Source organism: Rheinheimera sp. A13L, assembly GCF_000217935.1.
GTDB lineage: Bacteria > Pseudomonadota > Gammaproteobacteria > Enterobacterales > Alteromonadaceae > Pararheinheimera.
This window is the reverse complement of record NZ_AFHI01000002.1, coordinates 1-115,343: the sequence shown is the minus strand read 5'-3', so window position 1 is coordinate 115,343 and position 115,343 is coordinate 1. Positions and strand designations below refer to the sequence as shown.

97 protein-coding genes (1 of these 97 running past the window's edge) are annotated in these 115,343 nt (G+C 46.4%); 46 read left to right on the top strand and 51 right to left on the bottom strand.

What is annotated here, in order from left to right:
* Both RHEIN_RS01995 and RHEIN_RS21130 read left to right on the top strand, forming a co-directional pair.
* Positions 1 to 1,816, top strand: the 3' portion of a protein-coding gene (locus RHEIN_RS01995) for a glycoside hydrolase family 88 protein (protein WP_008897301.1). 650 nt of this gene lie to the left of the window's left edge; only the last 1,816 of its 2,466 coding nucleotides appear in the window; its start codon lies off the left edge, out of view; its stop codon occupies positions 1,814 to 1,816.
* Between the two features lie 4 nt (positions 1,817 to 1,820).
* Positions 1,821 to 3,515: a pectinesterase family protein gene (locus tag RHEIN_RS21130; protein ID WP_008897300.1), complete on the top strand. Its 1,695-nt coding sequence runs from the start codon at positions 1,821 to 1,823 to the stop codon at positions 3,513 to 3,515.
* A 6-nt stretch (positions 3,516 to 3,521) separates the two neighbouring features.
* Here the strand turns inward: RHEIN_RS21130 and RHEIN_RS01980 are convergent, their stop codons facing one another.
* Positions 3,522 to 4,709: a winged helix-turn-helix domain-containing protein gene (locus RHEIN_RS01980; protein WP_008897299.1), complete on the bottom strand. Its 1,188-nt coding sequence runs from the start codon at positions 4,707 to 4,709 to the stop codon at positions 3,522 to 3,524.
* Positions 4,710 to 4,712: 3 nt separating this feature from the next.
* Entirely contained in the window at positions 4,713 to 5,441 is a 729-nt protein-coding gene (locus RHEIN_RS01975) for a tRNA1(Val) (adenine(37)-N6)-methyltransferase (RefSeq protein ID WP_008897298.1), read from the bottom strand.
* 113 nt (positions 5,442 to 5,554) lie between these two features.
* Between RHEIN_RS01975 and srmB the strand changes: the two genes are divergently transcribed.
* Positions 5,555 to 6,814 (top strand): ATP-dependent RNA helicase SrmB, encoded by a 1,260-nt coding sequence (gene srmB, locus RHEIN_RS01970; protein ID WP_237704326.1) that lies wholly within the window; start codon positions 5,555 to 5,557, stop codon positions 6,812 to 6,814.
* 69 nt (positions 6,815 to 6,883) lie between these two features.
* On the opposite strand, the gene RHEIN_RS01965 is transcribed toward srmB, so the two are convergent.
* The 3 genes from RHEIN_RS01965 to yaaA form a co-directional block, all read right to left on the bottom strand.
* The gene (locus tag RHEIN_RS01965; protein WP_040554276.1) at positions 6,884 to 7,735 is read right to left on the bottom strand and encodes a hypothetical protein; all 852 of its coding nucleotides are present in this window, start codon (positions 7,733 to 7,735) and stop codon (positions 6,884 to 6,886) included.
* A 180-nt stretch (positions 7,736 to 7,915) separates the two neighbouring features.
* Entirely contained in the window at positions 7,916 to 9,214 is a 1,299-nt protein-coding gene (locus RHEIN_RS01960; protein ID WP_008897295.1) for an inosine/guanosine kinase, read from the bottom strand.
* A 116-nt stretch (positions 9,215 to 9,330) separates the two neighbouring features.
* Positions 9,331 to 10,113, bottom strand: coding sequence for a peroxide stress protein YaaA (gene yaaA / locus RHEIN_RS01955; RefSeq protein WP_008897294.1), 783 nt, complete (start codon positions 10,111 to 10,113; stop codon positions 9,331 to 9,333).
* 296 nt (positions 10,114 to 10,409) lie between these two features.
* On the opposite strand from yaaA, the gene tal reads away from it, so the two are divergent.
* The 3 genes from tal (at position 10,410) to RHEIN_RS20605 (ending at position 13,328) form a co-directional block, all read left to right on the top strand.
* On the top strand, positions 10,410 to 11,366 hold the full coding sequence (gene tal / locus RHEIN_RS01950; protein WP_008897293.1) for a transaldolase: 957 nt from the start codon (positions 10,410 to 10,412) through the stop codon (positions 11,364 to 11,366).
* A 36-nt stretch (positions 11,367 to 11,402) separates the two neighbouring features.
* On the top strand, positions 11,403 to 13,031 hold the full coding sequence (gene pgi, locus RHEIN_RS01945) for a glucose-6-phosphate isomerase (protein WP_008897292.1): 1,629 nt from the start codon (positions 11,403 to 11,405) through the stop codon (positions 13,029 to 13,031).
* A 120-nt stretch (positions 13,032 to 13,151) separates the two neighbouring features.
* The gene (locus tag RHEIN_RS20605) at positions 13,152 to 13,328 is read left to right on the top strand and encodes a DUF3545 family protein (RefSeq protein WP_008897291.1); all 177 of its coding nucleotides are present in this window, start codon (positions 13,152 to 13,154) and stop codon (positions 13,326 to 13,328) included.
* Between the two features lie 281 nt (positions 13,329 to 13,609).
* Here the strand turns inward: RHEIN_RS20605 and ung are convergent, their stop codons facing one another.
* The 7 genes from ung to RHEIN_RS01910 form a co-directional block, all read right to left on the bottom strand.
* Positions 13,610 to 14,272 carry a uracil-DNA glycosylase gene (gene ung, locus RHEIN_RS01940; protein WP_008897290.1) on the bottom strand — a complete coding sequence of 221 codons (663 nt, stop codon included), beginning with the start codon at positions 14,270 to 14,272 and terminating at the stop codon, positions 13,610 to 13,612.
* A 3-nt stretch (positions 14,273 to 14,275) separates the two neighbouring features.
* Positions 14,276 to 15,565, bottom strand: coding sequence for a threonine synthase (gene thrC, locus RHEIN_RS01935; protein WP_008897289.1), 1,290 nt, complete (start codon positions 15,563 to 15,565; stop codon positions 14,276 to 14,278).
* A 9-nt stretch (positions 15,566 to 15,574) separates the two neighbouring features.
* Positions 15,575 to 16,507, bottom strand: coding sequence for a homoserine kinase (thrB, locus tag RHEIN_RS01930; protein WP_008897288.1), 933 nt, complete (start codon positions 16,505 to 16,507; stop codon positions 15,575 to 15,577).
* A gap of 1 nt (position 16,508) precedes the next feature.
* The gene (gene thrA, locus RHEIN_RS01925; RefSeq protein ID WP_008897287.1) at positions 16,509 to 18,968 is read right to left on the bottom strand and encodes a bifunctional aspartate kinase/homoserine dehydrogenase I; all 2,460 of its coding nucleotides are present in this window, start codon (positions 18,966 to 18,968) and stop codon (positions 16,509 to 16,511) included.
* A gap of 214 nt (positions 18,969 to 19,182) precedes the next feature.
* A complete protein-coding gene (locus tag RHEIN_RS01920; protein WP_008897286.1) occupies positions 19,183 to 20,151 on the bottom strand; it encodes a sensor domain-containing diguanylate cyclase in 969 nt (322 codons plus the stop codon).
* The gene (locus RHEIN_RS01915; RefSeq protein ID WP_008897285.1) at positions 20,151 to 20,762 is read right to left on the bottom strand and encodes a hypothetical protein; all 612 of its coding nucleotides are present in this window, start codon (positions 20,760 to 20,762) and stop codon (positions 20,151 to 20,153) included. The genes RHEIN_RS01920 and RHEIN_RS01915 overlap by 1 nt, the downstream gene beginning before the upstream one ends.
* Positions 20,759 to 21,124: a response regulator gene (locus RHEIN_RS01910; protein WP_008897284.1), complete on the bottom strand. Its 366-nt coding sequence runs from the start codon at positions 21,122 to 21,124 to the stop codon at positions 20,759 to 20,761. Before RHEIN_RS01910 ends, RHEIN_RS01915 begins: the two co-directional genes overlap by 4 nt.
* Before the next feature lie 274 nt (positions 21,125 to 21,398).
* Between RHEIN_RS01910 and RHEIN_RS01905 the strand changes: the two genes are divergently transcribed.
* Both RHEIN_RS01905 and rdgC read left to right on the top strand, forming a co-directional pair.
* Positions 21,399 to 23,147 carry a sensor histidine kinase gene (locus tag RHEIN_RS01905; protein ID WP_008897283.1) on the top strand — a complete coding sequence of 583 codons (1,749 nt, stop codon included), beginning with the start codon at positions 21,399 to 21,401 and terminating at the stop codon, positions 23,145 to 23,147.
* Positions 23,148 to 23,275: 128 nt separating this feature from the next.
* Entirely contained in the window at positions 23,276 to 24,172 is an 897-nt protein-coding gene (gene rdgC, locus RHEIN_RS01900; protein ID WP_008897282.1) for a recombination-associated protein RdgC, read from the top strand.
* Between the two features lie 60 nt (positions 24,173 to 24,232).
* Here rdgC and RHEIN_RS01895 read toward each other — a convergent pair whose 3' ends face one another.
* The 13 genes from RHEIN_RS01895 to RHEIN_RS01835 form a co-directional block, all read right to left on the bottom strand.
* Positions 24,233 to 25,072 carry an HDOD domain-containing protein gene (locus tag RHEIN_RS01895; protein WP_008897281.1) on the bottom strand — a complete coding sequence of 280 codons (840 nt, stop codon included), beginning with the start codon at positions 25,070 to 25,072 and terminating at the stop codon, positions 24,233 to 24,235.
* 106 nt (positions 25,073 to 25,178) lie between these two features.
* A complete protein-coding gene (locus tag RHEIN_RS01890) occupies positions 25,179 to 25,595 on the bottom strand; it encodes an HIT domain-containing protein (protein ID WP_008897280.1) in 417 nt (138 codons plus the stop codon).
* Complete coding sequence (locus RHEIN_RS01885; RefSeq protein WP_008897279.1) at positions 25,585 to 28,251, bottom strand: ATP-binding protein; 2,667 nt, start codon at positions 28,249 to 28,251, stop codon at positions 25,585 to 25,587. Before RHEIN_RS01885 ends, RHEIN_RS01890 begins: the two co-directional genes overlap by 11 nt.
* Positions 28,252 to 28,326: 75 nt before the next feature.
* Positions 28,327 to 29,163 carry an MBL fold metallo-hydrolase gene (locus RHEIN_RS01880; RefSeq protein WP_008897278.1) on the bottom strand — a complete coding sequence of 279 codons (837 nt, stop codon included), beginning with the start codon at positions 29,161 to 29,163 and terminating at the stop codon, positions 28,327 to 28,329.
* Between the two features lie 8 nt (positions 29,164 to 29,171).
* Positions 29,172 to 30,467, bottom strand: coding sequence for an NCS2 family permease (locus RHEIN_RS01875; RefSeq protein ID WP_008897277.1), 1,296 nt, complete (start codon positions 30,465 to 30,467; stop codon positions 29,172 to 29,174).
* 98 nt (positions 30,468 to 30,565) lie between these two features.
* Positions 30,566 to 32,104: a M17 family metallopeptidase gene (locus tag RHEIN_RS01870; RefSeq protein ID WP_008897276.1), complete on the bottom strand. Its 1,539-nt coding sequence runs from the start codon at positions 32,102 to 32,104 to the stop codon at positions 30,566 to 30,568.
* A 158-nt stretch (positions 32,105 to 32,262) separates the two neighbouring features.
* The gene (gene nqrM / locus RHEIN_RS01865; protein ID WP_008897275.1) at positions 32,263 to 32,475 is read right to left on the bottom strand and encodes a (Na+)-NQR maturation NqrM; all 213 of its coding nucleotides are present in this window, start codon (positions 32,473 to 32,475) and stop codon (positions 32,263 to 32,265) included.
* A gap of 157 nt (positions 32,476 to 32,632) precedes the next feature.
* Positions 32,633 to 33,859: an NADH:ubiquinone reductase (Na(+)-transporting) subunit F gene (gene nqrF / locus RHEIN_RS01860; protein ID WP_008897274.1), complete on the bottom strand. Its 1,227-nt coding sequence runs from the start codon at positions 33,857 to 33,859 to the stop codon at positions 32,633 to 32,635.
* A 25-nt stretch (positions 33,860 to 33,884) separates the two neighbouring features.
* Entirely contained in the window at positions 33,885 to 34,493 is a 609-nt protein-coding gene (gene nqrE, locus RHEIN_RS01855; RefSeq protein WP_008897273.1) for an NADH:ubiquinone reductase (Na(+)-transporting) subunit E, read from the bottom strand.
* Positions 34,494 to 34,503: 10 nt separating this feature from the next.
* A complete protein-coding gene (locus RHEIN_RS01850; RefSeq protein WP_008897272.1) occupies positions 34,504 to 35,133 on the bottom strand; it encodes an NADH:ubiquinone reductase (Na(+)-transporting) subunit D in 630 nt (209 codons plus the stop codon).
* Positions 35,126 to 35,914, bottom strand: a complete 789-nt coding sequence (locus tag RHEIN_RS01845; RefSeq protein WP_008897271.1) for a Na(+)-translocating NADH-quinone reductase subunit C — start codon at positions 35,912 to 35,914, stop codon at positions 35,126 to 35,128. Before RHEIN_RS01845 ends, RHEIN_RS01850 begins: the two co-directional genes overlap by 8 nt.
* Positions 35,907 to 37,112 carry an NADH:ubiquinone reductase (Na(+)-transporting) subunit B gene (locus tag RHEIN_RS01840; RefSeq protein WP_008897270.1) on the bottom strand — a complete coding sequence of 402 codons (1,206 nt, stop codon included), beginning with the start codon at positions 37,110 to 37,112 and terminating at the stop codon, positions 35,907 to 35,909. Before RHEIN_RS01840 ends, RHEIN_RS01845 begins: the two co-directional genes overlap by 8 nt.
* A gap of 2 nt (positions 37,113 to 37,114) precedes the next feature.
* Positions 37,115 to 38,449: a Na(+)-translocating NADH-quinone reductase subunit A gene (locus RHEIN_RS01835; RefSeq protein ID WP_008897269.1), complete on the bottom strand. Its 1,335-nt coding sequence runs from the start codon at positions 38,447 to 38,449 to the stop codon at positions 37,115 to 37,117.
* 156 nt (positions 38,450 to 38,605) lie between these two features.
* On the opposite strand from RHEIN_RS01835, the gene RHEIN_RS21015 reads away from it, so the two are divergent.
* Positions 38,606 to 38,758, top strand: coding sequence for a hypothetical protein (locus tag RHEIN_RS21015; RefSeq protein WP_158005460.1), 153 nt, complete (start codon positions 38,606 to 38,608; stop codon positions 38,756 to 38,758).
* 14 nt (positions 38,759 to 38,772) lie between these two features.
* On the opposite strand, the gene fabV is transcribed toward RHEIN_RS21015, so the two are convergent.
* The 3 genes from fabV to RHEIN_RS01820 all read right to left on the bottom strand — a co-directional run bounded on the left by fabV (position 38,773) and on the right by RHEIN_RS01820 (position 41,250).
* Positions 38,773 to 39,966, bottom strand: a complete 1,194-nt coding sequence (gene fabV, locus RHEIN_RS01830) for an enoyl-ACP reductase FabV (RefSeq protein ID WP_008897268.1) — start codon at positions 39,964 to 39,966, stop codon at positions 38,773 to 38,775.
* 195 nt (positions 39,967 to 40,161) lie between these two features.
* Positions 40,162 to 40,503 carry a BolA family protein gene (locus RHEIN_RS01825; RefSeq protein ID WP_008897267.1) on the bottom strand — a complete coding sequence of 114 codons (342 nt, stop codon included), beginning with the start codon at positions 40,501 to 40,503 and terminating at the stop codon, positions 40,162 to 40,164.
* A gap of 123 nt (positions 40,504 to 40,626) precedes the next feature.
* Complete coding sequence (locus RHEIN_RS01820; RefSeq protein ID WP_008897266.1) at positions 40,627 to 41,250, bottom strand: alpha-ketoglutarate-dependent dioxygenase AlkB family protein; 624 nt, start codon at positions 41,248 to 41,250, stop codon at positions 40,627 to 40,629.
* A gap of 32 nt (positions 41,251 to 41,282) precedes the next feature.
* On the opposite strand from RHEIN_RS01820, the gene RHEIN_RS01815 reads away from it, so the two are divergent.
* The 5 genes from RHEIN_RS01815 (at position 41,283) to RHEIN_RS01795 (ending at position 45,354) form a co-directional block, all read left to right on the top strand.
* Entirely contained in the window at positions 41,283 to 42,422 is a 1,140-nt protein-coding gene (locus tag RHEIN_RS01815; RefSeq protein WP_008897265.1) for a methyltransferase, read from the top strand.
* Positions 42,423 to 42,424: 2 nt separating this feature from the next.
* Positions 42,425 to 42,979 (top strand): YajG family lipoprotein, encoded by a 555-nt coding sequence (locus RHEIN_RS01810; RefSeq protein WP_008897264.1) that lies wholly within the window; start codon positions 42,425 to 42,427, stop codon positions 42,977 to 42,979.
* Between the two features lie 3 nt (positions 42,980 to 42,982).
* Complete coding sequence (locus tag RHEIN_RS01805) at positions 42,983 to 43,588, top strand: peptidylprolyl isomerase (RefSeq protein WP_008897263.1); 606 nt, start codon at positions 42,983 to 42,985, stop codon at positions 43,586 to 43,588.
* A gap of 67 nt (positions 43,589 to 43,655) precedes the next feature.
* Entirely contained in the window at positions 43,656 to 43,976 is a 321-nt protein-coding gene (locus tag RHEIN_RS01800; protein WP_040554291.1) for a hypothetical protein, read from the top strand.
* Positions 43,977 to 44,031: 55 nt separating this feature from the next.
* Positions 44,032 to 45,354 carry an AmpG family muropeptide MFS transporter gene (locus tag RHEIN_RS01795; RefSeq protein WP_008897261.1) on the top strand — a complete coding sequence of 441 codons (1,323 nt, stop codon included), beginning with the start codon at positions 44,032 to 44,034 and terminating at the stop codon, positions 45,352 to 45,354.
* 29 nt (positions 45,355 to 45,383) lie between these two features.
* On the opposite strand, the gene RHEIN_RS01790 is transcribed toward RHEIN_RS01795, so the two are convergent.
* From RHEIN_RS01790 to RHEIN_RS01780, 3 genes are all read right to left on the bottom strand, one after another.
* Positions 45,384 to 45,629 carry a helix-turn-helix domain-containing protein gene (locus tag RHEIN_RS01790; RefSeq protein WP_008897260.1) on the bottom strand — a complete coding sequence of 82 codons (246 nt, stop codon included), beginning with the start codon at positions 45,627 to 45,629 and terminating at the stop codon, positions 45,384 to 45,386.
* Positions 45,630 to 45,999: 370 nt separating this feature from the next.
* Entirely contained in the window at positions 46,000 to 46,341 is a 342-nt protein-coding gene (gene erpA, locus RHEIN_RS01785) for an iron-sulfur cluster insertion protein ErpA (RefSeq protein WP_008897259.1), read from the bottom strand.
* 47 nt (positions 46,342 to 46,388) lie between these two features.
* On the bottom strand, positions 46,389 to 47,123 hold the full coding sequence (locus RHEIN_RS01780) for a DUF6776 family protein (protein WP_008897258.1): 735 nt from the start codon (positions 47,121 to 47,123) through the stop codon (positions 46,389 to 46,391).
* A 57-nt stretch (positions 47,124 to 47,180) separates the two neighbouring features.
* Here RHEIN_RS01780 and RHEIN_RS01775 point away from each other — a divergent pair, with 57 nt between their 5' ends.
* From RHEIN_RS01775 to RHEIN_RS01725, 10 genes are all read left to right on the top strand, one after another.
* Positions 47,181 to 48,884 (top strand): chloride channel protein, encoded by a 1,704-nt coding sequence (locus RHEIN_RS01775; RefSeq protein ID WP_040554274.1) that lies wholly within the window; start codon positions 47,181 to 47,183, stop codon positions 48,882 to 48,884.
* Positions 48,884 to 49,315 carry a CopD family protein gene (locus RHEIN_RS01770; protein WP_008897256.1) on the top strand — a complete coding sequence of 144 codons (432 nt, stop codon included), beginning with the start codon at positions 48,884 to 48,886 and terminating at the stop codon, positions 49,313 to 49,315. Before RHEIN_RS01775 ends, RHEIN_RS01770 begins: the two co-directional genes overlap by 1 nt.
* 90 nt (positions 49,316 to 49,405) lie before the next feature.
* Positions 49,406 to 50,410, top strand: coding sequence for an aspartate carbamoyltransferase (locus RHEIN_RS01765; RefSeq protein WP_008897255.1), 1,005 nt, complete (start codon positions 49,406 to 49,408; stop codon positions 50,408 to 50,410).
* Between the two features lie 88 nt (positions 50,411 to 50,498).
* On the top strand, positions 50,499 to 51,785 hold the full coding sequence (hemL, locus tag RHEIN_RS01760) for a glutamate-1-semialdehyde 2,1-aminomutase (protein ID WP_008897254.1): 1,287 nt from the start codon (positions 50,499 to 50,501) through the stop codon (positions 51,783 to 51,785).
* A gap of 613 nt (positions 51,786 to 52,398) precedes the next feature.
* Positions 52,399 to 53,001 carry a hypothetical protein gene (locus RHEIN_RS01750; RefSeq protein WP_008897252.1) on the top strand — a complete coding sequence of 201 codons (603 nt, stop codon included), beginning with the start codon at positions 52,399 to 52,401 and terminating at the stop codon, positions 52,999 to 53,001.
* Between the two features lie 203 nt (positions 53,002 to 53,204).
* A complete protein-coding gene (locus tag RHEIN_RS01745) occupies positions 53,205 to 53,960 on the top strand; it encodes a polymorphic toxin type 44 domain-containing protein (protein WP_008897251.1) in 756 nt (251 codons plus the stop codon).
* Positions 53,961 to 54,047: 87 nt separating this feature from the next.
* Positions 54,048 to 54,542, top strand: a complete 495-nt coding sequence (locus tag RHEIN_RS01740; protein ID WP_008897250.1) for a hypothetical protein — start codon at positions 54,048 to 54,050, stop codon at positions 54,540 to 54,542.
* Positions 54,543 to 54,638: 96 nt separating this feature from the next.
* Positions 54,639 to 55,055: a hypothetical protein gene (locus RHEIN_RS01735; RefSeq protein WP_008897249.1), complete on the top strand. Its 417-nt coding sequence runs from the start codon at positions 54,639 to 54,641 to the stop codon at positions 55,053 to 55,055.
* Between the two features lie 18 nt (positions 55,056 to 55,073).
* On the top strand, positions 55,074 to 55,568 hold the full coding sequence (locus RHEIN_RS01730) for a hypothetical protein (protein WP_008897248.1): 495 nt from the start codon (positions 55,074 to 55,076) through the stop codon (positions 55,566 to 55,568).
* A gap of 18 nt (positions 55,569 to 55,586) precedes the next feature.
* Positions 55,587 to 56,081, top strand: coding sequence for a hypothetical protein (locus tag RHEIN_RS01725; protein WP_008897247.1), 495 nt, complete (start codon positions 55,587 to 55,589; stop codon positions 56,079 to 56,081).
* Positions 56,082 to 56,182: 101 nt separating this feature from the next.
* On the opposite strand, the gene RHEIN_RS01720 is transcribed toward RHEIN_RS01725, so the two are convergent.
* From RHEIN_RS01720 to RHEIN_RS01690, 7 genes are all read right to left on the bottom strand, one after another.
* On the bottom strand, positions 56,183 to 58,264 hold the full coding sequence (locus tag RHEIN_RS01720; RefSeq protein ID WP_008897246.1) for a winged helix-turn-helix domain-containing protein: 2,082 nt from the start codon (positions 58,262 to 58,264) through the stop codon (positions 56,183 to 56,185).
* 67 nt (positions 58,265 to 58,331) lie between these two features.
* A complete protein-coding gene (locus RHEIN_RS01715) occupies positions 58,332 to 58,541 on the bottom strand; it encodes a hypothetical protein (protein ID WP_008897245.1) in 210 nt (69 codons plus the stop codon).
* 92 nt (positions 58,542 to 58,633) lie between these two features.
* On the bottom strand, positions 58,634 to 60,781 hold the full coding sequence (locus RHEIN_RS01710; RefSeq protein WP_008897244.1) for a winged helix-turn-helix domain-containing protein: 2,148 nt from the start codon (positions 60,779 to 60,781) through the stop codon (positions 58,634 to 58,636).
* Between the two features lie 17 nt (positions 60,782 to 60,798).
* Entirely contained in the window at positions 60,799 to 63,060 is a 2,262-nt protein-coding gene (gene mrcB, locus RHEIN_RS01705) for a penicillin-binding protein 1B (protein ID WP_008897243.1), read from the bottom strand.
* Positions 63,057 to 65,495 (bottom strand): ATP-dependent helicase HrpB, encoded by a 2,439-nt coding sequence (hrpB, locus tag RHEIN_RS01700; RefSeq protein WP_008897242.1) that lies wholly within the window; start codon positions 65,493 to 65,495, stop codon positions 63,057 to 63,059. Before hrpB ends, mrcB begins: the two co-directional genes overlap by 4 nt.
* Before the next feature lie 120 nt (positions 65,496 to 65,615).
* The gene (gene pepB / locus RHEIN_RS01695; RefSeq protein ID WP_008897241.1) at positions 65,616 to 66,905 is read right to left on the bottom strand and encodes an aminopeptidase PepB; all 1,290 of its coding nucleotides are present in this window, start codon (positions 66,903 to 66,905) and stop codon (positions 65,616 to 65,618) included.
* A 77-nt stretch (positions 66,906 to 66,982) separates the two neighbouring features.
* Complete coding sequence (locus RHEIN_RS01690; protein ID WP_008897240.1) at positions 66,983 to 67,792, bottom strand: sulfite exporter TauE/SafE family protein; 810 nt, start codon at positions 67,790 to 67,792, stop codon at positions 66,983 to 66,985.
* A 300-nt stretch (positions 67,793 to 68,092) separates the two neighbouring features.
* Here RHEIN_RS01690 and dksA point away from each other — a divergent pair, with 300 nt between their 5' ends.
* From dksA to RHEIN_RS01655, 7 genes are all read left to right on the top strand, one after another.
* On the top strand, positions 68,093 to 68,542 hold the full coding sequence (gene dksA / locus RHEIN_RS01685; RefSeq protein ID WP_008897238.1) for an RNA polymerase-binding protein DksA: 450 nt from the start codon (positions 68,093 to 68,095) through the stop codon (positions 68,540 to 68,542).
* Positions 68,542 to 69,438, top strand: coding sequence for a tRNA glutamyl-Q(34) synthetase GluQRS (gluQRS, locus tag RHEIN_RS01680; protein ID WP_008897237.1), 897 nt, complete (start codon positions 68,542 to 68,544; stop codon positions 69,436 to 69,438). The genes dksA and gluQRS overlap by 1 nt, the downstream gene beginning before the upstream one ends.
* Positions 69,439 to 69,535: 97 nt before the next feature.
* The gene (gene pcnB, locus RHEIN_RS01675; protein WP_008897236.1) at positions 69,536 to 70,978 is read left to right on the top strand and encodes a polynucleotide adenylyltransferase PcnB; all 1,443 of its coding nucleotides are present in this window, start codon (positions 69,536 to 69,538) and stop codon (positions 70,976 to 70,978) included.
* On the top strand, positions 70,971 to 71,456 hold the full coding sequence (gene folK, locus RHEIN_RS01670; RefSeq protein WP_008897235.1) for a 2-amino-4-hydroxy-6-hydroxymethyldihydropteridine diphosphokinase: 486 nt from the start codon (positions 70,971 to 70,973) through the stop codon (positions 71,454 to 71,456). Before pcnB ends, folK begins: the two co-directional genes overlap by 8 nt.
* A 72-nt stretch (positions 71,457 to 71,528) precedes the next feature.
* On the top strand, positions 71,529 to 72,320 hold the full coding sequence (gene panB / locus RHEIN_RS01665; protein ID WP_008897234.1) for a 3-methyl-2-oxobutanoate hydroxymethyltransferase: 792 nt from the start codon (positions 71,529 to 71,531) through the stop codon (positions 72,318 to 72,320).
* 13 nt (positions 72,321 to 72,333) lie between these two features.
* Positions 72,334 to 73,176 carry a pantoate--beta-alanine ligase gene (gene panC / locus RHEIN_RS01660; protein WP_008897233.1) on the top strand — a complete coding sequence of 281 codons (843 nt, stop codon included), beginning with the start codon at positions 72,334 to 72,336 and terminating at the stop codon, positions 73,174 to 73,176.
* Positions 73,177 to 73,311: 135 nt separating this feature from the next.
* Positions 73,312 to 82,032: a GH36-type glycosyl hydrolase domain-containing protein gene (locus tag RHEIN_RS01655; RefSeq protein ID WP_008897232.1), complete on the top strand. Its 8,721-nt coding sequence runs from the start codon at positions 73,312 to 73,314 to the stop codon at positions 82,030 to 82,032.
* A gap of 4 nt (positions 82,033 to 82,036) precedes the next feature.
* Here the strand turns inward: RHEIN_RS01655 and RHEIN_RS01650 are convergent, their stop codons facing one another.
* The 3 genes from RHEIN_RS01650 to panP form a co-directional block, all read right to left on the bottom strand.
* The gene (locus tag RHEIN_RS01650) at positions 82,037 to 82,444 is read right to left on the bottom strand and encodes a GFA family protein (RefSeq protein ID WP_008897231.1); all 408 of its coding nucleotides are present in this window, start codon (positions 82,442 to 82,444) and stop codon (positions 82,037 to 82,039) included.
* A 22-nt stretch (positions 82,445 to 82,466) separates the two neighbouring features.
* Positions 82,467 to 82,664, bottom strand: coding sequence for a PspC domain-containing protein (locus RHEIN_RS01645; protein ID WP_008897230.1), 198 nt, complete (start codon positions 82,662 to 82,664; stop codon positions 82,467 to 82,469).
* 253 nt (positions 82,665 to 82,917) lie between these two features.
* Positions 82,918 to 84,558 (bottom strand): pyridoxal-dependent aspartate 1-decarboxylase PanP, encoded by a 1,641-nt coding sequence (gene panP, locus RHEIN_RS01640; protein ID WP_008897229.1) that lies wholly within the window; start codon positions 84,556 to 84,558, stop codon positions 82,918 to 82,920.
* Positions 84,559 to 84,903: 345 nt separating this feature from the next.
* On the opposite strand from panP, the gene RHEIN_RS01635 reads away from it, so the two are divergent.
* From RHEIN_RS01635 to RHEIN_RS01610, 6 genes are all read left to right on the top strand, one after another.
* On the top strand, positions 84,904 to 86,781 hold the full coding sequence (locus tag RHEIN_RS01635) for an EAL domain-containing protein (RefSeq protein ID WP_008897228.1): 1,878 nt from the start codon (positions 84,904 to 84,906) through the stop codon (positions 86,779 to 86,781).
* 299 nt (positions 86,782 to 87,080) lie between these two features.
* On the top strand, positions 87,081 to 87,383 hold the full coding sequence (locus RHEIN_RS01630; protein WP_139056385.1) for a hypothetical protein: 303 nt from the start codon (positions 87,081 to 87,083) through the stop codon (positions 87,381 to 87,383).
* A 105-nt stretch (positions 87,384 to 87,488) separates the two neighbouring features.
* On the top strand, positions 87,489 to 88,079 hold the full coding sequence (locus RHEIN_RS01625) for a hypothetical protein (protein ID WP_008897226.1): 591 nt from the start codon (positions 87,489 to 87,491) through the stop codon (positions 88,077 to 88,079).
* Positions 88,076 to 89,206 carry an efflux RND transporter periplasmic adaptor subunit gene (locus RHEIN_RS01620; protein WP_008897225.1) on the top strand — a complete coding sequence of 377 codons (1,131 nt, stop codon included), beginning with the start codon at positions 88,076 to 88,078 and terminating at the stop codon, positions 89,204 to 89,206. Before RHEIN_RS01625 ends, RHEIN_RS01620 begins: the two co-directional genes overlap by 4 nt.
* 8 nt (positions 89,207 to 89,214) lie before the next feature.
* The gene (locus RHEIN_RS01615) at positions 89,215 to 92,331 is read left to right on the top strand and encodes an efflux RND transporter permease subunit (protein ID WP_008897224.1); all 3,117 of its coding nucleotides are present in this window, start codon (positions 89,215 to 89,217) and stop codon (positions 92,329 to 92,331) included.
* 52 nt (positions 92,332 to 92,383) lie between these two features.
* A complete protein-coding gene (locus tag RHEIN_RS01610; protein ID WP_008897223.1) occupies positions 92,384 to 92,773 on the top strand; it encodes a hypothetical protein in 390 nt (129 codons plus the stop codon).
* 118 nt (positions 92,774 to 92,891) lie between these two features.
* Here the strand turns inward: RHEIN_RS01610 and RHEIN_RS01605 are convergent, their stop codons facing one another.
* From RHEIN_RS01605 to mpl, 4 genes are read right to left on the bottom strand one after another with little or no spacing between them, the layout of a single operon-like run.
* Positions 92,892 to 93,662: an ABC transporter permease gene (locus RHEIN_RS01605; protein WP_008897222.1), complete on the bottom strand. Its 771-nt coding sequence runs from the start codon at positions 93,660 to 93,662 to the stop codon at positions 92,892 to 92,894.
* Complete coding sequence (locus tag RHEIN_RS01600; RefSeq protein ID WP_008897221.1) at positions 93,659 to 94,585, bottom strand: ABC transporter ATP-binding protein; 927 nt, start codon at positions 94,583 to 94,585, stop codon at positions 93,659 to 93,661. Before RHEIN_RS01600 ends, RHEIN_RS01605 begins: the two co-directional genes overlap by 4 nt.
* Positions 94,582 to 95,196: a flavin prenyltransferase UbiX gene (locus RHEIN_RS01595; RefSeq protein WP_008897220.1), complete on the bottom strand. Its 615-nt coding sequence runs from the start codon at positions 95,194 to 95,196 to the stop codon at positions 94,582 to 94,584. Before RHEIN_RS01595 ends, RHEIN_RS01600 begins: the two co-directional genes overlap by 4 nt.
* Positions 95,197 to 95,222: 26 nt before the next feature.
* Entirely contained in the window at positions 95,223 to 96,572 is a 1,350-nt protein-coding gene (mpl, locus tag RHEIN_RS01590; RefSeq protein ID WP_008897219.1) for a UDP-N-acetylmuramate:L-alanyl-gamma-D-glutamyl-meso-diaminopimelate ligase, read from the bottom strand.
* Positions 96,573 to 96,774: 202 nt separating this feature from the next.
* On the opposite strand from mpl, the gene RHEIN_RS01585 reads away from it, so the two are divergent.
* On the top strand, positions 96,775 to 97,749 hold the full coding sequence (locus RHEIN_RS01585; protein WP_008897218.1) for a class 1 fructose-bisphosphatase: 975 nt from the start codon (positions 96,775 to 96,777) through the stop codon (positions 97,747 to 97,749).
* A gap of 313 nt (positions 97,750 to 98,062) precedes the next feature.
* Entirely contained in the window at positions 98,063 to 98,593 is a 531-nt protein-coding gene (gene ppa / locus RHEIN_RS01580) for an inorganic diphosphatase (RefSeq protein WP_008897217.1), read from the top strand.
* A 22-nt stretch (positions 98,594 to 98,615) separates the two neighbouring features.
* Here the strand turns inward: ppa and RHEIN_RS01575 are convergent, their stop codons facing one another.
* Positions 98,616 to 98,798 (bottom strand): hypothetical protein, encoded by a 183-nt coding sequence (locus tag RHEIN_RS01575; RefSeq protein WP_040554267.1) that lies wholly within the window; start codon positions 98,796 to 98,798, stop codon positions 98,616 to 98,618.
* 65 nt (positions 98,799 to 98,863) lie between these two features.
* On the opposite strand from RHEIN_RS01575, the gene RHEIN_RS01570 reads away from it, so the two are divergent.
* Complete coding sequence (locus RHEIN_RS01570) at positions 98,864 to 100,003, top strand: methyl-accepting chemotaxis protein (RefSeq protein ID WP_008897216.1); 1,140 nt, start codon at positions 98,864 to 98,866, stop codon at positions 100,001 to 100,003.
* 65 nt (positions 100,004 to 100,068) lie between these two features.
* Here RHEIN_RS01570 and RHEIN_RS01565 read toward each other — a convergent pair whose 3' ends face one another.
* The gene (locus RHEIN_RS01565) at positions 100,069 to 102,285 is read right to left on the bottom strand and encodes a bifunctional diguanylate cyclase/phosphodiesterase (RefSeq protein WP_008897215.1); all 2,217 of its coding nucleotides are present in this window, start codon (positions 102,283 to 102,285) and stop codon (positions 100,069 to 100,071) included.
* Between the two features lie 311 nt (positions 102,286 to 102,596).
* Between RHEIN_RS01565 and RHEIN_RS01560 the strand changes: the two genes are divergently transcribed.
* The gene (locus RHEIN_RS01560; RefSeq protein WP_008897214.1) at positions 102,597 to 103,511 is read left to right on the top strand and encodes a TIGR03899 family protein; all 915 of its coding nucleotides are present in this window, start codon (positions 102,597 to 102,599) and stop codon (positions 103,509 to 103,511) included.
* Here the strand turns inward: RHEIN_RS01560 and RHEIN_RS01555 are convergent.
* From RHEIN_RS01555 to RHEIN_RS01540, 4 genes are all read right to left on the bottom strand, one after another.
* Positions 103,483 to 105,648: a response regulator gene (locus RHEIN_RS01555; RefSeq protein WP_008897213.1), complete on the bottom strand. Its 2,166-nt coding sequence runs from the start codon at positions 105,646 to 105,648 to the stop codon at positions 103,483 to 103,485. The two genes, RHEIN_RS01560 and RHEIN_RS01555, sit on opposite strands and share 29 nt — an antisense overlap.
* A 275-nt stretch (positions 105,649 to 105,923) precedes the next feature.
* Positions 105,924 to 106,673, bottom strand: coding sequence for a TIGR04219 family outer membrane beta-barrel protein (locus tag RHEIN_RS01550; RefSeq protein WP_008897212.1), 750 nt, complete (start codon positions 106,671 to 106,673; stop codon positions 105,924 to 105,926).
* A 3-nt stretch (positions 106,674 to 106,676) separates the two neighbouring features.
* On the bottom strand, positions 106,677 to 107,654 hold the full coding sequence (locus tag RHEIN_RS01545) for a DUF2333 family protein (protein WP_008897211.1): 978 nt from the start codon (positions 107,652 to 107,654) through the stop codon (positions 106,677 to 106,679).
* Between the two features lie 10 nt (positions 107,655 to 107,664).
* A complete protein-coding gene (locus RHEIN_RS01540; protein ID WP_008897210.1) occupies positions 107,665 to 108,090 on the bottom strand; it encodes a copper chaperone PCu(A)C in 426 nt (141 codons plus the stop codon).
* A gap of 327 nt (positions 108,091 to 108,417) precedes the next feature.
* On the opposite strand from RHEIN_RS01540, the gene dusB reads away from it, so the two are divergent.
* The 5 genes from dusB to RHEIN_RS01515 form a co-directional block, all read left to right on the top strand.
* Positions 108,418 to 109,392, top strand: coding sequence for a tRNA dihydrouridine synthase DusB (dusB, locus tag RHEIN_RS01535; RefSeq protein WP_040554283.1), 975 nt, complete (start codon positions 108,418 to 108,420; stop codon positions 109,390 to 109,392).
* An 18-nt stretch (positions 109,393 to 109,410) separates the two neighbouring features.
* A complete protein-coding gene (gene fis / locus RHEIN_RS01530) occupies positions 109,411 to 109,701 on the top strand; it encodes a DNA-binding transcriptional regulator Fis (RefSeq protein WP_008897208.1) in 291 nt (96 codons plus the stop codon).
* 334 nt (positions 109,702 to 110,035) lie between these two features.
* The gene (gene purH, locus RHEIN_RS01525) at positions 110,036 to 111,622 is read left to right on the top strand and encodes a bifunctional phosphoribosylaminoimidazolecarboxamide formyltransferase/IMP cyclohydrolase (protein ID WP_008897207.1); all 1,587 of its coding nucleotides are present in this window, start codon (positions 110,036 to 110,038) and stop codon (positions 111,620 to 111,622) included.
* Positions 111,623 to 111,987: 365 nt separating this feature from the next.
* Positions 111,988 to 112,665, top strand: a complete 678-nt coding sequence (locus RHEIN_RS01520) for a hypothetical protein (RefSeq protein WP_008897206.1) — start codon at positions 111,988 to 111,990, stop codon at positions 112,663 to 112,665.
* Positions 112,666 to 112,676: 11 nt separating this feature from the next.
* Positions 112,677 to 115,343 (top strand): DUF6531 domain-containing protein (locus RHEIN_RS01515; RefSeq protein ID WP_008897205.1); only part of this gene is annotated, 2,667 nt, incomplete at its 3' end.

Genomic DNA, 115,343 nt, shown 5'->3' with positions numbered 1-115,343 from the left:
CTACCAGTCTTACCATGAAGCGGCAGATTGGGGCATGGATGTGCTCAAAGTTGGCAAAGCTGTGGGTGCTGGTGGTTTTGGCTACTGGGATGGCAGCAAAGTAGAACGAGTGTCCAAGCTGGACGGCCACAGCGTTAATATTATCGAAAATGGCGCTCTGTATTCAGCTTTGACCATAGACTATAGAAACTGGCAAATCGCTGGTAAAACTTTGGATATCAGAGCACATTTATCCATGACAGCAGGCAGCCGTTTGCTGCAAAACCGTCTGACTTTAAGCCAGCCTCTGGATAATTTGGCGCTGGGTATAGTGAAACTACCTGACACTAAACTGCTTACCGGTACGCTCGAAAGCAGCGGCCATACTTACACTTACCTGGCAACTTATGGCAAACAAAGTCTGGATGGCGCCAATCTGGGCATGGCGATTTTATTTAAACGTGGCAAGCTCAAAGAGTTAACCACAGACGAACATAACCATGTGGCTGTGATGAGTGTATCAGGTCAGCATCTGGAGTATTACCTCTTAGGTGCCTGGCAACATGAACTCAATGGCATTACTAACGAACAACAGTTTATTGAGTATTTGCAGCAGGAAGTGGAGCGTTTAACTTTAACCCCACGTTTGAGCTTAAAAACAGCATTCACCACCACACAAACCAATCAGCCTCTGACCAGCGAACGGGCTTTATACTGGAGCCAGCAACTGGCCAACTCTGAGCTCAATCGTCAGGCAGGCCAGTATTATTGGGGCGGTTGGGACACGGAACGGGATCGCCCTGTCAGCTTTGAATACACCACAGGTTTATTGATCCAGGCTTTTGATGATTTAAACAAATACGCCTCAGATCCGGCTTATCAAGCCGTGATCAACAAAATGGCGGATACCTTTGTCACCAAAGACGGCACAATTCACAGCTACGACGCCAGCAAATTTAATATCGACAGTATCAATAGCGGCAACCTGCTGCTGCGGGTATTTGAACAAACAAAAGAGCCAAAATACCAATTGGCCGCTCAAGCCTTACGTGAGCAGTTAAAGCATCATCCTAAAACCTCAAATGGCGCTTTCTGGCATAAAAATATTTATCCGCATCAGTTGTGGTTAGATGGGGTTTATATGGGCATGCCGTTTTTAGCTTATTACAGCAGCCTGTTTGAACAAGGTGCCAGCCTGGATCAAGCCGTGCATGAGTTTGTCGTCACCCGTGAGCAGTTACGTGACGACAAAACAGGTCTGTATTTCCATGCCTGGGATGAATCCAAACAAATGGATTGGGCTGATAAAGAAACAGGTCGTTCAGCTTATTTTTGGGGCCGTGCTATTGGCTGGTTAGCTATGGCACTGGTGGATGTGTTGGATTATATACCAGCAGATAACACCGAATTACGTCAGCCGCTGCTGAATATGGTGACTGAACTGGCAGCGGATTTAGCCAGGTATCAGGATGCTGAAACGGGCGTTTGGTATCAGATTATGGATAAAGCCGGTGAGCGTGGTAATTATCTGGAATCGAGCGGTAGCAGCATGTTTGTTTACTTTTATGCCAAAGCCATCAATAAAGGTTATTTACCAAAAGAACAGTATCTGGATATTAGTAAAAAAGCCTGGCAAGGCCTTTTAAATGAATTTGTGCTGGTGCATCCGGATGGCAGTATCAGTCTGACCACTATGGTGCAGGTAGCAGGTTTAGGTGCGGGACGGGATGGCAGCTATCACTACTATATGAGTGAGCCTATCTACCGCAACGACAGCAAAGGCACAGGGCCTTTTATTATGGCGGGTGTGCAAATGTCTCAGCTGTTAAAAGACTAAGCTGATGAAGTTTATTACTGCCTGGCTGAGTGCACTGGCGCTCAACCTGCTTTGCCTGAACCTGCACGCCAGTGAGCAACCACTGCGCCTGCAGGTGGCTTTAGATGGCTCAGCGCCTTTTAACTCAATTCAACAGGCACTGGACTCCTTACCTTCGACCAAAGAATGGGCTTTGATTGAGATTGGCCCTGGTATTTATAAAGAAAAGCTCTACCTTAATCGCGACAAAGTGGTTTTGGCGGGCAGCGGCAAAACCAGCACCACTATAGAATTTCCGGAACTTCGTAAAAACCATTTAAAGCAGCAACCAGATGACTGGGGCTCTGCCGTGGTTAATATCAAAGCATCCGATATAGTGCTGTTAGATTTAACTGTATTTAACAGTTACGGCGCTCTGTATGGCGATCACGATCATCAGTTTGCCATCCGTGGTTTTGAGCAGGCCAGCCGCATTATTACCGACCAATGCAGAGTAATAGCAGGTGGTGCTGACAGCTTAAGTTTATGGAATAAAAAAGGATTGTATTACCACAGCAACTGCTACTTTGAAGGCCATGTCGATTATGTTTGCCCACGCGGCACTGCATGGATTAAACAGAGCCAGTTTTATAGCCAGGCGACAGAAGCGTCACTTTGGCACGATGGTGAATTGGATCAAAACGCGAAGTTAGTGGTCACAGACTCGAAACTCTCGGGTATTCATGGCTTTTTACTCGGCCGTCGTCATTATGACGCCCAGTTTTATCTGCAGAATAATCAGTATTCGCCTTTGATGGCAGATAAACCGATATTCCGTAAAACCTATCCGGATGAACCCAGCCGCGACAGAGCCAACTTATGGGGTGAACGCAGTTATTTCAGTGGCTCCAGTGGCGCCACTTACGGCTGGTTGCAAAACAATTGGCCTAAAGCAGTATCTCAGATCACCGAAGATTGGGTTTATCAGGGCCAGTGGCAACCTGAACAGCTGTTAAAAACAATACGCAGTTGGTTAAAATCTAAAGCCCAGCCTATGCCTGCCAAACTCTATCTGGTCGGTGATTCAACTATGTCGGACAAAACCAATCTGGCGTATCCGGAGCGCGGCTGGGGTCAGTTATTGCCTGAATTTCTGCTGCCGCAACTGCAAGTGATTAACTTAGCAGCCAATGGCCGCAGTACTCTTCGTTTTTTAAATGAAGGCCGCTGGCAAATGCTGCTCGATGAATTACAAGCTGGTGATTATGTGCTGATCCAATTTGGTCATAACGATCAAAAACAAGACGACCCTAAGCGGTATGCCGAAGTGAATACGCGTTACCCCGAGTTGCTGCAGCAGTTTATCCGCGAGGTCAAAGCCAAAGCCGCAATTCCAATGCTGGCTAGCTCTATCTGCAGGCGGAATTTTAAAGGCAAAACTTTGGAGCGGGATTTAGCAGCTTATGCAGCCCAGGCTAAACAGCAGGCCGAATTGGCTCAAATCGACTTATTTGATTTACAGCAGCAAAGCTGTGATTTCTGGCAAGAGTTAGGCGCTGCTGGCAGTCAGCCGTATTTTATTCAGGTACCGGCTGGCTTGTATCAGAAGTTCCCTCAAGGCAAAACTGACAATACCCATTTGTCAGTGCAAGGGGCTTCAAAGGTTGCCCAGCTTTTTGTACAAGACTTACAAAAACAACACCACCCGTTAGCCAGGTATATCTACAGAACAAAGCTCTAATCGGCTTTAACCGACAAACCAGTCGCGGGTTCTGGCGCTGGTTTTCACCAGTTGCCAGCTTTCGCAGCCATTAAAAGCGGCATAGTCCAGCACAGCTTTGGTCAGCGCCGCTTTTAATGCATCCGTCAATTTCACCTGCTCATCCAGCACTAAATGCTGCAACAATAAGGTTTTGCTGGCTCTGTCTGCTTTGACATCGACCTGGCCAATAAACAGGTCTTTATACAACATAGGTAAGCTGTAATACCCTATCTGGCGTTTGGCTGCGGGCACATAAACTTCAATCTGGTAATCAAAATTAAATAGCTGCTTTAACCTGTCGCGTTGGATCACTAAGTTATCAAAAGGCGACAACAGCCAGACTTTATTGGGCAGTTTTGAGGGAAGATTGTTAGTAAGTGCTAACTGGGGCCTGTGGTAATACGTCTTTCCATCCAGCAGAAAAGTCTGCAGCCTGCCCTGTGCCAGTTGTTGGTTCAGCTGCTGCTTGAGTGCCAACTGCATATTCTTACGCAGATAACCTATTTGCTGCACCGTAGCCACAGCCTGGCTTTGCAGGCAGCGCTCTATTAAGTAATCAGCAAACTCAGCTTCACTTGGAGGTATATGTTCATGGTGATCAGGCCAGACCCGTTCGGCCAGATCATAGACTTTCTGGAACTTATCCCGCCGCGCCACCATTAGCTTGCCTTGCATAAACAGCTGTTCCAGTGCTTGCTTGGCTGGCTGCCAGTCCCACCAGGCACCGTTTTTTTTCCCCGCATTTCCATTTTTACTGGCAAAATCACTGGCTTTGAGTGGCCCTTCGGCTTCAATACGGTCCAGCACTTCGTTCATCAGTTGCTGTTCCGGGTTAAACCAGTGGTTGTTGCCGTTTTGTAGTAAGAGCTTTCGCTGCAAACTGAAGCGATAATCTTCGGCTGGTAAAAATGCAGCCGCATGTGACCAGTATTCAAAACTTTGTTTTTGCTCCAGCGCTTGCTCTAAAAGTTTAGGCTGATAGTTTTTTACTCTGTTATAAAGCACATGATGATGCGCCCGTTCCACTACATAAATCGAATCCAGCTGCACATAACTAAGCTGCTTCAGTACTTCTGCCAAAGCCTCTTTACCGGACGCTGGTTTTAGCAAGCCCTGGTGCTGCAACACCAACTGGCGTAACTCTTTTGGGCTAAAGGGGCAGGAAGCAGTCATAACTTAAAACCTTAAATAAAAATCGGCCAGCAGTGTGCGATACTCATCACTGTAATGGCCCGGGCTTTGCTGTATCAAGAGTTCTGTGTGTTCACTCTGGCCAGTTTCGGCACCGGCACTAAAATCCAGTAACTGCAATTTAGCTGCTTTATGCGCAGCGGTTTTGACCAGACAACGCCGCTGTAAAGTCCAGCCAGCCTGTTCTGCCACGGAGATGAAATCAATATCCGCAGGCAAAACCAAACAAAAATGAGCATTCGTAGTAGCGAGCTTTTTAGCAACCACTGCTAAGTCCTTAAAAGATAAGCTATCGGTATGGCGGGCCTGATGCCGCTTTGGATCAACAGCAGCTAAACTTTGCTGAAAATAAGGCGGATTGCTGATAATCAGCTCAAATCTATGCTCTGGTTGGTTATCCTTCGCCGCATAGGTTAGAATATCGGCCTGAATGACTTGGATTTGTGCCGCCCAGCGACTGGCCGCCACATTATCCTGCGCCTGTATGGCCGCATCCTGGTCCAGCTCAACCGCATAAACCGCAGGGTTCAGCCCTGATTTTTGCATTCGCTGCGCCAGCATCAGAGACAAAATGCCACTACCAGCGCCTATATCCAGCGCTGTGCCAGCCTTGGGTAAAGTTGCCCAGGCGCCCAGCAGGAAGGCGTCCGTGCTGACTTTCATCGCACAGCGGTCGTGGCCAACAAAAAATTCTTTACACCGAAAGCCGCTCACAACTGTCCTTACTGACTAAGGCCAAAAGAGTGGCAGTGTATAAGAAGCTGTTTTGTATGTCAGTACAGAACATCATCTTATTAAACGTGATTTAAACAGAAGGTAAGAACAGCGTGAGCGAAATTAACACTGCACAGGAAAAAATGACCTTTGCTGAGTTTCAACTGGATGAGAGCTTAGAAAAAACCCTGAGTAAAGCGGGTTTTAAAGAAGCGACCAGCATTCAGAAACTGGCTATTCCTGTGGCTTTGGAAGGCCGCGACATACTGGCCAGTGCGCCTACAGGCACAGGCAAAACCCTGGCGTTTTTATTGCCGGCTATTCAGTACCTGCTGGATTTTCCACGTCGTGAGCCGGGTTTCGCCCGAGTTCTCATCATGACGCCAACCCGTGAGCTGGCTTACCAGATTTTTGAGCAGGTGCAGCAACTGATTATGCTGACCGACCTGCATGCTGGTGTGATCACCGGCGGTATCAACTACGGCAGTCACAAAGAAACCTTAGAAAAAAACAACGATATTCTGGTGGCCACACCAGGTCGTTTAATTGAGTATCTGGATAACGAAAGTTTCCATGCTGACGAAGTGGAAGTACTGATCCTCGACGAAGCGGACCGTATGCTGGATATGGGTTTTGTCGGTGAAATGAACCGCATCATTCTGGAAGCTAAACGTCGCCGTCAGACCATGTTGTTCTCCGCCACTCTGGAAGGCAATGGCGTCAATAAGTTTTCTGAACGCGCTTTGCGTGAGCCTGTGCTGGTTGAAGCTGCACCTCCACGTCGTGAAAAAGCCAAAATTCTGCAGTGGATGCACGCAGCTGACGACGCTGATCATAAACTCGCACTGCTTATCCATATCCTGAAACAGGAAGACGTCAGCAAAGTCATAGTTTTTGTGAAAACCCGTGAGCGTTTAGCCACCTTAACAGGCCAGTTGGAAGCCGCAGGTTTAAAATGTTGCTGGTTACAGGGTGAAATGGCACAAGACAAACGTCAGACTGCTTTAGCGCGTTTCAGTAACAATCAGGTGCGTATTCTGGTAGCGACTGATATAGCGGCCCGTGGTCTGGATATCGACGATATCACTCATGTGATTAACTACGATATGCCACGTACTGCGGATGTTTATGTACACCGTATTGGTCGTACTGGCCGCGCCGGTAAAAAAGGCACAGCAATTTCGTTAGTGGAAGCCCATGATATCGGTGTGGTGGGTAAAGTAGAGCGTTACACAGAGCAGCCGTTAAAACGCCGCTTTATTGAAGGCATGCGTCCTAAACACAAAGAAGCCAAAGCGCCGACTAAACAGAAAAAACCTAAAACAGCAGCCAAGAAAAAAGCGCTGAAAAAAGCGGCCAAGGCTAAGGGTTAATTCTTTATTTCTGGTCACCAGGTTCGCTGTCAAACACAGCAAACCTGGTGACCACAGCCAAACCTCTGCTTAGTCCGAATCTCCCAGCATCAGCATGTTATAGTTCTGCAAAAAGTCTTGTTGCCGCTCTGCTGGTACTGTTTTTAAATGCAAGTCCAGATAGGCTTGAGTACCTGCCATAGATTCAATACTTTGATTTAGCTGATCAATAATAGCTTGTCCGGTTTCACTTTTATTACAAGAAAAATACGCCAGTTGCAAAGATTCTGCCTCTGCCACATTGTAACCTTCCAGTTTACTGGCATCGGTGGTCGCCAACATAAAAGGATATTCAAGAACAGCTGAAACTCTATGTTGCTGCAGCATAGGCCAAAGTTGAGCTATCTGTGCGCCACTTTGTTTAAAGTATAAATTACGGCTGACCGCATTCTCTTTGAATAGCAGATCTAAATCAGAGCCGTAAGAGCGATCTCTATCCAGCCCAATGATAAAGTCTGGTTCAGTCAGCAATAACTCACGTAATCTGACTTTGCCGCCCCATTGCTTTAACTTGGTTTGTAGTCGCTGATGCAACATGCTTTCTGCCGCCAAATACAGTTTCAGCCCTTCTATGGCAGAAAATGGTTTGCTGAACAAAAACTCTGCTTCACGTTGTGGATTTTTCAGAATACTGGCCATGCAGCTATTGGGTGAAGTACGGGTCAATTCACTGGCTTTGGTATGATTAACTAACGCAAAACCCGGTCGTAGTCCGGAGTTATGCGCGAAAATCAGTCGCATTAAACTCAGCTCTAAACTTTCGTTGGCAGCCGGCTCTTGGGTCAGCCAATCCGGGGACATTTTACTTTGAAACTTTACATCCAAAGGTTCTGCAACGGCAAAAAAACTCAAAAAACTTAGCAATACAACCTGCTGCCACACAGTATTTACCGGGTTTAGAACTCATAACCGCAGCATAGAAGCTTCTGGACCTTGCTGTAAAGCACTATGTTGTATCAGGCCCAACCTGCTACAACAGGCCTTAACGAAAAAACCTCATCAACGCATAGCTTTGATGAGGTTTCAGGCTGGTCAGGTTTTTTATGCAGCATCAGACTGTTGTTATCTGTCCCAGTAACTTTCTTCCAGCGAGTCTTCTTTTTCAGGTAAACCTTTGGATAAACGGGGGGCGTTTTGAACCAGAATAGCGTAACTGACGCGGTTAGCGTACTTACAGATCTGAGCAAAGGACGAGTAAGCCAGATAAGGTTGTTCGTGTTTACTGGATAAAGGCAAGGTTTGACGGTGAAAATGATTGGCGGCTATATCATGCAAAATAGCAGCTAAAGCACCATCGCCAGCACCATTGGTATTTTTAATCCGCTCAGGCCCACCTAAATAAGGGTCGATGTGCGAGTAAACTTTCACTGGCTGCTGACAGTCTTTTCTTTGCATAGGGCGGCTGAATTCGAACTCGTTGTAATCAGCCAAAGCACCTGATTTAATTGGATTTGTAGTTTCACGTTTGACTGATGCGTCTGTGTATCCGCATAAATACAAACCTTCTGGGCCTGCGGTTAACAGCACCATATCGACATAATCCAAAGCCGCTTCTGCAGCTAACAGAGGATCAGCAAAACCAGTTAAAGCTTCAGCTTCCAGTTCATTCATCGCCAGCACATTGACATACTGTGCCAGAGTTTGCTGGATCACTACCTGATGTTCTTCCACTAAATGTTTAGTACCTAAGCTCATCACTACAGGTACATCAGCAACTTTGGCATCAGATAAAGTTTTAACCATGGCTTGTTGGATGGGTTGGTCGGTCGCGCGCAGCGGATAAGCACTAACCACTACCGCAGCAGCTTTGGAGATAATATCTGTTGGAATATAAGCAGCAGTTAACTCGTCCATATCACCCGGGTCAATCACAAAAGTGCGTTCGCCATCCGGAGTGATCAGGGTAATACCACGACCTATATCACCTGGCACACCTTGCAGATGGTTCATATCCACTTTGCTGCTGGTATGGCATAAATAGTGATAGGCAGGAGAACCCAGTTGGATATTGGACGACATCACGCCCAATAACACAGATTTGTCGTCGGCCAGTACTGAATAGTTGTGCACTGTGTTGCCAATAGTGCCGCCAGCAAAGTGATCAGAAATAGCATTGGAGCCTACCAGTTCCTGATAAATCAGATCGGCTTTGCCATGTTCTACTAAATTTGATAAGCCTTTGCCTATGCCGTACTTTTCCAGAAATTCATCGCTGACGTTGGCTATTACATCCACTATGGTTTGGTCCAAACCCACAATATAAGTGTCCAGTTCTGGCCGCACTTCGTAGCTGGGTAAGGTCAGCTTAGGCTGAGACACAGGAAAATAATGTTTGAGTTTACGACGACCAGGGAATTTCATAGGGCAACACTCAGATCAATAGAGCCGCGCATTTTAGCAAAAGCCAATTAAAAAAGCGCAACAAAAAGCCGCAGTTTTATGCGGCTTTTATGGTTTTTCTATACTAAAAAACAATGCTATCCGTCTTGCTGTTGCATTCGTGTAAACACCAGCTTGTCAGCTTTAGATTCAGCGCTGCTGAACTGGTAACCAGCACTGTTAAATTGCTTTAACCCTTCAACTTCTTTGATCTGCTGCTCAATGACAAAACGTGCCATCAGGCCACGGGCTTTTTTCGCAAAAAAACTGATGATTTTATACTGACCATTTTTGAAGTCTTTAAACTCCACATTCACTACTTTGGCTTTTAGCGCTTTTTTATCCACAGCTTTAAAGTATTCCTGAGAAGCCAAATTCAACAAAGTTTGTGAATTTAGCTGCTCGAGCTGCTGGTTTAGTTCAGTACTGATGCGGTCGCCCCAAAACTGGTAAAGATTCTTGCCACGGCCATTTTCTAACGAAGTGCCCATTTCCAGACGGTAAGGTTGCATCAAATCCAGCGGCCTTAACACACCATACAAACCACTTAAAATACGCAAATGCTGCTGAGCATAGTCCAGATCTTTTTGTTTCAGGCTGGACGCTTGCAAACCCTGATACACATCGCCATTAAAAGCAAAGACAGCCTGACGGGCGTTGTCCGCTGTAAAAGGCGTGGACCACTCTGCAAAACGTGCCGCATTAAGGCCCGCCAGTTTGTCACTGATATGCATCAGGCTGGACAGCTGAGCTGGCGTCAGGTCACGGCAATAAGGCATCAATTCAAGGCTTTGATCAAGTAAAGCGGGTTGGCTGAATGCCTGGACTGGTAATGGGCTTTGATAATCTAAATCTTTGGCGGGTGATATCACCATCAACATGGGTTTTGGCTTCCTGTACAACTAAGGCTGGAGACTATATCAAAACATCAGCTTTGATTCGACAATAAAACTCAATACGGACGCGGCTTTGCCATGGTTTTTACTTTTTTTAATGTTAAGCTCAGGTTAACATGAAAGGCGCATGCTCCTTGCACTGCAACAGCTGTATCAGCACCCATTCGAAATGTCGGAAACTTGCCCTAAAAGCAGGTTTTTATGTTGTAATTTTCCTACATTTATTTAGTATAAAACTTAATATCACGAAGTTGTGATCAGAAAAACGGTAATAAAACAATATGAGCACATTACTAGAACAGCTAAAAGCAGTGACAACTGTAGTAGTCGACAGCGGTGACTTAGGCGCCATTGAACAGTTCCGCCCTGTAGATGCCACCACTAACCCTTCTTTATTACTAAACGCCAGTCAGCTGGAGTTTTCTAAGCCTTTATTGGCTCAGGCTGTGGCTTACGCCAAAAGCAAAAGCTCAGATCTGGCAACACAAGTCAGCATCGCCAGTGATAAGTTTGCGGTTGATATTGGTACCCAGATCAGCAAGTTAGTGCCAGGCCGAGTTTCTACTGAAGTAGATGCACGCTTGTCTTTTGATACCCAGGCCAGCATCACTAAAGCGCTGCAACTGGTCGCTTTGTATGAAGAAAATGGCATCAGCAAAGATCGTATTCTGATCAAAATAGCGTCAACCTGGGAAGGTATTCAGGCGGCCCGCCAACTGGAACTACAAGGTATTCAATGCAACCTGACGCTGCTATTCCATATGGCGCAGGCCCGTGCTTGTGCTGAAGCTGGTGTGTTTTTAATTTCGCCTTTTGTTGGCCGTATTCTGGATTGGTACAAAGCAGCCACCAAACAAGACTACACGGCAGAAACCGATCCTGGTGTAGTTTCTGTACGCGAAATTTACCGTTATTTCAAAACTTATGGCCATAAAACTGTGGTGATGGGTGCGAGCTTTCGCAATATAGGTGAAGTTTTAGCCCTGGCAGGCTGTGACCGTTTAACCATCAGCCCGGGATTACTGGAAGAATTGAGCCAGCAGCAAGGCGATTTAACAGTTCATCTGAAAGATACAGGTGCTACAGCACAAGAAACTGCGGCTTTAACTGAAGCAGCATTCCGCTGGGCACTGAATGAAGATGCAATGGCGACAGAAAAGCTGTCGGAAGGTATTCGTAAATTTGCCGTTGATCAGCGCAAGCTGGAAAGTCTGATTCAGGCCCAATTACAGGCCTAGTTACATTTCACCACAGTGAACACTACAGGAGTTTATATGATGTCGTCTGCAGTCTGGGCTGAATTAAAACAGCTGGCGCAACAGCCTTTGTCCTTGCGTCAGGAGTTTGCCGCAGATCCAAAACGTGCTGAAAAATTTCAGGTCAGTGCCTGCGGTATTCACCTGGATTTTGCCAAAAACCTGATCACAGATAGCATCTGGCAAAAGCTGCTGGAGTTGGCAAAACAAAGCCAGATCCAACACAAAACTCAGCAGATGCTCCAGGGCGACAAAATTAACAACACGGAACAACGTGCTGTCTGGCACATGGCATTACGTGCAGATACAACCACTGCGCTGGTGTTAGATGGTGTTGATTTGCAACCAGAAATTCAGGCCTGTCACGCGCAAATGGCGGAGCTGATAGGCCAGTTGCATCAGGGTGAATACAAAGGTTATCAGGGTGATGCCATTACCGATCTGATCTGGATTGGTATAGGTGGCTCTTTGTTGGGCCCACAAATGGCCTGTGAAGCTTTAGCGCCTTTTAACCAAAGCCCGGTGCGTATTCACTTTGCCGGCAATATAGACGGCGCAGTAGTCTCTGATGTGGTGAAAAACTTAAACCCTGCCACGACCCTGGTCTTTGTTGCTTCCAAGTCTTTTGGTACCGAAGAAACCAAACAAAATGCCTTGGCTGTACGTCAGTGGTTCACTGATAAAGGTGCAGACAAAGCCGCTATAGCTCTGCATTTCTGGGCGACCTCGTCCAATATCAAAGCAGCAGCTGAATTTGGCATAGTGGCTGAACATATTCTGCCAATGTGGGACTGGGTGGGTGGTCGTTATTCATTGTGGTCTGCCATAGGCTTCCCTGTTGCATTGCAACTGGGCATGCAGCAGTTTCAACAACTGCTCAAAGGCGCCCGTGATATGGACCAGCATTTTATCAACGCCCCCCTTGAGCAAAATATGCCGCTGATTTTGGCCTTGCTTGGCGTCTGGTATATCAATGCCAAAGGCTGTCAGGCTCAGGCTTTGCTGCCTTACAGCCATTATTTACGTTTCCTGCCCTCTTATGTGCAACAGCTGGATATGGAAAGTAATGGTAAAGGGGTGGATGTCGATGGCAAGCCACTCACCGATGCCACAGCTCCGGTAATTTGGGGGGATGCGGGTACCAATGGTCAACATGCGTACCACCAGTTATTACACCAAAGTGCGCTGGCTGTGCCGTCAGACTTTATTCTGCCTGCCAAAGTCAGTCACGAGCTAAACGATCACCACCACAGATTAGCGGCTCATTGTTTTGCCCAGACTCAGGCCTTGATGCAAGGTAAAACCTTTGCAGAAGCCAAAGCTGAAGTTTTGGCAAGCGGTGCTTCAGAAGAAGAAGCTATTGCTTTGGCACCACATAAAGTGTCGCCTGGTAATAAGCCAAGCAACACTTTATTGCTGCCGGAATTATCACCTTATTACTTAGGTGCCTTGATTGCGCTCTATGAGCAAAAGGTGTTCTGCCAGGGTGTGCTTTGGAATATCAACTCTTTTGATCAGTGGGGTGTAGAACTGGGTAAGCAGTTATCAACGCCTATTTATCAGGTGTTATCTGATCAACAAAAAAACAGCTTTGATGCGTCTACAGAGGCACTTATCGCAAAATTTAAGCAGTTGAACTTGGGCTAAACCGTTGAATGAACGAAAAACATTCATTTTTCGTTCATATTTGTGTCAAAGAGTTATTTTATTTTTAGACAAAGTGTGGTACTAATTTGTTGAAAATAACAACAACTCAGAGGGGCAACCATGGAAAGCTTCGAAGACTTACTGAATATGTTGGAGCGTCCTGCGACCAAGAGCCGTGCAGTCAAACGCAAGTGGCGCGAAATTGAAGCAGTCAAAGAACGCCAGCGCTTAAAACGAGAACTGGAAGACATAGACTGGACCATAGAACCTGAGTTAGTTGACATCGAATTAAGTTAATAAAAAGCCCCGGCAGCAATGTCGGGGCTTTTTATTTTACAGTCATCTAACGTACGGGCGACCTTTATGGTCGCCCGTCTATGTGTAAGGCACAACCTTTGTAACCCTAAGTAATTGGTGTTGCAGCTAGGCGACAAGCGCGTGAGACCCCAGGAGCATAGTTGTCCTATGTGTCTATGGATGGAGGCGGATGCTCGCCAGAGAGCACAGTTAATCCATCGAAATATGTGACTGGGGCGAAAGCGAGCAGTCAACAACGCTGCGGCGCCAAGTACGACGGGTTAAACTTGCCAGCAGATTGGGGTCTTACCTTGCTGCTGCAATAGCTCATTTGCCTTTGCAAAGTGGCCGCACCCTAAAAAGCCGCGATGCGCTGACAAAGGTGATGGATGAGGTGCTGTCAGAATATGGTGCTTTGCCTGGTCTATCAGCTGTGATTTTTTAATCGCATGGCTGCCCCATAACAAAAAGACTATGCCTTCTGCGTTGGCACTGATAGCCCGGATCACCTGATCGGTAAACTGCTCCCAGCCTAAATTACGGTGTGAATTCGCTTCGTTTGCCACCACAGTCAAGGCTGTATTGAGTAACAACACCCCCTGCTCTGCCCAGCTTTCCAGACAACCATGTTTGGGCACCTGAAAATCCACATACTCCAGCGCCAGCTCTTTGTAGATGTTACGCAGAGAAGGCGGAATGGCGACTCCTGCAGGCACAGAAAAACTTAAACCATGGGCCTGATTTGGACCATGGTAAGGATCTTGCCCTATGACTACCACTTTCATCTCTGCAAAAGGCGTCAGCTTAAAAGCATTAAACACCAGTGCCTCAGGTGGATAAATCACCTGGCCTGCAGCACGTTGTTGTTTTAAGTAATCCATGGTTTGCAGAAAATAGGGCTGATTTTTTTCAGCCCCAATCACGTCTTGCCAGTTTAAAGACACAGTTTATTTATCCAGAGTCAGTAAGAATTGGCGTAATTGTACAAAATCCGGCGCCATATCTGCACTTAAACTTGTCTCAGATGCCACAGCAGCTAACTCAGGTGGTAAGGCAATAGGACTGCCAAGGATGTTTTCGACCTGTTCTTTAAATTTCGCCGGATGCGCAGTGCCTAAGAAAATACCAAATTCACCGTCCTGTAAGCTGCGTTTTAACGCTTTGTAAGCAATAGCAGCATGAGGTTCGCTGACATAACCTAAATGCGCCAATAAACGCATAGAGACCTGGGTATCTTCTTCGTCGACCATCACAGCTTCTAAATCGTCGCGGGAAATTTTACCTTGCGCCAATAAAGCTTCAACCCGTGGCCAGTTATTCGGCGCACTGACGTCCATCGCATTGGATAAGGTTGCCACAGTTTTGTTCGGCGCCCACTGACCATCTTTCCAGTAACGTGGCACAGTGTCGTTTAAGTTAGTGGCAGCTATCATACGTTTGATAGGTAAACCTAATACCTTGGCAATCAAACCAGCGGTCAGGTTACCAAAGTTACCACTGGGTACAGCAATGACAATTTGATCTCTTTTGTCTTTTGGCACCTGAGCCACAGCTTCAAAGTAATAACAAATCTGGGCAAATAAACGGCTGATATTAATAGAGTTCGCTGAGTTGATATTCAGCTGCTTGACTAACTCACGGTCGTTAAATACATCTTTCACCAGCGCCTGACACTGATCAAAGTCAGCTTCTACCGCCAATGTATGGATGTTATGACCTAAGGTAGTAAACAGCTTTTCCTGTAGTGGGCTGATTTTTCCTTTTGGAAATAAAATCACCACATCCACACCAGCCTGCTGATAAAAAGCATGAGCTACAGCTGCGCCCGTATCCCCTGAAGTTGCGGTCACAATAGTGGTTTTACTGACATTCTGCTGCTTTTGCGCCTGAATTAAAGCCTGTGCCATAAAACGGCCACCAAAGTCTTTAAAGGCTAAAGTGGGGCCATGGAATAACTCTAAACAGGCCACATCCTCTGTTACCTGCGCTAAAGGCGCCGGAAACTGAAAAGCGTTACTTACCATCTGATGGATTTGTTCAGCAGAAAGCTCATCACCTATTAATGCTTCCAGCACTTTGGCGCTACGCTCGACAAAAGGCAGTTCTAATAAAGCCTCAATATCCAGTGTTGGCCACTGGGTTGGGAAAAACAGGCCCTGCTGCTCACCCAAACCAATACGCACTGCGTCTAAAAAACTAACTTGTTGTGAAGCGACTTTGGTATTTGTTAATTGCATTTTTACATCCTACAGCGCACGTGCGCCTTGTCTCGCCAGACGACAGACTGTAGTCATGGCATCTGAGTTTTTAGCGTAATGCTGTTGTAAATAATCAGCGGCAAATTGAGCCTGAGTGTCATTCTGACAGACGGCAAAAATAGTAGGGCCAGCGCCGGAAATACCCACATGCCCTATACCCTGAGCTGTTAACTTGTCACGTATAGGTGCAAGTTCAGGCATCAGATGCTGACGGGCTGGTTCTGCCACCAGATCCTGCAAAGCAGCAAAAGCTTCGCTTTCATCTTTGGCATACAAAGCGCTGATAAAACGGCTTAACATGCCGGCAAAAGCTATGCTGTGCTTTAGCGTCAATTGTTGTGGCAATACAGCACGGGCTTCTTTGGTCGACAGCACAGTACCTGGGTAACAAAGTACGACTTGCCAGTGCTCAAACCAAGGCAAAGCCCGGCATAACAAAGGGCTATCCGGCAACATCAACAATAAGCCGCCGTAAAAAGACGGAGCTACGTTATCGTAATGCACTGAACCGCTGACGCCCCCTTCCAGCTGTGCCATCAGTTGCAGCAGTTGATAGTCATCTAAAGGTTTGCCGAAATAGTCATTAAAGGCATAACAGGCGACCACTATAGAGCAGGCACTGGAACCTAAACCACTGCCGACCGGCAAGTTTTTCACCAGCTCCAGCTGTAGTCTTGGCAAAGTTTGCCCTATTGCCTTTTCAAAGGCATAAAAACACTGCAGCACTAAGTTATGGTCCGTGTCTTTTGGCAACTGATGTACATAACGGCCAGTCAGGCTTAAACTCAGCTCTGCCTGCTCGCTATGAATACGCAGTTCGTCACCAAACAAAGAGCCGTCGACAGGCTCAAAAGCAGCGCCTAATAAATCAAAGCCAACAGAAAAATTCCCTGTGGATGCAGGCGCAAAATACGACTTCATATTACATCTCCTGCTGCCAGGACAAAGTCCGCATCACATCGCTGAACACACCGGCTGCTGTGACCGCAGCACCAGCGCCATACCCCCTTAATACAAAAGGAATAGGCTGGTAATACCGGGTATGAATGGCCAGCGCATTTTCACCATCTTTTACTTTGGCCAGCGGATGATCCAGATCCAGAGCTTTGATGGCCACTTTGCAGCGACCTTCATTGATTTCGCCTATATACCTAAGCACCTGGCCTTTGGCTTTTGCTTCTGCAATACGTAAAGCAAAAGCTTGATCAAGCTGTGGCAACTGCTGCATAAAAGTGGCTACATCTGTGCCTGGGGCAAAGTCATTGGGTAAAACACCTTCCACTTCAACATCAGCCAAATTCAGCATCAAACCAGACTCTCGGGCCATGATCAGTAATTTACGGGCTACGTCCATACCAGATAAATCATCACGAGGATCCGGCTCGGTAAAACCTAAATCACGGGCCTGAGTGGTTACTTGTGATAAAGCAACGCCCTGCTCCAGCAAACCAAAAATATAAGATAAAGAACCGGATAAAATGCCTTCAAAAGCCACCAGCTCGTCACCGGCATTAAACAAGCCCTGTAAGGTGTCTATCACTGGTAAACCTGCGCCTACAGTGGTTTCATACAGGAAACGACGACGGTGCTGCTGTGCCACCTGACGCAACTGATGGTAATAGTCCAACGAGCCCGTATTGGCTTTTTTGTTTGGCGTCACTACATGAAAACCGGCTTTTAAGAAATCAACATACAAATTAGCCACAGGTTCTGCGCTACTGCAATCAATCAAAACCGGATTAGTTAAATGCTGCTCCTGCACAAAACGGCTTAAATCCGCCACAGAAAACTGCGCTTTGGCTTGCTGCATTTGCTGTTGCCACTGGCTTAAGTCTATGCCCTTTTCATCCAGCAACAAGGCCTTAGAGTTAGCAATACCGTAGACTTTCAGCTTGACGTTACGTTGCTGTAAGAACTGCTGCTGACGCTGAAACTGTGCCAGTAATTCACTGCCAACCACACCACAACCCACCAGAAAGACATCAATGCTTGGAATATGGCTGAAGAAGTTCTCGTGACAAACCTTCACAGCATTCTGACAGGCTTTTTGTTCTACTACGGCAGAGATAGAACGTTCGCTACTGTCCTGTGCTATAGCAACCACATTGACCCGGGCTTGTGCCAGTGAAGCGAAAAACTTAGCTGCTACACCACGGTGCTGACGCATACCGTCACCTACTAAGCTGACGATGGCCATATCGGATAATATTTGCAGTGGTCTTAATAACTTGCCTTGCAATTCCAGCTCAAACTCAAGTTCCAGCGCTTTTTTCGCAGCGGCTAAATCTAGTTGAGCCACACAAAAGCTGATACTGAATTCGGATGAAGACTGAGTGATTAAGCTGACCGATACCTGCTCACGCGCCATAGTTGCGAAGACGCGGGACGCCATGCCGACCACGCCTTTTAAGCCAGGGCCAGAGACAGTGATCAGCGCCAGATGCTCCAGACTGGAAATGCCTTTAACCAGTGAATCACCGTTATTATTTGCATCAATGCAAGTGCCGGGAGCTGCCGGATTTAAGGTATTTTTGATGTAACAAGGAATTTGAAAACGCGCCAGCGGGCCTATAGTTTTTGGATGCAGCACTTTGGCACCAAAATACGACAGCTCCATGGCTTCATCATAAGATAAATGGTCAATCAGTTTGGCTTGTTTCACCTGACGGGGGTCAGCACTGTAGACGCCATCTACATCGGTCCAGATTTCACAAACGGATGCTTTCACCGCAGCAGCCACTATAGCAGCTGAGTAGTCAGAACCATTGCGGCCTAATAAGCACAGCTCACCTTGAGCGTTGCTGGACACAAAACCCGCCATTACATAGACCTGAGCCGATTGTTTAGCTAAAGCCGCAGCAAAACTTTGTTCAGAAGCAGGAATATCTGCCACCGCATTTAAATAATCGCCCTGACTTTTCACCAAAGCCACTGAGTCCAGCAGCGCCACATCAACCTGACGGGATTTAAACAGAGCTGTCATCAGACAAACGCTAAACTGCTCTCCCATACCTAAAATTTGCGCCTTGATATGATCAGGGCAATAACTTAATAAACTGATACCTTGCAAACGTTCAGTCAGTTTTTGCTCTTGTTCGTCTGCCAGTTGCTGCACTGCTTTTAGCTGTTCGCTACTGACCCGCAAAGCAGCTTCTGCGATTAACTGTGCCAGACGCTGCTTCCACTGCAGCAGCAAAGGCTGATAATCCGAGCCTAAAAAAGCCAGATCTGTGAGTTCCACCAGTAAGTTGGTGACACCTTGAGGCGCAGACAACACCAGACCAACGCTCTGGTTGCCCACTTGTTGTTGCACTATATCCGCCACCTCGAGGAAGCGGGTTACCGACGCCAGAGACGAACCACCAAACTTAAGCACCCTCATGTTTTACTCCTTGCTAAACGAAAAAGGCCCGAGACAGGGAGGTCACGGGCCTTTTTGAAAACAATACGCCGCCGACCTCCTACCCCGCAGGGTTGGTGGTAATAATAATGGTGAGTGTATTGCGGATTTGTGTCTTTTTCATACTCTCTATATGCTCAAAGTTTTAGACGTCTGTCAATCTAAATGTTTAGATTATTCTGAAATTCAGTACGGCTTAATTCGCCTTGAGCAGAAATTCCGTTTCACCCGCACTAAAGACCACTACTCTGTTGCGACCATCTCTTTTGGCGTTATATAGTGCTATATCAGCCTGACCTATCAGTACTTCGTGCGCTCTGTCACCCACAGCATCCAATTGAGCCACACCTATACTGACTGATGTTGCTATAGATTGATCATGGAATGTGACAGCTGTGCTGTTGACAGCCAGACAAACACGTTCAGCAACTTCCAGAGCACCAGCCAAAGCTGTATTGGTCAGTACTATGCCAAACTCCTCACCACCGTAACGGCCAAACCAGTCGGTGTCACGTAACAAAACTCGGACCCGCGCCGTAAGCTCAATCAAGACACAATCACCACCTAAATGACCATACTGATCATTGAGCTGTTTAAATTTATCCAGGTCAAACAATAACAGCGACAAAGGCTGCTGATACCGCTGAGCTCGTTGCACTTCCAGCTTTAACTGCTCTTCCCAATACCGCCGGTTTAAAGCCTGGGTTAAACCATCAATGCGGTTACTTAGTTCCAGTTTTTGTAAGGTGGTTTGTAAATGTTGCTGGTAGACAAAGGCATCAGTTGCGTCTTCAATCAGTAAACAAACATAACGTCGGCCAGCCGGATCCTTCAGCGGCAGCATAGTGCAATTTTGCGCCATATATTGACTGGAACTGGTGACAGGTCTCAGATGCGGCAACTTAATAATATACTGCCGTTGCTCCCAACTGCTAAAGGATGGGCTTTGTAATTCGAGCACTGATGCAAACTTACGCCTGAGCCAGGCTTCAGGTACATCGGTGAAGACCTGAAATAGGCTTTTTCCTTTGACATCAGAAAGTTGCACTGAACTATGGCGTTGCAAAAAGCTATTCAGGTACACCAGCTGTAACTGTTCATCTACCACCAGCACGCCACTATTTAATTGCTCCAATACAGGGCCGGTTAACCAGTCTTCAGACATCAATACTCTTCCAAAATCCGCTCAAGAATTTTCTGAATATTTAACACAGCTTCTCCTGGTATTAATAACAACATATCGCAATTAAAAGAATGATCGACCAGCTGATAACTGATGTCTACCTTTAATGCGAGTTCCCAGTGAAAGGCGGTTTCCTGCAAAGCCTCTGAGACATTGTTTTGGCGGGAGGACAACACCCTGGGAGCACTGTAGGACAAACTATTGTCAATTTGATCAGCCAGCCCATTTAAAAAAGTAGTGGTTAAAATAGAGCTGATGTCAGTGAGCATTTCAAGCTCAGAAGCACTGTCCGTGTCATACCCTAACAAAGCGGCAATACGATGCGCGTTGTCCAGTTGATACAGGACTATAGCCTCCCCTCTCAAGCCATCATTGCCTAAAAAGCCCTGGCTGACTAAAGCGGCTTCGGTATTGCTGTAACGGGCTTCAAATTGAGCAGGTATTTGAGCTGAGTTTACCAGCTCGATGGCAGGTACCTGTAAATGCACGAAGGTATTTAAAAAACGGGCAAGTTTGTCGCTGGCAAGGCCCATAGCAACATTGATCAGCTCCTGCAAACAATCCCTTTGTTCTTCAGAGAATACTGTACTCATATCAGTCCATATTGTTTCAAAATGACGACAAGTTTTTCCGGATTTACAGGTTTGTGGACAAAAGCCAAAGCCCCCAGTTCTGTGACCCGTTTTTGCATTTCCGGCTGAATGTCAGCAGAAATCACAATAACAAAACAATCCAGACCATCCTGCTTAATAGCTTCAAGCACTCCTATGCCATCCAGTTCAGGCATTGTAAGGTCTAAAAACACTAAACCAATCTCCTGACTGCGCAGAATAGCCAAAGCTTCCACGCCATTGCCAGCAGTCAGAATATCGGCGTCAAAAGACTCAGGTAAAGATTTACGCACTTGTTTTCGTGCCAGTAAAGAGTCGTCACAAATTAATACAGGTAACGCCATTAACACAGCCTCGTTATTATGGTTTTATTTGTTTTCACGTCTATGCGTTCAATTATTGGACACTGATACCATACTGAATGCAACTGCAATTGAACACCATTAAATGCGTCTTTTGCTCTAATCTAACAATTTACTGCAGCGTATTGCCAAAGCAGCTCTTGTTGCCTAGTCTCTAAGTTATTTATTACATATAGTATTTTCATTTAAACAGATCTTCTATAAGTTAGTGTTTCAATGGTATTCATCATTAAGCCGAATCAAACAAGGTTGTTTCATGCAGCAGAAAAGTTTATCGCGTAAGCTGCTGACTAAAGTTTTGTCAGTGTATTTTATCCTGACCTTTATTGTGACTTTAGGCCAGATTGTTGCGGAGTATTTCAACACCAAAGACCATATCAATGGTGAATTGGCCACATTACAACAGACCTTTTCCGGCAGTCTGACCCGCGCTATTTGGGAGTTAAACACCCAACAAGCACTGATTATTGCTGACGGTTTGCTGGCGATCCCAGCCATCGAAGGCATTATAGTAAGGGATGATAGCGGTGCTGTTATTACACAACTGGGCCGTTACATAGATATCAGCGAACGTTACAGCAATCAACTGGTGCAGGAAGGTATTAGATTAACAGAACAAAACTCAGGTTTATTTGGTTATACCTTTCCACTTATTTTTGAATTCTCCGGCCGCGCCACTCAGGTGGGCGATGTCACTCTGTTCTCCAGCCGCGCTGTGGTATTGGATCGGATTAAAATTGGTATTTATTTTCTGGTCGGTAATGCGATGTTAAAAACCACCTTTTTAATTATCCTGTTTTTACTGGCTTTCCGTAGTCAACTGACCTTACCTCTGAGTGAACTGACGCAACAAATTGAAGATCTGGAACTGGATCATCTGGAAGGCACTAAAGTTGAAGTCCGCCATGATGAAGCCAATGAACTCAGCGTGATGGCAGATGCCTTTAACCGCCTGATCGCCAGAGTCCAGGATTATAAAGTTCAGTTAGAAAGCACTCAGAAGCAGCTGCTGCATTCCAATGAAAAACTTGATCAGCACAACTTATTGTTAGAGCAGGAAGTGGCCCGTAAAACCTCAGGCTTAAGTCAAGCTATGATGGATTTACAACAGCAAAAACAAGAGCTGGAAGTTAAACAACAAGCTTTGCGGGAAGAAATAGAGCGCCGCCGCCATAGTGAAGAAGCTTTACGTGGTAAACAAAGCGAGCTGGAAAAAACTGTAGATGATTTAAAGCAAGCCCAGGATCGCTTAGTACAGTCGGAAAAAATGGCAGCTTTAGGTGGTTTTGTCGCTGGCATTACCCATGAAGTAAATACCCCAGTGGGTATAGGCGTCACAGCCACCAGCTTTCTGGCAGAAAAACTGGCGGCTCTGGATTTGGCTTATAAAGATAAAACCTTGTCGCCCAAAGTGCTGGAGCATTTTATTGAAGAAGCCAAACAAAGCACTTCTTTGTTACAGTCTAATCTGACCAGAGCTTCAGAACTGATTGCCAGCTTTAAACAAATCGCAGTAGATCAGACCAGTGATGCCATTCGTACTATTAATCTGGCCGAATATCTGCACGAAGTGATCCGGTCTTTACAGCCAAACTTTAAAAAAACCCGCCATCATATTGATGTGAACTGCCCTGAGAGCCTGATGTTAAGTTGCCCTGCCGGTGCTATTTCACAGATTTTTACCAACCTTTTGATGAACTCGTTAATTCACGGTTTTGAAGAGCTGGAAGAAGGTTATATCCGCATTACCGTACTGGATGAAGGTCAGATGGTTGATATTACTTACTCTGACAATGGCCGTGGCTTGACCCAGGAGCAACTGGAAAAACTGTTCCATCCGTTTTTCACGACAAAACGGGATCAGGGCGGCAGCGGTTTAGGTACCCATATTACCTATAATCTGGTCCGTCAGACGCTGGGTGGTTCAATACAGGTCAGCAGCGAACCTGGCCATGGCCTGAGTTACCATATTCGTTTCCCGAAAAACTTAAAACGTAATTCCTAAACCTTATCCCACAGAACAGAGCCCGGTCTTGTGCACCGGGCTCTGTTATTTTCAGCGGAAAAAGTCAAAATCCTGCAGTTGAACTCTGTATACTAAGCCGCAATTCTTCAAGCTAGAGTAGTCAAATTATGTGGTTTAAAAATTTACGTTTATATCAGGTCACCGAAAACCTAAACACCGATCAGGACCAATTAGAGCAGGCCTTAGCTGCATTTAAATTTACCCCTTGCACCTCGCAGGAAGCTATTAAAATGGGCTTTACCAGCCCTTTGCATCCCAGCCTGAAGCAGTATTGCCACCAGACCAATGACGTGATGTTGTTTGCGGTAAAACGTCAGGAAAAAGTACTGCCAGGTTCAGTGGTCAACGAAGAGCTGGCACCAAAAATTGATGCGATGGAGCAGGAAAAAGGTCGCCCTTTAAGCCGCAAAGAAAAGCAGGCGTTAAAGGAAGAACTGATCCAGACTCTGTTACCCCGTGCTTTCAGCAAATCCAGCGTGACGACCGCTTTGTATGACAAACAACAAGGCTGGCTATTAGTGGACACCAGCAGCGCCAGCAGAGCAGAAGAGTTACTTGCTTTGTTGCGTAAGGCTTTTGGTTCCTTACCTGCAATGCCACTTCTGGATAATCATCAGCTCAATCAGCAGTTGCATTTCTGGTTGCAAGGCAAAGAATTACCGGAAGGTTTTCAATTAGGCGCTGAAGCTGAATTAAAAGCTCCGGATGAAGAAGGCGCTAAAGTACGTTTTATCAATCACTTGCTCAGTGCTGACGAAGTGCAAAGCCATTTGCAGGATAAACTGGTGACTAAGCTGGCGTTAGAACAAGACGAAAAAGTCACCTTTTTGATCTGTGAAGACGGCAGTATTAAACGCCTGAAATTCCACGACTTGCTGTCGGGTTCTAACGAAGAAATGGGTTGGGATGATGTGATAGGTCGCTTAGATGCCGATTTATTACTGATGACAGACGCCTTACGTCAGGCTTTGCTACCACTAAAAGCCAATATCGCCGTTCAGTAAAGCGCGACCAAAAAAGCCCTGCATCACTTCACTGCAGGGCTTGATCCACGGTTTTGTTACTTAGCTAAATAACGCTTTTACTTCCTGAGAAATCAGACGAATTTCTGCGATATCCATAAAGTTAGCGTCCGGCACTATATTGCGTTCAATATAGGGCTGAAACGCCTGTAAACGGGCAGTCCCTTCCAACGGGCTCTGCACCAGAGCACCCAGCCGGATAAAGTCGATATAACAAACCTGATCAAGCTGATAGGACGAATTGTTCCAGTTCAGCACTATCTGTACGTAGGTATCTGAAAAATCCCAGGCCCGCATAATGCTGGACCCTATCTGGCCTGATAAAGTGTTGAGGGCATTTTCTAAAAACTGCGGATCACCAAACACGGTTTGATAACGCTCAGCTTCAGTCAAAATGGGTAAAGCGCCAATCAGGTGCATCAAACCTGCCAGTGTCATCACGTCCAGATTCAAATTGCAGTGTTTGTTCTCAGCCAGATAAAGCTTTAAACAAGCCAGAGCTATGCTGGTGACATTGACGCTGTCACGCCAGACTTGTGACATCCTTTCTTTGATTTGCTCGTGCTGAGAGACAAAAAGTTGCTCCATTGCCATAGCAGTAGCAATATTTTTTACCTGACTTAAACCTATACGGGTGATCGCCTGATTCAGCGAGTTCACTTTAATAGAGCGCCCCATAAAAGCGCTGTTGGCCACTTTGATCATACGGGCCGCTAAAGCGGGATCCTGTGCTATCACATCCGTCATCATCTGCAGGTTACTGTCCGGATCGTCCGCTGTTCTCCTGACCCGAATAGCCATTTCTGGTAAAGTTGGCAGCACCAGCATATCTGTGCGGATCTTCTCAACCAATATGGTCAATAAGGCATTTTCAGCCGACATAACAAGGTTCCTTACAACAATAAGTTTCAGACAATCAAGGCCTAATGCTAACTCAGATGCACTACAAAGAAAGTGGTAATTCTACTAGTTTAGGCCGAAACTATCATCAGGGTAGGGTTAATAACGCCAGCTTTTGTTTTAATTGCTGCAAGGCAGCTTCAGTATAAGCTCTGGCTGGGACTTTACCCCAGACAGGAGCGGGCCAGGCCGAATCATTCTCATAACGCACTATATGGTGCAGATGTAATTGCGGCACCATATTTCCAAGCGCAGCCAGGTTCAGTTTTTTGGCCTTAAAGCTTGATTTCAGAAAGACTGACAAATAAGCACTTTCCCGCCATAGCTGGTCCTGATCGTCCTGCGTTAGATCAATAATTTCAACCATGCCCGGACGTCTTGGGATCAAAACAAACCAGGGATAATTGGCATCGTTTTGCACTCGTAGCTGACACAAAGGCCAGTCGGCTAACCAGATACTATCGCGCTCTATCTCTGGAGCCAGCTCAAATCTATTATGACTCACTACTCACCTCCTGCTCTGTCCCTTGTTCTGCTGACACCAGAGCCACAAATTCAGCGATCAGCAGACTAATCCGCTCAGTATCCGCATTTTTTGCCGCTTGCTCCAGTCGAGACATCAGTTCGGTTAACTGCGGATACCCCATACTGCCGGCACTGCCTTTGACACTATGAGCTTCATATTGCATACGACCCCAGTTGGCTGAAGACAACCACAGCTGGAAGTCGTGCAGCATAGCGGGTAACGCCAGTTTAAAGTCTTGTTTGAGCTGCATGATGACAGGATCAGAGGCTAACTGAGCCTCCAGTTGTTCATCCAGTGTAGTGCCTGCCTGACAAAATTTTTGTATCACAGCTAAAAAATCTTTTTGTACTATAGGTTTGGATAAAACCGCCTGACAACCGACCTTCAAATAACGGCTCTGATCTTCACTCATCACGTTGGCGGTCAGAGCTACTATAGGTAAGTCCATACCAGCATGACGTATCAAGGCTGTGGCTTCTTCCCCTCCCATTTCCGGCATCTGCATATCCATCAAAACCAAATCAAAATTTTCCAGCAACACCCGTTCAACGGCCTTATGGCCATTCTCAACAATCACTGCCTGAATACCTAACTTCTGCAACAGCACCTGAATAAGCAACTGATTGTCTGGGTTGTCTTCTGCCACCAGCAGTTTGAGTTTGTGGTAATTTGTTGGCGCTTCGAGCGTCAGAGTTTCCTCAGCAGGGCGCTGATAGCTATGCACCAGACTAATATGCTGATGTTCACATGCCATTACGATCTCAAAACAACTGCCAATACCTTTGACACTCTCCACCTGAATGTCACCTAGCATCTGTTCCATCAGTTTTTTTGAAATACAAAGGCCAAGCCCTGAACCACCAAAGTTACGGGTCACGGCAGCATCCGCTTGCACAAAAGGCTGAAACAACTTGCTAAGCTCTTGATCGGTAATACCTATGCCGGTGTCTTTAATCTTGATCCGCAGCACTTCTTGCGGGGTTTGATAGGAGACATGGATCACTACCTTACCTTTTTGGGTAAACTTGACTGCATTTGAGGTCAGATTCAGCAGCACCTGACGAAATCTTAAGGTGTCGGTATAGATAAATTGAGGCAAGGGATAATTTAACTCCAGCAAACATTGCAGACCTTTTTGCCCGGCCTGCTGTTTGGTCAACTGATAAATATCATCCACTATACTGAGCAAATTAACCTGTTCGGTCAGCAACTCCAATTTATCGGCTTCTATTTTAGATAAGTCGAGAATATCGTTAATCAGTGCCAGTAAGTGATCGCCGCTACGCAGCACCCGACTCAAATAATCCAACTGGCGGTGAGGGTCGTTTTCATGGATAGCCTGCTCACTAAAACCAATAATAGCAGTCAAAGGTGTGCGAATTTCATGGCTCATATTGGCCAAAAATACGCTTTTTAATCGGTTCGCTTGTTCTGCCACTTCCCGTGCCAGAATCAATTGCTGATTGGCATCTTCCAACTGCTGATTTGCATTGGCTAAATCCTGAGTTCTGGCAGCCACTTTGTCTTCTAACTGCAGCTGATAAGCCCGCTCCCGTTCACGATACACTCGCAGTTGTCGTACCATGACGTTAAAAGCAGCAAACATATCACCTAACTCGTCCTGCTTTTTGACCGTCAATACAGTGGATAAATCCCCCCGTCCTACTGCAGTTTTAGCCACTGTCAGTTCCCGTATTGGCGTCAATACAAAACGAGCCAGCACCCTGTAAATCAATACAGGCAAACCTATACAAAACAGCACACAAAACAAAGCAATTAATGAGGGTTTATAGGCCATACTTTTGTCTAACAGCGCAGGTTGAACCCCCATCACCAATTGATAAGGTCCGGCTAAAGACACTCCTGTTACCAGCATGGACTGGCCAAGTAACAAGGTTGGAATAAACTGATGTTGATCAACGCTGGCCTGAAGTTCAGTGAAATGCACAGGAGAGAACGCACTGCCCATCAGCAAGGCATTTTCAGCGAAGGCTATAGTTGCAGCCTGGCTAACCACTAAAGGAGCCCGCAGATCACCTGCTAACTTGCTTATTGCATGTTGAAAAAGTTCTGGCTTGATCACCAGAACCAGATAACCCCAAAGGCGTTTGATATCCCCGGCAGACTGTCCGGATAAATAGACTTTTTGTGCAACATACAAGTTGTTCTGATTAGAGCCCTGTTCACTGGACAGAAAAAAGCCGTTATCGTCCATCATCGACTGCAACGCAGAAAAATACTGCTTTCTGAATCTGCTGGTCTCAGCCGTCTTTTTCTGCAAAGGGATAGTTAACTGATAATCGCCATTTAAACGAACAAACTTCACGGCACTAATGTCGGGATGAACACTGCGGTAGCGCTCAAATGTCTGCACTACCTCTGGTGCAAGCTGCAATTCGCCAGAGATAAAACGATCAACCAAAGGTTGAGCAGATAAAATCTGCAAGCTTTGCTGATAAGAAGATAATGTAAGCCTTATATCTTGTTGCCTTTGTACCAGCTCATTTTTAATTTGTAAAAAAAGCTGTTGCTCGTAATAGCGGGCACTGAAATGGTAAGACAAATAACCCAGACATAATAAAGGCAAGACCAGGATAGGTAGCATGTAGACTACTAAAGTTTCACGTAACCTCATGAAGTTCCTGGTTTATGCCCTAAAAGCGCTCTGGTATATGGCAAAGCATAACCAGAGCGCTAACGAACTACAAGACTAAGCTTTAAATAGCGTCCTTATCCAACGCTCTTCAGTAATAAAGTTCCAGCTCCAGCTTTTCCACTGAGCAGACAAACCTTGAGCTACTATTTGGTCTTCAGTTTTGCCTTCCGCTTTCATCGCCTTCACTTCTGCCAACGTCTGCTCCATCATGGTTAAGAAGCGCTGTAAGCCAGCCTTATCCATTAAATCACCGTGGCCAGGGATTAATCTGGTCTTATCGTCGATTTGTCCCAGCAGGGTTTTGACGTTGTTTATGTAGCCAGCTACGTCGCCGCCACTGTTCAGATCAATAAAAGGGAAACGGTCAGCAAAAAACAGATCGCCCATATGCAGTACATTGGCCTCTTTAAACCAAACCACAAGATCGCCATCCGTATGACTGAAAGGCATAGTCACCAGCTGTAAATCAACACCATTCAGCGACAGCTGTTTTTCGCCAACAAAAGTTTCTGTCGGCAAGCCAGCGGCAGGAAACTTACTGTTTGCCTTTAAGCGGGTTAAGACATTGGTATGAGCAATAATCTGAGCACCAGAGGCCAAAGCCGCGTTGCCATTGACATGATCACCATGAAAATGGGTATTGATCAGAGTTTTGATTTGCACTCCGGCCTCTTTGCTTTCAAGTTCAGCTTTGATTTGAGGCACCATATGTTCGTACTGTGAATCAACCACCAGCGCACCTTCTGGCCCCACCACAGCAGCAATGTTACCTCCAGCGCCTTTTATCATATATAAGTGAGGCGCCAACTGAGTACTTGTGACCTGCACTTTATCCTGCGCTATTGCCGTAGCAGACAACAACAAAGCGAATAACACTGTAACTTTTTTCATACCCTTCCTTATGCAAAGAAAAATTTCGCAGCAAAGACTGCGGTTAAAATCCAGACACTCAAGGTCGTTTTTGACAAACGACCTGTGACTAAACACAGCACCGCATAAGTAATAAAGCCCATGCCTATCCCATCGGCAATAGAAAACGTCAGCGGCATCATGACCAAGACTACGACTACCGGCACAGATTCGATCAGATCGTCCCACTGTACATGCTGTAAACTGCTTAGCATCAGGGTGGCCACATAAAGTAATGCCCCTGCCGTAGCATAAGCTGGCACCATGGCAGCCAAAGGGGATAACCAAAGCGCGGCTAAAAAGGCCAGCCCAACCACTATCGCAGTTAAACCTGTACGGCCGCCAGCACTGACACCTGCTGTACTTTCGACATAACTGGTGGTGGTGGAAGTGCCCAATAAAGACCCAGCTATAGTGGCTGAACTGTCAGCCAATAAAGCCCCTTTTAAACGGGGGATTTCCCCATTAGGCTTCAACAAGCCGGCTCTTTGACTGACTGCCACTAAAGTACCGCTGGTATCAAACAAATCTAAAAACAATAAACTTAAAATCACAGGCACCGTGGCCCATTGCAAAGCCGCAGCAAAATCCAGCTGTAAAAAGGTAGGAGCTAAAGAGGGTGGTATAGCCACTATGCCATTAAATTCTGTATCCCCCCGCCACCAGCCAATAGCAGTGATCACTAAAATGCTGATAAATACTGCGGCATGTTGTTTACGGTGCGCCAGTGCAAAAATCAGGAAAAAACCTGCGATCGCCAGCAGTACTTTAGGGTCGTGCAAATTGCCCAAAGTCACTAAAGTTGCAGGGCTGGCCACTATGATATTGGCGGTTTTTAATGCAATAAGCGCCAGAAACATACCTATACCAGCAGCTATGCCCATCTTTAACGCAAAGGGGATACTCTGAATAATCCACTCGCGAATTTTAAAAATGCTCAGCAATAAAAACAAAACACCGGAGCAAAATACTGCGGCTAAAGCCGTCTGCCAGCTATGGCCCTGCTCCAGTACTATCACATAAGTAAAAAATGCATTCAGCCCCATACCTGGCGCCAAAGCGACTGGTAAATTCGCCAGCATGCCCATAGCAATGGAACCCAAAGCTGCAGCCAGACAAGTGGCAACAAAAACAGCGCCGTGATCCATGCCCGTTTGCGCCAGCATGCTGGGGTTCACAAAGAGGATATAGCTCATGGCCATAAAGGTCGTTAAACCTGCAATCAGTTCTCTTTTAATACTGGTCTGGCGCGCAGTCAGCTCAAAATAACGATCGATAAAATTCATAAACAACTATCCATTTGTCGCCACCTGTCTGTCAGGCTCTACAATGCAAAAACCCGAAGCATAGCCCCGGGTTTTTAAACAGCCAAGTAAATTCTGATTTAGAGGCAGTAGTAAGCGGCCAGCGCAGCCACTGGTGCGGCTGATGGTTTACCATGTTGCCAGTCGCCGCCGTCTACACCACTGCCCGCTATATCAATATGGCAATAAGGTAATGGCTGTTCTGTGTTTAACCCATGTTGATCCAAACCAGCAGCGGCCACTAAAAAAGCCATAGGGAATTGATGTCCACGAGGGGTTACAGAAGAAGGTGCGTTATTGCAGCTTAATAAGTCATCTGCAGAAGTGCGGCTTTTGATAAAGCTAAAGTCTTCACGACGACTGCGGGAGACTTCACTTGGATCGGCCCACAAATCACCAATCATAGCTAAATCGGCAGACAAACCACTACGACGGGCGACACCATTTTCTACCAAAGCAGTATAAGGGCCGACAGCACGGGCAGCATGACCAGTTAAAGTGGCAATCGAATACAAGGTTGGATTCACTGAGGTTTTAGCGTCTTCACGTAAATGCGACAGTAAGTCGGCCAATACCAGACGGCCTTCGGCATCAGTATTACCAATACGTACCCGCACACCAGCATGACTGGTAATAATTTCATCAGGCACAAAAGCGTCTGCGCCAATGCTATTACGTACAGCGCCAATTTCAGCAATAATTTTTAAACCTTTGGGCTTAAGCACAGCAACAGTTTTCAGAAAACCAGCCACAGCTGCAGCACCACCTTTGTCGCGGCTCATACCTGCCATGCCGCCGCCGATTTTTAAGTCGGCACCACCAGTGTCATACACCAGACCTTTGCCGGCAAATAATAAGGTGTGTTCAATCTGACCTTCACCCTGATATTCCAGCCGGATCACTGCAGGCTTATGACGGTCCACCTGCAAAGAACAGCGCGCTACCGCCATCAACAATGGATACTCTTTTTGCAACACGTCAACTTTGGTTTCTACCGATACCTGAACATCAGTGCCAGCAAAAGTTTCAACACAATAATCAGCAAAACGACGTGGTGCCATGCGCTCAGGTTCAGTGCCACACAAATCACGAGCTACACGTTTCCCTGCTTCCACAGCACTCATATAACTGGCTTGTTGTTCCGATACTGCAATCACACCAATCGCAATAACAGGTTCTATGGTGGCTTCGCCACGTGCTTCACGACCCTCTAACGGCTGCCACAAGGCCTGACAAGCACCTAAATAAGCCACTTCAGCTGCATACTGATAAGCATCAGAATCTGGCGCTATCACATATAAGGCAGGAGATTTAGCACCTGCAGCTTTGGCCTGACTGACGCCTTGTTTAGCTGCATCATAAAAACTACGGACATCATCATAATCTCTGTCCAGCGGGCCTGTGGGTGACAGCACCAGACGTTGTCCAGGCGCTTTGCCTGACAGCAACAACACTGTTTCTTTACCTATACGATGGTCGACAGCTGCAGCAGCGTCTATTTCAGACTGTAACTCAGCCACAGCAGTAAAACCGGACGCAACAATAATAAGTGCATCCCATTGGGTGTCATTCAGCGCAGCCTGAACAGAAGAAACAGCGATAGCAACCGGATAAGACATAAAGGTGACCTCGGGAAAAAAATGAACTGCATTATTCAATACGCAGCACTCTGAGGCAAGAAAATGAAACCATGGGAAATAATAAGAAGGTGTAGCTAAAAACTGACAAGCCAGCAGAAGCTGGCTTGACGGTCGTTCAGTAGTACAAAGAAGTACTATCAGATAATTTTATTTTGCTGCCATTCCTGTTCTTTTTTCATCCGCTCTTTACGTTTCTCACAAGGCGTATCGCAATCACAGGCCTTTTCTATACCTAAAGCACCTAAGCCACCACAGCTGCCTGCTATGGTTTTACGTTGCACCATGTAGCCGATAGCCATAGCAGCAACTACAACTATCAGGATGATAAAAGTAAAAATAAAAACTTCCATAGCAACCTCATCAAACTTAGAAGCGTTGAACAAACAGTCTGCATGCTTGTTCTGTAAAGGACGCTATTGTAACAAGTTTCGACCACAATCCCTATGCAAAAAAACATAAAAAAGCCAGCACTAAGGCTGGCTTCTTTTATCACTCTAAAGCTTTGGCTTAACCGCCGAAGTCGTCCAACAGTATATTGTCGTCTTCTACGCCTAAATCTTTCAGCATGTTGATCACCGCTTTATTCATCATCGGTGGACCACACATGTAGAACTCACAGTCTTCCGGAGCTTTGTGGTTTTTCAGGTAATTTTCAAACAATACGTTGTGAATAAAACCTGTGTAACCAGTCCAGTTATCTTCCGGCTGTGGATCAGACAGCGCTGTATGCCATACAAAGTTTTCATTCTCTGCGGCCAGCATGTCGAAATCTTCCACATAAAACATTTCACGCTTGGAACGGGCACCGTACCAGAAGCTCATCTTACGTTTGGATTTCAGACGGCGTAACTGGTCAAAAATGTGCGAACGCATTGGGGCCATACCAGCACCACCACCTACGAATACCATTTCTGCTTCAGTTTGCTTCGCGAAGAATTCACCGAATGGACCAGAAATCGTCACTTTATCGCCAGCTTTTAAGCTCCAGATGTACGAAGACATTTTACCGCAAGGTAAGCTCAGGTTATTTGGCGGCGGAGACGCGATCCGCACGTTTAACATGATAATGCCTTCTTCTTCCGGATAGTTCGCCATAGAGTAAGCACGAATAGTTTCTTCGTCTACTTTGGACTCCAGCGTAAAGAACTTAAAGCGTTCCCAGTCACCACGGTATTCAGCAGGAATATCAAAATCAGCGTACTTCACATGGTGCGCAGGCGCTTCAATCTGAATGTAACCACCAGCGCGGAAAGGCACTGATTCGCCATCAGGAATAGCCAGCTTCAACTCTTTGATAAAGGTTGCTTTGTTATCGTTAGAGATAACTGAACATTCCCATTTTTTGATACCAAAGATTTCTGGTTCAACTTCAATTTCCATGTCAGTTTTTACACTGACCTGACAAGCTAAACGACAACCTTCACGACGATCACCTTTAGTCAGGTGGCCCATTTCCACAGGTAAAACGTCGCCGCCACCTGCATGAACATGAACACGGCACTGACCACAAGAACCACCGCCACCACAAGCTGACGACAGGAAAATACCTCTGTCAGCTAAAGCGTTCAGTAGTTTGCCGCCGGCTTTTGTCTGAATAGCTAACTTAGGGTCGCCATTCACTCCAATGGTAATGTCACCTGAAGACACCAGTTTGGCTTTAGCAGCTAAAATCATAACAACTAAGGCTACAACCAGCAGGGTGAACATCCCAACGCCAAGATATATCTCTTGCATTGTTCTTTCCTTTTACAGCAATTGCTTACAGTGAAACGCCTGAGAAGGACATAAAGCCCAAGCCCATTAAACCAACCATGATAAAACGTGAACCTAAACCACGCACGCCAGCTGGCATGTCGGCATATTTCAGTTTTTCACTGACGGCGGCCATTAAAGTGATAGCCAGAGTCCAGCCAACACCACTACCTAAACCAAAAACTACGCTCTCACCGAAGTTATAATCGCGCTCGACCATAAAGGCTACAGCACCAAAAATCGCGCAGTTTACGGTGATCAAAGGTAAGAAAATACCTAAAGCGTTGTACAAAGCAGGCACGTACTTGTCTAAGAACATTTCTACGATTTGTACCAAAGCCGCGATCACACCAATGTAGGTGATAAAGCCAAGGAAACTTAAATCTGTATCAGGAAAACCAGCCCAGGCTAAAGCACCAGGAGCTAACAGGTTATGGAAAACCAGGTTGTTCACAGGCACAGATAAACCCAAAACGAAAGTTACAGCAATACCTAAGCTGAACGCAGTTTTGACTTGTTTTGACACTGCAATAAAAGTACACATACCGAGGAAAAAGGCCAAAGCCAGGTTCTCGATAAAGACAGCACGGACAAATAAACTAATGTAATGTTCCATCAATAGCCCCTTATGCCTTCTCAACTTGTTCTGGACGGAAAGCACGCAATATCCAGATCAACAAGCCAATAATGATAAACGCACTAGGTGCAATCAACATCATACCCATAGGCTGATACCAGCCGCCGGCGCTGACTAAAGGCAGAATTTCCACACCAAATAAAGTACCTGAACCAAACAGCTCACGGATAAAGGCAACAATCAGTAACAGCACTGAGTAACCCAGACCATTACCAATACCGTCCAGGAAACTCATACCAGGACCTGTTTTCATCGCATAAGCTTCAGCACGGCCCATAACGATACAGTTGGTGATAATCAAACCTACGAATACCGAAAGCTCTTTTGCTACGTTGTAGGCAAATGCTTTTAGCACCTGATCCACCACAATAACCAGGGACGCAATAATAGTCATCTGAACTATGATACGAACGCTGGAAGGTATATGGTTACGGATCAAAGAGATAAACAGGTTAGAGAATGCAGTTACGACAGTAAGTGCAATACCCATCACCAAGGCTTTTTCCATTTTGGTTGTTACTGCCAAAGCAGAACAAATACCCAAAACCTGCAAAGCTATAGGGTTGTTGGCAAATATAGGGCCAAACAGAACGGTTTTAATTTCTTTTGCACTAGCCATTGTTTAATGCTCCGTCACGAACTTTGGTCAGGAAAGGTGCAAAACCTTTGGCTCCTGCCCAGAAATCGAAAGTATTCTGCACACCATTACTGGTTAAAGTTGCACCTGACAGGCCATCCACTTCATAAGCTGAAGATGGGTTAGCATTACCAGGTTTCATCACTTTAATAGCTGGAGCACCAGACTCATCTAACAACTTTTTACCGACAAACTGAGCTGTCCATTTTGGATTCTGCACTTCACCACCTAAACCGGCCGTTTCGCCTTGTTCATAGTAGTTAATACCTTTGATGGTATTACCGTCATTATCCAGAGCTAAAAAGGCATGCATAGTCGACCACAAGCCATAACCGTGAACTGGCAGAACTATCGCAGATAATTTGCCTGAATCAACGCCTTCGTTGTAAGCAAAGTAGACTGGAGCAATGTTTGCACGGCTTTTAATCGAAGCCTTGTCATCAGCGCCTTCCAGTCTGATACTGGTTTCAGGCGCTTTCATTGCTCTGCGGTAATCATAGCTTGCAGGGGTCATATCAACGAATTCACCCGTATTCAGATCAACTAAACGTTCCTGAATATGCTTGGTGTACAACTCTTTGATATTGCCTTCAGTTAACAAGCCCGTCACTGCCAGAACGTTTTTCTGAGAGTCCAGTAACTTGTTTTCAACTTGTTTTGGCCGCAGCTGAACAGCAGCTGTTGATACCAAAATGGCACAGACTAAACATAAAGCAATCACCACAAAAAAGGTTTTGCCAATACTATCGTTATTACTAAACATTACGGGCAAGCCTCCGATTGATATTCGCCTGAGCCACCATATAGTCAAACAATGGGGAGAATAAGTTAGCAAACAAAATAGCTAACATCATACCTTCAGGGTAAGCAGGGTTGACCACACGGATCATCACCACCATAAAGCCAATCAGGAAACCATAAGCCCATTTTCCAGGATTAGTGAATGACGCTGATACAGGGTCAGTTGCCATAAAGAACATACCAATAGCAAAACCACCCAGAACTATGTGCCAGTACCAAGGCATAGCAAACATAGCGTTAGTTTCTGAACCTATCATATTGAACATAGTGGCAAATAAAGCAGTACCAGCTAAAACGCCCAGCACAATGCGCCATGAAGCAATACGGAAATAAATTAAGGCTAAACCGCCAATCATCAGAGCTAAGAAGGATGTTTCACCCACTGAGCCCGGGATAAAACCGTAGAAAGCATCCCACCACTGAGCATTAATAGACCAGTCAGATACTTCGCCATTCACTGCTTTAGACAACCAGGTTGCGCCTGAATAGCCATCAGCCACTGTCCATACTTTGTCGCCTGAAATCTGTGCAGGGTAAGCAAAAAATAGGAAAGCACGACCAGCTAAGGCTGGGTTTAAGAAGTTACGGCCTGTACCACCAAAGACTTCTTTTGCTACAACCACACCAAAGGTAATACCTAAAGCGGCTTGCCACAGAGGGATAGAAGCAGGAAGAATTAAGGCGAACAGAATAGAGGTGACAAAGAAGCCTTCGTTTACTTCATGCTTACGCACTGAAGCAAACAATACTTCCCAGAAACCACCGACGATAAATACAGTGGCATAAATAGGCAGGAACCAAACGGCACCGTACCACATTTTACTGCCCCAGCCCGACTCCGCACTCAGCTCACCACCGAGTAACTGGAACAAGGCCACCTGCCAGGTGTCAGGCGTACCAAAACCAGCCTGCAGCGCGATAACCGCCTGATGACCGATATTGAACATGCCAAAAAACAACGCAGGGAATAACATTAACCAGACAAAAATCATGATGCGTTTCAGATCGATACTATCACGCACATGAGTCCCCTTTTTGGTCACCAGACCTGGGGTATACAGAACTGTAGCTACGGCTTCGTATAAAGCGTACCACTTCTCGTACTTACCGCCTTTCTCGAACTGCGGCTCAATACTTTCTAAAAAATGCTTTAAACCCATTTTTAGCCTTCCTTCTGGATCGTCGTCAGGCACTCACGCAATGCTACGCCATAGTCATATTTACCAGGGCAAACAAAGGTACATAATGCCAAATCTTCTTCATCCAGCTCTAAACAACCTAAAGAGACCGCACCATCTGAATCAGCAACCAACAGGTCACGTAACAACAGAGTAGGCAGAATATCCAGTGGCATAACACGCTCATAGTTTCCGATAGGAACCATAGCCCGTGATGAACCATTGGTCGTAGTGGTCATATTAAACAGACGCTTAGGATTTAAATGCGATAAATAAGCACGGGTGACTGAGAATTTGTCAGAACCAGGCATAACCCAGCCTAAAAACTCTTTGTCGTAGCCTTCAGCCAATACAGACACCTGATTGTGGAAACGGCCTAAATAACCGTGAACACCACTGGCTGCAGCACCTGCTAATACAGAACCGGAAATAATACGGTTCTGACCATCCTGTAGCTCACCTGCAGTCAGTTCAGCAAGAGATGCACCAGCAATAGTTTTCAGCAAACGTGGATTTTTCACTACAGGACCGGCTAATGAGATCACACGTTCAGCATTCAGTTGACCTGAAGTGAAAAGTGCACCAATAGCGATAACATCCTGGTAGTTAATATGCCATACCACTTTTTTGATGCTCACTGGATCAAGGAAGTGAATATGAGTGCCTGGTAAACCAGCAGGGTGTGGACCGTCGAACTCTTCAACCTGCACAGCAGGAACTGAAGGAATTGAGGCACCCGCCTTTTTACACAGGTAGACTTTGTCAGACAAACGGGATAACACTGTTAAACCATTGCTGAAGTCTGCACTGCGCTGCGCTATCACTACTGTCGGATCAGCAGCTAATGGATTGGTATCCATAGCAGTGACGAAAATAGCTCGTGGCGTGCTGTCAACAGCTGGCGAAGTGCTGAATGGTCTGGTGCGTAATGCAGTCCACAAACCTGAACCTGTTAAGTTCTTCTTCACTTGTTCAACAGTTAACGAAGCCAGTTCTGCAGCGGTGAATGAATCAAAAGCAACAAAATCGTCACCTTCAGCTTCAATCACAACAGACTGCAACACACGCTTAGCACCGCGGTTGATTTCTTTCACTGTACCGGCAACAGACGCCGTGAAAAATACGCCAGGATTCTTTTTATCTTCAAAAAGAGCCTGACCTTTTTTCACACGATCCCCAACCTCTACCAGCATTGTAGGACGCATACCGACGTACTCTTCGCCAAGTACAGCAACGTGTTTGATGGACGGGCCATCATGTATGTCTTGTTTGGGACTGCCCGAGAGGGGAATGTCCAATCCTTTTTTGATTTTTATCATACGTACTTGCACTTTTTAACGGGAAGAAACAGGGCCTGGTTTTATCGGCTGCTCGCCGCGCGTAGCATCCGGGACCTCAACAGCCTAACCGCTGTTGCAGGTGGCGGACACACATACCAAAGTCGCGGATTCTAGCACTAAACATAAGTGCTATCTATGTTAATCAACAAAATTATCCGGCATTTCAGCCGACTGAAGCTCAGTGTAGCCAAGTTTTTTAACTTTGCCTTTTGTCTGTTGCTGCAATGGTTTCAAATTCAGTTAAATTCGCCAAAAACCAAAGCTTATTTGAAGAAAAAGCCGCATTAAGCGGCTTTTCAAAGTTATTGCACCAAATTTTTCAGCGGCAATAAAGCCTGCACATCGGCGCTATAATCAACATGGCCATAGCCAAAACCGAACAAGCGCAGGAATTCATTGTGATAACCTTTGTAGTCAGTCAGATCATCAATGTTTTCAGTCGTCACCTGGCCCCATAAGTCTTTTACTGCAGACTGAATATGCTCAGACAATTCTTTGCCATCCATACGCAGACGACCGCCTTCATCTAAAGTACGGCTGTTGTTGTAAAGCGCCTGCTGGAACAAACCATAAATCTGTTCGATACAACCTTCATGAGTGCCTTCGGCTTTCATCACGCGGTACAACAGGGAAATATACAGCGGCATAATAGGAATAGCAGAACTGGCTTGTGTTACTAAGGCTTTTAATGAAGCCACATAAGCGTGACCAGCAACCGAATCCAGTTTTTGCGTAATAGCAGTAGCAGCACGATCTAAATCTTCTTTGGCTTTGCCGATAGTGGCTTTGCCATAGATAGGCCAGGTCAGTTCTTTACCAATGTAAGTGTAGGCAACGGTCTGGCAACCTTCAGCCAACACACCAGCTGCATGCAATTGATCCAACCAGCGTTCCCAGTCTTCACCACCCATGACTTTCACAGTATTGAAGATTTCTTCATCAGATGCAGGTTCAACAGAAACGCTTTCAATTTCACGTTTGCTGGTGTTTAACGTCTTGGCTGTGTATGCCTGTGCTATTGGTTTTAAGACGGAGCTGTACACTTCGCCAGTCACCGGATCTTTACGACGTGGTGCAGCCAGGCTGTATACCACTAAATCAATTTTCCCCATCTCACGACGGATTAAATCAATAGCCTGAGACTTTAGCTCGTCAGTAAAAGCATCACCGTTCAGATGCTTATTCCATAAACCTTCGGCGGCAGCAGCTTGTTCAAAAGCCACAGTATTGTACCAACCGGCTGAAGCCGTTTTGCCTTCTGTCGGTTCTTTTTCAAAAAAGATACCTAAGGTTTTAGCGCCAGATGCAAATGCTGATGTAATGCGGGACGCCAGGCCATAACCTGTTGAAGCACCGATCACTAATACGTTTTTTGGACCACCGGCCACTGGCCCCTGGGCTTTGACATAATCAATTTGTTCTTGCACATGAGCAGCACAACCGACCGGATGAGCGTTAGTGCAAATAAAACCACGAATTTTAGGTTGGATAACCATAACAAAACCTATTGTTGGTTGAAAATTGTCAGCTAGTTTAAGCCGTTAGCTTAAAAAACAGGTCTGATCAGCAAAAATAGCAGTAGTGAGCATTCAAAAACAAGAACTTAGTTCGATCTGAAACAGGATGAACAATGCAAATTACAGCTGCAGATAAAGTTAAAGCGTCTTACGACGCTTTAACTAAGTAGGATCTCAGGATTCCGGCAAGGCAGTTTTTTCTCTTTTACTGCCACCAAAACATTTTGGCGAAGCCGGTGGTTTTTCGGCGTAATACTCGTACCATTCACCAGGCGTATAAGTATGCAAAGCTAAAGCATGAATTTTTTCGGCTAGCTCCTCGGCCACTATCGCATTCACTGCTCTGTGGCGGTTTAACAATCTCATGCCATTAAAGGCATCTGTCACTATCACAACTTTAAAATGTGATTCAGAACCCGGTGCCACACTGTGCATATGGCTTTCATTGACCACGTCAAGGAACACAGGATCAAATGCGCTCAATAACTTCTGTTCTATTGCGGTATGAACCAACATAGCTGAACCCTTTTATTGCTCCCTCACCTCTACTCTAGTTAAGGCAATGCGCCTTGTCAGCCCGCTTTTTTGCAAAAGTGAAGGAAAACCTGCTAAGCGACTGCTGCCATAGAGAAAATATAATTAAGTTGTTTTTTGCTTGATTTCACGGAAAGTCAGGTTTATGCGTCCCTCTGTCGCCGCTGCCATTTTTGGTACTCTGTGTTGCCAGTTTGCCTGGCATGGACCTGCCATAAGCAATAAGGACCCATGAGCAAGTTCCAGCTTTAGCTGTGTACCTAAGCTTTTGTGTTTTAAATCAAAAAAGCGCTTTTGCCCCAAACTTAAGGATGCAATATGCGGATTATTCCCAAGTTCAGGTTCATCATCACTATGCCAGCCCATATGTTGCTGGCCATCAGCATACCAGTTCAGCAACACAGTATTAAACTGGCTCTGACACGCTTGATTGACCCGGTCTGTTAATTGCTTTACCAGCGGATGCCAGGGTTCAGGTTCAAACAGCACGCCTGAATATTTGTAGCTGCAGTGCGGATCGCCCATCCATACCTGTTGCCTTGGAATAAGCACCGCCTTGCCAAAGATTTTTATCGCGGGCTGTTGCCAGTTAAGTTCATGCGCTAATTGCTGATAACAGCGCTCTGCCTGCGCTGGCGGCAGCCATTCAAGCCAAAATAGCAACTCCGCATCTGGTAATACAAAGTGTTGCAACGATCCATGGTTGTCGCTCTGGTGTGCTCGTGTCAAAATACAACCTTCTCTTCTTTAAGTTGAATGGCATGAATACTATTTTTACCGTCGCTGACAAGCAACTGCAGCTGGACAGATTACCACTGGGGCAAAGCAATCGCAGCCTGCAAGCCTGGGATGCAGCAGATGAATTGCTGTTGCAGCAGGCGCTGCCTTTGCTCAATGAGCGCGCTGGCCTGAAAGTGCTGGTGATGCACGATCTGTTTGGCGCTTTGTCCTGTGCTTTAGGTGACTACCCACACAGTCAGCAAAACGACTCTGTGTTAAGCCAGCAAGCCACAGTGCATAACAGACAACAAAACGGCTTATCCGCAGATAGCGTCTGTTTTATTGACAGTGTTACGGCTTTGCCTGCCGATTTGGATCTGGTTCTGTTAAAAGTCCCCAACAATCATGGTTACCTGCGCTTCATGTTACAGCAATTGAGCCAGGTGGTCCGGCCCGACACTATTATTATCGCTGCAGCCAAAGCCAAAGATATTCATAAAAACTTGCTGGCCATTTTTGAACAGGAATTGGGCCCAACTCAGGCCTCACTGGCCCAGAAAAAATGCCGGACTATTCATTGTTCGCCTCGTGGTGAAGCCAGGGCTTTTACCTACCCTATTCAGTGGGAGTTGCCTGATTATCAGCTCAGGCTGGTCAATCACGCCAATGTGTTTGCCAAAGAGCAACTGGACATAGGTGCGCGTTTCCTGCTGGAACATCTACCAGTACTGGATGCCGGCGCTTTAGTGGCCGATTTAGGCTGCGGTAATGGAGTGCTGGGTTTAGCCTTATTAAAACAACAACCTGAAGCTAAAGTTATTTTTACCGATGACTCCTGCATGGCTGTAGAGTCATCCAAAGCATCAGTCGAATTAAATGCACCTGAACTAATGTCTCAGTGCGAGTTCAGAACAGACGACTGTTTAGCCAGCCAGGCCGATCAGAGTCTGGACTATGTGATCTGTAATCCCCCTTTTCATCAGCAACAGGCGGTGACAGAACATATTGCATGGCAAATGTTTAACGATGCCAAACGTTGTTTAAAAGCCGGTGGAAAATTACGTATTGTGGCGAACAGACATTTGCCTTATTACGAAAAAATGACGGTATTGTTGGGTGGCTGCCGCCATATTGCCAGCAACAACAAATTTGTGATCCTCGAATCAACCAAAAGGAAATAACTATGCGCTTTGTATTAGTGGCTTTCAGCCTGGCTTTAGCTGCCTGCAGCAGCACTTCATCTTCTTTTTTAGTCACACCTCAAGTGTTCTGGAATCAAAGCAAATCGCTGTCAGGTGCCGAGTTTGTGTTAACAGTGGTCGATCAGCGTCCATCTGACCAAACTTTATTTTTACGTAAAGGCACAGCAGTCACCAGTATGCCAACCAGTAATAATCTGGCTCAACAGTTAGAATCCACCTTGTCGGATGCAATGACAGCACAGGGTGCTAAATTAACCTCCAGCAGTGTGACTACTATGACCATTCAGATCCTGAAGCTATCTGCTGATGCCGACCAGCGCACAGTGGAACACGTGGTGAAAAACGATGTGGAGCTTCGTATCGCTATTCAAAACCACAATGGATCTTTTGATAAAGTTTATGCAGGCAAAAGCAGCTTCTCTGGCCCATTTAAATTAGACAACGCTGCGGCGGAAGTGAAATTACGGGTATTAACTGAACAAGTGCTGGCTGAACTGCTGAACGACAGCAGCTGGCATTCTTACGTGAAGGGCTAAGTGATGCGTCTGATTACTTTCACTTTGCTTGCGCTGTTTTCTGTATCTGCTTTAGCTGCGGTGGATATGAAAAAACCAACGGGTAAATACGTACAGCAAGATAATCTGTTTCCTAAAGTAAAACTGGTGACTTCAGTGGGTGATATCACTGTTGAACTGGACAGAACCAGAGCCCCTTTGGCGGTTAATAACTTCCTGAGTTACGTCAATACCAAAGCCTATGACAATACGGTTTTTCATCGTCTTGAACCAGAATTTGTGATCCAGGGTGGCGGTTATAAACCTGATTTGGCACCTATAGACGAATTCCCTGCTGTATTTAATGAATCAGGTAATGGCGCTAAAAATCAGTTTGGCAGTATAGCTATGGCGAGGAATAACGATCCCCATAGTGCAACCAGTCAGTTCTTTTTTAACCTCAATGACAATACCAGTTTAGATCCAGGCAGAAGCTGGGGGTACACAGTCTTTGGTCAGATCCAGGATGGCTTTGAAGTGCTGGAAAAGATCAAACTGCTGGAAACCCATACCGATGAGAAAACCGGCTGGCAAAACGTACCCAAACAGCCAATTATCTTAAAACAAGTGATTTTACAGCCAGAACAATAAAGCCTGACTATACTAGCTCTGAGCGCACAGAGCTGGCATGGTGCCAGCTCTGACAGGGATCAGACCTATGTTAGAGCCCTTTATTGAACAAAAATCACGTCAGCTGATTTATTATCTTTCCCGTTTCCTGCGGGGCCGTCTGCCCCACAGCGAACTGCACTTGTTTGTCTGGGATACGCTGGAGGAATGGTCACAGTTTCGTGTCAGAAGCTGGCGGCCTGAAACTTTGCGTGAGCAGGTGTTTTGGCATTTGCTCTACCAGATTGAATACTGGTCGGAGCCTGAATTGAAGCAAAACCTCAGACTAAGGCGCGAGTTGCAGTATTGCCTGAGCTTTTTGCATGGTTATGGTCAGTTACCCTGCTATTGTGTCGGTGTAAGGCCTTGATCTAATTTATTGAAGCTGTAAGCTGATCTCATTTATTCCTGCTCGGACCGCCGTCTTGTCTGCTATTGCTGCTTTTTTCTCCTCATTACAACTGTACTGCCAGCGTCGGGTACTAACCATTTTTATTCTGGGTTTCTCCGGCGGCTTGCCGCTAATGCTGGTGTTTGGAGTCTTGTCCTTCTGGCTCAGAGAGGCTGGAGTATCACGTGAACAGATAGGTTACTTCAGTTGGGTAATTATGGTCTACGCGATCAAGTTTATCTGGTCACCTTTGATAGACCATTTAAGCTTACCTGGTTTGAAACAATGGCTCGGACGTCGGCGCAGCTGGCTACTATTGTCACAAAGCCTGATCATTCTGGCCGTACTTTTAATGGCCAGTATGGACCCACAAACAGAGCTGAAGTGGATGGCATTGTGTGCGGTGTTACTGGCGATAGCTTCAGCCACACAGGACATCACTATAGATGCCTACCGTATTGAAGCTGCACCAGAACGTTTGCAGGCCGTAATGGCAGCAGCTTATCTGGCAGGTTATCGACTGGCGATGATTTTCTCATCAGCCGGTACTTTATGGATAGCTGCTTTATTCAGCACTACTGAGACAGGTTACGATCTGGACGCCTGGCAATCCACCTATCTGGTGATGGCAGGCTGTATGGCCTTGGGTTTACTGACGACCCTGCTCTCTCCTGAACCTGTTGTTGAACAGCAAATCCATATCGACACGGCAAAGAGCTCCGTCAGCCAAAAAATACTGAATTGGCTCAAGGTAGCAGTGGTAGGCCCTTTTGTAGACTTCTTTGCCCGTCACGGCCTGAATGCCTTATTGATCCTGAGTTTAATCGCCTGCTATCGCGTCTCCGACGTGGTCATGGGGGTGATGGCCAATGTGTTTTATGTTGATATGGGGTTCACTAAAGAGGAAGTAGCCAGCGTATCTAAAGTATTTGGTGTACTGATGACCTTACTTGGAGCAGCTTTGGGTGGTTTGCTGATCAACAGCTTTGGCATTTTACGCATATTGTTGTTAGGTGCGGTGCTGAGCGCATGTACCAATTTGCTTTATTGTTACCTGAGTACCCAGGGCCACAACATTCCACTCTTAGTCGCAGTGATCTCTGCTGATAATTTAAGCGCTGGTATAGCAACCAGTGCTTTTATTGCTTACTTGTCTTCGCTGGTTAACTTAGCTTTTACCGCTACACAATATGCTTTGTTTAGTTCCCTGATGTTGTTATTGCCTAAGTTCCTTGGCGGGTTTTCTGGTGGCTGGGTAGAAGTGATGGACTATCAGGCCTTCTTTATCATGACAGCGCTATTGGGGATCCCAGCTATAGTGCTCTGTTTAGTACTGATCAAAAAAACGCCGCACTAATGCGGCGTTTTTTTTCAGATAAAAGCGGATTAGGCTTCAATCAGAACTTGCTTTAACCCATCCATAGGATCTATGGCCAGAGCCTGGCAATAACGAACGTATTCAACAACATCAAGACGACGTTCCTGATTCTCCACCTTACCGATAAAAGAGTGCGGAGTGCCTAAAATTTCAGACAAACTACGCATGGTATGGCCTTTTTCCTGACGCTGACGCTTCAGCCATACACACAATCTTTTATTCTCATCTGAAATAACGCTTTTAGTACCTTTCATTTGTTGTTCTCCCGGCGTGCGAACGCCTTCTGTTTACGACTTAAACTTCCTGCCAAAAAAAATCCAAAAGCTTATGGGAATGTCCCAATAAGCAAAAAAAGCTTTTCATTAAACCATAGCTTGTTCAGAGCGTATAGTTACATGGTTGAAAAAATAGCCACTTATCTCTGATTTTTGTCGGTTAATCGTTCCGTTCAAATAACGGGAACGAACAATTTTGCTTACACTACAGTGCCCAATGCAAGCAACTATCAGCCATGTTTCCACAACAGGTCTGACTGGTAGCTGAATGAAGTTTTTTATGACGCAAAAACTAAAAAGGCCTCTGCACTGCAGAAGCCTCTTTCTAAGTCGCACTGTTATGAATAGACTAAACGGAGAAACTGGATCCGCAACCACAGGTTGTAGTTGCATTGGGGTTTTGCACAATAAAACGGCTACCTTGCAGACCATCAGTGTAATCCACTACACCACCGGCCAGATACTGCAGACTCATTGGGTCTACCACCATAATCACGCCATTTTTTTCGACCACCAGATCACCTTCGTTTACTTTTTCATCAAAAGTAAAACCGTACTGGAAGCCTGAACAACCACCACCTGTAATATAAACCCGAAGTTTTAACTCAGGGTTTTCCTCTTCGGTGACTAAAGCCAATACTTTATTGGCGGCAGCGTCGGTAAACTGAATAGGAAGCTGTAACTCTGACATATGTCCTCCGGTATAACTGGGCGCGGATTATCTAATACCTGACTAATTTATTCAAGTATTTCGCCGGGCTGTTCGGTTGGCCAGAAAAAGCTCTTATCGACCTTGGCTGACTTAGCCGAACGGGCTGCGGCAACCTTTAATGCCACATCCACTTTTTCTGGTTTAAAGCCTTCTGGCAAAGAAAACTCACCTTCGATGATCTGGAAATATTTAAAGCTAAAAGCTTTGTCACTTTTATTGAATCCAGCCAACTGCAACAAGTCCACTGTGTCTCGTTTCTCACCGCTAAATCCGTGCAATTTCAAGTCGACAGAGCCCTTAGCAAAGTTACGTTGTTTATCCTGCTGAATAAGCACCAGATTAAATCTGTATTTAGTCGGCGACGCGCCCGGACTGATGCTGAAGCTGTCAATAATCAGGCTATCCGCCTGCAATTCAGGAGAAATAATACGCTGATAAAAAGCCAGTTCTTTACGGGTATCAAACAGCTTTTGCTGTTCAGTTTTCAGCTCTTGCTGGATCAACTGCCCGGCACTTTTTTCTACCGCCAGTTCAGCCGTTAAATAATCATTTTGTTTTAACTGCTCATTCAGGTCGGCTGTCAGACTGTTGGTTTTTTTCTGACTTTCCTCCAGTTTGGACGACAGCACATTCACTTGTTTTACATAATAATAATTGCCAAACAACTGCCCGGCCAAAGCAGCAAGCCCCATCAGGCCTGCGGTTACCAACACCAGTCTCCAGCTGCGTTTGAGCCAGAGCATAAACTGCATACGATTCATCAACCTACTCAAATAGTTATGTTACACTTTGCCTATCCCAGACTCAGACACTATAGCATGTTACTACCAGCAGACTGGCAAGCAAAATTACGACTTCGGTTAGCTTTCCCTCTTACGTCAGTACAACTCTGCCTGCTGGCCATAGTGGCAGGTTTTTTGGCTGCATCAATCATTCTGCTGTTCCGTCTGACTATTATTGGCATCCAAAGTTTCTTTTTAGAACGCACTGATGATTTTTCCGGTATAGCTGAAGGCTATCGCTGGGCCTTGCCTTTTATTGCCGCCATTCTGATCAGCATTATGGCTATGCTGGTTGGGCTTTCACATTACCGGATGGGCATAGCCTATGTGATCCACCGCATAAAAACCCGCTATGGGGTGATGCCCTTCTGGAATACCTTTAACCAGTTTTTTGGCGGCATCATCGCGCTGACCAGCGGTTTTTCTGTGGGCCGCGAAGGCCCTTCTGTGCATTTAGGTGCTTTTGGTGCCGGCTTGCTTGGGCAGTATCTGCGCCTGCCGTACAACAGCATCCGCATTCTGGCAGGTTGTGGTATAGCTGCTGCTATCTCGGCTTCATTTAACACTCCTTTAGCTGCAGTGATCTTTGTGATGGAAGTGGTACTGCGGGAATATCGTATTCATGTCTTTGTGCCTGTGATGCTGGCTTCTGTGGTCGGCGCTTTGCTGACCCGTGGCGTTTTTGGTATGGGCAATGATCTGGCGGCTTTAAAAATTGTCTCTATCAGTGGCTGGCATCTGCCTTATTTGGTGCTTTGTGGTATTGCCATAGGTGCTGCTGCTTATATGTTTAACCAGAGTATCTGGCGTATTTTAAAATGGTTCCAGAAATGGCATTTAGCGCTGAAGTTATTGCTCGCAGCAGCTATTACAGCAGCAGTAGGTCATCTGGTTCCTCAGGCTATGGGTGCTGAAACCGGGGCCATATTTTATGCTGTGACCGCTTCCACTGAGTTCTGGTTATTGCTGACTATATTAATGGCGAAATTTCTATTGACCGTAGTGGCTGTAGGTCTGGCCGTGCCCGGTGGTGTCATTGGCCCTGTTTTTGGTATCGGTATTCTGGCCGGTACTTTATTGGCCTTTTTACCTGTGTTTGTGTCAGGAGATGCCAGTTTATCCGGCACTTACGCCACTTTAGGTATGGCAGGTTTTATGGCTGCCACTTTACATGCGCCTTTGGCTGCTTTAGTGGCTGTGATGGAGCTGTCTTACAACCCGGATATTATAGTGCCGGCTATGCTGGTGATTACCTGCGCTTATGTCACTACAGTGCAGCTGTTTAAAAACAAATCCATTTTTGTATTGCAGCTGGAACTGCAACAACTGCCTTATAAACTGGCACCAGCAGACGATGTGCTGCAAAAAGTCGGTGTGCTGGCGATGCTGGATAAAGAATATGTGATGCTGTCTGCCTCGGAACAAGACAAAATTGAACCTATTTTGGCCGACAAACCCGCTCACCAGTTACTGATCCAGAAAACAGACAATCCTGAACAGCCTTTCCTGCTGATCGATTATGATCTGGACGCATCCATGACAGGCCAGTCGACTTTATTGCATCTGCCACTACAGGGGGTAAGTCATCAGGCCACTATGGCTGAAGTACATACTCTTCTGGACGAACAAAAAGGCGGTGTAGTCTATATTTACGACCCACAACAGCCTGAACAACTGCTGGGTCTGATCCGCTGGGAACAGGTCCGCGCCCTTTTAACTAAACAGAATAATTTAATCTGATGAATACATTACTTGTGATTAAAGCTTTGCATGTCAGTTTTATGGTGGCCTGGTTTGCCGGAATTTTTTATCTGCCGCGGCTTTTTGTCTATCACGCACAAACCAAAGACCAGGCCGTAGATGCCCAATTTAAAGTGATGGAAAGGCGATTGCTTTATTTCGTCACACCTTTTGCGGCGCTGACACTGGTGTTTGGGTTATGGCTGATTCATCTGTACGGTGCAGCCTGGTTTGCAGTCAGTAGCTGGCTGCATTACAAACTTATATTGGTGATTCTGCTTTATATTTATCACGGCTACTGTTTTAAGCTGTTAAGCGATTTTAAACAGGGCAAAAACACTAAAAGCAGCAGATTTTACCGCCTCTTTAACGAGTTCCCGGTGCTGTTACTCTTTGCCATTATTTTTCTGGCGATTTTGAAGCCGCTCTAGGCTGATTTTAAGCGGCTTATTTGCTATGATACGCGCCGACTTTCAGCCAGTTCCGGCGCCCCCGCAACCTCTAGCAGATGAGCATCCAGTATGAGTTTTAAAGGCGAACATATCCTCTCAGTCAAACAGTTTGACCGCGACAAAATTCAGCAGGTATTTGATATTGCCCGCAGCATGGAACCTTATGCCAAACGCCAGAAGCGCACTACAGTGCTCGACGGTGCCATTTTAGGTAACCTGTTTTTTGAGCCCAGCACCAGAACCCGGGTCAGCTTTGGTTGTGCTTTTAACTTATTGGGTGGCGAAGTTCGCGAAACCACAGGTATGCAATCTTCCGCCTTGTCTAAAGGTGAATCTTTGTTTGATACAGCCAGGGTGATCAGCAGCTACAGCGATGTGATTGCGATGCGCCATCCGCAGGCAGGTTCTGTGGCTGAATTCGCAGAAGGCAGCCGGGTGCCGGTATTAAACGGCGGTGACGGTGCCAACGAACACCCGACTCAGGCTTTGCTGGATTTATTTACCATAGAAAAAGAACTGGCGGCGTCACAGCAGCCGATAGACGGTATGCATATCGCCATGATTGGTGATTTAAAGTTTGGCCGTACAGTACACTCGTTATCCAAATTACTGGCTTTGTATAAAAACATTCAGTTCACTCTAATAGCGCCCAATGAGCTGGCGATGCCGGACGATATTGTCTCGCTCATTGAAAACGCAGGCCACAGAGTCACAGTGACGGATCAACTGGCTGGCAACTTAAACGCTGATATTGTTTATCAAACCCGTATTCAGGAAGAGCGTTTTCCTTCGCAGGAAGAAGCCAATAAATACCGTGGTAAGTTTCGCTTAAATCAGGATATTTATACTAAACACTGTAAATCCAATACTGTGATTATGCATCCTTTGCCACGGGATTCGCGTATTGAAGCCAATGAGCTCGACAACGACTTAAACCTGAACCCCCATCTGGCTATTTTCCGTCAGGCCGATAACGGCGTTTTAGTGCGTATGGCATTGTTTGCTTTGACCTTGGGTGTCGATCAACTGGTCAGTAAATACGAACGTGAAGTGCCCTGGTACAGCAACAAGTAAGCCACAACACATTTATCTTTAAGTCGGGCTTTGAGCCCGGCTTTCTTTTAAAGATTGAGTATTAAAGATTTCGTTTTAAGGATCCTCTATGTCCAGGTCAGAACAGTTATTCCAGCAAGCGCAAAAAACTATCCCAGGTGGTGTCAATTCTCCGGTTCGTGCTTTTAAAAGCGTCGGCGGTACACCTGTTTTTATCGACAGCGCCAACGGTGCTTATTTATATGATGTCGATGGCAAAAAGTACATCGACTACATAGGCTCATGGGGCCCCATGTTGCTGGGTCACAACCACCCTGCTATCCGTGAAGCTGTGATAAAAGCCGCTGAAAAAGGCTTAAGTTTTGGTGCGCCTTGCCCCGCTGAAATCACTATGGCAGAAACCATTTGTGAATTAGTGCCCAGCATGGAAATGGTCCGTATGGTCAGCTCAGGCACAGAAGCCACTATGAGCGCTATTCGCTTAGCCCGTGGTTTTACCGGTCGTAACAGCATTTTAAAATTTGAAGGTTGTTACCACGGTCATGCCGACTCTTTATTGGTCAAAGCAGGCTCAGGCGCTTTAACTTTAGGTGTGCCTAATTCACCTGGCGTACCTGCTGATTTTGCCAAATACACCTTAACGGCGGAGTTTAATAACTTAGAGCAGGTGAAACAGATTTTTGCCGAACAAGGTGCTGATCTGGCTTGTATTATTGTGGAACCAGTTGCAGGCAATATGAACTGTATTCCACCTGCCCCAGGTTTTTTAGAAGGTTTACGGGCACTGTGTGACCAGTACGGTGCTGTACTGATTTTTGATGAAGTGATGACAGGATTCCGGGTCGCTTTAGGTGGCGCTCAGGCTTATTACAACATCAAACCCGACCTGACCACTTTAGGAAAAATTATAGGTGGTGGTATGCCGGTTGGTGCTTTTGGCGGCCGTCGCGACATCATGCAGCATATAGCACCTTTAGGCGGCGTTTATCAGGCGGGCACTTTGTCAGGTAATCCTATTGCTATGGCCGCTGGTTTAGCTGCGCTGACCGAAATCCGTAAGCCTGGCGTGTACGATGTATTAACAGCCAAAACCACGCAGTTGATTGAAGGTTTAGCAGCGGCAGCCAAAGAAGTGGGTATACCGCTGGCGACCACTCAGGTGGGTGGTATGTTTGGAGTGTTTTTCAGTAATGAAGCGCAGATCACTAACTATCAGCAAGCCACTCAATGTGATATCGCTGCCTTTAAACGCTTCTTCCATCTGATGTTAGAGCAAGGCGTTTATCTGGCACCTTCAGCTTATGAAGCAGGCTTCTTGTCTATAGCTCATTCTGATGAAGATTTGGCTTACACCATAGCAGCAGCTAAACAAGCCTTTATTCAGCTGAAAGCTTAACTAGCAGTTCAAAAGTAAAACCAAATCCGAAATTGCCCTATTGCTACAGTCGGGACATTGGTCGGTTGTTTGATGGATAACCAGGTATAAAGTTGGCGGGGTCGATGGCGCACAAACCAAAGGTGGGTCGTCCACCTCGTCAACCGAAAAGTTTGATTTGCGGTGTCCTGAACATCTTGTGGGACTACATGCCTGGGACTCCCGGCTTTCAGCGTTCACGCTGGAGTTCTGAACTGTTTTCTTTGTTACTCAATAAGTTGTGTAAAGTAAAAATTCATAACTCCAGGATAAAGAAATGGCTGCCTGAAATAGGCATAGTGCGGCGTCTGGCAGAAGAGCAGCTGAAGAAGCTAAAAAGGCACTAGCGGCGCGCCAACACATTTAGATCACGAATGAAACACCTCTTCAAATCCTAAAGCTCATACATATGAGCAGACTCCTGCATTAAGTTATTAGTTTTTCATCTTCAAAATCAATACCTTGCTTAAGATCGTACCTATGAATAATCGATAGGGATTATAGGTTTTAATTTATTTTTTATTATCAACAAATAAACATTTGCATTTTATTTGCAACAAATATTTTAATGCCGGCGAAAAGGAGCGTCAACAACGTGACTAAAAACATCATCATTCTGGTATTAGCGTTTTTAAGTATTGGGTACGCACAGGCATCCTGTGTCGAACTAAGGGAAAATAGTGAAATTACCTTGTCAACTGCTTCGCGCAGTGATGGCGAAATCTGTATTCAATTACGTGATTTGCATTCAACAGAAACTTATTTTTCAGCCGACAATTTAACTGCTGGCTTAAACTCTGTGGCTGCAGCAGGTTATACCGCGACATTGCAACTGGGCAATGGCACAGTGATATACAGTAAAACGCTGTTTTCTGAACCCGATATTATCAAAGTAGCCTTACAGCATCACGACAGGGCCATTCTAAAGCTGAAAAAATCGCCCAACGGCAATAATCTTGACTACAGCTTTCATATTATTAATAACCGTGAAATTCAGGGCCTGAGCACTATTACTGTGACTGCAAGAGCCAAAGCTAAAAGTAATGCAGCGCAGCTTCCACCACCGGATGGAGGTTGCGAGTATCTATACCCAAGTAACTTCAAGATGCAGAATTCAGCGGGAGAAAAAAGCGCTTTAGGCAAGGCAGCTGCTGGAAGCTTTAGTGGTTCTAAAGCGACAACAGTTAACGCGGCATAAAGCGCTTTTAGCCCCGCCCGAAGGGAGTCGCTGGGCGATTGCACTGCGGTGTTAGCCTGTCTCACAAGGTAGTCGACATTGCTTCGCCAGGCTGCCTTGCATTGCAAGCGCCCAGCGGCTCTGAAACTCGCATCTTGAGGTCACTTGGGTATACAGGCAGTAAAACCTGTTATCAGCCGTATAGAGCTCCAATTAGTGCTCCAATGCACTCTGTTTATTCCTCAGGTGCTGTGTCGCTGGGGCAGATTACCTTGCCTAATGCCATTCAATGTAAATCAACCAACAGACCTCCATCGCCAGCACCTTATTCGCGTGGTGAACCTCGCACTGAAATGAAGATTAACGATATTTTGCGCACAGAAATTAGCTGGCGCAATAAGGCCAGATGGCTGTTAGCCGTCAATGCTGTAGCTTACCCGGCCATTACTCACCAACGACTTTACAGTCTGCTCAGAACAGATGGTGTTTACGACGTAAAATCTGATGAGAGTCCATGGCTGGGGGACCCTGATTTTGGCAATTTTTTATATGGCGCTATAATGCAGGCGCATGGCTTTAGCGGCGATTTGGCGTTACGTTATTCGGCCGGATACCAGGCTATTCAGGATCATAAGAGTAAGTTTACTTATGCCAGTGTTAAACAGGGTATTTATAATTTTATAACCAATACAGGGGATGGTGCAGGTGACCCGGCAATAGTGATGCGGGGTTTTAACTATGCCAAGGAGGTATTTAGTAAAAATAGTCAGGAAACTAAATCTTTATCATGTATTGATGAGCAAACCATTAGTCAGCAGGCTACGAGTGGTGGCGGTGGTGGCGGCCATGATAGCGGCGGAAGCTCGGGTGGCAGCGGAGGTGGCGTGATATGGGCAAGTTGCAGTTTGTGGTATTTTCCGCATGGTTTGTCTAACGGCCAGTATTTCCTCAACACTTGTAAATTTCATTCCTCACCTTAAAAAATCCGGGCCTGATAAAAATAAAGATCAGGCCTGGTTTTGCTTTATTTATCACTGGTGTGTTTTGCCAGCAGGAGATGTAAACAAATGAAAATCAATTTTTTAGCTGGGCTTGCTTGTTGCCTTTTGCTGAGCAGTTGTAGTGAAAGACGGGATGTGGATGAAATGACTCAGCATTTTCAGGTACATCAGGATAAGTTTAAACAGCTGGCCACTGCTGCCTGCAGTTTAAAAGCCACACTCAACACAAAGTTTCATCGCTACGATATAGATACAGCAGAGCAGTATCCGGCAGAGCTAGCGCCTTTATTAAAACAGTTAGACCAGTTATTGGAGAGCATAGACAAGGAACATATGACCTTGCGTCAGGACGGCACAGCTGAATGTTCGCTTACTGTGAGAGAATGGTCTGTCTTTTTTGCCGGAGAAGGCTCTTATATGACCTATAGCTATCAGCCTGCTGTAATAGCTGAATTTAATGCTGATATCCATTTAGAGAAGAACAGAAATACCACAGAAAGAATTTATTTCACTAAAGCCTTAGCGGATGGCTGGTATATCGAATATCTAAATGAGCCTTAAGCCGGGACTGAATAACAAATGAAAATCAATTTTTTAGCAGGGCTTGCTTGTTGCCTTCTGCTTAGCAGCTGCAGTGAAAGACGGGATGTTGATGAAATGACTCAGTATTTTCAGGTACATCAGGATAAGTTTAAACAGCTGGCCTCTGTTGCCTGCAGTTTAAAGGCCACACTTAATACAAAGTTTCATCGCTACTGGATAGATACAGCTGAGCAGTATCCGGCGGAGGTAGCACCTTTATTAAAACAGTTAGACCAGTTATTGGAAGACATAGACAAAGAAGATATGGCGCTGCTACAAGAAGGCACTGCTGAATGTTCGCTGATTGTTGCTGAATGGTCTGTTTTTTTTGCCGGAGAAGGCTCTTATATGATCTATAGCTACCAACCTGCTGCAATAGCTGAATTTAATGCTGATATCCATTTAGAGAAGAACAGAAATACTACAGAAAGAATTCATTTTACTAAAGCCTTAGCGGATGGCTGGTATATCGAATATTTAAATGAGCCTTAAGCCGGGACTGAATAACAAATGAAAATCAATTTTTTAGCAGGGCTTGCTTGTTGTCTTTTGCTGAGCAGCTGTAGCGAAAGACGCGATGTGGATGAAATGACTCAGCATTTTCAGGTACATCAGGATAAGTTTAAACAGCTGGCCTCTGCTGCCTGCAGTTTAAAAGCCACACTTAATACAAAGTTTCATCGCTACTGGATAGATACAGCAGAGCAGTATCCGGCAGAGGTAGCGCCTTTATTAAAACAGTTAGACCAGTTATTGGAAGACATAGACAAAGAAGATATGACCTTGCATCAGGACGGCACCGCTGAATGTTCGGTGTATATTACTGAATGGGATTTCTTTTTTGCCGGAGAAGGCGCTTATATGGCTTATAGTTACCAACCTGCTGTAATAGCTGAGTTTAATCCCGATATTCATCTGGAAGATAAAAGAAGTATCACAGAGAAAATTTATTTTACTAAAGCCTTAGCGGATGGCTGGTATATCGAATATTTAAAGCAGCCTTAAGCCGGGACTGAATAACAAATGAAAATCAATTTTTTAGCAGGGCTTGCTTGTTGTCTTTTGCTGAGCAGCTGTAGCGAAAGACGCGATGTTGATGAAATGACTCAGCATTTTCAGGTACATCAGGATAAGTTTAAACAGCTGGCCGCTGCTGCCTGTAGTTTAAAGGCGACACTTGATACTAGATTTCATCGCTATTACGCAGATACAGCAGAGCAGTATCCGGCAGAGGTAGCGCCTTTATTAAAACAGCTGGACCAGTTATTGGAAGACATAGACAAAGAAGATATGACCTTGCATCAGGACGGCACCGCTGAATGTTCGGTGTATGTTACTGAATGGGATTTCTTTTTTGCCGGAGAAGGCGCTTATATGGCTTATAGTTACCAACCTGCTGTAATAGCTGAGTTTAATCCCGATATTCATCTGGAAGATAAAAGAAGTATCACAGAGAAAATTTATTTTACTAAAGCCTTAGCGGATGGCTGGTATATCGAATATTTAAAGCAGCCTTAAGCCGGGACTAAATAGCCTGAACTCGGGATAAGCAGCGCCACCAGTTTCGGGTGGGCGGCATGGACTCGAGTAGGTGTATCACGATAAGTTATTTAGAGCCTCTATTCCGCAGGCTCAGGATGCAACCAGACAATGTCTGTATCCTGAGCCCTGAATTGCTGCACAAACACAGTTCCATTGTCAGACATCAGGGCCTGAGCTGGCTCCGCCAGGGGCCATTGCTGCTGTTGTTGATCTTGCCAGTCATAATAATTCAATTCTGTGCCATAACCAGACAACCAATACAAACCTGTTGTTGTGCTGACCCAGGCCCTTGACTCTGTGGTACGCCAGTTGATTTGTATCGGCAGTGTTGATATCTGGCCCTGCCGCCATTGCTTCACATGGGCAGAATTCTGCAGTTGCAACACCAAGCTGTTCTCAGGCCCACACTGCACATTCACTACATCTTTCAGTACTTCACTGATCTTGCCTTGCTGCAATTGCTGTAAGGCCCAGCTTTGCTGATTTCTGCTCACCCAATACAAAGTATCAGCGCACACCACAAAACCTTCGCTATTCAGCTTTTTTTGCATAAAAGGAGCTAACTGACCTGCTGAGAAATGGTACAGCTGGCGGTCAATCAGCAGTAATAATTGACCTTCAAACCATAACAATTGCCCAATAGCATGTTGTGTTTCAAACTGGCTGATTTGCTCTGTGACCTGCCCTTGTGAGCGCCAGAGTTGGGGTAAACCAGAACGTTCCGAAACAAAAAAATACTGATCCTGATGGGCCAGCAATAAATACTCGGATCTGTTGCTATCGGCAAAAGGTAAAGTAACTATCTGGTTATTCTGTTCCTGCCATTCTAACTGACGTAAATCAGTGACGGCCTGAGCAGGATAAGCAGCCAATAATGAATGTTGCCAGACCGAGCTATCTGCCAGATTAAAGGTCATTTCACCAAAGACTCTGCTGGTTCCGGTGCGCAAAGACAAAACCTGCAACTGCCGGGCAGACTTATTCACCAACAGCTCGTTTTCCCCCCACCAGGCCAGCTGATTGGCAGAAAAATCAAACTCTGTGATAGTACTCCAGTCTGACCCGCTCAGATCAAGCTCCAGCAAAGCCGAGTAACTATAGCCAGACTGTGCAATGGCATAGGCCTTTTTGTTTTTCACTATTAAATGACTGACAGCACGCCAGTGGGCGGGAAAGGTCATTAACAAACGCTGCGAAGTATCCTGTTGCCACAACCAGAGTTGGCTTTGGCCTGTGGCCGGATCTAAATCCAGCCAATACAATCCTTCCGGCGTCATAGCCTGACCCGCAGCTATAAACTGGTGACAAGAAAATAACGGAATCGCAGCTTCGAATTGGTTTTTCACTGTTTTGCGCCAGAAAGCACATTCCTGCTGTTGTTGAGCACGAAAAACTATTTGTTCTGAATCCAGCCAATGAGGCTGAGAGAGTTGCTGAAACTTTTGCTGATCCCGCCGGATTTGCATTGAAGCCAGTTGCTGCACCACCCAATGCCAATGGGTACTGTCAGCCGGCTGATGCTGAAACACCATCAGTGATTGATCTGCAGATAACAGTGGGGTCTGTTCTTTACCATCCAGCGCACTGACAGGTGTCAGCTGCAGATAACGCGGTAAAGTGGCTTTTTCGTTCATTTTGCTGAGCAGCAAAGCAAAAGCAAAGCTGAAAAGTATCAAAACTAAGGTGCTAAACCAGATATAACGAATACGTTTGAGCTTAGTTAATTTTTTATCGTGCCATTTGTCTATGGCTTGTTGAGTGCCGATTAAATCCAAAGGCTCAGCCGGAGCATCTTCAGTATCAGACTCTGGAGGTAAAGCCACTGGTGCAACAGCAGCCAGCCAGCAATAGCCTTTTTTTGATAAGGTGGCAATATAAACAGGTTCTACTCTGCTGTCCTGCAAAGCCCGTCTTAGCCCCGCTATGGCTCTGGTTAAGGATTCGTCCGACCCGGAATCTTCTCCCCATACCGCAGTTAAAAGATCTTCACGACTCAGCACCAGATCTTTGTGATCCAGAAAAAAGTTTAACAACTTATGCAGCCGTGGTTCCAAGGTTAAGACCTCCGGATCAGCCGAAGCTGACAGAGACTGTAATTGTCCTATAGAACGCAGATACCGCCATTGACCAAAGGTCAGGTAGTCTGCCGTAGAATGCATAAGGGTCCGCCTACATCACTAAGTAGGCGGATTATAACCAATTCAGGCAAAAAGTAGAGGGGTGTAATCAGGCGGTTTTGCTGATGATCGCTTTAGTGGTATTTGGTAACACCACTGTTTCATCAATGTGCGTAGTGATCTGTCGGCAAATTGGCCATTGTGGGCAGAGGTTGGCAAACTCAAGGTTCAGGTTTTGCTCTGTAGCAGGAGCTTTCTCAGCAGCAAAAGAAAAAGAAGCTAAAATGCTTACGGCTACAATTAATTTAATCATGTTCATACTAAAGTTCCCATTGGGTTGGTTGAATTTGACCAACACAGTATCCATTTGAAAACTAAAGATAAACTGATGATTTATTTATAAATTTATGATTATTTTATGGTTGTCAGCTCCAGTTTTGCCATATCTATATCCAGTGTTTCTCCAACCACCACAAAAATAAACTGACCATCATGGCTTAATGAAAAACGAGATGAATAAACCTCAGACATTAAACCCAAAGGGGTAATTTGTTTGGTGTTATAAGCGTAAAAATACAGCTGGCTTTTTTGAGCTTCATTAAAGCTGAAAAAATAAATACCTGTGTCCCACAGTACTATGGTTGCCTCTGCAAGTATTAAACGCTGCATTTCATCCGGCAATATTTCTTCGCCCTGTTCTGACACCAGGCTATATACTTTTGTGGTTGCATTACGTTTTAGCTGATATTTTCCACTGCTGCTTTGCAAATAAAAGTCTAAACCAAGCATCTGCACCGTCGATTGTTGCAAAGCTAGAGAATAATTCATCACCTGCCAGCGGCCTTTTTGATAGGTGGTGTAAAACACTGAATCGGCGTCTTTACCCCAGCTCATATTTTTTACTACTTCACCTGCATTACTAATAAGCTGTGAGCCGCCTTGTAAATCAAATAACCAGACTTGCTGATCTATCAGTGCCAGTAACTTTTGTCCATCGGGAGAAAACTTCATACTTGAAATATGTGCTGAGTGAGTAAAGTGGCTAATCATGACCTGACGGTCATCAGGGTAAAATAACCAAATCTGAGAAAAACCAGTACGACCAGAAACCACTGCTGTAGGTCCTGTATTTAGCGGATTGGCTTCAACCAAACTTTCACTGCGGTTAGATTTAAATACGACTGAGTCAGAGGGGGAGCTATTCAGAATGGGGTTATGCGCTTTTTTAATATAATAGTTGCCATATGTTCCTATAGAGCCATAAAAATCACCATTTTGATCTAACAGTATGTCATAAGCCTGATTATCAGTTAAAGCCACTGTTTTTGTAACGCCGGTTTTAGTATTGACCGCTTCAATATTCCATTTTTTAGCCGGGTAATAAATCCACTGATCATCCGGACTCCAGGCTATATCACCGGGGTAACTATGCTGCAGATGTATTAATAATGACGTTTCACCACTGGCTAAATCCATTAACCAGATTTGCACTGAATTACTGGCCACATCCCGTAAAAAGGCAATTTTATCGCCACTATTAGAATAACGGGCAGTAAAATCGCCCACGCCACTATTACCCGGCAAAACCAGTTGGGTTTTATTTTTGGTTGTTAAATCCAAAGAAAATATCGCCATACGCTGAGGGCTGTTTTCATCGCTGGTATAAATTAAAGAGCGGCCGTCAGCTGCCCAGGATAAACGGCTGGACACACTGTTTTTGCCACAGTGGGTTAATAACTCATCTGTCCATTCCGACTGACCTGGTATGCCTAAAAAAGTCAGTAAACGAATTTCGCAGGACTCTCTGTATCTTAGCCTTTGGTAAGCTATGGCCTTACCATCTGGCCTGAAACTGGCGCCAAAATCGTTGCCGTCACTATTGGTTAACTGCTGGCTTTGATGATTGTTCAGGTTTTGCAGCATCAGTACTTGGGGACTGTCTGTATCTTTTTGATAGCTATAAGCTAAAAACTGGTTATCAGCGGATAAAGCCGGGTAATACTCGTGACCATCTTTAGATGACACCGGGCTCCAACTGATAAAAGGCACCTGCTCATTAGCAAACTCAGTCTCCGGCCAGAATAACCAGCTGGCAAAGGCCACTAACAGCACTGTTGCAGCGGTTAAACCCGCCCACCAACGCAGGTTTAATTTCCTTTCCTCTGCAGTTTGGGGCTCTTCCGCTGCATTGGGATCACGGATAACAATCTGTTCCTGCTCTATCACTTTGGCTATAAAACGGTAGCCCCGTTTGGGGATAGTTTCGATATAACGGGGCGACTTAACGCTATCGCCCAGTACATCACGCAGAATGCTGATCACTCTGGCAACACGGCCATCTGTCACTGAGGTCATGTTCCAGACTTCTTTGAGCAGCTCTTCTTTGCTAATCAAACGGCCAGGGTTCAGTAAGAAGAAGTTCAATACGCTTTGGCACAAATGATCGAGATTAGCCTGTTCACAAACCTCCATTCTGCTGTTTAGTTTTGCCAACTTATCCAACTGTGGCAAATACCACCAGTCTTCAACTTTTAACTGCTTCTCTGGTTTGAACGACATAAGTCAATAATTCCCGTTTATTCGCAATCCGTCACTAGTGTCACACTGACAACTTTGGGCAACAACAAAGTTCCGTCACAATGATCGGCCACAGCCCGGCCTGTACTGACGGAAAAACGTCCTAAAGTCACATCTGGTGGTACAGCTCTGAACAAAGAGTTCGGAGGCACCATTTTGAAGTACTGGCTGAATAAGGTTAAAGCCCCGGATCCTCCGGTTAAACCTATAGATTTATTATCGTCCCGTCCTAACCAGATAGTGACAGAGCTTTCATGTTCAAAACCTGTGAACCAGCTGTCTTTATGATCGCTGGATGTCCCGGTTTTACCTGCAAAACGTATAGTGCCAAACTGATTTGCCAAAGTTTTTGCCGTACCGCTGCGGGTACTTTGCTGCATCGCATATTGCAACAGGTAGTCCGCTTCTTCTGTAACTCTTTGTTGCACAATGTTTCTGCGCTGATAAAGCATAGTACCGTCTGTTTTGGTAATTGACTCTATGCTGGCTAATTTTATGTAACGGCCTTTGTTGGCAATAACCTGATACAGCTGCGCTACTTCGGCCGGAGTCAGCTCTACAGCCCCTAAAAAGGCTGAAGGTTGCAGTTTTAATTCACGCTCAAGTCCCAAACGCCGAAAACCATCCTTTAATGCAGGTAAACCCAACTTTAAACCTAAACGTACGGTCGGCACATTAAGTGAATCAGATAACGCCTGCAGCAAAGTAACCTGACCGCGAAACTTTTTATCAAAATTCTGTGGACTCCAGCCCTTCGGATTACCTTTCAGATGAATAGGGCTGTCATCGAGCATAGTGGCCAGACTAAACTGATTGGGTTTCGCCAGCGCCTGCAAATACAATACGGGTTTTACTATACTGCCAATCTGACGACGGGCATCTAAAGCTCTGTTATAACCGGCAAAATGCACAGCTTTGCCACCCACTATGGCTTTGTATGAACCAGCCTGATAATCCGTTACCACCATAGCAGCTTCCAGTTTGCTATCCAGCTCAGACAATCGTTGTTTCACTGTGTGTTCTGCCGCCAGTTGAGCCTGCGGATCCATATAAGTAAAAATCTTCATACCGCTTTCAATGGTGGCCTGATCTGTCACTAAATCTTTCAGTTCACGTTTAACCGCATCCAGATAAGAAGGTGAACGGCCTTTCAAATGATGGCCCATAGGGATCACGGCCAAAGGTTTACTGGCAGCACGCTTATACTCAGCTTCTGATAACAACTTTTCGTTATGCAGCATTTTCAGTACCAGATCACGCCTGCTTTTCGCTCTGACACCAAAACGACGTGGATCGTAATAAGAAGGGCCTTTTACTATAGCTACCAACAGCGCATACTCTTCCGGCAATAGCTCATTCAGCGGCTTGCCGAAATAAAACTTACTGCCCAAAGCAAAACCATGCACAGCGTTGTTATGGAACTGACCGATAAATATTTCGTTCAGATAAGCTTCAAGAATTTGATCTTTGCTGTAGCGGTAATCAAGGATCAGCGCAATCAGTGCTTCATTTGCCTTACGGATAAGCGTTTGCTCTGACGTCAGATACATATTTTTTGCCAGTTGCTGGGTTAAAGTAGACCCCCCCTGCACTGTTCTTCCTGCCTGCAGATTGGCCCAGAAGGCACGCATTACAGACCAGATTGACACCCCATGATGTTGATAAAAGTCACGGTCTTCTATGGTCAGTAAAGCGTCTTTTATATGCTCAGGCAAGTCAGCCAAAACCACCATTTCTCTGTCTTCCCGCTCAGAGGACACCAGATGTTGCACCAGTTGAGGCTCAATCCGGGCTTTTTGCACCGACTTTTTCAACTGATGATCATAAATGTTATGCACCCTTTGACCGGCAAAAGACACTGTAAAAGCTTCTTCCTGATCATAACCATCGGCAAACTGAAAAGCGCGGCGAAACACCACCACTTTGTCGCCATTCTGACTGTATTGCCCAGGGCCTTTGATCACATCAACAGCTCTGTATTGCAACAAATCCAGTTCACTGACTAATTGCTTTTGCGTCAGGCTTTTACCTGGTATTAACTCCAGACTACGGGCATAAACCTGAGCAGGAAACTGCCATTTATGGCCGGAAAACAAGGTGGTAATTTTGCTGTCCAGATAAATCAGATAAATAAATAAAGTGAGCAGCAACACCAGGCCTAATTTCAGTGCAAGCCACAGCATTTGCCGGGCAAACTGGGAGCCTTTGGTATTTTTAGTAACTGGTTTTTTTCTTGGGGTACGGCTTTGTTTTTGAGTCATTTTTGCATAGCTTTTTTAGTTTTATTGGTCGGCATGGCGTCTGCAGGATTGTCTGGCCAATAGTGTTTTGGATAACGACCTTTCATTTCCTTTTTCACTTCGGCATAACTATTAGCCCAGAAACTGGCTAAATCCTGTGTCACCTGTAAAGGGCGACGCGCAGGCGACAATAAATGAATTTTCATGGCTAAACGCCCGTTTGCCACTGCAGGAGTATCGAGCTGCCCAAACATTTCCTGAATTCGGATCGACAAAATGGCTTCTCCCTCGTCGCTGTAGTGAACAGGGATCATAGATCCTACAGCTGAACGCCAACTGTCTGGCATACAGCTATTTAGCAACTGCTGCTCTTTGTACGTTAAACGTTGCCACAATAAAGCGTAAAGGTCTAACTTATTCAAATCATTCAGTTTTGTAAACTTTCCTAAAGCAGGCGCTAACCAGACTTCAGCGTCAGCCCACAAAGTGTTTTCATCCACTTTCGGCAACTGATGTTCAGGCATAAGCTGCTGCATTAATTGCAGGCGGTAACGCAATTGCAGGGCTTGTTCAGTCCAGGGTAAAGCCTGCAAACCTTGTTGTTTTAACCAGTCCAGCCAGGCCTGTTGTTGTTCTGTTTCTGTCAGTTTGCTATGCAGTGCTTTACGTTCCAGTACACAACTGCCGAGCATTAAACGTTGTTCTGCGATAAAACGCCCCTGCTGAGCATCAAAACCCAGATACTGCTGTTGTTGTAAATCAGCCTGCCACTCCTGCATCAGCTCAGCCAGACTCCAGCGCGCCGCCAGGCTAATTTGAGTACTATGACCAAAATACAAATCACAGATCACCAGCACTTCAGCACCAGACAAAGAACTGTCCGGAAATAACGAAGCTCCGGCACTGTTGGTCAGCAGGTACCCCTTGCCTCGCAACAAGGCTATTCTGTCAGGGAAAGCACGGCTTAATAACACAGCTGTTAAATGTACAGGTAAATAAGCGCTGACTTTGATCTGGTTTTGCTGGGCTAATTGCTTTGCCTGTTGTAACAAAGCGCCGTACAAAGGTTGCTGCAGCAACAGGTCAATGTCCTGCTCACGGCTACGATTTGGATTTTCCAGCAGAACAGCCAACACCACGGCCAACCAGCCAGCCCCTTGTTCACCTTGCTGTTCCAGTTGTTTGCCATGCAGCACTAAAGCCGCCAGTCTGGGTTCAGTACCAGTGGCTAACAACTGTCTGCCAAAGTCGGTGATTTGGCCTTTGTTCGTGATGGCTTTGAGTTGCAATAACACCCAGGCCGCTGATTTCAGATTGGCTTGGGGCGGCGGATCCAACCAAAAGAGTTGCTCTGCTGAACAGCCCCAGGCCGAGATTTCCAATAGCAACGAGGTTAAATCTGATTGCAGTATAGAAGCTGGGGTAAAAGCAATACGGCGTTGCCATAATTCAGCGCTGTCGAGACGATAACAAATACCGGCCGATAAACGCCCGGCCCGGCCCGCTCTTTGAATAGCGGCGGCCTGACTGATAGCGACAGTGTCGAGCCTGGTTAAACCATGTTTTGGATGATACACAGCCTGACGACACAAACCTGAATCCACCACCACCTGAATACCTTCAATAGTCAGACTGGTTTCAGCAATATTTGTCGTCAGTACCAGTTTACGCCGCCCGACCGGACTTGGCGCTATGGCTTGCTGCTGCTCAGCCAAAGTGAGAGCACCGGATAAGGCATAAATATCTAAATGGCTGTCTGTGTTTTGTTCCAATAACCAATCTCTGGCCTGATTAATATCACGCTGGCCCGGCAAGAAGGTCAGAATACTGCCCTGATGTTTGATACTTGCTTGCAGACTTAATCTGGCACTTTGTAACCAGATGGGTTGTGAGGTCGGCGGCTGATATAGAATTTCCACCGGATAACTGCGACCTTCACTACAGAGCACTGGCGCATCTAAAGCCACAGCGAGTTTTTGTTGGTCTAAAGTGGCGGACATAATCAGCAGTTGCAGCTCAGCATTCAGTTGCTGTACTTCCAGCGCCAAAGCCAAAGCTAAATCGGCTTGCAAAGAACGTTCATGAAATTCGTCAAAAATAATCAGGTCTATGCCTGTAAGTTCTGGATCCTGCTGAATTTTCCGGATCAACACACCTTCAGTGACTATCAACAGTCTGGTATTTTTGCTGTAACTTTTTTCATGGCGGATTTGATAGCCGACCTGCTGACCTACAGCTTCATTAAGCTGACTGGCCAAATAGCTGGCAATACTTTTAGCCGCCAGCCGTCTGGGTTCCAGCAGCAGAATAGTTTTCCCGGTAAAATCGGCATGTTTTAATAAAAACAGCGGCAGATAGGTAGACTTACCTGCACCGGGCGGCGCAGATAAAATCACTTTATTGTGCTGCTTCAGGCTTTGGATCAGCGCCGGGCAAATCTCTGCAACAGGTAACAAATCAGATCTCTTAAAAAAACAAAAAAGCAGCCTTATACTAGCTGCTTTTTAGGTTGAACCGAAGTCAGAAACAAGCATTTTGCAGCCAACTGCTGGCTTAACCAGCAATTGACGAAAAAATCATTCCTGGCTTAGCGTTTGCGCCACTAAACGGATGCCCATACCTGTTGCGCCCGCGGCCCAGAAGCCATTGGCTGAGTTATGAAAAGCAGCGGCTAAATCTAAATGCACCCAGCCTTTGCCATCGTCAGGCACAAAACGGCTTAAAAAACCTGCCGCATTACTGGCTCCACCTGTACCACCGCCTTTCACCGGACGGCTGTTGGCGGTATCAGCATAAGGGGAAGGACATTGGCCCTGATGCCATTTCTCCAGCGGCAACTGCCATGCCCCTTCCTGCACCTGTTCAGCGTAACCTAAAACCCGATTTGCCAGGGCTTTATCCAAAGCAAAGACTGCATTGTATTCAGAACCTAAAGCACTCATTGCTGCGCCAGTTAAGGTAGCAGCATCAATAATGAGTTCAGGTGCCGCTTCTGCTGCTTTTTGTAAACCATCAGCCAACACTAAACGGCCTTCCGCATCCGTATTAACAATTTCTACAGTAACGCCGTTTTTATAGGTCAAAATATCGCCTAATTTAAAAGCACCACCAGAGATCAGGTTCTCGGCACAGCATAAAATCAGCTGCACTCTTTTGTTTAAACCTTGCAATATCGCCAAAGCTAAAGCTGCTGTGACAGTGGCTGCGCCGCCCATATCACATTTCATGGTGACCATGCCTTCGCTGGCTTTAATCGAATAACCACCCGAATCAAAAGTAATACCTTTTCCCACTAAAGCGGCAAACACAGCAGCATCAGCTTTGTCTGTTGGATTGTAATCAAGCACTAACATGGCAGGAGCGCGTTCACTGCCACGGCCCACCGCATGAATACCTACCCAGCCCTGTTCTAACAAGGCTGAACCTGCAATAATTTCGCTGGACACAGTACCAGCAGGCGCAATTGAGCTGATAAAAGCCACGGCCTGCTCTGCCAAAGCCACAGGGGCTAAATCTTCAGGAGTCTGATTGATAATGGCTTTAGCCCAGCTAAAGGTCTGGTGCAATTGCTGCAACTGTTGTTGTTCAGCTTCAGTACCTGTCCAGCCGATAGCGCCCAGCTTTTTCGCGTTACAAAAACCCTGATACAAAGCCCACTGGCTGTCGACAGTCCAGCCGTCACCTGCAAGTTGAAATTGTTGAATACCTAAAGCATCCAGTTGACGACCAGCTTTTTGCACAGCGCGTAAATCAGCGGCTTTGACATGCAGCTGATAGCCCGTTGTATCTGGTGTCAGCAGCACATTTTTGCCCCATTTGGCCTCTGCTGCAGCAGTACTTAAACGAATTTGGATCAGATCAGACATAGTTTTATTCTCTTCATTTCTGGATATAAAGTCCCGATAACCTATGGCCCGAGTGTATCACAGGCCTTTACAGCCCTTTACGAAGTTAAGACGCTGTGCAACATTTTAGCGCTTAATATGATAAGCAAGGCGGCAAATACTTTCTTTAAAGTGGCCACTGGTAAGCGGTGCGCCAGTGAAGCGCCAAGGGGCGCAGTAAAATAACTGACAGAAGCAATCAGCAGCATAGCAGGCAAATAGACATAACCCAGACTGTAGTCTGGTAACTCAGTGCCTGCTGAAGCACCAGCGAGGAAATAGCCCAAAGTACCGCTGATGGCTATAGGCAAACCTACGGCGGCAGAAGTGCCAATGGCCTGCTGAATTTTGACATTACACCAGGTTAAAAAAGGCACTGTTAAAGAACCGCCCCCTATAGCTACTAAAGCCGATACGGCACCAATAATAAGACCCGTAAGGCTAAACCCAACCAGTCCGGGCAACTGTCGGCTGGCTTTGGGTTTGACATTCAGCAGCATCTGCAGTGCGACATAACTCATAAAACAACAAAAGAAGATGGCCAGCGCCAACGAAGATAAAGCAGCAGCCAGATAAGCAGCAGCTATGGTGCCTGTTAAAATAGCCGGAGTTAACTTCCAGACCACAGGCCATAACACAGCACCATGCTTCTGATGACTACGCATACTGGAAAATGAGGTGACAATAATGGCAGCCATCGAAGTGGCCAGTGCCATATGCACAGACAATTCAGCCGGAAATTGTTGCGCTAAAAATAAAGCCGTCAGAACTGGCACCATGATGCCGCCACCACCCACCCCTAATAATCCGGCAAAAAAACCTGTTGCCGCCCCCAGCAGCAAATAAGCAATAACCCATTCAATGGCCATATCAGCACCTGTACCTAAGAAAAAGAGCCTTACTTTAGCAAACTAAAGCAATAAATATCTTCTGTTTTGAACAAGTTAACAGATGGAGCAAAGAACAATGCTTCCCAAGCTGGCTTTGCGCGGTTTAGAGTGTTTCTTTTTTAAACCAGCCAAATTTGTAGACAACAGGAAAAAAGGTGACGCAGGCAGTTCTGCTCTGTATACTTCGGCGGCTTTTTTAATAGTGATTGCAGCTGTCATATTTTTCTGCTATCACTAGCCGCCAACTTTTTGCTTGGCACTGTTTTACAGGAGATGATCATGCCAGAAGGCAAAACCGTAAAAACCTTGGGACTGTTAGCCCTTGCTGGCGTAGAGCCATATCAGGCCGCGCAAGGCGAAGAATACATGAACCCAAAACAGCTGGACCATTTCCGCCGCATTCTGGACGCATGGCGTCAACAGTTACGTGAAGAAGTGGATCGCACTAAAAACCATATGGCCGATGAAGCAGCAAACTTCCCGGATCCAGTGGATCGTGCTGCTCAGGAAGAAGAGTTCAGTCTGGAATTACGCGCTCGTGATCGCGAACGTAAGTTACTGAAAAAGATTGAAAAAACTCTGCAGAAAATCGAAGACGAAGACTTTGGTTACTGCGACACCTGCGGTATCGAAATAGGTATCAAACGTTTAGAAGCCCGTCCTACTGCCGATATGTGTATCGACTGTAAGACACTGGCTGAAATCAAGGAAAAACAACTGGGCGGTTAATGATGCCTGTTGTACCTCCTGCTTACAGGGGCCGGTTTGCGCCATCGCCATCCGGCCCTTTGCATTTTGGATCCCTCATTGCTGCTGTGGGCAGCTATCTGCAAGCCAAATCCCAACAAGGCCAATGGCTGGTGCGGATGGAAGATATAGATACACCCCGTATGCAAGCTGGTGCAGCCGACAGTATTTTACGTACTTTAGAGCGTTATCAGTTGTTATGGGATGGCGAGGTCTGGGTGCAAAGCCAGAGATTAGACCGCTACCAGCAGGTACTGGAACAATTTAAACAGCAACAACTCACCTACGCCTGCAACTGCAACAGATCCCGCATTCAAAGTCTGGGGCAAGGTTATGATGGGTTTTGCCGTGATAAAAACCTGACTGAAGGCACGCTTGCATGGCGTTTAAAAGCGCCTGCCACAGCAACAAGTTTTACCGACCAGCGTGCTGGTGAAATACAAATTCCAGCCACTCTTGCCGCAGAAGATTATATTTTAAAACGCCGTGATGGCTTATTTGCCTATCAACTGGTGGTGGTGGTGGATGACATGGATCAGGGCATCACTGAAGTGGTGCGTGGTGCAGATTTAATTGACCTGACCACCAGACAACAAGCGCTTTTTCAACTTCTTGGTGCAGCCACGCCTGCTTATATGCATTTACCTTTGGCCGTGGTTGAACCTGGCTTTAAACTCAGTAAGCAAAACCATGCACCGACAGTTGAATTCTGGCCTGTCAGCGAGACTTTAGCTGCCGTTTTACGTTTTCTTGGCCATCCACCGCCTAAGGAACTGCAAGGCGCCGACGCCCGTGAATTGCTGGCCTGGGCTTGTTCTCACTGGCAAATTAGCCAAGTCCCCAGCCAAACTGAACAAAAATCAACAGATTTCCTGTAAAAAGCCAGAGATTTTCCAGAAAGCATAAGGCCGCACATTCTATTTTTCCGGCTGCTGCGGTATCATTAGCCGCTTTTTTCATCGAGTTCATTTATAGATGCTCACAAGGAGTACTGCCATTATTTCGCGAGTCCTGGATTTTTGCCGCCGCACCCTTGGCAGCAAAAGCGTTGAGAGCGTTGCTCAACCCAAAAAAAGCCGTCAGTCCATTCTGCCAGAGCTGAAAAAAATCTCCCGTGATGCTCATTCTGTGTCGCGCAAAGACATCAGCCCTAATGCATTAAAGGTGTTATACCGCTTAAAAGATGCGGGTTATGAAGCCTATCTGGTAGGAGGTTGCATCCGTGATATTCTGCTTGGTTTAAAACCAAAAGATTTTGACGTAGTCACCAATGCTCACCCTGAACAAGTGCGTCAGGTGTTTAAAAATTGCCGCCTGATTGGCCGCCGTTTCCGTTTAGCTCATGTAGTGTTTGGCCGTGAAGTCATTGAAGTTGCGACCTTTCGTGGTCACCACACGGGCGATGATGAAACCAGCCCTAAAGCCAGCCAAAGTGATGCAGGCCAGATTTTACGTGACAACGTGTATGGCACTATTGAAGAAGACGCAGAGCGCCGCGATTTTAGCATCAATGCCTTGTACTATTCCGTAGCTGACTTTGCCATTTACGACTTTGCCAATGGCATCGAAGCCATAGCGCAGCGAAAAATTGAGCTGATTGGCGATCCTGAAACCCGTTACCGTGAAGATCCGGTGCGGATGCTGCGTGCTGTGCGTTTTGCCACCAAGCTGAATATGGAGATAGCGCCAGGCAGCAAAGAGCCTATTAAAGAACTGGCAGTGCTTTTGAAAAACATTCCGGCCGCCCGTTTATTTGAAGAATTCCTGAAGTTATTTATGGCAGGAAAAGCCTTTGATAACTTTTTGATGCTGAACGATTTAGGCATTCTGAAACAGCTGTTGCCACAACTGGCCAAAGTATTAAAGCAGGACAGTAGCGGCAAAGTGTTTAACCTGATCACCAAAGCCATGCAGGATACGGATCAACGTATTGCCATTGATAAACCTGTGACTCCGGCTTTCACCTTTGCCGCTTTGTTATGGTATCCGGTAGAACAACGTGCAGAACAATTGCTGGTTGAAAGTGGCTTAAACGAAGTCGATGCGCTGAACATTGCGATGATGGAAGTGCTGGATGAAGTGCAGCGCTCTATCGCTATTCCAAAACGTTTTAGCCTGACCATTAAAGACATCTGGTTCCTGCAAAGCCGTTTAAGCAAACGCGCTGGCCGTCGTGCCTTTAAATTGCTTGAGCAAGTGAAATTCCGTGGTGCTTACGACTTCTTGCAACTTCGGGCTCAAGCTGAAGGCGGCGATTTGCTGGAATTAGCCAACTGGTGGCAACGTTTCCAACAGGATGACGAAGCAGGCCGTGAAATTTTAGTGCAAAACCTCGGCAAAGAAGGCATTGAACGTCGGCCACGTCGTCGTCGCCCGCCTACTAAACGCCGCCCACCTGGCCCCGCAGCCAATGGCTGATACCCTTGTTTACATTGGGCTGGGTGCTAATTTAAACCAGCCTGTGCAACAGTTAGAACGCGCTGTTTTGGCCTTGCAGAACATCAAAGAGACTGAACTGGTACAGGTCTCTGGTTTTTATGGATCCAAACCTATGGGGCCACAGGATCAGCCGGATTACGTTAATGCCGTGGCTTTGCTGAGCACCCGCTTATCTGCCGACGACTTACTGACCCGGTTACAACAGATTGAACTGGAACAAGGCCGGCAGCGCAAAGATGAACGCTGGGGCCCCCGCACTCTGGATTTGGATATTCTGTTGTTTGGTGATGACAGCATTCAGACCGAACGTTTAACAGTGCCGCATTACGGCATGAAGGTGCGTGAGTTTGTGCTTTATCCGCTGGCAGAACTAAACTTAAGCCTGGTGTTACCTGATGGCACTTTGCTTACAGAATTACTGGCCACAGTGCCGCGCAATGGCCTGAGTCGTCTCTGATAACTTGCACAACTTTTGGTTTTATGCCAAGGTGCGCCCCGAATTATTCCCTTGTGGTCGGATGAGAGAAAAATGGCAAAAATTACCACTGCTCAATTGCTGAAGTTGAAACAAAAAGGCGAAAAAATTACCGCCTTAACGGCCTATGATGCCAGTTTCGCTAAATTGTTTGCCGATGCCGGTGTTGAAGTGATTCTGATTGGTGACTCTTTGGGTATGGTGTTACAGGGTCATAGCGACACTCTTCCTGTTACCACAGCTGAAATTGCTTACCACACCCGTTGCGTCCGCGCTGGTGCGCCTTTGGCTTTTGTCATTGCCGATATGCCTTTTATGAGTTACGCCACAGTGGAACAAGCGATGCAAAACGCCACACCGCTGATGCAGGCTGGCGCCAATATGGTCAAACTCGAAGGCGGTGATTTCTTATTACCCACCATCAAGGCACTGACTGAACGTGGTATTCCGGTTTGTGGCCATTTAGGCTTAACTCCGCAGTCTGTGCATGTATTTGGTGGTTTTAAAGTGCAAGGCCGCGATGAACAGGCCGCAGATTTAATGGTGCAGCAGGCCATTGCTTTGCAGGAAGCCGGTGCTCAGCTTTTGGTGGTTGAATGTATTCCGTCAGCTTTAGCTGAACGTATTTCCAAAGCACTGGTTATTCCGGTGATTGGTATAGGTGCAGGCAAAGAAACGGATGGCCAGATTTTAGTGATGCATGACTTATTAGGCATCAGCTCTGGCTATATTCCAAAATTCTCAAAAAACTTCCTGCAGGAAACCGGTGAAATTAAACAAGCCATCGGCAAATACATTCAGGACGTGAAACAAGGCCAGTTCCCTGGTCCGGAACATAGTTTCTAAAGGTCAGTTTCTTATGTTAATGATTCAGGATACAGCTCAGTTGCGTGCTTTGATACGTCAATGGCGTCAGGCCGGCGAACGTATTGCTTTTGTGCCTACCATGGGCAACTTGCATCAGGGCCATTTACAGTTAGTGGATACGGCGAAGCAACATGCCGACAGAGTCATTGTCAGTATTTTTGTCAATCCGATGCAGTTTGGTGCCAATGAAGATTTAGACAAGTACCCCCGTACTTTAGAGCAGGATTGTCAGGGTTTAACTGAACATGGCGCTGATGCAGTATTCACTCCAACACCACAACTAATTTACCCTCGTGGCCTGGATGTACAAACTTTTGTCGAAGTGCCGCTGTTAGGTGATTATCACTGCGGCGCCAGCCGTGCCGGGCATTTTCGTGGTGTGTCGACCATAGTCACCAAGCTGTTTAATCTGGTGCAGCCTGATATCGCTTGTTTTGGTCAAAAGGATTATCAGCAACTGGCTATTATCCGCCAGATGGTGACTGACCTTTCCATGCCTGTTGAAATCATTGGGGTGCCAACAATCAGAGCTGAAGATGGTTTGGCTTTAAGTTCACGAAACGGCTATTTAACGGCTGAACAACGCGCCACAGCACCTGCTTTGTACCGCACTTTACAGTGGATGAAACAGCAGTTAAATCAAGGTTTCAGCGATTTACGCGCTTTGGAGCAACAAGCAAAAGAGCAACTTGCTGCCGCAGGTTTTAAAGCAGATTACATCAATATCTCTAACCGCCAGACCTTAGTACCAGCTGCAGATACCACTGCTGCTGTGGTCATACTGGCTGCTGCTGCTTTGGGCAATACCCGCCTGATTGATAATATCGAAGTCTGATTCTCAGAAAAACGATCTGTGGGCCAGAGCTAAGGCTCTGGCTTCTTATAGCTCCCAGTCTGTACGACACCGAACTGAGAAAAAACCTCTGCTGTTTTAGCCTGTTAGCCTTCTCCTCAAGCAGGCTCCAGCCCAATGAATTCATTTCTCCATACAGCCTCTGGTTATGCCCAACTCTTTTGGCCGGAAAAAAATGCTTTAATCTGGCAGGATACAAACCCGGTTCGTGCTGAATTGTTTAGTGTTGAACGACTGGAGCAACACGCCATCAGCCTGGCGACAGAACAGCGGGTTCTTAATAAAAAACAAAGTGCCTCAGGCTGGCGTGACTGGCAAAGCCCTTTGCATACCCGGCTGGACAGCAATGCAACAGTGCTGCTGGCCGCCTACCGAGCCAGCGCTGCAGAACTTGCCGCTGGTCATACTATAGTTCCGGCCGCTGAATGGTTACTGGACAACTACCATGTGGTGGATCAGCAGATCCGGGAGATTTATGATGATCTTCCTGTAGGTTTTTACCGGCAGTTACCCAAACTACAACAAGGCCCTTTTGTGGGCTATCCCAGAGTTTTTGCTATAGCCTGGGCTTTTATTGCCCACACCGACAGTCACTTTGACCCCGTTATTTTGCAACGCTTTTTAAATGCGTACCAGCAAGTGGATGTACTGACTATTGGCGAATTATGGGCTGTCGCTATTACCTTACGCATAGTACTGATTGAAAACTTACGCCGCTTAACAGACCAAATCAGTTTGGGTTTAACAGACAGAGCCGCTGCAGACGAACTTGCCGATCAGTTGCTGCAGCCCGATACCAGTCAACAGGCCCTGCACTCTTATATCAGTGGCATGTCTGGCACTACATTAAGCCATACTTTTGCTGCTCAGCTGGCTAAACGTTTACGGGGACAAGACCCTCACAGTACCCCAGCTTTACATTGGCTGGAACAACGGCTATTGCACCAACGCAGCAGTATTGAATTGGTGGTGTTTTATGCACAGCAACGGCTGGGCGCTTCCAATGTCAGCGTGCGTAACGTCATGACCAGTATGAGACGTATATCCGCAATAGACTGGTCTGAATTATTTGAGCAAGTCAGTCTGGTGGACAGGTATTTATGCCAACATAGCACCAGCACTCTTTGTCAGAACTCATCGGCACCCAGTGCATATGCCTCCATGGATTTTGCCAGCCGGAATTTATACCGCAGTGCTATAGAGCAATTAGCTCGTGGCGCAGACTTGTCCGAATTTGATGTGGCCAGAGCCGCTGTAGAAACGGCTTTATCCGCAGAAGCCGGGGATGATCCGGTACAACAAGCACGCGAAGCCGATCCTGGTTATTACCTGATTGGCTCTGGCCGCCTGAAGTTTGAACATCGAATTGGTTTTCAGCCAGCTCCAGGCTTAAAACTGCACAGAGCTTTGGCCACTATAGGTCTGGCCGGCTATTTATCCACATTGGCTGTGCTTACTCTGGTTTTCTTCGCTGTAGCCACACTGCTGCTTTCTGAGTACGCTGATTACACTCTGTGGTGGTTAATGCTGATTCCGCTGGCGTTATTACCAGCCAGTGAACTCGCCAGCACCCTGCTGCAGTGTTTTATAACCCGCTCAAAAATCCCCAGCTTGTTACCTGCTTTGGATTTAACGGCTGGAGTGCCTGCCGAATTGCGCACTTTAGTGGTTGTGCCTTGCATGCTAAGCAATGAAACAGATGTACAAGAATTAGTGTCACGTCTGGAAGTCCATTACCTCTCTTCTGGCGGCGGGGATTTAAGCTTTGTGTTATTAACAGACGGCCTGGATGCAGCAGAGCAGGAACTGGCAACAGATCAACCATTGCTGCTGCTTGCCAGTCAGCTGATAGCGCAGTTAAATCAAAGCTACCCACCAGGCCCTGCAGGTCCAGCGTTTTTATTGTTGCATCGCCGTCGTTTATGGAACAAACAAGAACAGCTATGGATGGGCTGGGAGCGTAAAAGAGGCAAGTTGGTGGAGCTTAATCTATTGCTGCGTGGTGCAACCAACACCAGCTTTATGGATGGCTCTGCCGAATTACCGCTGTTATCAAACCAGGTTCCGACCGGGGTCCGTTATGTCATTACCCTGGATGCCGACACCCAGTTACCCAGAGATGCCGCAGTGCGAATGGTGGCTAAGCTGGCTCATCCGTTAAACCGGGCTCAGTTTTGTCCGGAACAACAGCGGGTGATCAGCGGCTATGGCCTGTTGCAGCCGAGGGTGACACCAGCTCTGGCTTGTGGTCAACAAGGTTCGGCCTACCAACAGTTGTACTCAGGCCCGGCAGGTCTCGACCCTTATGCAGCTGCAGTGTCCGACTTGTATCAGGATCTGTTTGCTGAAGGCTCTTTCACAGGCAAAGGTATTTATGATGTGGATGCCTTTAGCGCCGCTATGGCAGGCCGTGTGGCTGACAATACCATGCTCAGCCACGACTTATTTGAAGGCATCTACGCCCGTGCTGCATTAGCTTCTGATATTGAGGTGGTTGAAGACTTTCCGGCCCGTTACGATGTTGCCGCTAAACGCCAACACCGCTGGACTCGCGGTGACTGGCAGCTGCTGCCCTGGATACTAGGTTGCCCGTCGAAGCAGCAGAGCCCATCATCAACACCACAGCAATTGCCGCGGCTCGGACGCTGGAAGATGCTGGATAATTTACGCCGCTCCTTAGTGCAACCAGCCTGTTTTATTTTATTGTTGTTATCTGCCTTGTTGCCATTTCCAGCCGCCCTTTGCGCCTTGCTATTGATTGTTTCTGCGTTGATGCTGCCCGCTTTATTGCCTTGCAGCCTGAATCTGTTACCACACCGTAAAGGTATTCAATGGCCAAACCATCTGAACAACCTGCTGACAGATTTCAAACTGGCCTTGAGCACAGGCCTGCTGAGTCTGGTATTTTTGGCGGACCATAGCTGGCGTATGCTGCACGCTATTGGTATCACCTTGTATCGTTTACTGCTGAGTAAAAAACATCTGCTGCAATGGACCACAGCGGCACAAAACCAACGCGACTCCAGTTTAACTTTACCCCGATATTATGGGCTGATGAGCCCGGCTATACTGCTGGCCTGTAGTGGCCTGGGTTTGACACTCTGGCTAAACCCGGCCAACTGGCCTTTATTTTTACCTTTACTGCTGATCTGGTGTGCAGCTCCTGCTGTGGCCTTGGCGTTAAGTAAACCTTTTCGCATCCAACCCGCCTTACAGCTATCCGCACTTCAGGAAACTGAACTGCGTCTGATCGCCAGACGCACCTGGCGTTACTTCGAGCGTTTTGTCACGGCAGAAGATCATATGCTGCCACCGGACAATTTCCAGCAACAGCCGCAACCTGCAATAGCACACCGCACCTCGCCGACTAACATCGGCATGTATCTGTTGTCTGTCGCTGCAGCACGGGATTTTGGCTGGCTTACCACAGGGCAGGCAATACAAAGACTGGAAGCGACTTTTAGTACGATGAAACAACTGCGTACCTGCCATGGCCACCTGTTTAACTGGTACGACACCCGTGATTTACGCCCGCTTGAACCTGTTTATGTGTCCTCAGTGGACAGCGGTAATCTGGCGGGTCACCTGATTGCTTTGGCCAATGCCTGCGATGAATGGCAACACCAGCTTTATAGCCTTCAGGCCAGAACAGGCTTATGCGATAACTTAGCTTTAGCTCAGTTAAGCCTGCACCAGGCCCCTGATGCCATGCTGCAAAGCCAAAGTGGTTTGCAGCTACAAAGCATTCTGAGTCAGTTGGACACCTTGCTGCAACAGTCGGATTGCCTGCACCACCAACCAGATCCACTGACAGAACTCTGCCAGCAAGCCTTGCTGATTGCCAGTGCACGACAAAGCGCACCCTTTCAGCGCGACACAGATCAGCACGTATCAGCTCAGCACAGTCTGGTCTTTTATTTACAGGCATTACAACAGACTCTGGCAGAACAGCTGGCACAGCTGCATTTGCCTGCCGGGGATCAACAACAGCAAATACTGCAGCTACAGAAGCTGGCAACAGAGTCGCGCCAATTTGCCATGGCGATGAATTTCGCCTTTTTTATCGATCCGGAACGCAATTTATTATCCATAGGTTATGCGGTGGAAGAAAACCGGATGGATACCAGTTGTTACGATCTGCTGGCCTCTGAAGCCAGGCTCGCCAGTTTATTTGCCATAGCCAAAGGAGATGCTGACAGTAAACACTGGTTCCGTTTAGGCCGCAGCGCTACCCCTTTGGGTTACGGCTCAGCTTTATTATCCTGGTCAGGTTCTATGTTTGAATACCTGATGCCTTCCCTGGTGATGAGAGCTGCAACCGGCAGTCTACTGGAACAAAGCAACAGACTTATTGTTGAACGGCAAATCAGTTATGGCCGCCAGCTGGGTATTCCCTGGGGTATTTCCGAGTCGGCTTACAATGCCAGAGATCTGGAGTTTACCTATCAGTATTCCAACTTTGGTGTGCCAGGTCTGGGTTTAAAACGTGGTTTGGCGGAAAACAAAGTGATAGCGCCCTACGCAACGGCACTGGCCACTATGGTCGACCCTGTGGCCGCCTTCGCCAATTTCGAGTTGTTAAAACAGTCAGGCGCTTTAGCAGATTATGGTTTTTTTGAGGCCATAGACTATACCCCTTCCCGTTTACCAGATGACACTTCTTTCGCTTTGGTGCAAAGTTTTATGGCGCACCATCAGGGCATGACCATAGTGGCCATAGCCAATACCTTGCAACAGGGTTTGATGCGTGACCGCTTCCACCGAGAACCTATGGTCCAGGCTTGTGAGTTGTTGTTGCAGGAGCGACTGCCACGTTATGTCGCCATAGCCCACCCTAAAGCAGAAGAAGTCAGTATTGCCGCCAACTCTGCTGCGGCACAACAACTGACAGAACGCAGAATGCATGCAGAAGCTTCAGGCCCTCCGTGCAGTCATTTGCTGTCGAGCAGCGGTTATGCCGTGATGTTAACGGCAGCTGGAGCTGGTTACAGCCGCTGGGGCAATATAGCCATCACCCGCTGGCGCGAAGACAGCAGCAGGGATCCCTGGGGAGCTTTTGTGTTGCTGCGGGATAAACAGAGCGAGCAGATTTGGTCCAGTACCCTGACCCCACAACTGCCGGCACTCGCCAGTTCCGATCACTCCACTTTCAGTCAGAACACAGCTCCTGTGGCTATCTTCAGCGAAGATCACGCCGAGTTCAGTCGCCAGTATCATGATCTGACCTGCACTGTCGAAGTGGTCCTGTCGACCGAACACCTTGGCGAAGTCAGAAGGGTTTCGCTGATCAATCACAGCTCCTTTAGCCGGGATATTGAATTAACCTCCTACGCAGAAGTGGTGTTGGCGACGGTCAATACAGACAACGCTCACCCAGCTTTTGCTAAATTATTTGTTCAGACCGAATTTGTGCCTGAATTTGCTGCTTTAGTTGCCACCCGCCGTTTACGTTCAGCCGATGAAACTGCTGTGTATGCCGCCCATTTTGCTGTGGTCGAAGGTGAAATTTGCGCGCCCTTACAATACGAAACCAACAGAGCCTTATTTTTTGGTCAGGGCCATCAGATGGTGAACGCAGCGGCTATGCAAAACAAGGCGCTGACCAACAGCAGCGGCACTGTACTGGATGCAATTTTTTCTTTGCGCCAGTCGGTGCGTATTGCTCCCGGTCAGGTCTGCCGGGTGGCATTCTGGACCTTAGTGGCTTCATCGCGGCAGGAATTACTGGATCTGGTGGATCAGCATAATGAACGCAGTGCCTATGACAGAGCCTGTACTTTGGCCTGGACTCAGGCTCAGGTGCAATTGCGCCATCTGGCCATCAGCGTCGCTGAAGCTGCTGATTTTCAGCGCCTGACAGGCCCGCTTTTATACAATGATAGTCGCTTCAGAGCCACGACTGCCGCTATCACACGAGGTGCAGCAGCTCAGTCCGGTTTATGGCAACACGCCATTTCCGGCGATTTGCCGATAGTCTTGCTGCATATTGACGATATCGAAGATTTGTCTGTGGTGCAGCAACTGCTGCGTGCCCACGAATACTGGCGCATGAAACAGCTGGCTGTGGATTTGGTCATTATCAATGAAAGAGCGGCTTCTTATGTGCAGGAACTACAAACAGCCATTGAAACCCAGGTACGCAGCAGCCAGAGCAAACCCAATCTGGGCTTACGTTTGGCCGGAGGCAGTGTGTTTTGCCTGCGCGCAGATTTAATGACGGTGGAATCCCGGGCTTTATTGGCCGCTGTGGCTCGTGTAGTACTTTATGCAAACCGCGGTAGTCTGGCCACTCAATTAAGCCGGATCCCCGCAGCTACAGCTGAACCTCTGAGGATCAATACCACTAAAGCAGCCCGACTGCCTGAACAGGAGCATAAGGCAGAGCCTGATCTACAGTTTTTTAACGGCTTAGGTGGCTTTAGTAAGGATGGCCGTGAGTACCATACTCATATGCAGCAACATCAACGCCCTCCTATGCCCTGGATCAATGTGATTGCCAATCCGGCTTTTGGTTTTCAGGTGTCCACTTTAGGCAGTGGTTATAGCTGGTCGGAAAACAGCAGGGAAAACCAACTGACGCCATGGTCAAACGACCCTGTGACAGACCCTTGTGGTGAAGCTTTTTATGTACAGGATCAGGGCAGTTCTGAACTGTTAAGCCCCACAGCTCAGCCAATCAATGACGGTGGTTTGTATACGGCCTGCCATGGTTTTGGTTACAGTAAGTTTGGCCATCAGGCCTCTGGTATAGACATGCAATTACTGCAGTATGTACCAGTGGCTGATCCTGTGAAAATATCGCGTTTAACCCTGACCAATCACTCAGCTCAAACACGAAATTTAACAGTCACAGCTTATACCGAATGGGTCCTGGGCAGAGACCGCAGCGCCAGCAGTGCCTTTTTGCAAAGCTCTTTGCACCAGGACAGTCAGGCTATGTTGCTGTCCAATCCATGGAATACGGCTTTTGTTGGTCGTATCGCTTTTGCCGCCTTAAGCCGTCACAACAGCACTCCGGGTTCTGCCGATCTGCTATCGGGCTGGACAGCGGATCGCACCGAATTTCTTGGCAGAAATGGATCCCCGGCTAGTCCTTTGGCTTTAAGCTGCGCACAGCCTTTGTCCAAACGCAGTGGTGCAGCTTTAGACCCTTGTACCGCCTTGCAACTTGAAGTCAGTCTGGAACCGGGAGAACGTTGTGAACTGGTGTTTTTACTTGGGCAAACGGCTGACAGCCAAAGTGCTACAGCTCTGGTACGACAATATCAGCAGCTGGATTTACACAACGTATTACAGCAAGTGTGGGATTTCTGGCAGCAAAAGCTGAACGCTGTACAGGTGAAAACACCGGATCCGGCCATGAACATTATGCTCAACGGCTGGTTGCTGTATCAAACCATAGTCTGCCGGCTCTATGCCAGAGCAGCCTTTTATCAGGCCAGCGGCGCTTATGGTTTTCGCGATCAATTGCAAGACAGCATGGCGCTGAGTTTTGCCGATCCGGCTTTTGCCCGTCAGCATTTGTTAAAAGCCGCCGGGCGACAGTTTATTGAAGGTGATGTACAGCATTGGTGGTTACCCCATTCAGGCGCTGGTGTACGTAGCCGGATTTGTGACGATAAAGTCTGGTTAGTGTTCGCCTGTGCCAGCTATATACAAAGCTCTGGCGACCGGGCTGTGCTGACAGAACAACTGCCCTTTCTGCAAGGCCCGGCACTGACGGCCGATCAGCACGATGCTTTTTATCAGCCTATGCCGTCGGATCATAGCGCGTCTTTGTTTGAGCATTGTGCCCGCGGGCTGGATCTTTGTATTGCTCAGACAGGGGAGCTTGGTTTGCCCTTGATGGGCTCTGGTGACTGGAATGATGGCATGGATTTAGTGGGTGCCGAAGGCAAAGGCCAGAGTGTCTGGCTGGGCTGGTTAGTACTTGCCAGCATTAAACTGTTTTTGCCTTTTGTGCCCAAGGATGAGCAGGACAGAGCCAGCCGCTGGCAGCAATATGCCAAACGATTAACTCAAGCGCTGGAGCAACATGCATGGGACGGCGAATGGTATAAAAGAGCAACTTTTGATCAGGGCAGCTGGCTTGGCAGCAAAGCATCACCTGAATGTAAAATTGATTCTATTGCCCAGTCATGGGCTGTGCTGTCTGAAGCAGCACGGCCCGACAGAGCCAAAGTTGCAATGGCTTCCGTCGATCAGCATTTAATCAACACAGAACAAGGTTTGGCCTTGTTGTTCAGCCCGCCTTTTGAACATATCGAACCCAACCCTGGTTATATCAAAGGCTATCCGGCAGGCTTACGCGAAAACGGCGGCCAATACAGTCATGCCGCCATGTGGGCTATTTTTGCCTTTGCTAAGCTGGATCAGGCGGAAAAAGCCACAGAGCTGTTTAACATGCTGAACCCCATTCAGCATGCGTCGACGCCAGACGCTGTAGCTCGTTATCAAACTGAACCTTATGTGGTTTCTGCTGATATTTATTCAGTTGAGCCTCATAACGGCCGCGGAGGCTGGAGTTGGTACACAGGAGCTGCAGCCTGGATGTACCGTTCTGGTCTTGAAGCTATTTTAGGCCTGAGCAGAAAAGGTCAATGGCTGCAGTTTGATCCTTGTATTCCAGCTGCGTGGCAGGGCTTTAGCATTAGCTTGTCTGTTGCCGATACAGTCTATCAACTGGAATTGCAGCAGCATCAGTCTGCAGCTTCAGTCACTTTAGATGGCAAGGATATAGCTGCTGATCCACAGTATTACAACGAGGGAGTGCTGCAATTACCACTGGATGCGAAACACCACCAGTTAGTCTGGAGTATAGCGGCACAACCGAAGTAAAGTTTTAGCTTCGGCCTGGTTCATGGCCGTCATAACGGGGCAAAGCTGCATCCAGATTGTCCCAGTTGGCTTTGGAGGACACAAAGTTATGACTAATAGGCCGCTCAGTAATAGCGGAATCCAGTATGCCTAAACGAATGCGGATCCGGTTCGGATCTGCAGCGTTTGAGCTATAGACAGGTGAGCCGCAGCGGGAACAAAAATGCCGTTGTCTGCCTTGCTTTAACGAAAACGCATTCAGTAGTTCTTTGCCATGCACCAGACTAAATTCAGAACTTAACACAAAACCATTGGTGGCATAGGCTGTGCCGCTGGATTTACGGCACAAGGAACAATGGCAATGAATAATGTCTGTAATAGCACCACGAATTTCAATTTTTACTTCGCCACACAGGCATTGACCTGAATACATAATTTGCTTCACTGATATCAGTTCAGAGGCTTTCTTTTTTTGGCATCAACAACCATAAGATGATGTAAACAAACAAACCTGGAAACGCCGCTGATAATACAGACAGCAATACATAAACCAGCCGTACCCCGCCTTTGGACCAGCCAAAATATTCGGCTATACCACCACAAACTCCGGCAATCATCTTGTCATTGGATAAAGCTAAGGTTTTATCAGACATAGGTATTCCTTTTTGTTTCAGCACAAAATACTGCATCTAAAGTAGCGCCACTCAGGCACTGATGCAATGCCGCTGTTGTAAGCAACTATGTTTCTGGTGTGTTTGTTCAGAGGTGATGGCAAATAAAAGTGAGGCTGTGATGTGCAAATGCTGCCAGAGCAGCAAACCCCGGATAATCCATTGGATAAAACCGGGGTGAACGGCACTGGCGTCAAATAGGATGCTGATCCTACTCTGGCAGGGTCGCTCTGACTTAGCTGTCTTTGGCCAGTTGCAGTAGTTTCGGCAGAAAATCTTTGTCCAAAGCTGCCACTTGTTGCTGCTCTTCCAGTACATCCAATAAAATTTGATCTGTAGTCAGAGGGTTCGCCAATACCACCCGGAACACCACTGTGTCCTGACGCTGATAACGTTCAGGTTTAATACGGGTACGGGAGACAAAAGAGCGGCCTTCTTCACGCTGGGTTTTCTGAATAAACTTAGTTAAGCCATTAATCAGTTCATTAAACTTATGCAGTTTTTCCGGCGAAGCCAGCGCCATAGCACGTTGAACTTCTGCCGGCACATAACGATAAGTCAGCAAACAAAGTTCAGGTTCAGTGATCAGCTCAAATTCTGCATGGTCCTGAATTAAACCGGCAAAATAACGGGCTTTATCTAAACTACGGTTGATCAGAATTTCATAACCCTGACGGCCAATCACCTGCAAACAGGCATGCACTAACATGGCCATACCTGGGCGAGAACCTTCCAGTGTCTGACTGCCTAAATCTTTGGAGCCTTTACGCAAAATATATTCAGCATGGTGTTCAATCGCATGAGCAGAAGATGGATGTTTAAACACCACCATACCTGCGCCCATAGGCACATACATTTGTTTATGGGCATCTATAGTCACTGAATCAGCGCGCTCTATGCCACTCAGCAAATGACGGTATTTATCCGACAATAAAGTGGCGCCCCCCCAGGCGGCATCGACATGGAAATGGCAACCCAGTTCGGCGGCTAAATCGGCTAAGTCATTCAGTGGGTCTACATTGCCGGTTTCAGTAGTACCTGCCACACCAACAATGGCCATCACTTTGATATTTTTGTCATTCAGCTCACGGCTTACCCGGCGCATTTCGTCACTTTGCACTTTGTTATTGCCATCGGTTTTCACCGGAATTAAAAACTCACGGCCAATACCTAAAATATCTGCAGCTTTACCTAAAGAATAATGACCCCGTTCTGACACTAAAATGGCTAAACCCTCATAGCCATAGTACTTCATCGCACGGAACAAGCCTTCTTTGGCTACGCCTTTAAAGTCACCATCGGCTTTTAATAAACGGTTACGGGCAATCCAAAGCGCAGTGATATTGGCAATGGTTCCACCCGAACAAAAAGCACCTAACGAATGGTTGGCGCTGTGCATCCATTTTTTATAAAAGCTGTCGCCTTCGCCATAGACCAAATGATGCATCATGCCGATGACCTGACGCTCAAGCGGAGTAAAAGCTTTGGAGGTTTCGATTTTCACCAGATTCTGGTTTAACCCCACCATCATTTTTGACAGTGGTAAAACAAAATAGGGCAAAGCCGAGGTCATGTGACCTATAAAACTTGGAGCTGCTGTATGGACAGAATGCGCCACCAGCTTTTCCATCATTTGCTCGGCATAATCCGACACAAATTTAGGTTCAGAAGGGATTTGATGCGCCTGAAAATCACGCTCTATTTGCCACAGTGGCTTTTCGACTGCAACAATACTTTCGCGTAAAAACCCGGCCAGGTTCTGCGAAATATTCTGTTCGATGATACTTAAAGTGGAGTCCGGAGCCTCTGGCACAGTAAATATCCGCCACAAGGCTTCTTCAGAAGCTGTAGCCTGACGTTTGTTTAATTCTGTCATTCGTATCCTGTCTCACCGGGGTCGCGTTATAGGCTTCTTATTTTGTGTTTTCAGGCCGTAAAATCAGTAAGTCAAAAAGGAAGTCACTGTACTAAAAGCCCCTTTAAATGTCTTTAAAAAATTTCACCTGTCCATCATCTTGCAGTTATTTGCTGCAATAGGGCTGCAAATAGCTGCAAAGAACCGCATAAAGTCTGCGTTTTTACTGATTCTAGCCACCTGATTGCAGAAAATATCCGTAAAAGCCACAACAGAATTCAGATCAAAGTATTAGCTGTCAGCCCGAATTAAATCAGCTAAGCTATCAAGGTATTGTTTTCAGGTCCCTTTTTTACGAGTCATTGCATGCTACGGATCCGTTCAGCACATTTTATTGTTATCAGTCTGGTGGTGTATCTGCTCGCCATTGTTGCCTATGTGTATTATCAGTATCAGCAAACCTATCAGACCAAACTTGCTCAGCTTGACTTGCAACTGGTCAACGCGGTGAAAGCCGTGCCTTATCTGTTGGGTGATGACTACCACAACAATATCAGTGGTCCACAACATCTTCCCCGGGCTGAGTACCTGAAACTGGCGAAAAAACTCAGTCTTTATGCCAAAGACTTAAAATTACAGTATCTGTACAGCATGATTCAGGTGGATGGCAAAGTACACTTCACCTCGTCCAGCTACACAGAAGATGACTTGTTGCGTGGCCAATTGAGTTATTTTTACGATTATTACCCTGAAGCTACTGAAGCCAATAAAGCTGCTTTTGCCTCTTTAACTCCGGTGTTTGAAGAATCTGTGGATCAATTTGGTCATTTCCGCTCAGTACTGATGCCTTATCAAAGCTCAGACGGCACCATCTATTTAGCCGGAGCAGATATTGCCATTACCGACCTGGATCAATGGCTTTTGTCCAGTATGCAGCAGTCTGTTTTAAGTGGCTCAGTGTTTTTTGGTTTGGCGCTGCTGTTGGCTTTAAGTTATGCCATGGTGCTGCGGTATAATCTGACCACAGACCGCAGTTCAGGCAAACGTAATGCATTAGCTTTGGAAGCTCATCTGCGCCATGAAAGCGGAGGCTTAAGCCAGTTAGCTATTTTGCAGGTAAATAACCTGGAAGAAATCTGTCATTTGTATGGCACTCCTATTGCGGAACAAGCCTTTAACCAGTTTATTCAGCAGTTGCAACTGCATTTGGGACGCTCCTTCCGTTTGTACCGTTTATCTTTTGAAAAACTGGCGATCCGCCGTGTTGCTGCCATTTCTGACAATGATTTGCATGACAAGCTAAAAAGCTTTGATTTCACTCAGCCTGTGCTGAACGACCCTTACTTACTTTTTACTGTGACTTTAGGTGTAGCCTTGTCGCCTGCTGCTGTAGTGCTGGAGAACGCGACCCTTGCCGTTAATACAGCCCGCTTGCAGCAACAGTCTTTAGTGGTGTATTCAGACAACTTACTGGCGCTGAAGCAGCATCTGCATACCAATATCAAAATGGCAAAAGAAGTGCGGGAAGCTATAGGTCACGAGCAAATAGTGCCTTATTTCCAGCCCGTAGTGCAGATCAGTACAGGCGAAATATTCCAGTACGAATGTCTGGCCCGCATATTACGCAGTGACGGCAGCATACTGACGCCGGATCAGTTTTTAAGCATTATTAACCGCAGCCATCTGGATACAGAGCTGACCAAAATGATGTTTATCAAAAGCGCCAGTCAGTTTGTCGCCTCCGAAGTCAGCTGGTCTATTAACGTCAATTGCCGTGATTTACTGGATGATGACTTACAGCAATTTTTCCTCGATTATCTGCAGCATTACCCTAAGCCAGAACGAGTCTATTTTGAACTGGCTGAAGCCGGCGTATTACCTCAATTTGACCGTTGCCGTGACGCTATAGCAGCTTTGCAAAAGGCGGGAGCCAAAGTGCTGCTGGATGATTTTGGTGTCGCCAGTGGCGTAGGTATGGCGGATTTACTGCAATTGCATGTGGATGGTTTAAAAATTCATGGCAGCTTAATAGAGATGATAAGCACCGACCCTGATGCTCAGTTATTTCTTGAACATATCAGCTCATTTGCCAAACAAACTCAGTTGCTGATCATCGCTGAGATGGTAGAAAGCAAGCAGTCACTGGACGCACTGGAACGTTGTGGTATCAGTTATGCCCAAGGCTACTATTTTGGTCCTGCGGCACCAGTACCATTGCGGTATTACGAAAGAGGTTCAGTTTAGGCCTGAGTGTCTTGTCAGGGAAAGCGGCTTTAGTCCAGACCAGACTTGTTTTTGATCGAGGATCGTACTTTAACGTCAGATTAAGAGACTCCATCTATACCTTAATGAAAATCTCCTCAGTGTAATCGGACAGTCTGCATCTGCTGAGTTTGAAATTTGCAAAATGCACGGGCATACTGTCATGCAAGTTAATAAACTCAGCTCAACTGGAAGTAAATCCAAACGTGACCAGAGTCTTGTTGTTATGTCTAGTGATCATTAGTTTGTCTGCCCAGCTTATTGGACGGCCAGCCTTTGCTATGACTACAACAACACATCACTCGGAAGAGGTTGCTCAGGTTGAACCTGATTTGCATGACCTGATGCATTTACTGGCTGAACCTCATACCCATGACGAACAGTCTGAATACGGTTTCTCGCTCGACGATTCAGCCGAAGGCCGTTTGCATGTATTTGCTGATCTGAGTTTTTCTCTGCAGCTGTTGTTACCTGTGGACCAATCGCTGGTCTCTTTGCCCCGTTCTGAAACTGCGATGTTTTATACACCACAGCTTTGGAGCAGTCTGCCCCCCGACGGATTACGACGACCTCCCCGTTTCTGAATAGTGTAAAGCAAAGCTTTGTTAAGCTTCGGTTTCTGATCCGTATTCTACGTTGATCCCGAAGTCCAGGGCACTTACATCATTTATTCAGAGGTTTGATTGAACATGACAATTTTGCTAAACAGGCTGCAGTGCAGTCTGCTGGTTCTATACATTTTATTGCCGACAGTAGTACTGTCTTTTGCCAGTTATGCCGCGCCTGGTGCTCATGGTCCTAATGGCGAACACCTGACGACGGAGCAGTCCTCTGGACAGCAGATGAATCCAAGATTTGAAACTTTCAGTGATCAGTTTGAGCTGGTTGGGGAATTACTGCCTGATTCAGTTGTGCTGCAGTTGCATCATTTTCAGGACAACAGCCCGGTCATTGATGCTGCAGTAGAAATTGAAACTGCTGATGTAAAAGCAACGGCTGCTTACGATGAGAAGTTACAGCATTACCGTATCACGGCTGCTGATTTGCTGACTCAGCTTGCCAAACAGCAAGCGCATGAGCTGGTTGTGACAGTTATAGCAGCAGAAAAAGCGGATTTACTGGTGGCCAGTTATACACCGCTTCCCCCTCAAACAAACACTGAAGAGCATCATCACGAACATATATCGTTTTGGTTTTGGGCCGCGTTAGGGCTGATGGCAGGTCTTGGTTTTCTTTTTGGCCGGATGAGCAATCATCGAGCTGTCAGGAGTTCAGTATGAACAGATGTTCTAAACCTTTTATTTCTAAACACACTCCACTGCTGCTGACTTTGTTCTGTGCCCCGGTACTGTTGCAGGCAGCACCCGGCGCACATGGTCCTAATGGTGAGCATCTGAGTACCGAGCAACAAGGTCAGGGCAGCAGTACCGGGCGTCAGGCGGATGGCACTGTGTTGATGCCTATGGCCGATCAGCGGGTGCTTGGACTGCGCACACTGATGGCAGGCGAAAGTCAGGCAGCAGCAACTATTTTACTCAACGGCAAACTGTTACCGCATCCGGCGGGCCGTGGTTTAGTCCAGGCCAGTAGCGATGGGCGTTTTGAAAGTTCGGCTGAATTAATGCCGGTGGCAGGTCAGCAGGTGAAAGCTGGCCAGTTACTGGGCTCTATCCGATATCAGGACACGGCTTACGAGCAAGCGAATCAAACCTCACAGCTTATTGCCCTGCGAAGCGAGGCGGATGTGGTGCGCAGAGAACTGAACCGACTACAAAAATTGGGGCAGAACGTAGCAGTTCAAACAGTGGAGCAACTGAGTCTGCAATTAAAAAGTGTACAAAATCAGGCTGCTCAACTTGAAAAAGGACTGGAGAAACCAGAACCCCTTTTTGCGCCGATATCTGGTGTTATTCAGTCCCATCAAATTAGTATCGGTCAGCGGGTCACAGCGGGCGAAGCTTTATTCGAGATCATCGATCCTTCTCGTTTGCTGGTTGAGGCCTCAAGTCCGGATGCTCATTTGCCAACCCAACTGGCTGATGCATCGCTTAAAGAGTTCCCGGGCGCAGAGCTGCAACTGATAGGGGCTGTGATGCGTTATCAGGATGGTGTTATTCCTGTTAGTTTTAGTGTCGAAGGTGCATCGGGCGCTGTGCCAGATCAGCCTGTAACCCTCATTGCCAAGCAGAAAGATAAGCTCAGTGGTATTCGTTTACCCGCCAGTGCTGTGGTGATGAACAGCAATAATCAACCGCAGGTCTGGATCAAATTAACAGCCGAACGCTTCTTACCACAAAAGGTGCAACTGACGGACCTGGGCGGCAGTGAAGTGCTGATCACTCATGGTTTAGGAGTTGATAACCGTGTTGTTGTGCAAGGTGCAACTTTACTGAATCAGGTTCGTTAGGAGGCCGGATGTTTGACTTATTGGTTCGTCGTAGCCTGGAGCATCGTCTCTTTGTGCTGATCAGTGCTGTGGTACTGATGCTGTACGGTATCTGGACAGCTCGTCAGCTGCCGGTGGATGTGTTTCCGGATCTGAATAAACCTGTGATCACAGTGCTGACTGAAGCTGGCGGTATGGCTCCTGAAGAAGTGGAACAACTGGTGACATTTCCTTTGGAAAACATGCTCAATGGTGTCACTGGGGTCACCCGAATCCGCTCAACTTCAGGTATTGGTTTGTCTATTTTGTATGTGGAGTTTGACTGGGATACGGATGTCTATCGCAACAGACAACTGGTTGCTGAGAGGTTGACATTAGCCAGAGAGCAGTTGCCGGACAGCATCACGCCAGTGATGGGGCCAGTCTCATCCATAATGGGCGAAATCATGTTGATTGCGCTGCCTCTTAAACAAGAGACTAAACAAGAAACCAGCCTGTCGCCAATGGAAGCGAGGGAGTACGCAGATTTTGTGCTGCGCCCACGCTTATTGGCTATTCCTGGTATTTCGCAGGTGATCGCTATTGGTGGAGAAGTTCGGCAATACCGTGTTACCCCTGATTTACAGCGTATGCAGGGCGCTGGTATCGGTGTAGAAGACATTCGTCAGGCGCTGGCTGGTTTTTCCAGTAATGCAGGTGGTGGTTTTGTTGACCTGAATAACAAAGAGTTTTTGATCCGTCATCAGGCTCGCACCACGGAGCTGGATGATGTACGTCAGGTTGCAGTGGCATGGCGTAATGGCAAAGCTGTGCATCTGGAACAGGTGGCAGAGGTTGATTTTGCTGCCGCAGTAAAGCGCGGAGATGCAGGTTTTAATGGCGAGCCCGCTGTGATACTGAATATTCAGAAACAGCCAGATTCGGATACAGTCCGGTTAACAAGTCAGATTGAAGTGGCACTGGAGGAGTTAAAAGCTGGTCTGCCGCAAGGCATAGCCGCCCCCCAAATTCTGTTTCGTCAGGCCGATTTTATTACGTCGTCCATTAGCAACGTAACAGAAGCACTGCGGGATGGCGCTGTGATGGTGCTGATCATTTTGTTTGTGTTTCTATTGTCCGCACGCACTACGTTGATCTCTTTGCTGGCTATTCCACTGTCGCTGGCTGTGACTGTTCTGGTGTTTCGCTGGTTTGGCTTGTCTATTAACGTGATGACGCTGGGCGGATTAGCAATAGCTGTGGGCGAGCTGGTGGACGATGCGGTGGTCGATGTAGAAAACATTCTGCGCCGGTTAAAACAGCAGCGGCAACAAGGGAGCACGACGCCAGTGCTTGAGGTGATTTGGCGCGCCAGCGTTGAAGTTCGCTCAGGTATTGTCTACGCCACTATGATAGTGGTGCTGGTGTTTTTACCTTTATTTGCCTTACCGGGCATTGAAGGCCGGTTATTTTCACCTTTAGGCCTGGCGTACATAGTCTCAATACTCGCCTCGATGCTGGTTTCAGTCACTGTTACGCCAGTGCTTTGTTATTACCTGCTGCCAAATATGAAACAACTGGAGAAAGGGGATAGCAGACTAATCCAGGCCCTGAAGCAGCTGCAGCAGCGCTGGCTGAACTGGGCCTTTAACCGCTCCAAAGTTTTGCTGCTCAGCGCTGCTATAAGCGCAGTACTGGCGCTGACGTCGGTGTTTGCGTTGCCACGGGCCTTTTTACCCGCCTTTAACGAAGGTTCGTTGGTGCTTGGTGTTTTATTGCAACCCGGCACTTCGCTGGAAGAAGCCAACCGGATGGGGCGTCTGGCTGAATCAATCTTACTGACAGTACCTGAAGTTACCCAAGTCGGACGTCGTACTGGCCGTGCTGAACTGGACGAACATGCCGAAGGAGTCCATTCAGCCGAAGTTGATGTGGATTTACAACCTTCAGAGCGCAGTCGTGACGAAGTACTGGCTGAAATTCGTGAGAAGCTTACGGTGTTACCCGCCCAAGTGGCTATAGGTCAGCCGATTTCGCACCGCTTAGATCATCTGTTGTCCGGAGTGCGGGCGCAGCTGGCGGTAAAAGTTTTTGGTGATGATTTGGACACACTTCGCGCCACAGCTGAGCAATTACGTCAGCAGTTAAGCACTGTGCCGGGGCTTGTAGATATTACTGTTGAAAAACAAGTACTTATTCCACAGCTAAGCATTCGTCTGGATCAGCGTAAAGCAGCGCAACACGGTTTAACACCGGGACAAGCGACACGGCTGTTGGCCACTCTGACGGATGGCGATGTGGTAGCAGAAATGGTTGATGGTTTAAAAACCTTTGATTTGGTGCTGCGCTTATCCGATGGCAAACGCACACCTGAAGCTTTAGCCCGCACTTTGATTGATACTCCAGCTGGGCAGGTGCCGCTATCGGCTATAGCGACCATTAGCTTGTCTGATGGTCCAAATCAGGTGATGCGTGAAAATGGCCGTCGTCGGCTGGTGTTGTATGCCAACGCCGACAATGTGGACGTGAGTGAGTTGCTAAAGCAAGTACGGACTGTGGTTTCAGCTACGCAATTGCCTGAAGACAGCTTTATCAGTTTGGAAGGACAATTTTTGGCGCAGGAACAATCTATGCAACTGGTCGCTGCGCTTGCACTGCTGTCTTTTGTACTGATTGCCTTAGTGCTTTACATGAGATATCAGTCAGCGGTTTTGGCAGCCATTATTCTAAGCACCATGCCGATGGCTTTACTCGGCAGTGTAGTTGCTATGTGGCTTAGCGGGTTGTCGTTATCTGTGGCTTCTGTCGTAGGTTTTATTACCCTGACTGGTATTGCGGCCCGTAACGGCATTCTGAAAATCAGTCATTACATCAATTTGTGCCGTGATGAAGGCGAAGTGTTTGGTCAACACATGATCATGCGAGGGTCATTAGAGCGACTGACACCTGTGCTGATGACGTCTTTGGTGACTGCATTTGCGCTGGTGCCACTGCTCTTATCTGCCGATCAGCCTGGCAAAGAAATTCTGCACCCTGTCGCTGTGGTGATCTTTGCAGGCTTACTGACATCCACATTGCTCGATACGATGCTGACCCCTTTGTTGTACTGGTTATATGGCAAAGCGGCAACAGAACGTTTGCTGAAAACACCAGGGCAACAGCTTTAAAAACAGGTTAAGCGGCGGCACCTGTGTCAAGCTGCCAGCCAAGGAGAATTAGATGAAAAAATCAAACAAAAGCACTTTGTTAGCGATCGCAGGTTTGGCTGCCAGCTTATTACTGGCAGCTCCGGTTGCCTGGAGTCACGGTGGTGCCAAACCACAACATGGTGGTGTGGTTGAATCTAAACACGATTTGTCATTTGAGCTGGTGCGTGAAGCAACGGGTGCCAGTTTATATGTGACCGATCATGGCGAAGCGGCCAGTGTTGAAGGTTGGAGCGGTCAGTTGACGGTGTTAGCTGATGGTAAAAAAACAGAGACCGCTTTCAAAGCCGATGGCAGCAGCCGTCTTGTAGCCAGCGACATCAAAATCCCTGATGGAGCCAAGGTTGCATTGAGTCTGAAGGATAAAAGCCAGCAGCCGATGGCAGTACGTTTTAGTTTCTGAAGGTAAAACCTGCAAAACAATTTTTGCGGATCCTATGCAGCCAGAGTCGTTTCCCTCCTGGCTGCTGTTTTTGGGTTCAATGAGGGGTACCCCTTGTTGTTTACACCTCAGTTTTTGTCTAGCTTCTCAATCCAGTGCCTTTATTAATCAGGTACATAGCAACAGCAAAAAATACCGTAATTAAGCCCATGATCACAGAGAAAGCCAACAGTAAACTCACATCACTGACACCTAAAAAGCCGTAGCGAAAGGCGTTGACCATATACACAATAGGGTTCAGTTGCGACACGTATTGCCAGAACTCTGGCAATAAACTCAGTGAATAAAACACCCCACCTAAGTAGGTTAAAGGCGTCAGCACAAAAGTTGGAATAATGCTGACATCATCAAAAGTCTTGGCAAAAATGGCATTAATTAAACCAGCCAGCGAAAACAAGGTCGCAGTTAACACTACGGTCGACATCAGAATAAACAGATGATGTACTGTAATATCGACAAAAAACAGCGATAACAAAGACACAATCAAGCCAACCAGAATGCCACGCGCTACACCACCGCCGACATAACCCAGCACTATGATGTAGTTGGGCACAGGAGCCACCAACAGCTCTTCGACATTACGCTGAAACTTGGCACTGAAAAAAGACGAAGCCACATTAGAGTAAGAGTTGGTGATCACTGACATCATAATAAGGCCAGGCACAATAAACTCCATATAACTGAAGCCCCCCATATCACCAATACGTGAGCCAACCAAAGCGCCAAAAATAACAAAATACAAGGTCATGGTAATGGCAGGAGGTACCAGAGTTTGCACCCAAATACGCATAAACCTGTTGATTTCTTTATATAAAATGCTCTGCAGCGCTATTAAATTACGTGAATTCATGCTTTGGCTCCGCGTCCGTTTTCAACCAGACTGACAAACAACTCTTCCAGACGGTTGGCTTTGTTACGCATCGAAAGCACCTGAATGCCCTGTGCTGTTAAGGCACTGAATACAGCATTTAAACCCTGAGCTTTTTCCACATCCACTTCGAGACTATGGCTGTCGAGCTGACGAAAGCTATAGCCCTCCAGGCTGATGGCCGCTTCAGTTGGCGCTATATCCAGTAAAAAAGTTTCTTTGTTCAGCTTACTCAGCAGGTTCTTCATGCTGGTGTTTTCGACAATCTGGCCTTTATCTATGATGGCGATATTTCGGCACAAAGACTCCGCCTCTTCCAGATAGTGGGTGGTCAGAATAATAGTTACACCTTGTTGGTTAATCTGTTTTAAAAACTCCCACATAGAGCGGCGTAGCTCAATATCTACACCAGCTGTAGGTTCATCCAGGATCAATAACTTAGGTTCATGCATCAGAGCACGGGCTATCATCAGGCGGCGTTTCATACCACCGGACAGCTCACGAGAGCGGGCGTCACGCTTTTCCCATAAGCCAAGCTGGCCTAAATACTTTTCAGCCCGAACTATGGCGACAGAACGTGGCACACCATAATAACCGGCCTGATTCAGTACAATTTGCAGCACAGTTTCAAACTGGTTGAAGTTAAATTCCTGTGGTACTAAACCCAATTGGCTTTTGGCGTCTTCCAGTTGCGTATCCAGATCATACTCAAAGACTTTTACTGTACCGCTGCTTTTATTCACCAGCGAACTGATAATGCCAATACTGGTACTTTTGCCTGCGCCATTAGGGCCTAATAAAGCAAAAAAATCGCCTTGCTGCACTTCCAGATCTATACCAGTTAAAGCCACAGTGCCACTTTTATAAACTTTGTGTAACTGCTTGATTTCTAAAGCTAAGGTCACTGCTGTTCTCCATAGCCCCAACGGCTGACTAACTGTTGTTTCAGTCCTAAATGGTCCAGAATACGCGCTACCATAAAGTCTATTAAATCATCCACCGATTGTGGCTGATGGTAAAAACCAGGCGCTGCAGGCATCACTACCGCACCGGCTTTAGACAAAGCCAGCAGATTTTCCAGATGAATGGTACTTAACGGAGTTTCACGCGGCACTATCAGTAACTGGCCACGCTCTTTAAGCACCACATCAGCTGCACGTTCAATCAGATTGTCACTCATACCATGGGCAATAGCTGCTGCAGTGCCGGTAGAACAAGGGCAAATCACCATTTGTTTAGGCGCTGCCGAGCCTGAGGCACAAGGCGAAAACCAGTCGTCTTTGCCATAAACAGCTAATAGCTCTTTGCTGGCACCGGTTTTTTCTAAGATAAAATCGCGACAAGCTTCAGGGCCGCCCGGCAGTTTTAAATCATATTCAGTAGCAAATACGACGCGTGCCGCACTGGAAATTAACAGATGCACTTTCACCTGTTGTGCCAGCAAGTTTTCCAGCAAACGCCAGCCATAACCAGCGCCTGAAGCGCCGGTAAAAGCTAAGGTGACTTCTTGGGTCATGAGGTTCTCATTTTAAAGAAAGCTGATTAATCTGAAGACAGTGCATCCAGCAATTTTTGGTGTATACCACCAAAACCGCCGTTGCTCATGATCAGTATATGATCCCCTGCTGAGGCTTTTTCAACCAAAGCCGCCACTATTAATTCCACCGACTGAAAAACTGTAGCCCTGCCCGGCATTTGTTCCGCCACAGCAGCCAAAGACCAGCCTGAATTAGCAGGTTCAAACAACATCACGTCATTGGCGTCATGCAGGGAATCAGCAATAGCAGATTTATGTACGCCCATTCGCATGGTATTGGATCTCGGCTCAAGCACAGCCCAGATTTTTGCCTCTCCCACACGGGCTCTTAAACCAGCCAAAGTGGTTTCTATAGCGGTCGGGTGATGGGCAAAGTCGTCATATACTGCGATGCCTTTGACTTTGCCTTTGAGTTCCATCCGGCGTTTTGGCGAAACAAACTGAGTTAAAGCTTCAATAGATACAGCAACAGGCACACCCACATGACGGGCAGCAGCTATCGCCATTACCGCGTTTTCAACATTATGGTTGCCGCATAAATCCCAGTGCAAAATACCTTGCGAAACACTCATGTAAAACAGCTCAAATACACTGCCATCCGCCTGCTTTAATGCCACTGTCCAGTCTTTGCCATAACGTTGCTGCTCACTCCAGCAGCCCATGGCTAAGGTTTGATCCACAGCCTCCACATGGGCAGGGCTTAGCACCAGCCCAGTGGATGGCACCATACGCAATAAATGATGGAACTGACGCTGAATAGCAGCTAAATCCGGAAAAATATCAGCGTGGTCGTATTCCAGATTATTAATGACTAAAGTACGGGGTCTGTAGTGCACGAACTTAGAACGCTTATCAAAAAAGGCGGTGTCGTATTCGTCAGCTTCAATGACAAAAAACGGCGAATCCCCTAAACGGGCTGAGCTGTCAAAGTTTTGCGGAATGCCACCTATCAAAAAGCCAGGCTTTAAACCTGCATACTCCAGCACCCAGGCCAGCATACTGCTGGTTGTGGTTTTGCCATGAGTACCGGAAACTGCCAGTACCCAACGCTGATGCAATACCTGTTCAGCCAGCCACTGCGGGCCTGAACTATAAGGAATATTCTGATCCAGCGTATATTCCACAGCCGGGTTGCCGCGCGACATGGCGTTACCAATAATCACCAGATCAGGAGCGGGTTGCAGCTGTACCGGATCATAACCCTGTGTAAGCTCTATACCCAGTTGTTCCAGCTGAGTGCTCATAGGAGGGTACACATTGGCGTCAGAGCCTGTGACTTGATGCCCGAGACTTTTTGCGATAGCGGCAATACCGCCCATAAAAGTGCCACAAATGCCTAAAATATGAATATGCATAACTGCATCCTTACTGCCTGTAAAACGGGTTCTGCGGCCATTCTAGCAAAGGACTCTGCAGAACAGCTGAAATAAAACCAGCATAAACCTGCAATTTAGCCTGAACTTGATTAAAATAGCAGCCGCTGTGGCCGACAGCCTCCAATCAAAATTAACACTGCGGCCAAAGCTTCCTCTACCTACACAAAAAAAGGATTGTTTTATGCGTCGATTGGCTCCAGCCCTGCGTCTTGATGGTGCAGATGCAGACCTGATAGATCTGATTAAAAGCATCGTAGCTGCCTGCAAAGAAATTTCGTTTCGAGTCGGCCAGGGTGAACTCTCAGATGTGTTGGGCTCCACTCTGAACGAAAATGTTCAGGGCGAAACCCAGAAAAAACTCGATGTCATCTCCAACGAGCTGCTCAAAGATCTGATCCTCGAAACAGGCTCTGTGATGGCCATATCTTCTGAAGAAGAAGACAGCACAGTTGCGGGTAACCCATCAGGTAAATACCTGGTGACCTTTGATCCGTTGGATGGCTCGTCCAACACTGATATCAACAGCTTAATTGGTACTATCTTTTCTATTCTGCCGGCCCCCAAAGGTGCAGACCCAGCCGATCCGTCTATTTTCCTGCAACCCGGTACAGCTCAAATCGCCGCAGGTTATATACTCTATGGCCCGTCCACCCTGATGGCGCTGACCACAGGCAAAGGCACCAAAATGTATACGCTGGATAAAACCTATGGTGGTTTCCTGCTGACGACAGAAAACGTCACTATTCCGGGTGTAACAGCAGAATTTGCTATTAATATGTCGAACCAGCGCTATTGGCAGCCCGCTATGCAGAATTACATTGCGGACCTGCTAAAAGGCAAAGAAGGCCCACGTGGTAAAAACTTTAATATGCGCTGGATTGCCGCTATGGTCGGCGATGTACACAGAATTTTATGTCGTGGTGGTATTTTTGCTTATCCCAGCGATGTGAAAGACCCAACAAAACCGGACAAACTTCGACTCATGTACGAAGCCAATCCAATGAGTTTTCTGGTAGAACAGGCAGGTGGCGCCAGCACTACAGGCTTTGAGCGTATTATGGAGATTCAGCCTGTAGATATTCACCAGCGTGTGGCAGTGATTTTAGGATCAAAACACGAAGTGGAAAGCTGCCTGCAGTATCATCAGGCAACATAGAGGCAGGGTTTATCCCTGCCCGTCCCGCGGCGAAACCGAGGTTGCATGTAGAGGCGTGGTTTATGCGCCCGTCCAGATATCAAACCGATGTTGAGGGCAACAAAGCTGCAGCTTCAAGTACAACGGGTATTAACCTAAGTAATTGGAGTTGCAGCGCGGCGACAAGTGAGCGAGACCCCAGGAGCATAGTTGTCCTATGTGACTGGGGCGAGTAGCGCAGGCAACAAAGCTGCAGCTTCAAGTACAACGGGTATAGCCATTTTTACGGCCGCCGTTATAATAGGCGACCACTATTCAGCATAAAGGAAGCGTTATGAGCTTAAGTCAGGTTGCCGCAGGTAAAAATCTGCCGGATGAAATTAATGTCATCATTGAAATTCCGGCCAATGCCGATCCAATCAAATACGAAGTAGACAAAGACACAGGCACAGTCTGGGTTGACCGTTTTATGTCTACTCCAATGTTTTATCCTTGTAACTATGGCTTTGTAAATCAGACTTTGTCTTTAGATGGAGATCCGGTTGACGTATTAGTGCCAACACCCTACCCATTGGTACCGGGCGCTGTGATTAAATGCCGTCCTGTTGCCGTATTAAAAATGGCAGATGAGTCAGGTGAAGACGCTAAAGTGTTAGCTGTACCAATCAGCAAATTGACTAAAATTTACGACAACATCCAGGATCTGAATGACGTGCCAGAACTGCTGAGAAACCAAATTCAGCATTTCTTTGAGCGTTACAAAGAATTAGAGCCAGGCAAATGGGTGAAAGTTGTTGGCTGGGGCGACAAAGCCGAAGCTAAAGCTGAAATCGTCAGTTCATTTGAACGCGCTCAGCAGAAGTAATATCCAGCTCTGAAAACGGCACTCAGGTGCCGTTTTTTATATAAAAAATACCGCAAGCCCTGCTGTGTTTTCCTCTAACTGCACCACTGCTGCTCCCTTTGTTCAAAAACCATATTTTTTTAGCAAAAAAACGCAAAATCTGATAAAAACTTCCGCAAATATCTGCTATTTTCAGCAACAGATTTGGTTTGGTTTTGCGGGCCATATTTCATTATTACAATAATAAATTCCACTTCAACAGCTTGTTTGAAGTCATTAGGGGTAAGGTTTATGGCTTTGTTTGAATTTGGGTCTGCACGGACCAAAATTGTGTTGTCCGGCATCACCACTCTGGTTGGAATGCTGTTGGTTTTCACTGTATTAGCAGAGCAACACTGGCTCTGGTCTGCCTTAGTCATAGCTGTCACTTTGGTGTTGCAGTGGCTTTTGAGTCAAACGGCTTTAAACAGCTATCAAAGCTTCGTCGCAGAACAACAACTGCTGATCCAACGTTCTATGAAAGAAAAAAATCTGAGTCTGCAATTAAGCGCATTAAATAGCGCAGATTTAACTCCGGTTTGTGAGCAATTTAATCTGTGGCTTGTTGCCTTAAAACAGCAACAGCAGGAGTCGCAAAGCCATAACGAACAGTTAAAACAGCTGGTGACCTCAATACGCCACATTACTGCTGATGAGCAAAAACACCTGAGCCAATTAGAACATACGGCTGGCCAGACTTTGACTATGGTTGAGTCGATGAACCAAAGTGTGCTTGACGAAGTGCAAAGTGCCAAGTTAGCAGCAGAGGCGGCCAATCATTCCAATCAGATAGCCCAACAAGGCCAGCAAACTGTAGCCAGCACAGTACAGAATATCGAACAACTGGCAGTGCATTTACAACAAGCCTCAGCCACCATAGCTCAGCTGGAACAGGACAGTAATCAGGTAGGTGCTGTACTGGAGGTGATTAAAGGTATAGCAGAACAAACCAACTTACTGGCGCTGAACGCCGCTATAGAAGCAGCAAGGGCGGGTGAACAAGGCCGTGGTTTTGCTGTAGTTGCAGATGAAGTACGAACTCTGGCTTCCCGAACTCAAAAATCGACCGAACAAATTCAGCGTACTATTGAGCAACTGCAAAATGCGGCCCGTGAAGCAGTGCAAAAAATGAAGTTGAGTAGTGAACAAGCCAATTTAAGTGTGCAGTCAGCCAATCAGGCTGGCCAATCCCTTCAGCAAATCACCGGCAGTATTTCTCAGATTTGTGCGATGAATCAGGAAATTGCTACAGCAACGGACGAACAACAGCATCTGACCAAAGCCATGGTAACTTACATGCGGGATATCACCAGCCACACAGCGCAAAGCCAACAAAACAGCAAAGATTTTCTGCAGCTGGGTGAACAATTGGCCTTGATTGCTAATCGTTGAGACTCAGCTAACCAGCCATGAAAAAGCCGACTCGTAGTCGGCTTTTTCATTCCAGGAATTACCACTCAGCTTTTAGATAAAAACTTCATTAAATCCAAGGCTGTCATCGGCTTGGCATACATAAAGCCTTGCACTTCTTCACAACCCATAGCACGCACAGCCTCTTCCTGAGCCTTAGTTTCAATACCTTCTGCTATGGTTGCCAAACCCAGTTTTTGCCCCAGATTGATGATAGTTTCCGCAATCAAAGTGCCATTAGGGCGGTCAAAATCCTGAATAAAAGCACGGTCAATTTTAATCCTGTCCAGAGGTAGCTGCTGTAAATAGCTTAAGGATGAAAAGCCAATGCCAAAATCATCAATAGCCACTTTAATGCCAAAGCCTTTTAGCTTGTTTAATGCCCCTATCACTATCTTCGGATCATCCATCACCACAGACTCAGTAATTTCCAGCTCCAGCAATGCCGGGTCTACCTGATAACGTTCGACGCAATCGATCACAGACTGCACAAATCTATGGTTACGGAACTGAGGCATAGACACATTGACCGCTATTCGCAAATGAGCAAAACCTTGTGTTTTTAAACTTTGCAGCTGTTTACAGGCTTGCTGCAGCACCCAATCGCCTATTTCAATGATAAGACCAGAGTATTCTGCCAGCGGGATAAAAACGGCCGGAGAAATAAAGCTGCCGTCAGGCTGAGGCCAGCGCAACAGCGCCTCCATACCCAGCACATTGCCACTTTTTAAACAAATTTGCGGCTGATACCACAACTGAAGTTTATCTTTCTGGAAATCAGATCGTAAGCTTCTGAGCATCACCAGCCGATCAACCATCTGCTCTTCCATCTGAGCACTGTAATACTCATAATTTTGTGCCAGATGTTTTTTCGCTCTGTTCAGTGCAATGTAAACATGCTTCAGAATAGTCAGCCCATGCAAAGCACTGTCACGTAAACGACAGAAACCAAAAGTTGCATTCACCTGCAAGGAGTGTTCAGAACACTGGAAGGGCATCTCAAAGATACCAGACAAGGTTTCAGGGGTCAGGGCTTGTTCAGGGCCTATTAAACCAAACACATCAGCACCAATACGACCAATCTGGGCTATTTCTCCGAATTGGGCCACTAACCTGTGTGTGACAGCGATCAGCAGTTCATTGCCTGTTTCCTGGCCCAAACCATCGTTTACATCAGAAAAATGGTCGATATCAATTAATACTGCCACATTACGCTCAGGATCCAGCCGTCTGGTTTCCTGCAGTAAAGAAGTGAATTCATTGCGGTTTGGAGTTTTAGTTAAAGGGTCAATATAAGCCGCATGTTTAAGTTGCTGAAACAACGTAACGTTTTCATAACCAATAGAAATATTGCTTAAAAACACTTCTATCAGCTGGCGGTCAAAATCTTCCACTGGCCTGTTGGTTTCAATATACACAGCTGCTGCGTGATCAATATTTCCCAGATAAAGCACAGTATCTTTGTCGGTAAAAATATGCCGCCGCTCTGCCAGACAAGTGGTAATTTGCTGGATAATTCTGCTGTTATTCAGCCGCTCCAGTTTGCATTTAATATAAGGCGCGTAATGCCCGGCGGCGCCCAAGACATAAATATTGTCACTGCTGCTGCCATCATCTTCAATCTGAGCGCAAAGCACACCTTCTGCATGCAATCCAATCAGAGAGGAGATTTGAGTAACCACCCCTTCAGAAAACTCATGCAAAGAATGTTGTTCCAGCAAATTAGCACCGGCATTAATGATTTTTTGCAGGCCAATGCGGTTCTGGTTAATAGTACGGATTTGCTGATAACTGCGAATGGAGGAAATAATGGCAGTCACCAGTTTATTGCGGGTCAGTTCGGTTTTCGTTTTGTAGTCGTTAATATCGTATTCTTTGATCACGCTCTCTTCAGGCGCATAACCAGGCTGGCCAGTACGCAGAACTATACGTACTTCATCCATTTTTAATTCATCACGAATTTGCTGTACTACTTTCAGACCTGCATCGTCAGATTCCATCACTACATCAAGCAAGATGACGGCTATATAAGGATTATTCACCAGAAACTTTAAGGCTTCTTTGCCAGAAAAAGCATGATGAAAAACCAGCTTACGGTCTAAAACCAATAAGTCGGATAAGGCCAGTTTAGTGACCGTATGAATTTCTTCGTCATCATCAACAATCAGCAGGTGCCATTCACCACTGGATTGTGTTTCTGCTTCCGAATCTGTTTCGTCTTCTGCGAGGAACAGAAAATCATCATCTGCTGCTTTTGACACCATGCTCCGACCTTTTTTACATCAGCTGTAGGGGAATACTTTTTGAAAGCATATCAAGGCACTATTGCATAAATACTAGCATATACCCTGAATCCGCTTTGGCAATCAGGGTCCACCCCCACCGCTATCCTTTGTAAGCTTATAATCCAGTTTATCTACACTATACCCTCGGGCCAAAAAAGCAATTCATTTTATTAAAATCATTGAAAATCATAACCTTAACACTTTCACAAACTTCTTTTAGAGTCGTAGCCAAATTTTTACGCTATTGTGAAAAATCAGCAATAAAATCTGTCACCATCAGAGGTGTAATGATGCAGAAAGTATCTGCGGGCCGCGGACATCAACGTTTACTACAATTGGCTCGTAGCCAGCTGGGGCACGAATTCGCCACAAAAACCAGTTCTGGCGACACAGAACCAGCAAATCATGTTCAAAGTAGCGACTTTAATCAACGTCATCAACGACTGGCGCAGCGGTCCGGTGCCCCACTGGCTCTGGATACAGATTTTAAAGGGCCAAGCCTGCATCAACGTGCCGAGCGGCGTGAACGCATGCATAAAGAACGGCAACAAGCCAATCTAGAAAAGATCATGGCGCTGGCTTTGGACTATTGCCCTGATTATGTAGCAGATATAGATGTGGACCCGGACTGGTTTCAGCAATACTGCGATTTAGTGCTGAATATATCGAACCAGACAATGCAACAGCTTTGGGCGAAAATACTGGCAGGTGAAATTGGCCAGCCGGGCAGTTTTTCACTAAAAACCTTATTTTTGTTGCAACGCATGAGTTTTAAAGAGGCTCTGGCTTTGCAAAAAGCAGCCAGCCTAACTTGCAGAGTAAGGCTGCAAGACAGTGGGCATATTTATTTTGGGTATGTGCGCAAACCATCCATCTGGCAAATCCTGACCGGACGCAGCAGAGCGCTGCTGAATCTGAGCCAGTTTGGCCTGACTTTCCCACAAATTCTAAGCCTGATTGATTTAAACCTGTTGCATCAGATTGAAATTGAAAGTGGCGAGTTGATCCCTGATCAGAGCTTGCAGCTGCAATATCACCAACATCAACTGACCTGCAAAGCCAGGCATTCAGGAGTAGTACTGCAATATTATAAATTTACCGCTGTAGGTGTGGAGTTATTGCCTTTGTTGAACTGTCAGGCCAATCCGGCTTATCTGCAGGCCATGAAACAACTGTTCACCCCGGTGTTAGAGTTTGAGGACTAAGCTGCTGGCAGCGTCTGATTAAATCCGCTACTTTTTGTGTATCTAAAGGTTTAATGACCACATCATTCATACCTGCCTGATGAAACTCCTGGACTTCTTCAGGTAAAGCGTGAGCAGTAAAGGCCATAATGACGGTGTGCTGATGCTGTGGTAATTGCCGTATCATATGGGTCGCCAGAATACCTGACATATCAGGAAGCTGAATATCCATCAGGATCAGCTGATATCTGCTGCTTTTCGCAAGTCGGATGGCTTCTGTTCCGCTTGCTGCAGTATCCACCTCAAATTGCTGTTGGCTCAGCATAGCTTTAACAAAATTCAGATTGGTTTGATTGTCATCAACCACCAGCAATCGCACGCTGGCTTTTTTCGGCACCTGACGAAGATGCTGCCGGATATTCGCAGATAACATGGGGTTGCTCAGTACAGGACAATTCAGTACTGCAGCCCAATAGGACTGATGTGCTGTATGACAAAAGGCCAGCATCTGACTGCAATCTGTGATGTTATTAAGCTCGCTCCAGACTTCAGTATTGCCATCAGGTGCAGGCAGTTGCAGCAAAACCACATCAACCAGACGATGCTGTAACTCAGCTTTCAGTTGCTGCGGCTGCTGCAGGCAAATCACTTGTTCGGCCACTGAACCCACACTTTGTTTTAGCACAGCTGCACCTATGCTGTTGCTGTCCAGGTAAATAGCAGTTTGGTACATAGGCAGCTCTTTGACTGAAACCGCTGTTAATGGCAACTCCAGGCGTACTGAGCAGCCCAAATCTTCCAGAGCGGAAATAGTTAGTCTGGCACCAAGACGTGACAACAAACTGGCGCAGAGTTGCTGTAAAACCCCTGCGTTTTCGCCTTTTGCTGCGTCAAGCACTTGCTGTATAGCGCCACTTTGACCCGCATGATCAAACTGCAACACCAGTTTATTTTCGGAAAAAGCCTGCAGATTAATAAACAAACTCAGCTCATGTTGCTGCAGATCCTGCAGGATCAAACTGATAATTTGTTTCAGTAATTGTGCTGTATGTTCCGGACAAAACTCCACTTCGGACAAGCTCAGAGCAGGATCTTCCACCAGAATAAAAGGAAGGTCCGCCAGCTCAAACTCCTGTTGCCACAACTCCATTTGTTGCGCCAGCCATTCAGGAAACCAGAGGGTCTGAGGTTGTAATGGCGTTTTATCTAACAGATCCGTTTTCAACAACCAGCTCAGCAACTGTGTTTGTTGTTCAGTTTGCCCAGCTTGCTCTAACACACAAAGCTGTTGCCATTGTCGCAACTGTTCCTCACTGTTTTTTAACTCGATATTCAAGCTGGTTAGTTGCTGCTGATAACTGATTTCCAGTTGCTCACAGGCGGAGCTATGCGTCTGACCCTTTTGTTGTTCAGCCTGATCTTGCTGCCGCAATTGCTGCTGAAACTGCTGTTGTTGTGCATAAAGCGAGCGAAATAACAGTGTCAGTTCAGTACCGTCAAAGTCTGACAGCTTTTTTCCATCAGCTACAGAGGGCACTAAAGAGCGAAGTTGCCGTAAAAAACCTTGCCAGCGCAGATGCTGAGTTTTGAATATGCGTCGCTGCCACAACAAGGCCAAAGCGAGAATAATAAATAAGGCAGTGCCCCACAAACTGCTTTGCCACCACCAAAGCTGAGACAGCCGCAACGGAGAAATCTGAATCGCCACATAACCTAAAGTACTGCCTTCAGCGGCCACCTTGTTTGTGTCGAAATAACTCATACTGGCAGGTGTGACCATCACAGCAGACCACAACAGATTAGAACCATCCTGCAGCGCTTTTTGTCCTGTTAAATCACGGGTTGGACTGAAATTAAACAACTCGCGGGGAAATTGAGTGGCAGCAAATAAATTGCCATCGGCCTGATAGACCAGAATAGCTTTGACAGGTAAAGTACTGGAGAAACTGGTGGCCAGCAGATGGCCTTTGACCTGTTCAACTTTGTTTTGCACTAAAAAAGGTTCAACCATCAAAGACAAACTCATCAGCAGTTGCTGCTCGGCTTGCACTCTGACTAAAGTTTCGTGACGTAATTGCAGTTGTGCTGAGGCGTAAAGACAAACCACTATCAGTACAAAAGACCCCACCACCAGAACCAGTTTAGCTTTTAACGTCATGTCAATTGAACCCTGATATCCCTGAACTGCACTATTATACCCAAGTGACCTCAATATGCGAGTTTCAGAGCCGCTGGGCGGGGCTAAAAGCGCTTTATGCAGCGTTAACTGTTGTCGCTTTAGAACCACTAAAGCTTTCAACAGCTGCCTTGCCTAAAGCGCTTTTATCTCCCGCTGAATTCTGCATATTGAAGTTACTTGGGTATAGGGACCTCAAAGCAGAACAATAGTTATTCTGCTTTGAGTTTTGGATCAGACTATAAATTGTTCAGGTTTCAGAAATGCAGTTCTGCAGAAATAAAAGCACCGTCGAAGGTTAAATCTGCGTCTATATCGTCAATGTCATCCAGTTCAAGTTTGGTTTGTTTAACACCAGCTTTTAATGACAGATCCACAGCCAGTGAGTCGATCAGCTCATAAGCAATACCAAACTGCATATCAGACAAAGCACTGCCGTCGTAGCTGACGTAATTAATTTCAGCGAAAAGCTTAGTGCCTGTGCCTAACAAACCAAAACTACCATAGGCATAAGCCATAGGAATAACAGCAGACAAGTCCTGAGTTGCATTTCTGCCTTCACTGGCAACGCTAATATCACCATCTATGTATTTAGCCGTCACACCTAAATCCAGGCTAACTAAATCATTGTCCAGAATTTCATAATAAAAGGTGGCGTCTATGTTGGATAAATCCAGATCCTGAGCCACATTAGTGCCTACCGCAAAGGTTTGATCATCAAATTCGAAAGTCCGGTCTAAAGTAGTATTACCCTTAGAGCTCAGGCTATTACGTTGCAGCTTGATGTTTGGCAATAAAGGCACAGGGTGTTCCACTTTGATATAAAAACTGCTTAAGTTTTCATCCTCAAAACTAAAGTTCTGCTGGTTGCCCGTTTGGCCAAAACCACCTTTCGCATCGGCAAAATGCAAATCGGCGCCTATATAAAGACCGGCAATGGTATCCGCCATTGCGACCGGTGCAGCCAGAGCTGCTACAAACACCATACTCAATACAGACTTTTTCATGCTTTATCCTTGCGCTAATAATTCAGTTAAATCCAACAGAGCCGCATTGGCCCTGGAGATATAATTCGCCATCACCAGACTGTGATTTGCCATAAAACCAAAACCCCGGCCATTCAGAATCATCGGACTCCAGACCGGTTCCTGGGTCGCTTCCAGTTCACGGATAATTTGCCTTAAGCTAATCATCGCGTTTTTATTGGTCAGAACCTCCGCGAAATCCAATTCTATCGCTTTTAAGAAGTGTAACAAAGCCCAGCAAGCACCACGGGCTTCATAAAACTCATCATCTATGCTCCACCAACTGGTTTTAATTTTGCTTGATTCTGCTGTCGCAGTGGATTGTCTGGCATTTCTGTCACCCGCTAAATCTGTATTTAATCTGTCCTGCCCTACACTGACACTCAAACGCTGGCTATAACTGCCCAGACGTTTTTCAACGTTTTTCAGCAAGTCCCGCAAATTATCTGCTCTGGTGTAAAACTGACTGTCTGTTTTTGCCGGGTCTAATAAAGCAGCCCGGTACAAAGCTAACTGTTTGATTGCACTTCTGTACTCTGTTTCAGCCGCAGGCACTGCCCAGCTGCGGTGATCAATATTCAGCATAGGCTGCGCCAGTTTTAAATATTGATTTTCTATAGACTGCGACTGTGAACGGCTTAAGTCTTTGCGCAAGGCCAAGGCTAAATCACGCGACATTTCCAAAGCGCCCAGCTCCCAGGCCGGCATATTGTCGAGCAGGGAAAATGGCGGAGTCACATCATTACTGATAAAACCGCCATTTTTGCTCAACAAGGTTTCCAGCACCCGAATAAGCGCACTGGTGGTGGTATAACCTACAATTTGTTTGTGCTCAGGACTGAGTTGTGCCGATAAATCCTCGACATCAAACACTTCCGGTTCACTGCTGACCCACCAGGCTGTGCCGTAACCTAAAATAAAAACGAACAGCACGGTTAAACTTACAATCCTGAATCTGTTCATTTTATTGCTCCTAATGAGTGGGTATAGCGCTGACTTCAGCCTGAACGTCGATGGATTGACCATCTTTAAACTCTAAACGCAATGGAATTTTCTGGCCCTGAGTGATGCTGGTTTTGGCATCAAATAACATCAGATGTAAACCACCTGGCTGAAACAGCACTGCTTCACCGGCGGCAATTTTTACAGATGACACCTGTTCCATCTTCATCATGCCATCTTTGTGGCTATGCTGGTGCAGCTCTATGGAACCAAAACCCGGACTACTGGCACTGATAAGCTCCACTTCTGCAGCACTCTTATTGCTGATGCTGAAATAACCTGCTGTCATACTGCGGCCTGGTAACATCTCCCGAACTGTCGCATCAGCGACCAAAACTTCAGCCGCTACCACACAACTGCCTAACCCCAACCAAAGCGCACATATCCACTGCTTCATTCAAAGTTCTCCTTTAAAGATCATCACTTTATCTTACACGACTCAGACAAGGCAGACATACCAGACTAAAGAAAAGTATTGACTTTTTTGTGAACGGCTTTTTCTTTTGCATTGGTGACAAAAACAACAGCTGTACAATTATCTGTAAGCTGCCCCCCTGATTTTATTGGGTTTTGCATTTCAGAAAGTCTAGTTTTCAGGCGTTTAGCTATTGTCAACCCATCAACCCCCTATAAATTTATACTTTTGTTTAAATAATAACCTTTGCATTGTTGGCAAAAATCCGTAAACTTAGCGCCCCTTTAGGGTAGAGCCTTGGTTTTAGCGGTGCGCATAGGTCCATATCAATTAACGAACAACGTAATCTGTGCTCCTATGGCCGGAGTGACTGATTACACTTTTCGTGAGCTTTGCCGTCGTTTTGGTGCAGGTTTAGCTGTATCAGAAATGATGTCGAGCAATCCTTTGGTCTGGCAAAGTGAAAAATCGCTAAATCGTATGACTCACCAGAATGAATCTGGTCTTCGCTCGGTGCAAATTGCCGGCTCAGATCCAGTTCAGATGGCGGAAGCTGCCGTGTTTAATGTTGAACATGGCGCCCAAATCATCGACATCAATATGGGATGTCCGGCAAAGAAGGTGAATAAAAAACTGGCTGGTTCGGCGCTGTTACAGTATCCGGATTTAGTACAACAGATTATTCAGGCCGTAGTTCAGGCAGTAACAGTACCTGTGACCTTAAAAATCCGGACTGGCTGGGACATCGAACATAAAAATGGCGTACAGATAGCGCAGATAGCGCAGGACAACGGCATTGTAGCTTTAGCGGTTCATGGCCGCACCAAAGCTTGTATGTATAAAGGAGAGGCGGAGTACGACACTATCCGCGCTATTAAACAAAAAGTGTCTATCCCGGTGATTGCCAATGGCGATATCACCACGCCGGAAAAAGCCAGATTTGTATTGGACTATACCGGAGCAGACGCGGTCATGATTGGCCGGGCCGCTCAGGGCAGACCCTGGATTTTTCGTGAAGTGGTGCACTATCTGCAAAAGGGTGAACATCTGGCGTCGCCTTCATCGAGCGACGTCAGGGATATTTTGCTGGAGCATGTCCGTGGCTTACACCAGTTATATGGTGAAGTACCTGGCTCACGTATTGCCCGCAAACATGTGGGGTGGTACCTGGCTGAGCATGACAGCGAAGGCATGTTTCGCAGTGAATTTAATGGTATCGAGCACGCCCAACAGCAGTTGGATACCTTAGAAGTGTATTTCGAGCAATTACTAGCAGCAACTTAACGTAAAAGAGAATAGGCAATGTTTAATCAAAACGTGACTTCGCCATTTATCACCAACGCCCATGTTCAAACGCAAGAAAAACCGCAGCCTTTAAGCAACGCGGTACAAAAAGCGGTGGCGAACTACTTACAACAACTAAACGGTCAGGACGTAAACGACCTGTACGAATTAGTGTTGTCCGAATTAGAAAAGCCGTTATTAGAAGAAGTGATGAAATACACTCGCGGCAACCAGACCCGCGCTGCCAACCTGATGGGCATCAACCGCGGTACTCTGCGTAAGAAGCTGAAACAATACGGCATGAGTTAATGCCCCCGCGGGAGGAGTCCCGCAATGAAAAGCACCCTAGGGTGCTTTTTTCTTTTCCGCGTCGCTCTTGACGCTGCAGCGTTGTTGGCTGCGGGCTTTCGCCCAGGTCACATAGTAAACTATGCTCCCTGGGTCTCTATCCCTTGCCGCCTAGCTGCAACGTCAATAGCTTAGCGGATATGCTTTAAAGAATACGTTGAATAAATCAGGGATTTCACCAGCTGATCCCGGCGATACATCAAAGCCTTTTTTCTCTATGCTTATGTCCTGGCTTTTGTGTTATCCAAAACAGCAAGGCTGGTCCGAATTAACCATTACAGCGGAGAATGATCCAATGAACGCAGCTCGTCCAATCCGTCGCGCCTTATTAAGCGTGTCTGATAAAACCGGTATAGTTGAATTTGCCCGTGCTTTAGCCGCCCAGGGTGTGGAACTCTTGTCCACAGGTGGCACAGCCAAGTTATTGGCAGAACAAGGCATAGCTGTCACTGAAGTGTCTGATTACACAGGTCACCCGGAAATTATGGACGGCCGCGTGAAAACGCTGCATCCAAAAGTACATGGCGGCATTCTGGCCCGCCGTGGTATGGATGAAGCTGTAATGGCAACCAACAATATCAAGCCAATCGATTTAGTGGTAGTGAACCTGTATCCGTTCGCCAATACTGTGGCCAAAGCAGGTTGTACTTTAGAAGACGCCATTGAAAACATCGATATCGGCGGCCCGACTATGGTGCGTGCTGCGGCGAAAAACCATAACGATGTGACTATAGTTGTCAACGCGGCCGATTATGACAAAGTATTGGCTGAGATGGCTGCGAACGCCGGTTCTACTACGCATGCCACACGTTTTAGTTTAGCCATCAGCGCTTTTGAACATACAGCCCAATACGACGGTATGATTGCCAACTACTTTGGCACCATGTTAGCAGCCTATGGTGATGAAGACGCCAAGCCAAGCAAATTCCCACGCACTTTTAACGCTCAGTTTGTGAAAAAACAAGACTTACGTTACGGCGAAAACAGCCACCAGAGCGCGGCTTTTTATGTGGAAAACAGCATTCAGGAAGCATCAATCGCCAGTTCTACTCAGCTGCAAGGTAAAGAGCTGTCGTACAACAATATCGCTGATACGGACGCCGCTTTAGAGTGTGTCAAAGAATTCGACGAACCAGCCTGTGTTATCGTCAAACACGCTAACCCTTGTGGTGTAGCTATTGGCGAGAACATTCTGGCCGCTTACGAGCGTGCTTATAAAACAGACCCGACTTCTGCTTTTGGTGGCATTATCGCCTTTAACCGCGAATTAGATGCCAAAACTGCCGAAGCTATTGTCAGCCGTCAGTTTGTTGAAGTCATCATAGCGCCAAGCGCTACAGCCCAGGCTGCTGCTGTGGTATCCACTAAACCAAACGTGCGTTTACTGGTGTGTGGCGAATGGGAAAGCAAAACCACTGGTTTTGACATCAAACGTGTTAACGGTGGTGTGTTGGTACAAGACCGTGACCAGAAAATGGTGAGTCTGGACGACTTAAAAGTAGTCTCCAAACGCCAGCCTACTGCAGATGAATTACGTGACTTATTGTTCTGCTGGAAAGTAGCAAAATATGTGAAATCCAACGCTATTGTTTATGCCAACGACAGCATGACTATTGGCGTCGGTGCAGGCCAGATGAGCCGTGTATACAGCGCTAAAATCGCTGGTATCAAGGCTGCTGACGAGAATCTGGAAGTCAAAGGTTCAGTCATGGCCTCTGATGCATTTTTCCCATTCCGTGATGGTATTGATGCAGCAGCTGCTGCAGGTATCAAAGCCGTGATCCAACCTGGTGGCTCTATGCGTGATGCAGAAGTAATAGCAGCTGCAGACGAACATGGCATGACGATGATCTTCACTGGCGTGCGTCATTTCCGTCACTAGAATTCATTAATATCTGGCATTAGAAAACGGCAGCTTCGGTTGCCGTTTTTTTATCTGTGGTTTCATAGCTGCATCAATCAATAGTGGTTCATAGAAAAACCACAACAACACATTTCATTTTTCCTCAGATCATTTCAAACTCAAACCAACCTCAAAAACGAAGTAGAACAACCCTTTCTGCAATTGCTCAACAATGGTTCGCGATCTTAGCCTGTCAGCCATCCCTTTGTGACAGCTTGCTTTTTCCATCCACCTTCAATTTACCTTTTATGTGTAATTTTGTATTTATTTTGTATTTATTTTGTTGATAAATGTTTTATTTAAAGGTAATTTTGCATGTAATTTGAGCATTTAAGCAGTAATAGATGGATCTTCTGGTAAAAAAACTTCTGCAGGACGCTGGGGCTATCGATGGCGCTGTACTGTTTGGCTCTCAGCTAACAAGTCCTGCTATAAGTAGTGATACTGACATCGTTCTGTTTGGCAGTAACATCAAAGTTGCTCACAGCATCGAATGTTATGAAAACAAAGTGTTTGACGTATTCAGAATGTCACTGGAACAGGCTTTCCATCACTTAACTGTCAGGCACCCTTTGTGGTTAAGCGCATTCTCCACAGGTATCAACTTGTCTGACAACAAGGCCATTGACTTGCTGCTGGATACTGCAAAAGAGATTGTGACTAACCAAAAGCCTGCGTTAAGTGCTGAGGCGTTGAATAGGCTCTTGTTTTCACTGGACAATAGTTACCAAAAACTCAGCAGAAACACAGATTCTGAGTTTTTTTATCTGCATTACAGCAGCCACTTTCTTAATAACGCCAAAGACTGTTTGTTTTATGCCAAAGGCATTTACGCCCACGGTATGGCCAGCCAAATTGACCTATTAACCACTGCATTTGGCTCTTTATCCGGGCAGATAAAAGATTTTCTGCGCCATACCGATATTGCAAAAAAGCAGCAATCAGCTGAGTGCATCTACAGCCAGATACGGCAATTATACCCCTACCCTGTTGTATACCCTGTTGTTATAAATCGTTTATAAAAGGAAATGTGATGAAGGACAAATATTATGTATTAGCGGCTTTAGCTTTAGGCGGAATGACTTTGTCAACAAATGCCGAAGCTGCAGGTGGAGGATGTAGAGTAAGCTGGACTGGTGAATCAGGTCATCAGGCCCCCTCAGTAACGTGCTGGGGAGGTGATGGCAACTGGGGGAGCGATGGCTGGTATGGTGGCGGGTGGTATGGTGGCGGTGGTGGTTGGGACAGCACTCAGCAAGACTGGAACAGTGGTGGCGGATCTGACTGGGGGTATGACACTCTGCCAACAGAACCTGAAAAACCAGATCCCTGTACCAAAGCGGGCAATCCAATTTTAGTGGCGAGTGGCACTAAAGTTGAGTTTGAAAACGACTTCACTGGTTCTGAACATTTTCCGTTGGCTGTTTTACGAAGTTATAGCAGCAGCAAAGACAATGCAGGTGCTTTTGGTATTGGATGGAGCAGTTTATTTGATAAAAAACTGGATCTGACAGCAAAAACTGTTTTCCGTGAAGATGGGCAATCACTTACGCTGCATGAAACAACCTTCGACATTCCACATGTTGGCTGGAAAACCGGATGGGTTTCCTCGTCCTGGAAAAACTATCTGTATCAGGACGCTTCCGGTTTATGGATTTTAAAAACTGAAAACGACCGATATGAGGTGTATAACGCCCAAGGTCAGTTACTCCATGTGTCTGTATCTGAGCGTCCGCCACAAATTAACGCTAGTTCTTTGGTGATTACCCCCTACGGCGTAAGTCACAGTTATAGTTATGTAAACAATAAGTTATCATCTATTACTCACTCCAATGGTCGTAAATTGACCTTTAGTTGGTCAGGCGATCGAATCAGCTCGATTCAAAATAATGCAGGTTATCAATACAGCTACAGTTACCAAACAAATGGCATGTTAAACAGCGTGACTTTCCCTGACGGCGCCACTAAAAGCTATCATTATGAAGATTCGAGGTTTCCAACCTTCCTTACCGGTGTGACAAAAGGCAATAAACGTTTTTCTTATTTCAGCTATGATTCGGCAGGGCGTGCTATTGAATCAAAGCACGCTGAAGATACAAAAAAAAATCGATTCGCCTTTGGCACAGATACAACCACAGTGACCAACCCCTTAGGTCACAAAACCACTTATTTTTATGACAGTGCTATTAAGTCAAAGCTGAAGCGGGTTGAAAAAGAGGGGACAGCCTATTGTGCAGCAAGCGCTCAGGCGACTACTTATAATAACAATGGCCAAAAAGAAACTGAAACAGATTGGAATAACAAGGTCACCCGCTATTTTTACGGTGAAAAAAATCAGGTCGCTTTACAAATAAAGGCTTACGGTGAACCTGAAGCGCTTACCACATCGTTCACCTGGCATCCGACTTTAAACAAGGTCACGGAAAAAACAGTAGCTGGATTAACTGAACGCTTTAGTTATGACGAAAAACAAAACCTGCTGACTTATGAAACCGCAGCGAATGGTCAAACCTATACCACAACTTATACGTACAGTTATCATAGTAACAATGTACTGAGCCAGGTCGCTGTCACGGCACCTAATCAGCGCGTTTCTACTTTCGCCTATGACTCAGCAGGGAATTTAATTAAATCAACAGATGCTTCAGGCCTTGTCACTTTATATAGCGGGTATAACTCCATAGGCCATGTTGGAAAAATTACCTACCCGGATGGTACAGCCACAAAATATACCTACGACCCGCGTGGTCGTGTAACGAAAGAAGAAACCGTCTCAGCAGGCGGGAAAACAGCCTCTGTAACCTATAAGTATGACTATAAAGGAGATTTGATAAAAACAGAGCACTCCAGTGGCCAGGCAGCAGCCTATAGCTACGATGCAGCTGGCCGCTTAGCCACAGAAAACTACCGGATTGCTACTGCGGTAGACATTACAACTGTAGGTTCACATGCCTTAGCCAGAAAAAGCTATGACTATGACTTAATGGGAAATATCAAAAATACCACTCTGTCTGATTTGTATGTAAGCAGCTATACGAATTGTGGCGACATTATGTCAGGTCCGCCTGGCATGTATTCTGCTTTTTCAGGAGGGACTGGTTCAATCACACCCGGCGATCCACTGGATACCATAGGTGATCCTATTCCCTCTTGTGGTACCTTCTACGGCAGAACTGACAGGGCAACGTTTAATTATTTCTATGATGCTGCCGGGCATTTGGTGGCAATAAGAAATCATGCCAACCAGTTAACCCATACTTATACCTATGATGGCAATGGCAATAAATTAAGCGAAACCGATATTCAGACCAATACAACCACTCAGTTTGCCTACGATGCCCTGGGCCGTCTTATCCGCCAGACAGACGCGGCAGGAAAAGTGACTACCTTCAGCCATGACGCCAAAGGCCTGAATCAGGTGCAGGATGCAAGGCTGAATAGTACGGTCAATAGTAAAAACGATAGAGCCCAGCTTGAACTGCTTACCAGTCCGGATAGCGGCCAAAGTAGCTTTAACTATGATGAAATGGGCTTATTGTCAAACAGCACAGATGCCCGTGGTATCACTACCACCTATGACTATGATGCCGCCGGGCGAATGAATTATAAAAACTCTGGGGTGATGGGATTAGCCCTTTGGACTTATGACGAAGGTGCTTACGCTAAAGGTAAACTGAATAAAGTAAATAACGACAGTGGC

What these genes read in the sequence shown, in the direction of transcription:
- tal (WP_008897293.1), top strand. Translation starts at nt 10,410, where the DNA reads ATGAGCACATTACTAGAACAGCTAAAAGCAGTGACAACTGTAGTAGTC.
- rdgC (WP_008897282.1), top strand. Translation starts at nt 23,276, where the DNA reads ATGTGGTTTAAAAATTTACGTTTATATCAGGTCACCGAAAACCTAAAC.
- pcnB (WP_008897236.1), top strand. Translation starts at nt 69,536, where the DNA reads ATGCTCACAAGGAGTACTGCCATTATTTCGCGAGTCCTGGATTTTTGC.
- mpl (WP_008897219.1), bottom strand. Translation starts at nt 96,572, where the DNA reads ATGCATATTCATATTTTAGGCATTTGTGGCACTTTTATGGGCGGTATT.
- RHEIN_RS01850 (WP_008897272.1), bottom strand. Translation starts at nt 35,133, where the DNA reads ATGGCTAGTGCAAAAGAAATTAAAACCGTTCTGTTTGGCCCTATATTT.
- RHEIN_RS01715 (WP_008897245.1), bottom strand. Translation starts at nt 58,541, where the DNA reads ATGAACATGATTAAATTAATTGTAGCCGTAAGCATTTTAGCTTCTTTT.
- RHEIN_RS01910 (WP_008897284.1), bottom strand. Translation starts at nt 21,124, where the DNA reads ATGGCGTTACCTGTATTAATTTGTGACGACTCTTTACTGGCACGAAAA.
- nqrE (WP_008897273.1), bottom strand. Translation starts at nt 34,493, where the DNA reads ATGGAACATTACATTAGTTTATTTGTCCGTGCTGTCTTTATCGAGAAC.
- nqrF (WP_008897274.1), bottom strand. Translation starts at nt 33,859, where the DNA reads ATGCAAGAGATATATCTTGGCGTTGGGATGTTCACCCTGCTGGTTGTA.
- RHEIN_RS01880 (WP_008897278.1), bottom strand. Translation starts at nt 29,163, where the DNA reads ATGAAAAAAGTTACAGTGTTATTCGCTTTGTTGTTGTCTGCTACGGCA.
- RHEIN_RS01735 (WP_008897249.1), top strand. Translation starts at nt 54,639, where the DNA reads ATGACTCAGTATTTTCAGGTACATCAGGATAAGTTTAAACAGCTGGCC.
- RHEIN_RS01805 (WP_008897263.1), top strand. Translation starts at nt 42,983, where the DNA reads ATGCGTCTGATTACTTTCACTTTGCTTGCGCTGTTTTCTGTATCTGCT.
- RHEIN_RS20605 (WP_008897291.1), top strand. Translation starts at nt 13,152, where the DNA reads ATGGAAAGCTTCGAAGACTTACTGAATATGTTGGAGCGTCCTGCGACC.
- RHEIN_RS01765 (WP_008897255.1), top strand. Translation starts at nt 49,406, where the DNA reads ATGAGTTTTAAAGGCGAACATATCCTCTCAGTCAAACAGTTTGACCGC.
- panP (WP_008897229.1), bottom strand. Translation starts at nt 84,558, where the DNA reads ATGACAGAATTAAACAAACGTCAGGCTACAGCTTCTGAAGAAGCCTTG.
- RHEIN_RS01625 (WP_008897226.1), top strand. Translation starts at nt 87,489, where the DNA reads ATGACAATTTTGCTAAACAGGCTGCAGTGCAGTCTGCTGGTTCTATAC.
- RHEIN_RS01520 (WP_008897206.1), top strand. Translation starts at nt 111,988, where the DNA reads ATGGATCTTCTGGTAAAAAAACTTCTGCAGGACGCTGGGGCTATCGAT.
- RHEIN_RS21015 (WP_158005460.1), top strand. Translation starts at nt 38,606, where the DNA reads ATGTTAATCAACAAAATTATCCGGCATTTCAGCCGACTGAAGCTCAGT.
- dksA (WP_008897238.1), top strand. Translation starts at nt 68,093, where the DNA reads ATGCCAGAAGGCAAAACCGTAAAAACCTTGGGACTGTTAGCCCTTGCT.
- RHEIN_RS01775 (WP_040554274.1), top strand. Translation starts at nt 47,181, where the DNA reads ATGTTACTACCAGCAGACTGGCAAGCAAAATTACGACTTCGGTTAGCT.
- RHEIN_RS01825 (WP_008897267.1), bottom strand. Translation starts at nt 40,503, where the DNA reads ATGTTGGTTCATACCGCAATAGAACAGAAGTTATTGAGCGCATTTGAT.
- RHEIN_RS01635 (WP_008897228.1), top strand. Translation starts at nt 84,904, where the DNA reads ATGCTACGGATCCGTTCAGCACATTTTATTGTTATCAGTCTGGTGGTG.
- RHEIN_RS01610 (WP_008897223.1), top strand. Translation starts at nt 92,384, where the DNA reads ATGAAAAAATCAAACAAAAGCACTTTGTTAGCGATCGCAGGTTTGGCT.
- panB (WP_008897234.1), top strand. Translation starts at nt 71,529, where the DNA reads ATGGCAAAAATTACCACTGCTCAATTGCTGAAGTTGAAACAAAAAGGC.
- purH (WP_008897207.1), top strand. Translation starts at nt 110,036, where the DNA reads ATGAACGCAGCTCGTCCAATCCGTCGCGCCTTATTAAGCGTGTCTGAT.
- RHEIN_RS01895 (WP_008897281.1), bottom strand. Translation starts at nt 25,072, where the DNA reads ATGTCGGCTGAAAATGCCTTATTGACCATATTGGTTGAGAAGATCCGC.
- RHEIN_RS01740 (WP_008897250.1), top strand. Translation starts at nt 54,048, where the DNA reads ATGAAAATCAATTTTTTAGCTGGGCTTGCTTGTTGCCTTTTGCTGAGC.
- pepB (WP_008897241.1), bottom strand. Translation starts at nt 66,905, where the DNA reads ATGTCTGATCTGATCCAAATTCGTTTAAGTACTGCTGCAGCAGAGGCC.
- RHEIN_RS01650 (WP_008897231.1), bottom strand. Translation starts at nt 82,444, where the DNA reads ATGTATTCAGGTCAATGCCTGTGTGGCGAAGTAAAAATTGAAATTCGT.
- thrA (WP_008897287.1), bottom strand. Translation starts at nt 18,968, where the DNA reads ATGAGGGTGCTTAAGTTTGGTGGTTCGTCTCTGGCGTCGGTAACCCGC.
- RHEIN_RS01690 (WP_008897240.1), bottom strand. Translation starts at nt 67,792, where the DNA reads ATGGCCATTGAATGGGTTATTGCTTATTTGCTGCTGGGGGCGGCAACA.
- RHEIN_RS01710 (WP_008897244.1), bottom strand. Translation starts at nt 60,781, where the DNA reads ATGTCGTTCAAACCAGAGAAGCAGTTAAAAGTTGAAGACTGGTGGTAT.
- RHEIN_RS01560 (WP_008897214.1), top strand. Translation starts at nt 102,597, where the DNA reads ATGCAGAAAGTATCTGCGGGCCGCGGACATCAACGTTTACTACAATTG.
- RHEIN_RS01540 (WP_008897210.1), bottom strand. Translation starts at nt 108,090, where the DNA reads ATGAAGCAGTGGATATGTGCGCTTTGGTTGGGGTTAGGCAGTTGTGTG.
- RHEIN_RS01620 (WP_008897225.1), top strand. Translation starts at nt 88,076, where the DNA reads ATGAACAGATGTTCTAAACCTTTTATTTCTAAACACACTCCACTGCTG.
- fis (WP_008897208.1), top strand. Translation starts at nt 109,411, where the DNA reads ATGTTTAATCAAAACGTGACTTCGCCATTTATCACCAACGCCCATGTT.
- RHEIN_RS01780 (WP_008897258.1), bottom strand. Translation starts at nt 47,123, where the DNA reads ATGAATCGTATGCAGTTTATGCTCTGGCTCAAACGCAGCTGGAGACTG.
- gluQRS (WP_008897237.1), top strand. Translation starts at nt 68,542, where the DNA reads ATGATGCCTGTTGTACCTCCTGCTTACAGGGGCCGGTTTGCGCCATCG.
- RHEIN_RS01800 (WP_040554291.1), top strand. Translation starts at nt 43,656, where the DNA reads ATGTTAGAGCCCTTTATTGAACAAAAATCACGTCAGCTGATTTATTAT.
- panC (WP_008897233.1), top strand. Translation starts at nt 72,334, where the DNA reads ATGTTAATGATTCAGGATACAGCTCAGTTGCGTGCTTTGATACGTCAA.
- pgi (WP_008897292.1), top strand. Translation starts at nt 11,403, where the DNA reads ATGATGTCGTCTGCAGTCTGGGCTGAATTAAAACAGCTGGCGCAACAG.
- RHEIN_RS01605 (WP_008897222.1), bottom strand. Translation starts at nt 93,662, where the DNA reads ATGAATTCACGTAATTTAATAGCGCTGCAGAGCATTTTATATAAAGAA.
- RHEIN_RS01655 (WP_008897232.1), top strand. Translation starts at nt 73,312, where the DNA reads ATGAATTCATTTCTCCATACAGCCTCTGGTTATGCCCAACTCTTTTGG.
- RHEIN_RS01615 (WP_008897224.1), top strand. Translation starts at nt 89,215, where the DNA reads ATGTTTGACTTATTGGTTCGTCGTAGCCTGGAGCATCGTCTCTTTGTG.
- ppa (WP_008897217.1), top strand. Translation starts at nt 98,063, where the DNA reads ATGAGCTTAAGTCAGGTTGCCGCAGGTAAAAATCTGCCGGATGAAATT.
- RHEIN_RS01745 (WP_008897251.1), top strand. Translation starts at nt 53,205, where the DNA reads ATGCACTCTGTTTATTCCTCAGGTGCTGTGTCGCTGGGGCAGATTACC.
- RHEIN_RS01585 (WP_008897218.1), top strand. Translation starts at nt 96,775, where the DNA reads ATGCGTCGATTGGCTCCAGCCCTGCGTCTTGATGGTGCAGATGCAGAC.
- RHEIN_RS01720 (WP_008897246.1), bottom strand. Translation starts at nt 58,264, where the DNA reads ATGCATTCTACGGCAGACTACCTGACCTTTGGTCAATGGCGGTATCTG.
- RHEIN_RS01905 (WP_008897283.1), top strand. Translation starts at nt 21,399, where the DNA reads ATGCAGCAGAAAAGTTTATCGCGTAAGCTGCTGACTAAAGTTTTGTCA.
- RHEIN_RS01810 (WP_008897264.1), top strand. Translation starts at nt 42,425, where the DNA reads ATGCGCTTTGTATTAGTGGCTTTCAGCCTGGCTTTAGCTGCCTGCAGC.
- mrcB (WP_008897243.1), bottom strand. Translation starts at nt 63,060, where the DNA reads ATGACTCAAAAACAAAGCCGTACCCCAAGAAAAAAACCAGTTACTAAA.
- RHEIN_RS01915 (WP_008897285.1), bottom strand. Translation starts at nt 20,762, where the DNA reads ATGAGTACAGTATTCTCTGAAGAACAAAGGGATTGTTTGCAGGAGCTG.
- erpA (WP_008897259.1), bottom strand. Translation starts at nt 46,341, where the DNA reads ATGTCAGAGTTACAGCTTCCTATTCAGTTTACCGACGCTGCCGCCAAT.
- RHEIN_RS01595 (WP_008897220.1), bottom strand. Translation starts at nt 95,196, where the DNA reads ATGACCCAAGAAGTCACCTTAGCTTTTACCGGCGCTTCAGGCGCTGGT.
- RHEIN_RS01630 (WP_139056385.1), top strand. Translation starts at nt 87,081, where the DNA reads ATGACTACAACAACACATCACTCGGAAGAGGTTGCTCAGGTTGAACCT.
- fabV (WP_008897268.1), bottom strand. Translation starts at nt 39,966, where the DNA reads ATGGTTATCCAACCTAAAATTCGTGGTTTTATTTGCACTAACGCTCAT.
- folK (WP_008897235.1), top strand. Translation starts at nt 70,971, where the DNA reads ATGGCTGATACCCTTGTTTACATTGGGCTGGGTGCTAATTTAAACCAG.
- RHEIN_RS01730 (WP_008897248.1), top strand. Translation starts at nt 55,074, where the DNA reads ATGAAAATCAATTTTTTAGCAGGGCTTGCTTGTTGTCTTTTGCTGAGC.
- nqrM (WP_008897275.1), bottom strand. Translation starts at nt 32,475, where the DNA reads ATGGAAGTTTTTATTTTTACTTTTATCATCCTGATAGTTGTAGTTGCT.
- RHEIN_RS01645 (WP_008897230.1), bottom strand. Translation starts at nt 82,664, where the DNA reads ATGTCTGATAAAACCTTAGCTTTATCCAATGACAAGATGATTGCCGGA.
- RHEIN_RS01920 (WP_008897286.1), bottom strand. Translation starts at nt 20,151, where the DNA reads ATGTCTGAAGACTGGTTAACCGGCCCTGTATTGGAGCAATTAAATAGT.
- RHEIN_RS01575 (WP_040554267.1), bottom strand. Translation starts at nt 98,798, where the DNA reads ATGGCCCGCAAAACCAAACCAAATCTGTTGCTGAAAATAGCAGATATT.
- thrB (WP_008897288.1), bottom strand. Translation starts at nt 16,507, where the DNA reads ATGAAGTCGTATTTTGCGCCTGCATCCACAGGGAATTTTTCTGTTGGC.
- RHEIN_RS01835 (WP_008897269.1), bottom strand. Translation starts at nt 38,449, where the DNA reads ATGATAAAAATCAAAAAAGGATTGGACATTCCCCTCTCGGGCAGTCCC.
- RHEIN_RS01960 (WP_008897295.1), bottom strand. Translation starts at nt 9,214, where the DNA reads ATGAAATTCCCTGGTCGTCGTAAACTCAAACATTATTTTCCTGTGTCT.
- RHEIN_RS01870 (WP_008897276.1), bottom strand. Translation starts at nt 32,104, where the DNA reads ATGTCTTATCCGGTTGCTATCGCTGTTTCTTCTGTTCAGGCTGCGCTG.
- RHEIN_RS01555 (WP_008897213.1), bottom strand. Translation starts at nt 105,648, where the DNA reads ATGACGTTAAAAGCTAAACTGGTTCTGGTGGTGGGGTCTTTTGTACTG.
- RHEIN_RS01570 (WP_008897216.1), top strand. Translation starts at nt 98,864, where the DNA reads ATGGCTTTGTTTGAATTTGGGTCTGCACGGACCAAAATTGTGTTGTCC.
- RHEIN_RS01565 (WP_008897215.1), bottom strand. Translation starts at nt 102,285, where the DNA reads ATGGTGTCAAAAGCAGCAGATGATGATTTTCTGTTCCTCGCAGAAGAC.
- yaaA (WP_008897294.1), bottom strand. Translation starts at nt 10,113, where the DNA reads ATGTTGATGGTGATATCACCCGCCAAAGATTTAGATTATCAAAGCCCA.
- RHEIN_RS01725 (WP_008897247.1), top strand. Translation starts at nt 55,587, where the DNA reads ATGAAAATCAATTTTTTAGCAGGGCTTGCTTGTTGTCTTTTGCTGAGC.
- RHEIN_RS01770 (WP_008897256.1), top strand. Translation starts at nt 48,884, where the DNA reads ATGAATACATTACTTGTGATTAAAGCTTTGCATGTCAGTTTTATGGTG.
- RHEIN_RS01980 (WP_008897299.1), bottom strand. Translation starts at nt 4,709, where the DNA reads ATGACTGCTTCCTGCCCCTTTAGCCCAAAAGAGTTACGCCAGTTGGTG.
- RHEIN_RS01550 (WP_008897212.1), bottom strand. Translation starts at nt 106,673, where the DNA reads ATGAAAAAGTCTGTATTGAGTATGGTGTTTGTAGCAGCTCTGGCTGCA.
- RHEIN_RS01840 (WP_008897270.1), bottom strand. Translation starts at nt 37,112, where the DNA reads ATGGGTTTAAAGCATTTTTTAGAAAGTATTGAGCCGCAGTTCGAGAAA.
- RHEIN_RS01845 (WP_008897271.1), bottom strand. Translation starts at nt 35,914, where the DNA reads ATGTTTAGTAATAACGATAGTATTGGCAAAACCTTTTTTGTGGTGATT.
- hemL (WP_008897254.1), top strand. Translation starts at nt 50,499, where the DNA reads ATGTCCAGGTCAGAACAGTTATTCCAGCAAGCGCAAAAAACTATCCCA.
- RHEIN_RS01790 (WP_008897260.1), bottom strand. Translation starts at nt 45,629, where the DNA reads ATGAAAGGTACTAAAAGCGTTATTTCAGATGAGAATAAAAGATTGTGT.
- thrC (WP_008897289.1), bottom strand. Translation starts at nt 15,565, where the DNA reads ATGCAATTAACAAATACCAAAGTCGCTTCACAACAAGTTAGTTTTTTA.
- RHEIN_RS21130 (WP_008897300.1), top strand. Translation starts at nt 1,821, where the DNA reads ATGAAGTTTATTACTGCCTGGCTGAGTGCACTGGCGCTCAACCTGCTT.
- RHEIN_RS01545 (WP_008897211.1), bottom strand. Translation starts at nt 107,654, where the DNA reads ATGAACAGATTCAGGATTGTAAGTTTAACCGTGCTGTTCGTTTTTATT.
- RHEIN_RS01815 (WP_008897265.1), top strand. Translation starts at nt 41,283, where the DNA reads ATGAATACTATTTTTACCGTCGCTGACAAGCAACTGCAGCTGGACAGA.
- RHEIN_RS01875 (WP_008897277.1), bottom strand. Translation starts at nt 30,467, where the DNA reads ATGAATTTTATCGATCGTTATTTTGAGCTGACTGCGCGCCAGACCAGT.
- RHEIN_RS01885 (WP_008897279.1), bottom strand. Translation starts at nt 28,251, where the DNA reads ATGAGGTTACGTGAAACTTTAGTAGTCTACATGCTACCTATCCTGGTC.